115 protein-coding genes, 1 tRNA gene and 1 pseudogene (1 of these 117 only partly in view) are annotated in these 115,343 nt (G+C 48.3%); 36 read left to right on the top strand and 81 right to left on the bottom strand.

The window, feature by feature from the left end; all coding sequences use genetic code 11:
• From JNC77_RS05030 to JNC77_RS04925, 22 genes and pseudogenes are all read right to left on the bottom strand, one after another.
• Nucleotides 1-761 carry the 5' portion of an ATP-binding protein gene (locus JNC77_RS05030; protein ID WP_374830513.1) on the bottom strand. Its footprint begins 544 nt before the window's first position, so the window shows 761 of its 1,305 coding nt (coding positions 1-761); the start codon lies at nt 759-761; its stop codon lies beyond the left edge, outside the window.
• Between the two features lie 74 nt (nt 762-835).
• Entirely contained in the window at nt 836-1,519 is a 684-nt protein-coding gene (locus JNC77_RS05025; RefSeq protein WP_374830014.1) for a response regulator transcription factor, read from the bottom strand.
• Between the two features lie 40 nt (nt 1,520-1,559).
• Nucleotides 1,560-1,859 (bottom strand): hypothetical protein, encoded by a 300-nt coding sequence (locus JNC77_RS05020; protein ID WP_374830012.1) that lies wholly within the window; start codon nt 1,857-1,859, stop codon nt 1,560-1,562.
• A gap of 96 nt (nt 1,860-1,955) precedes the next feature.
• Nucleotides 1,956-2,162 (bottom strand): annotated as a pseudogene (locus JNC77_RS05015) (hypothetical protein).
• A 22-nt stretch (nt 2,163-2,184) separates the two neighbouring features.
• Nucleotides 2,185-6,000, bottom strand: coding sequence for a baseplate multidomain protein megatron (locus JNC77_RS05010; RefSeq protein ID WP_374830010.1), 3,816 nt, complete (start codon nt 5,998-6,000; stop codon nt 2,185-2,187).
• Nucleotides 5,997-6,479: an NlpC/P60 family protein gene (locus tag JNC77_RS05005; RefSeq protein WP_374830008.1), complete on the bottom strand. Its 483-nt coding sequence runs from the start codon at nt 6,477-6,479 to the stop codon at nt 5,997-5,999. Before JNC77_RS05005 ends, JNC77_RS05010 begins: the two co-directional genes overlap by 4 nt.
• Nucleotides 6,476-7,351 carry a phage/gene transfer agent baseplate hub protein gene (locus JNC77_RS05000; RefSeq protein ID WP_374830006.1) on the bottom strand — a complete coding sequence of 292 codons (876 nt, stop codon included), beginning with the start codon at nt 7,349-7,351 and terminating at the stop codon, nt 6,476-6,478. Before JNC77_RS05000 ends, JNC77_RS05005 begins: the two co-directional genes overlap by 4 nt.
• A complete protein-coding gene (locus tag JNC77_RS04995; protein ID WP_374830004.1) occupies nt 7,348-7,986 on the bottom strand; it encodes a phage distal tail protein, Rcc01695 family in 639 nt (212 codons plus the stop codon). Before JNC77_RS04995 ends, JNC77_RS05000 begins: the two co-directional genes overlap by 4 nt.
• The gene (locus JNC77_RS04990) at nt 7,987-8,529 is read right to left on the bottom strand and encodes a phage tail tape measure protein (protein WP_374830002.1); all 543 of its coding nucleotides are present in this window, start codon (nt 8,527-8,529) and stop codon (nt 7,987-7,989) included. It lies immediately after the preceding gene.
• Between the two features lie 28 nt (nt 8,530-8,557).
• Nucleotides 8,558-8,779, bottom strand: a complete 222-nt coding sequence (locus JNC77_RS04985; protein ID WP_374830000.1) for a rcc01693 family protein — start codon at nt 8,777-8,779, stop codon at nt 8,558-8,560.
• Nucleotides 8,773-9,120 (bottom strand): gene transfer agent family protein, encoded by a 348-nt coding sequence (locus JNC77_RS04980; protein WP_374829998.1) that lies wholly within the window; start codon nt 9,118-9,120, stop codon nt 8,773-8,775. The genes JNC77_RS04985 and JNC77_RS04980 overlap by 7 nt, the downstream gene beginning before the upstream one ends.
• Complete coding sequence (locus tag JNC77_RS04975) at nt 9,117-9,530, bottom strand: phage major tail protein, TP901-1 family (RefSeq protein ID WP_374829996.1); 414 nt, start codon at nt 9,528-9,530, stop codon at nt 9,117-9,119. Before JNC77_RS04975 ends, JNC77_RS04980 begins: the two co-directional genes overlap by 4 nt.
• A gap of 96 nt (nt 9,531-9,626) precedes the next feature.
• Nucleotides 9,627-10,037 (bottom strand): DUF3168 domain-containing protein, encoded by a 411-nt coding sequence (locus JNC77_RS04970; protein WP_374829994.1) that lies wholly within the window; start codon nt 10,035-10,037, stop codon nt 9,627-9,629.
• Nucleotides 10,034-10,159 carry a hypothetical protein gene (locus JNC77_RS04965; RefSeq protein WP_374829992.1) on the bottom strand — a complete coding sequence of 42 codons (126 nt, stop codon included), beginning with the start codon at nt 10,157-10,159 and terminating at the stop codon, nt 10,034-10,036. The genes JNC77_RS04970 and JNC77_RS04965 overlap by 4 nt, the downstream gene beginning before the upstream one ends.
• A complete protein-coding gene (locus JNC77_RS04960) occupies nt 10,156-10,491 on the bottom strand; it encodes a phage head closure protein (protein WP_374829990.1) in 336 nt (111 codons plus the stop codon). The genes JNC77_RS04965 and JNC77_RS04960 overlap by 4 nt, the downstream gene beginning before the upstream one ends.
• Nucleotides 10,488-11,054, bottom strand: a complete 567-nt coding sequence (locus JNC77_RS04955) for a head-tail connector protein (protein WP_374829988.1) — start codon at nt 11,052-11,054, stop codon at nt 10,488-10,490. The genes JNC77_RS04960 and JNC77_RS04955 overlap by 4 nt, the downstream gene beginning before the upstream one ends.
• Nucleotides 11,055-11,297: 243 nt before the next feature.
• On the bottom strand, nt 11,298-12,545 hold the full coding sequence (locus JNC77_RS04950) for a phage major capsid protein (protein ID WP_374829986.1): 1,248 nt from the start codon (nt 12,543-12,545) through the stop codon (nt 11,298-11,300).
• A gap of 11 nt (nt 12,546-12,556) precedes the next feature.
• The gene (locus JNC77_RS04945; protein ID WP_374829985.1) at nt 12,557-13,237 is read right to left on the bottom strand and encodes an HK97 family phage prohead protease; all 681 of its coding nucleotides are present in this window, start codon (nt 13,235-13,237) and stop codon (nt 12,557-12,559) included.
• Nucleotides 13,227-13,616: a DUF6107 family protein gene (locus JNC77_RS04940; RefSeq protein WP_374829984.1), complete on the bottom strand. Its 390-nt coding sequence runs from the start codon at nt 13,614-13,616 to the stop codon at nt 13,227-13,229. The genes JNC77_RS04945 and JNC77_RS04940 overlap by 11 nt, the downstream gene beginning before the upstream one ends.
• 30 nt (nt 13,617-13,646) lie before the next feature.
• Nucleotides 13,647-14,816 carry a phage portal protein gene (locus JNC77_RS04935; RefSeq protein WP_374829982.1) on the bottom strand — a complete coding sequence of 390 codons (1,170 nt, stop codon included), beginning with the start codon at nt 14,814-14,816 and terminating at the stop codon, nt 13,647-13,649.
• A 27-nt stretch (nt 14,817-14,843) separates the two neighbouring features.
• A complete protein-coding gene (locus tag JNC77_RS04930) occupies nt 14,844-16,100 on the bottom strand; it encodes a DNA-packaging protein (RefSeq protein ID WP_445482843.1) in 1,257 nt (418 codons plus the stop codon).
• Nucleotides 16,045-16,563, bottom strand: coding sequence for a hypothetical protein (locus tag JNC77_RS04925; RefSeq protein WP_374829980.1), 519 nt, complete (start codon nt 16,561-16,563; stop codon nt 16,045-16,047). Before JNC77_RS04925 ends, JNC77_RS04930 begins: the two co-directional genes overlap by 56 nt.
• Nucleotides 16,564-16,944: 381 nt before the next feature.
• Between JNC77_RS04925 and JNC77_RS04920 the strand changes: the two genes are divergently transcribed.
• The 4 genes from JNC77_RS04920 to JNC77_RS04905 all read left to right on the top strand — a co-directional run bounded on the left by JNC77_RS04920 (nt 16,945) and on the right by JNC77_RS04905 (nt 21,341).
• On the top strand, nt 16,945-19,092 hold the full coding sequence (locus JNC77_RS04920; RefSeq protein ID WP_374830509.1) for a transglycosylase domain-containing protein: 2,148 nt from the start codon (nt 16,945-16,947) through the stop codon (nt 19,090-19,092).
• A gap of 12 nt (nt 19,093-19,104) precedes the next feature.
• Nucleotides 19,105-19,704, top strand: a complete 600-nt coding sequence (locus JNC77_RS04915) for a DUF1214 domain-containing protein (protein ID WP_374829978.1) — start codon at nt 19,105-19,107, stop codon at nt 19,702-19,704.
• Nucleotides 19,704-20,237 (top strand): DUF1254 domain-containing protein, encoded by a 534-nt coding sequence (locus JNC77_RS04910; protein ID WP_374829976.1) that lies wholly within the window; start codon nt 19,704-19,706, stop codon nt 20,235-20,237. Before JNC77_RS04915 ends, JNC77_RS04910 begins: the two co-directional genes overlap by 1 nt.
• Before the next feature lie 123 nt (nt 20,238-20,360).
• A complete protein-coding gene (locus JNC77_RS04905) occupies nt 20,361-21,341 on the top strand; it encodes a DUF2336 domain-containing protein (RefSeq protein WP_374829974.1) in 981 nt (326 codons plus the stop codon).
• Between the two features lie 6 nt (nt 21,342-21,347).
• Here JNC77_RS04905 and JNC77_RS04900 read toward each other — a convergent pair whose 3' ends face one another.
• Genes JNC77_RS04900 through JNC77_RS04890 form a run of 3 tightly spaced genes read right to left on the bottom strand, consistent with a single transcriptional unit; the run spans nt 21,348 to nt 23,974 of the window.
• Nucleotides 21,348-21,716 (bottom strand): DUF1491 family protein, encoded by a 369-nt coding sequence (locus JNC77_RS04900; RefSeq protein ID WP_374829972.1) that lies wholly within the window; start codon nt 21,714-21,716, stop codon nt 21,348-21,350.
• Between the two features lie 13 nt (nt 21,717-21,729).
• The gene (locus tag JNC77_RS04895) at nt 21,730-22,755 is read right to left on the bottom strand and encodes a peptidoglycan-binding domain-containing protein (protein ID WP_374829970.1); all 1,026 of its coding nucleotides are present in this window, start codon (nt 22,753-22,755) and stop codon (nt 21,730-21,732) included.
• Nucleotides 22,697-23,974, bottom strand: coding sequence for a sensor histidine kinase (locus tag JNC77_RS04890; RefSeq protein ID WP_374829968.1), 1,278 nt, complete (start codon nt 23,972-23,974; stop codon nt 22,697-22,699). The genes JNC77_RS04895 and JNC77_RS04890 overlap by 59 nt, the downstream gene beginning before the upstream one ends.
• Nucleotides 23,975-24,520: 546 nt before the next feature.
• Here JNC77_RS04890 and JNC77_RS04885 point away from each other — a divergent pair.
• Nucleotides 24,521-24,916: a DUF5330 domain-containing protein gene (locus tag JNC77_RS04885; protein ID WP_374829966.1), complete on the top strand. Its 396-nt coding sequence runs from the start codon at nt 24,521-24,523 to the stop codon at nt 24,914-24,916.
• A 116-nt stretch (nt 24,917-25,032) separates the two neighbouring features.
• The gene (locus JNC77_RS04880; protein WP_374829964.1) at nt 25,033-25,455 is read left to right on the top strand and encodes a SufE family protein; all 423 of its coding nucleotides are present in this window, start codon (nt 25,033-25,035) and stop codon (nt 25,453-25,455) included.
• Between the two features lie 3 nt (nt 25,456-25,458).
• Here the strand turns inward: JNC77_RS04880 and JNC77_RS04875 are convergent, their stop codons facing one another.
• Nucleotides 25,459-26,241 (bottom strand): DUF6456 domain-containing protein, encoded by a 783-nt coding sequence (locus tag JNC77_RS04875; RefSeq protein ID WP_374829962.1) that lies wholly within the window; start codon nt 26,239-26,241, stop codon nt 25,459-25,461.
• Nucleotides 26,241-26,690 (bottom strand): helix-turn-helix domain-containing protein, encoded by a 450-nt coding sequence (locus JNC77_RS04870; protein ID WP_374829960.1) that lies wholly within the window; start codon nt 26,688-26,690, stop codon nt 26,241-26,243. Before JNC77_RS04870 ends, JNC77_RS04875 begins: the two co-directional genes overlap by 1 nt.
• 224 nt (nt 26,691-26,914) lie before the next feature.
• On the opposite strand from JNC77_RS04870, the gene JNC77_RS04865 reads away from it, so the two are divergent.
• Nucleotides 26,915-27,226, top strand: coding sequence for a cytoplasmic protein (locus JNC77_RS04865; RefSeq protein ID WP_374829958.1), 312 nt, complete (start codon nt 26,915-26,917; stop codon nt 27,224-27,226).
• A 110-nt stretch (nt 27,227-27,336) separates the two neighbouring features.
• On the opposite strand, the gene JNC77_RS04860 is transcribed toward JNC77_RS04865, so the two are convergent.
• Nucleotides 27,337-27,765 carry a Ros/MucR family transcriptional regulator gene (locus tag JNC77_RS04860; protein ID WP_374829956.1) on the bottom strand — a complete coding sequence of 143 codons (429 nt, stop codon included), beginning with the start codon at nt 27,763-27,765 and terminating at the stop codon, nt 27,337-27,339.
• Nucleotides 27,766-28,332: 567 nt separating this feature from the next.
• Here JNC77_RS04860 and msrB point away from each other — a divergent pair.
• The 3 genes from msrB (at nt 28,333) to JNC77_RS04845 (ending at nt 31,339) form a co-directional block, all read left to right on the top strand.
• Nucleotides 28,333-28,761, top strand: a complete 429-nt coding sequence (msrB, locus tag JNC77_RS04855; protein WP_374829954.1) for a peptide-methionine (R)-S-oxide reductase MsrB — start codon at nt 28,333-28,335, stop codon at nt 28,759-28,761.
• Nucleotides 28,762-28,808: 47 nt separating this feature from the next.
• Nucleotides 28,809-30,929 carry a S9 family peptidase gene (locus tag JNC77_RS04850; protein ID WP_374829952.1) on the top strand — a complete coding sequence of 707 codons (2,121 nt, stop codon included), beginning with the start codon at nt 28,809-28,811 and terminating at the stop codon, nt 30,927-30,929.
• 71 nt (nt 30,930-31,000) lie between these two features.
• Nucleotides 31,001-31,339 (top strand): metallophosphoesterase, encoded by a 339-nt coding sequence (locus JNC77_RS04845; protein WP_374829950.1) that lies wholly within the window; start codon nt 31,001-31,003, stop codon nt 31,337-31,339.
• Between the two features lie 6 nt (nt 31,340-31,345).
• Here the strand turns inward: JNC77_RS04845 and JNC77_RS04840 are convergent, their stop codons facing one another.
• From JNC77_RS04840 to JNC77_RS04830, 3 genes are all read right to left on the bottom strand, one after another.
• Nucleotides 31,346-32,284: a c-type cytochrome gene (locus JNC77_RS04840; RefSeq protein WP_374829948.1), complete on the bottom strand. Its 939-nt coding sequence runs from the start codon at nt 32,282-32,284 to the stop codon at nt 31,346-31,348.
• 26 nt (nt 32,285-32,310) lie between these two features.
• Entirely contained in the window at nt 32,311-32,745 is a 435-nt protein-coding gene (locus tag JNC77_RS04835; protein WP_374829946.1) for a c-type cytochrome, read from the bottom strand.
• Nucleotides 32,746-33,003: 258 nt separating this feature from the next.
• Complete coding sequence (locus JNC77_RS04830; protein ID WP_374829944.1) at nt 33,004-33,600, bottom strand: superoxide dismutase; 597 nt, start codon at nt 33,598-33,600, stop codon at nt 33,004-33,006.
• 430 nt (nt 33,601-34,030) lie between these two features.
• Between JNC77_RS04830 and JNC77_RS04825 the strand changes: the two genes are divergently transcribed.
• Complete coding sequence (locus JNC77_RS04825) at nt 34,031-34,744, top strand: L,D-transpeptidase (RefSeq protein ID WP_374829942.1); 714 nt, start codon at nt 34,031-34,033, stop codon at nt 34,742-34,744.
• 65 nt (nt 34,745-34,809) lie between these two features.
• Here the strand turns inward: JNC77_RS04825 and JNC77_RS04820 are convergent, their stop codons facing one another.
• Nucleotides 34,810-36,318 (bottom strand): helicase HerA-like C-terminal domain-containing protein, encoded by a 1,509-nt coding sequence (locus tag JNC77_RS04820; protein ID WP_374829940.1) that lies wholly within the window; start codon nt 36,316-36,318, stop codon nt 34,810-34,812.
• A gap of 108 nt (nt 36,319-36,426) precedes the next feature.
• Nucleotides 36,427-37,641, bottom strand: a complete 1,215-nt coding sequence (locus JNC77_RS04815; RefSeq protein WP_374829938.1) for a CynX/NimT family MFS transporter — start codon at nt 37,639-37,641, stop codon at nt 36,427-36,429.
• A 193-nt stretch (nt 37,642-37,834) separates the two neighbouring features.
• On the opposite strand from JNC77_RS04815, the gene JNC77_RS04810 reads away from it, so the two are divergent.
• Nucleotides 37,835-38,827 (top strand): magnesium transporter CorA family protein, encoded by a 993-nt coding sequence (locus JNC77_RS04810; RefSeq protein ID WP_374829936.1) that lies wholly within the window; start codon nt 37,835-37,837, stop codon nt 38,825-38,827.
• A 48-nt stretch (nt 38,828-38,875) separates the two neighbouring features.
• On the opposite strand, the gene JNC77_RS04805 is transcribed toward JNC77_RS04810, so the two are convergent.
• Entirely contained in the window at nt 38,876-39,898 is a 1,023-nt protein-coding gene (locus tag JNC77_RS04805; protein ID WP_374829934.1) for an asparaginase, read from the bottom strand.
• Nucleotides 39,899-40,086: 188 nt separating this feature from the next.
• Here JNC77_RS04805 and betI point away from each other — a divergent pair, with 188 nt between their 5' ends.
• The 5 genes from betI to JNC77_RS04780 all read left to right on the top strand — a co-directional run bounded on the left by betI (nt 40,087) and on the right by JNC77_RS04780 (nt 47,573).
• Nucleotides 40,087-40,689 carry a choline-binding transcriptional repressor BetI gene (betI, locus tag JNC77_RS04800; RefSeq protein WP_374829932.1) on the top strand — a complete coding sequence of 201 codons (603 nt, stop codon included), beginning with the start codon at nt 40,087-40,089 and terminating at the stop codon, nt 40,687-40,689.
• A gap of 5 nt (nt 40,690-40,694) precedes the next feature.
• Complete coding sequence (betA, locus tag JNC77_RS04795) at nt 40,695-42,359, top strand: choline dehydrogenase (protein WP_374829930.1); 1,665 nt, start codon at nt 40,695-40,697, stop codon at nt 42,357-42,359.
• 20 nt (nt 42,360-42,379) lie between these two features.
• Complete coding sequence (betB, locus tag JNC77_RS04790) at nt 42,380-43,843, top strand: betaine-aldehyde dehydrogenase (RefSeq protein ID WP_374829928.1); 1,464 nt, start codon at nt 42,380-42,382, stop codon at nt 43,841-43,843.
• 246 nt (nt 43,844-44,089) lie between these two features.
• The gene (gene ppdK / locus JNC77_RS04785) at nt 44,090-46,747 is read left to right on the top strand and encodes a pyruvate, phosphate dikinase (RefSeq protein ID WP_374829926.1); all 2,658 of its coding nucleotides are present in this window, start codon (nt 44,090-44,092) and stop codon (nt 46,745-46,747) included.
• A gap of 61 nt (nt 46,748-46,808) precedes the next feature.
• On the top strand, nt 46,809-47,573 hold the full coding sequence (locus JNC77_RS04780) for a polysaccharide deacetylase family protein (RefSeq protein ID WP_374829924.1): 765 nt from the start codon (nt 46,809-46,811) through the stop codon (nt 47,571-47,573).
• Here the strand turns inward: JNC77_RS04780 and JNC77_RS04775 are convergent, their stop codons facing one another.
• Together JNC77_RS04775 and JNC77_RS04770 are read right to left on the bottom strand one after the other, a co-directional pair.
• Entirely contained in the window at nt 47,574-47,951 is a 378-nt protein-coding gene (locus JNC77_RS04775; RefSeq protein WP_374829922.1) for a hypothetical protein, read from the bottom strand.
• Between the two features lie 125 nt (nt 47,952-48,076).
• Nucleotides 48,077-48,982, bottom strand: a complete 906-nt coding sequence (locus JNC77_RS04770) for an MBL fold metallo-hydrolase (protein WP_374829920.1) — start codon at nt 48,980-48,982, stop codon at nt 48,077-48,079.
• 177 nt (nt 48,983-49,159) lie between these two features.
• Here JNC77_RS04770 and JNC77_RS04765 point away from each other — a divergent pair, with 177 nt between their 5' ends.
• Nucleotides 49,160-49,996 carry a DUF2793 domain-containing protein gene (locus JNC77_RS04765; protein ID WP_374829918.1) on the top strand — a complete coding sequence of 279 codons (837 nt, stop codon included), beginning with the start codon at nt 49,160-49,162 and terminating at the stop codon, nt 49,994-49,996.
• A gap of 304 nt (nt 49,997-50,300) precedes the next feature.
• Nucleotides 50,301-52,205: a polysaccharide biosynthesis protein gene (locus JNC77_RS04760; RefSeq protein WP_374829916.1), complete on the top strand. Its 1,905-nt coding sequence runs from the start codon at nt 50,301-50,303 to the stop codon at nt 52,203-52,205.
• 254 nt (nt 52,206-52,459) lie between these two features.
• Here the strand turns inward: JNC77_RS04760 and JNC77_RS04755 are convergent, their stop codons facing one another.
• A complete protein-coding gene (locus tag JNC77_RS04755) occupies nt 52,460-53,470 on the bottom strand; it encodes an MraY family glycosyltransferase (RefSeq protein WP_374829914.1) in 1,011 nt (336 codons plus the stop codon).
• 279 nt (nt 53,471-53,749) lie between these two features.
• On the opposite strand from JNC77_RS04755, the gene JNC77_RS04750 reads away from it, so the two are divergent.
• Nucleotides 53,750-53,824, top strand: a tRNA-Gln gene (locus JNC77_RS04750).
• Between the two features lie 149 nt (nt 53,825-53,973).
• On the opposite strand, the gene JNC77_RS04745 is transcribed toward JNC77_RS04750, so the two are convergent.
• The 10 genes from JNC77_RS04745 to JNC77_RS04700 form a co-directional block, all read right to left on the bottom strand.
• Complete coding sequence (locus JNC77_RS04745) at nt 53,974-54,741, bottom strand: HpcH/HpaI aldolase family protein (protein ID WP_374829912.1); 768 nt, start codon at nt 54,739-54,741, stop codon at nt 53,974-53,976.
• 11 nt (nt 54,742-54,752) lie between these two features.
• Nucleotides 54,753-55,535, bottom strand: a complete 783-nt coding sequence (hpaH, locus tag JNC77_RS04740) for a 2-oxo-hept-4-ene-1,7-dioate hydratase (protein WP_184220498.1) — start codon at nt 55,533-55,535, stop codon at nt 54,753-54,755.
• 23 nt (nt 55,536-55,558) lie between these two features.
• Nucleotides 55,559-57,049 carry a 2-hydroxymuconic semialdehyde dehydrogenase gene (locus JNC77_RS04735; protein WP_374829910.1) on the bottom strand — a complete coding sequence of 497 codons (1,491 nt, stop codon included), beginning with the start codon at nt 57,047-57,049 and terminating at the stop codon, nt 55,559-55,561.
• An 8-nt stretch (nt 57,050-57,057) separates the two neighbouring features.
• The gene (locus tag JNC77_RS04730) at nt 57,058-57,735 is read right to left on the bottom strand and encodes a class II aldolase/adducin family protein (RefSeq protein WP_374829908.1); all 678 of its coding nucleotides are present in this window, start codon (nt 57,733-57,735) and stop codon (nt 57,058-57,060) included.
• A 2-nt stretch (nt 57,736-57,737) separates the two neighbouring features.
• The gene (locus tag JNC77_RS04725; protein WP_374829906.1) at nt 57,738-58,604 is read right to left on the bottom strand and encodes a VOC family protein; all 867 of its coding nucleotides are present in this window, start codon (nt 58,602-58,604) and stop codon (nt 57,738-57,740) included.
• Between the two features lie 68 nt (nt 58,605-58,672).
• Entirely contained in the window at nt 58,673-59,560 is an 888-nt protein-coding gene (locus tag JNC77_RS04720) for a VOC family protein (RefSeq protein ID WP_374829904.1), read from the bottom strand.
• Between the two features lie 81 nt (nt 59,561-59,641).
• Nucleotides 59,642-60,613, bottom strand: a complete 972-nt coding sequence (locus tag JNC77_RS04715) for a TRAP transporter substrate-binding protein (RefSeq protein ID WP_374829902.1) — start codon at nt 60,611-60,613, stop codon at nt 59,642-59,644.
• Between the two features lie 53 nt (nt 60,614-60,666).
• Entirely contained in the window at nt 60,667-61,626 is a 960-nt protein-coding gene (locus JNC77_RS04710; protein WP_374829900.1) for a 3-hydroxyacyl-CoA dehydrogenase NAD-binding domain-containing protein, read from the bottom strand.
• Between the two features lie 10 nt (nt 61,627-61,636).
• On the bottom strand, nt 61,637-62,896 hold the full coding sequence (locus tag JNC77_RS04705) for a TRAP transporter large permease (RefSeq protein WP_374829898.1): 1,260 nt from the start codon (nt 62,894-62,896) through the stop codon (nt 61,637-61,639).
• Nucleotides 62,893-63,525, bottom strand: coding sequence for a TRAP transporter small permease (locus JNC77_RS04700; protein WP_374829896.1), 633 nt, complete (start codon nt 63,523-63,525; stop codon nt 62,893-62,895). Before JNC77_RS04700 ends, JNC77_RS04705 begins: the two co-directional genes overlap by 4 nt.
• A gap of 151 nt (nt 63,526-63,676) precedes the next feature.
• Here JNC77_RS04700 and JNC77_RS04695 point away from each other — a divergent pair, with 151 nt between their 5' ends.
• Nucleotides 63,677-64,357: a GntR family transcriptional regulator gene (locus tag JNC77_RS04695; RefSeq protein WP_374829894.1), complete on the top strand. Its 681-nt coding sequence runs from the start codon at nt 63,677-63,679 to the stop codon at nt 64,355-64,357.
• A gap of 62 nt (nt 64,358-64,419) precedes the next feature.
• Here JNC77_RS04695 and JNC77_RS04690 read toward each other — a convergent pair whose 3' ends face one another.
• The 4 genes from JNC77_RS04690 to JNC77_RS04675 all read right to left on the bottom strand — a co-directional run bounded on the left by JNC77_RS04690 (nt 64,420) and on the right by JNC77_RS04675 (nt 68,507).
• Nucleotides 64,420-65,586 (bottom strand): M20 aminoacylase family protein, encoded by a 1,167-nt coding sequence (locus JNC77_RS04690; protein WP_374829892.1) that lies wholly within the window; start codon nt 65,584-65,586, stop codon nt 64,420-64,422.
• A gap of 19 nt (nt 65,587-65,605) precedes the next feature.
• The gene (locus JNC77_RS04685) at nt 65,606-66,898 is read right to left on the bottom strand and encodes a TRAP transporter large permease (RefSeq protein WP_374829890.1); all 1,293 of its coding nucleotides are present in this window, start codon (nt 66,896-66,898) and stop codon (nt 65,606-65,608) included.
• The gene (locus JNC77_RS04680) at nt 66,895-67,368 is read right to left on the bottom strand and encodes a TRAP transporter small permease (protein ID WP_374829888.1); all 474 of its coding nucleotides are present in this window, start codon (nt 67,366-67,368) and stop codon (nt 66,895-66,897) included. Before JNC77_RS04680 ends, JNC77_RS04685 begins: the two co-directional genes overlap by 4 nt.
• Before the next feature lie 98 nt (nt 67,369-67,466).
• On the bottom strand, nt 67,467-68,507 hold the full coding sequence (locus tag JNC77_RS04675; protein WP_374829886.1) for a TRAP transporter substrate-binding protein: 1,041 nt from the start codon (nt 68,505-68,507) through the stop codon (nt 67,467-67,469).
• A gap of 106 nt (nt 68,508-68,613) precedes the next feature.
• Between JNC77_RS04675 and JNC77_RS04670 the strand changes: the two genes are divergently transcribed.
• The gene (locus JNC77_RS04670) at nt 68,614-69,522 is read left to right on the top strand and encodes a LysR family transcriptional regulator (RefSeq protein WP_374829884.1); all 909 of its coding nucleotides are present in this window, start codon (nt 68,614-68,616) and stop codon (nt 69,520-69,522) included.
• Between the two features lie 15 nt (nt 69,523-69,537).
• Here JNC77_RS04670 and smc read toward each other — a convergent pair whose 3' ends face one another.
• From smc to JNC77_RS04645, 5 genes are all read right to left on the bottom strand, one after another.
• Nucleotides 69,538-72,996 (bottom strand): chromosome segregation protein SMC, encoded by a 3,459-nt coding sequence (gene smc / locus JNC77_RS04665; protein WP_374829882.1) that lies wholly within the window; start codon nt 72,994-72,996, stop codon nt 69,538-69,540.
• A 98-nt stretch (nt 72,997-73,094) separates the two neighbouring features.
• Entirely contained in the window at nt 73,095-73,748 is a 654-nt protein-coding gene (locus JNC77_RS04660; protein WP_374829880.1) for a DsbA family protein, read from the bottom strand.
• Nucleotides 73,749-73,933: 185 nt separating this feature from the next.
• On the bottom strand, nt 73,934-74,443 hold the full coding sequence (locus tag JNC77_RS04655) for a DUF721 domain-containing protein (RefSeq protein WP_374829878.1): 510 nt from the start codon (nt 74,441-74,443) through the stop codon (nt 73,934-73,936).
• A 21-nt stretch (nt 74,444-74,464) separates the two neighbouring features.
• Nucleotides 74,465-75,682 carry an O-antigen ligase family protein gene (locus JNC77_RS04650; RefSeq protein WP_374829876.1) on the bottom strand — a complete coding sequence of 406 codons (1,218 nt, stop codon included), beginning with the start codon at nt 75,680-75,682 and terminating at the stop codon, nt 74,465-74,467.
• Complete coding sequence (locus JNC77_RS04645) at nt 75,679-76,440, bottom strand: glycosyltransferase family 25 protein (protein WP_374829874.1); 762 nt, start codon at nt 76,438-76,440, stop codon at nt 75,679-75,681. The genes JNC77_RS04650 and JNC77_RS04645 overlap by 4 nt, the downstream gene beginning before the upstream one ends.
• A 153-nt stretch (nt 76,441-76,593) precedes the next feature.
• Here JNC77_RS04645 and mutY point away from each other — a divergent pair, with 153 nt between their 5' ends.
• Entirely contained in the window at nt 76,594-77,670 is a 1,077-nt protein-coding gene (mutY, locus tag JNC77_RS04640; RefSeq protein ID WP_374829872.1) for an A/G-specific adenine glycosylase, read from the top strand.
• Nucleotides 77,667-78,281: an HAD family hydrolase gene (locus JNC77_RS04635; RefSeq protein WP_374829870.1), complete on the top strand. Its 615-nt coding sequence runs from the start codon at nt 77,667-77,669 to the stop codon at nt 78,279-78,281. Before mutY ends, JNC77_RS04635 begins: the two co-directional genes overlap by 4 nt.
• Before the next feature lie 66 nt (nt 78,282-78,347).
• Here JNC77_RS04635 and JNC77_RS04630 read toward each other — a convergent pair whose 3' ends face one another.
• Nucleotides 78,348-79,481 carry a site-specific DNA-methyltransferase gene (locus tag JNC77_RS04630; protein WP_374829868.1) on the bottom strand — a complete coding sequence of 378 codons (1,134 nt, stop codon included), beginning with the start codon at nt 79,479-79,481 and terminating at the stop codon, nt 78,348-78,350.
• Between the two features lie 360 nt (nt 79,482-79,841).
• On the opposite strand from JNC77_RS04630, the gene JNC77_RS04625 reads away from it, so the two are divergent.
• Both JNC77_RS04625 and JNC77_RS04620 read left to right on the top strand, forming a co-directional pair.
• On the top strand, nt 79,842-81,629 hold the full coding sequence (locus JNC77_RS04625; protein ID WP_374830507.1) for a chloride channel protein: 1,788 nt from the start codon (nt 79,842-79,844) through the stop codon (nt 81,627-81,629).
• A gap of 138 nt (nt 81,630-81,767) precedes the next feature.
• Complete coding sequence (locus JNC77_RS04620) at nt 81,768-82,454, top strand: HAD family hydrolase (protein WP_374829866.1); 687 nt, start codon at nt 81,768-81,770, stop codon at nt 82,452-82,454.
• Nucleotides 82,455-82,566: 112 nt separating this feature from the next.
• Here the strand turns inward: JNC77_RS04620 and JNC77_RS04615 are convergent, their stop codons facing one another.
• The 3 genes from JNC77_RS04615 to JNC77_RS04605 form a co-directional block, all read right to left on the bottom strand.
• Entirely contained in the window at nt 82,567-82,725 is a 159-nt protein-coding gene (locus tag JNC77_RS04615; RefSeq protein ID WP_374829864.1) for a hypothetical protein, read from the bottom strand.
• 238 nt (nt 82,726-82,963) lie between these two features.
• Nucleotides 82,964-84,538, bottom strand: a complete 1,575-nt coding sequence (locus tag JNC77_RS04610) for an EAL domain-containing protein (protein WP_374829862.1) — start codon at nt 84,536-84,538, stop codon at nt 82,964-82,966.
• A 139-nt stretch (nt 84,539-84,677) separates the two neighbouring features.
• Complete coding sequence (locus JNC77_RS04605) at nt 84,678-85,229, bottom strand: hypothetical protein (protein ID WP_374829860.1); 552 nt, start codon at nt 85,227-85,229, stop codon at nt 84,678-84,680.
• 202 nt (nt 85,230-85,431) lie between these two features.
• Here JNC77_RS04605 and thrC point away from each other — a divergent pair, with 202 nt between their 5' ends.
• The 4 genes from thrC (at nt 85,432) to JNC77_RS04585 (ending at nt 91,874) form a co-directional block, all read left to right on the top strand.
• Nucleotides 85,432-86,847: a threonine synthase gene (gene thrC / locus JNC77_RS04600; RefSeq protein WP_374829858.1), complete on the top strand. Its 1,416-nt coding sequence runs from the start codon at nt 85,432-85,434 to the stop codon at nt 86,845-86,847.
• A complete protein-coding gene (locus tag JNC77_RS04595; RefSeq protein ID WP_374829856.1) occupies nt 86,844-88,136 on the top strand; it encodes a M16 family metallopeptidase in 1,293 nt (430 codons plus the stop codon). Before thrC ends, JNC77_RS04595 begins: the two co-directional genes overlap by 4 nt.
• A 157-nt stretch (nt 88,137-88,293) precedes the next feature.
• On the top strand, nt 88,294-88,890 hold the full coding sequence (locus tag JNC77_RS04590; protein WP_374829854.1) for a GNAT family N-acetyltransferase: 597 nt from the start codon (nt 88,294-88,296) through the stop codon (nt 88,888-88,890).
• A gap of 77 nt (nt 88,891-88,967) precedes the next feature.
• Complete coding sequence (locus JNC77_RS04585) at nt 88,968-91,874, top strand: EAL domain-containing protein (RefSeq protein ID WP_374830505.1); 2,907 nt, start codon at nt 88,968-88,970, stop codon at nt 91,872-91,874.
• Nucleotides 91,875-91,936: 62 nt separating this feature from the next.
• On the opposite strand, the gene JNC77_RS04580 is transcribed toward JNC77_RS04585, so the two are convergent.
• Nucleotides 91,937-92,533: a YqgE/AlgH family protein gene (locus JNC77_RS04580; protein WP_374830503.1), complete on the bottom strand. Its 597-nt coding sequence runs from the start codon at nt 92,531-92,533 to the stop codon at nt 91,937-91,939.
• A 295-nt stretch (nt 92,534-92,828) separates the two neighbouring features.
• Between JNC77_RS04580 and JNC77_RS04575 the strand changes: the two genes are divergently transcribed.
• Nucleotides 92,829-93,314: a peroxiredoxin gene (locus JNC77_RS04575; RefSeq protein WP_374829852.1), complete on the top strand. Its 486-nt coding sequence runs from the start codon at nt 92,829-92,831 to the stop codon at nt 93,312-93,314.
• A gap of 60 nt (nt 93,315-93,374) precedes the next feature.
• Here the strand turns inward: JNC77_RS04575 and rnhA are convergent, their stop codons facing one another.
• The 11 genes from rnhA to coxB all read right to left on the bottom strand — a co-directional run bounded on the left by rnhA (nt 93,375) and on the right by coxB (nt 102,727).
• Complete coding sequence (gene rnhA / locus JNC77_RS04570) at nt 93,375-93,845, bottom strand: ribonuclease HI (RefSeq protein ID WP_374829850.1); 471 nt, start codon at nt 93,843-93,845, stop codon at nt 93,375-93,377.
• Entirely contained in the window at nt 93,842-94,837 is a 996-nt protein-coding gene (locus tag JNC77_RS04565; RefSeq protein WP_374829848.1) for a homoserine kinase, read from the bottom strand. Before JNC77_RS04565 ends, rnhA begins: the two co-directional genes overlap by 4 nt.
• Before the next feature lie 45 nt (nt 94,838-94,882).
• Nucleotides 94,883-95,902, bottom strand: a complete 1,020-nt coding sequence (ispH, locus tag JNC77_RS04560) for a 4-hydroxy-3-methylbut-2-enyl diphosphate reductase (RefSeq protein ID WP_374829846.1) — start codon at nt 95,900-95,902, stop codon at nt 94,883-94,885.
• Between the two features lie 111 nt (nt 95,903-96,013).
• Nucleotides 96,014-96,805, bottom strand: a complete 792-nt coding sequence (locus JNC77_RS04555) for an SURF1 family protein (protein ID WP_374829844.1) — start codon at nt 96,803-96,805, stop codon at nt 96,014-96,016.
• Nucleotides 96,777-97,181: a DUF983 domain-containing protein gene (locus JNC77_RS04550; protein ID WP_374829842.1), complete on the bottom strand. Its 405-nt coding sequence runs from the start codon at nt 97,179-97,181 to the stop codon at nt 96,777-96,779. Before JNC77_RS04550 ends, JNC77_RS04555 begins: the two co-directional genes overlap by 29 nt.
• Nucleotides 97,182-97,295: 114 nt before the next feature.
• Nucleotides 97,296-98,177, bottom strand: a complete 882-nt coding sequence (locus tag JNC77_RS04545) for a cytochrome c oxidase subunit 3 (RefSeq protein ID WP_374829840.1) — start codon at nt 98,175-98,177, stop codon at nt 97,296-97,298.
• A gap of 51 nt (nt 98,178-98,228) precedes the next feature.
• Nucleotides 98,229-98,843, bottom strand: a complete 615-nt coding sequence (locus tag JNC77_RS04540) for a cytochrome c oxidase assembly protein (protein WP_374829838.1) — start codon at nt 98,841-98,843, stop codon at nt 98,229-98,231.
• Between the two features lie 23 nt (nt 98,844-98,866).
• Nucleotides 98,867-99,037, bottom strand: a complete 171-nt coding sequence (locus tag JNC77_RS04535) for a cytochrome c oxidase system small membrane protein (protein WP_374829836.1) — start codon at nt 99,035-99,037, stop codon at nt 98,867-98,869.
• Nucleotides 99,034-99,984, bottom strand: coding sequence for a heme o synthase (locus JNC77_RS04530; RefSeq protein WP_374829834.1), 951 nt, complete (start codon nt 99,982-99,984; stop codon nt 99,034-99,036). Before JNC77_RS04530 ends, JNC77_RS04535 begins: the two co-directional genes overlap by 4 nt.
• A gap of 163 nt (nt 99,985-100,147) precedes the next feature.
• A complete protein-coding gene (gene ctaD, locus JNC77_RS04525) occupies nt 100,148-101,800 on the bottom strand; it encodes a cytochrome c oxidase subunit I (RefSeq protein ID WP_374829832.1) in 1,653 nt (550 codons plus the stop codon).
• Between the two features lie 39 nt (nt 101,801-101,839).
• Nucleotides 101,840-102,727 (bottom strand): cytochrome c oxidase subunit II, encoded by an 888-nt coding sequence (gene coxB, locus JNC77_RS04520; RefSeq protein WP_374829831.1) that lies wholly within the window; start codon nt 102,725-102,727, stop codon nt 101,840-101,842.
• Between coxB and JNC77_RS04515 the strand changes: the two genes are divergently transcribed.
• From JNC77_RS04515 to tldD, 3 genes are all read left to right on the top strand, one after another.
• Nucleotides 102,706-102,990, top strand: coding sequence for a hypothetical protein (locus tag JNC77_RS04515; RefSeq protein ID WP_374829829.1), 285 nt, complete (start codon nt 102,706-102,708; stop codon nt 102,988-102,990). The two genes, coxB and JNC77_RS04515, sit on opposite strands and share 22 nt — an antisense overlap.
• A gap of 112 nt (nt 102,991-103,102) precedes the next feature.
• A complete protein-coding gene (locus JNC77_RS04510; RefSeq protein WP_374829827.1) occupies nt 103,103-103,684 on the top strand; it encodes an invasion associated locus B family protein in 582 nt (193 codons plus the stop codon).
• Nucleotides 103,685-103,755: 71 nt separating this feature from the next.
• Nucleotides 103,756-105,168 carry a metalloprotease TldD gene (gene tldD / locus JNC77_RS04505; RefSeq protein WP_374829825.1) on the top strand — a complete coding sequence of 471 codons (1,413 nt, stop codon included), beginning with the start codon at nt 103,756-103,758 and terminating at the stop codon, nt 105,166-105,168.
• An 89-nt stretch (nt 105,169-105,257) separates the two neighbouring features.
• On the opposite strand, the gene JNC77_RS04500 is transcribed toward tldD, so the two are convergent.
• From JNC77_RS04500 to JNC77_RS04475, 6 genes are all read right to left on the bottom strand, one after another.
• Nucleotides 105,258-105,707 carry a GNAT family N-acetyltransferase gene (locus JNC77_RS04500; protein WP_374829823.1) on the bottom strand — a complete coding sequence of 150 codons (450 nt, stop codon included), beginning with the start codon at nt 105,705-105,707 and terminating at the stop codon, nt 105,258-105,260.
• 205 nt (nt 105,708-105,912) lie between these two features.
• Nucleotides 105,913-107,142 carry a class I SAM-dependent RNA methyltransferase gene (locus tag JNC77_RS04495; protein WP_374829821.1) on the bottom strand — a complete coding sequence of 410 codons (1,230 nt, stop codon included), beginning with the start codon at nt 107,140-107,142 and terminating at the stop codon, nt 105,913-105,915.
• Entirely contained in the window at nt 107,139-107,903 is a 765-nt protein-coding gene (locus JNC77_RS04490; RefSeq protein WP_374829819.1) for a TlyA family RNA methyltransferase, read from the bottom strand. The genes JNC77_RS04495 and JNC77_RS04490 overlap by 4 nt, the downstream gene beginning before the upstream one ends.
• Before the next feature lie 62 nt (nt 107,904-107,965).
• The gene (dxs, locus tag JNC77_RS04485; protein WP_374829817.1) at nt 107,966-109,882 is read right to left on the bottom strand and encodes a 1-deoxy-D-xylulose-5-phosphate synthase; all 1,917 of its coding nucleotides are present in this window, start codon (nt 109,880-109,882) and stop codon (nt 107,966-107,968) included.
• A gap of 225 nt (nt 109,883-110,107) precedes the next feature.
• Entirely contained in the window at nt 110,108-111,040 is a 933-nt protein-coding gene (locus JNC77_RS04480) for a pirin family protein (protein WP_374829815.1), read from the bottom strand.
• Nucleotides 111,041-111,158: 118 nt separating this feature from the next.
• Nucleotides 111,159-111,749, bottom strand: coding sequence for a YidB family protein (locus JNC77_RS04475; protein WP_374829813.1), 591 nt, complete (start codon nt 111,747-111,749; stop codon nt 111,159-111,161).
• A 156-nt stretch (nt 111,750-111,905) separates the two neighbouring features.
• On the opposite strand from JNC77_RS04475, the gene JNC77_RS04470 reads away from it, so the two are divergent.
• The gene (locus tag JNC77_RS04470) at nt 111,906-112,166 is read left to right on the top strand and encodes a GlsB/YeaQ/YmgE family stress response membrane protein (RefSeq protein WP_374829811.1); all 261 of its coding nucleotides are present in this window, start codon (nt 111,906-111,908) and stop codon (nt 112,164-112,166) included.
• Between the two features lie 75 nt (nt 112,167-112,241).
• Nucleotides 112,242-112,763: a DedA family protein gene (locus JNC77_RS04465; RefSeq protein ID WP_374829809.1), complete on the top strand. Its 522-nt coding sequence runs from the start codon at nt 112,242-112,244 to the stop codon at nt 112,761-112,763.
• A gap of 4 nt (nt 112,764-112,767) precedes the next feature.
• On the opposite strand, the gene JNC77_RS04460 is transcribed toward JNC77_RS04465, so the two are convergent.
• The 3 genes from JNC77_RS04460 to aroC are packed head-to-tail and all read right to left on the bottom strand — an operon-like array spanning nt 112,768 to nt 115,132.
• Nucleotides 112,768-113,022: an exodeoxyribonuclease VII small subunit gene (locus JNC77_RS04460; RefSeq protein WP_184223485.1), complete on the bottom strand. Its 255-nt coding sequence runs from the start codon at nt 113,020-113,022 to the stop codon at nt 112,768-112,770.
• A 5-nt stretch (nt 113,023-113,027) separates the two neighbouring features.
• Nucleotides 113,028-113,987, bottom strand: coding sequence for a histone deacetylase family protein (locus JNC77_RS04455; protein ID WP_374829807.1), 960 nt, complete (start codon nt 113,985-113,987; stop codon nt 113,028-113,030).
• A gap of 53 nt (nt 113,988-114,040) precedes the next feature.
• Nucleotides 114,041-115,132, bottom strand: a complete 1,092-nt coding sequence (aroC, locus tag JNC77_RS04450; protein WP_374829805.1) for a chorismate synthase — start codon at nt 115,130-115,132, stop codon at nt 114,041-114,043.
• Between the last annotated feature and the right edge of the window lie 211 nt (nt 115,133-115,343).

Genomic DNA, 115,343 nt, shown 5'->3' with positions numbered 1-115,343 from the left:
CCGCCGATAGTACGTGCTTCATTCAGTAAAACAGTTAAAGGGGTTTTAAGCGAATGTGCCAGATTGCCGACTTGTGTTCGTGAGCGCTCCATAATGCGCAAGTTATTTTCAATCAATGCGTTTGTTTCTTGTGCGAGCGGTGCAATTTCAATCGGCAGATCAGAAGTCAAACGTGGCGCTCGCCCCTCACGAATATCGGCCAGTGAACGACGTACCCTATCTAAGGGACGCAGGCCAAATAAAATGACCGCAGCATTGATTAAAATACTACCAATACCGAAAATGCCTAAATAGCCATATAATCGGGCATTAAAATCTCGATATTCTTCTTTAACCTCACTTAAATTGCCCATCACTCTGAAACGGGCAATTCTGTTTTCGCCATCAAGAACGACTTCCGTCTCGGCGACAAAAACCTCTTCACCATTAGGGCCAAGTGCGGGATAAGTGCGCTTAAAAGAACTATCAAAAGGGTAGTTAGCCAGACTTTCCTGTCTGATCTTTCGACTACCCAATGATAAAGAATGCAATGTCCCGTGCAGATTGGCAGAGACCGAATCCACCTCCCAATACCAACCAGACGAAGGGCTAGAATAACGGATTTCGCCGAGTTCCGGATGGCCTTGCAAATCGCCATTATCCGAAACACTAACCGAGCCTACCAAATTATAAAGATGTGCCCATAACAGACGTTCAAAATTACGCTCTGCGGCCTGTTTGTAAATCGAGCCAATTAAAGTGGCAACCACCACCAGCGCCACGATTACCCAAAGCGTTGATAATGTGACCACACGTAATGCAAGGGAATGAAGAGCCGGTTTGAAGCGTGCAATGTTCAGTTGCTGATACCTTCCGGATTAGCGACCGAATTCATACGATACCCCATACCACGCACGGTCTCGATGAGGTCGATGCCCATTTTTTTGCGCAAACGTCCGACGAAAACTTCAATCGTATTCGAATCTCGATCAAAATCCTGATCGTATAAATGCTCAACCAGTTCAGTACGCGAAATAACCTTGTCCATATGGTGCATAAGATAAGACAACAACCGAAACTCATGCGAGGTGAGTTTCAGAGCTGTACCATCAACGGTGACTTTTGATGTTTTCGTATCGAGCAATAATGGCCCGCAGGAAAGTTCAGATGAAGCATGACCGGCCGCACGACGGATAAGCGCGCGCAACCGTGCAAGAACCTCTTCAACGTGAAACGGCTTGGCCACATAATCATCAGCACCAGCGTCGATACCGGCCACTTTATCCGACCAGCGATCACGTGCCGTCAGCATCAAAACCGGCATTGTCCGGCCATCACGACGCCAGCGCTCAACCACGCTGATGCCATCCATCTGCGGCAGACCGATATCGAGGATGACAGCATCATAAGGCTCAGTATCGCCTAAAAAATGGCCTTCTTCACCGTCATAAGCACTATCAACCACGTAACCGGCCTCACCCATTGCTTCCGAGAGCTGACGATTCAGGTCTTTATCATCTTCAACGATCAATATGCGCAATGCCGCCTCCGATAAGCACTTATAAAGTTTAAGTGTCTGCTTATTCCGCAGGCACCGCAACTTCTACACGGCGCGGACGTTCGCCGTCACGGCCAGGAACCAGCACTACAATAACGCAGACATTTCTGCCCCCCTGCACCGCAGGAGTAGCTTTGGTTAAAGTTCCGCCTTGGGCGGCAGCAACGCGCTGACCAGCTGCAGCACAATCATCGGCAGCAGTCACCACAAAATTTGCCTTGTGCGGAACAATCATAGGAAGGCTGGCGGAGTTTGCCGGTGAGCCAACAGCCGCAGCAGCCATACCAAAAATAAGTGTAAATGCGGAGAGCTTTTTCATCATGATGCTTTTATAGTATGCCCTAGCTGAACATTACATGAATGACCCAGACAGGCTGAATCCCATTTAATTAATCATTAGCTATCATGTTTTGTAATTTTATGAAATGCGTGATGTTGCCTTCATCCGCCCAATAATAGCAAAAATTCCCGCACCGGCTGCTGCCAGTTGCATAAGTGCATCTACCAGTGTCGCCTGTTCAATCACACCAATTGGAATTCCAAGCAGATTTTCAGCCCACTAAAGCAAAGCCACCATCGAAGTCCAGATGGTGCGCGACAAATACCAAGGTTTATTCGCTGTCATGTCTGACCTCATTTTCTTTGGTTTATAGGGTTAAATGAAGCGTGGAGAGATCACCGGGGCCAGATTGTGCGCTGATCATGGCCACCTTGAACTGTAAATCGACCGACTCAGATCCAAAGAGCTCTTCTCGTTGTACGGAAGCTAAATTCCAACTTTGTTCATCAACCTCTTCTCCCCAAATTTTCACTCCGTCTTTCCATAATTCAACTTGATAGCGCTCACGCTCTTCGCCAATCACGATTTCGTCAGCAAGCCAACTATCCGCATCAATTCGCCCACGACGAATCCATGAGAATTGCGTATCGCCGCCCTGTTTTTTTGCGCGCAAATGAACAGGGCTTAACGATCGCAAAGCACGCATCCCACCCGTCGCTGTCATCGTCTCAAAATAATCTGATGTGAAAGGTCTGCCAGCTGTTCCCAACCGCCAGTTTAATTGCAAGCCAATTTCTGCTGCATCCAAACCAACCGGAACAACTGATGAATCAAGCAAGACAAACGGAGCTTCCGCCTGTTTTTCCATGAGGCTTTGCGCTTCTGTTCCAAGCTGACCGCGTAAGAAATCAGACAGGCGCCAATAACCACTCGCCATTTCTTCAGCCTGTAAAAACTGCAACACTTCCCATTCACCATCAGGCGCTTGGATGATTGCGGTATTTGCGCCATTATAAAGCTGTTGCATTGTGCAGGAGTGCAATTCAGCCGAATAAAGCACGACATCCAGATAATGCCCGCTGATAATTCGCCCGCTCGCTTGGCCAGGTGCAAATGGCTGCAAAAGCTCGCCTATCACTGCACGGGATGTAACAAGTGTTCGCTCGACAAAACCATCTTCCTGCGGAGAAACATAAGCTGCAACACCGCGCCACGGTTTGGCATGACATGCCACCCGCAATTGCTGATGTGCTGTCTGCGCACCCGGCCATAAAGGCAGATCAATCAGATACACAACCGGTTTTACATCCAAAACCGGTGCGGGATCAGGTTTGAAAGGAACGTCTCCATGATCAGACGTATCAATGCGTGGTGCTAGCGCCACAGCCTGCACTTGCCGCACCTCTCCATCTTCTAAAAATGTGATGACATAGTCACGATTGCCGTTGACTACCGGAATTTTTACGCGGTCTCCGACATGAAACTGCGCGCGCGCCCAAGGTACTGCAAATGAAACCGAGCGCCTTTGTGCCCAGCGCCTTAACAGCCATTGCTCCACCAGCCCATCCGCAGCCCCTCGCTCCAAAGAACCGGAAAGACTTGTCGACTCGTCACCTTCGCCTTTATTCTGATAGGTTTTAGCTCCGGCTGACTGATATTCACGCATCGGGTCTTGATAAAACAGTGTCGCATTACGCGGCAGATCATTTTTATCTTCCATAGTGATCGTGAGAGCATCCGCCTCATCCGGCACTACAATATCATCAATTATGCGAACAGCCTCTTGTCGACGATCCAGACTTTTAAAAATGAATTTGCCATCTTTTTCAAAAGCATGAATGCCAAAAATATCGAGCAGCGGCTCTAAAACTGAACGTGCAGTTGTCGGGTCGGGAATGACAAATCCATTCACAAAGCCATCAGCCTGACTGCTGTCAACCTCCGGCAAACCATAATCTTTGATAATTTGTGCAATCAGTTCATCCAAAGACACCTGACTTAACCGACCATTCAGCCAATGTCCACGCGCCCAATTTGCGGCATCACCCCAATAATGATTATAAAGCGGAAACTCCGGAAATGGGCGGGTATCCCATGCCCAGAGATAAATCCGCTCATCATCCAACATTTTACCGCCATAGATCGGCGAAACCGGATTATGTGCCCCAGCCTCAGGCCAATATGCTATATGCGCGCGTAAAAATCTGTCCATCGCCAAATCAGAACGTGCAGCATTGGAAAAATAAGGCACGGCATTTTCCGATGATTTTCTATCTGGAAAAACATTAGGCTGGTTCGGCCCTTTATCCACTGCCGGACAGCCAAGCTCGGTCAACCAAAATGGCTTCGACATTGGTAGCCAAGGTGTTGGTGTTGTTTTTTCTGCGCCATCTACACGGTTATAATGGGGGTTTGCCCACCAAGAATTCAAATCTTTATACCGGAAAACCCAAGGCTTTCCCGCCCGACCATCCGTGATTGGCGTGCGGATACGTTTTTCATGATCTTCAGGATTGGCATAATACCAATGATAGCCCTCACCTGCAGCAATCTGGCTTTTCAGGCACTCAAGATCATAGGGTGCGGTAAAACCATCCGGATTATCAGTATGCCAATCCTGATCACGCCAGTCACTGAGCGGCATATAATTATCGATGCCAATCGCATTGATTGCACTATGTGCCCAAAGCGGATCCAGATGAAAGTACACATCGCCTGAACCATCTTGTGTCTGATAGCCAAAATATTCTGACCAATCCGCCGCATAAGTAATTTTACAACTGTTTTCAAGCTTGTTGCGCATGGCTTGCGCCAAATCACACAAAGCATCGACAAACGGGAATGCTTCCCTTGATGAGCGCACATGGGTTAATCCGATCAGCTCCGAGCCGACCAAAAACGCATCAACCCCTCCAGCCCTTAGCGCCAGATCCGCACAATGATTGAGAAAGCGGCGATAGCCCCATTCTCCTTCAACAAATTGGTTGATTTGATCGGCTGCAATGGCAGTTTTATCAACGCTCTCCGCCTGACCAATGGCCGGATGACAGGTAATGCGCCCGCGCCACGGATAGGCAGGCTGTTGATTGCCGCCATAAGGAGACGGCAATTGATTGTCTTCAGCAATATCCATCATGATGAACGGATAAAGTGTCACCGAAAGCCCACGCTTTTTCGCGTCCTTGATAGCTTCAATCACAGTGTCATCAGATGGCGTGCCACCATAGGCAGTTTCATTATGATACCTGCTGATATGATGCGCATTTTCGCGGGCAATATTATTCACCCGCCAATGCCGACTTGGTTTGCGCGCATTCAGTTCGGTCACACCCGGTTTAAGTTTACAATGATCTGCCCGCAGATCATCGCCAAACCACGGCACAATAATCGCCACATGCTTCAAATTAGGACATAAAGCCTGCAACTCATCCATTGAGGCCACCCAATCCGTGTTCCCACGCAAATTATTACGATTAATCAGCCGCTTTTGACCGGGTGTTGATTCATCCGTGATCAAAAATGGCGACAACCCAAATTCTGTAGCCCCTGGCAGCAGTGTCACGGCCTGAACAGATTTTGCCAACTTGCCGACTGTGCGGATCACTTCAAATTGTAGCTGCGGAATACGATGGCCATATTCATCTACCGGAAAGCGTTCGATCACTATATAGGCCGTGCCGCGATAAGCAGGCGCATTGCCTTCTCCTTGCTTTGCCTCTATCAGCGGATCGGGTTGCTGATCGGATGTACCTTTATAGATACGCATTTCGATATTAGTCAGGTCAATCTCTTTACCATCTGCCCAGACACGACGAATTCCGGCAATCTCTCCTTCAGCCACAGCAAAAGCAGCATTGACAAAATAGCTATAAGTGGTGACCTTAGGGCCACCTTTGCCACCCTGACGCTCAGTGGTTTTGTCTTCTTCAAAACGTGTCGCCCAAATCAGTGTGCCAGATACACGCGCAGTGCCATAAATATAGGGTAATGCTGCACCTTCTTCGGCGGTCAGCGGCTTGGCATTTGAAAGGCGCGGGCCTTCAATTCGGCGCGTCGAATTAATGATGGCGCTATCCACCATATAGCCGCCCATAGCCCCGAGAGCCGTGCCGATAGCCGTGCCGACCGGCCCGAATACTGAGCCGATCGCCCCGCCGACAGCCTGCAAGACGACAGTCGTCATAGATTTCTCCCTTGTATCGATTGGCCGGCTGGCTCCGGAAATTCAAAGATGCCTGCAATACGCTTGAACCATTGCGGCACGAGCGCTGAGGTTAAAACCCGATGGCCGTGATAGGCATGGATGAAACGCCCCTCATGCCCCATAATAGCAATATGTTTTGCCGCCATTGTCGGTTGCCAACGAAATATCAGCACTTGTGCGGGCAAAATATCCTTGATACCCATCGGCACGGGTCGACTTACCATATGTTTTTCTGCCGCATCCAATAGCGGTTCTTTATCGGATAGTTCCGCCCAATCAGGCGCGTAAGTTGCAGGTTTTTCCGGCTCATGGCCATAGACCTCACGCCACACACCTCGAATGAGACCCAAGCAATCACAGCCAACTTGTTTGCGCGCCGCACCATGACGATAAGGCGTGCCAAGCCATTGATAAGCTTCTTTCAAAACCGCTTGCGGTATGGTTGAATTCAAGGTCATGGCACCAATGCCCCGCCGTCAAAATTCATGTCTTTATTGATGTAACTATAAGCGGCATCGTTGCCCGGAAGATGCGGAAAACCTCTGAAATTGGCGCTGTTGGCAAATTTGGCTTTGCAAGTGGCAAAGGATTTGTCACACCCAGCCAATATCTCGAACTCATCACCTGCTTGAACTGCAAAAACCGGCTCATCACGCAAACGTATCAGTTGTGAGCGATGTAATGTCACCTTGGATTTTGCGCCCTTGTTGCGCCCGCCAACCCAAGTAAAAACTCCATGCATAAACCAATCTGTTGCATGACTTTCCAAGCCGGACATTTCCATGTCCGCCCCATTTACCGCAGCGACCACACCTCGCGCATGATTGCGCGGGTCATTGCGGATAATGCCGCAACGTTGATCGCCCAATTCCGCATCGCATTGGCGTAAAATCCGGCGTCCGTGAATTTTATCATAAACTGCGGCTGCGCCTTTAATTTCGGCAACAAACTTCTCGCCGCTGCGGGTTATTTTGCCGATTGTCCAACTTTGCAAAAACAAATGCTCGTCAGGCGCGCTCCAATTGACGAGATAAGTTTCCACCAAAGCATCATCATAAAACCCGTTTTCGATGTCCTCTTCACGGATACGATCACTGACCAGTGCGCCTTCAATTTCACTGCCGCTGACAGAAAGACCAAGCTTGGAATGCGCTTCGCTCGAATTCATGCCGCTTTGTGGTTCGCATCTAATACCTTTTATAACGAGCGGAAAATCATGATCCGTAAAGCCAAAGACCTGCTGGGTACTGCACCGTATTATCCAGACAAAACAATGGTTTGTTACAACACCTTGCAAATGTGATTCCAGTTGCGGCGAAATTGTTCTCATGCCTTCACCTCAATGATTGGAATGGACGGGATTTCACCAGCCTGAAATGACGAGATGCTCGCCTGCAAACGATCCGTGTTAAAACGAACGGCTACATCGAATAAAAAGCCAGCCGTGATTACGGCTCCTTCATCCGGCACTCTTTCCTCACTTAGCGTCACCATGCCAGTTAAAGCATCCGCCTGATAATCAGTGCCGTTTTGCAGCACGTCCCCATTCACCGCCAGCTTCACGCTGAGAGCCACCGGCTTGGTAATCATACGACTATAGGTGTCGTAAGTTTTGATGAGCTGAAAGCTGTTGGTTTCGCCATCGCCAATGCCGATCTGTTGATCAAGTGCCGTTGGCTCTTGTGCCCCATGATTAGAAAAATGATCAAACGGATCACGAAAGCGAAATGCAAATAATGAACCCCGTCGCGCTTCAAAAAAGCTCAACACTTGGCGCAAATCGGCGAGTGAGCGAATACCGGTTCCGGCATCAAAATGGCGACGCGATTGCGCCCATCGCGCATTACGTTTTTCATGCCCTGAATTAAGCTGCACGATTTCGTTTTTCCACTCAGGCCCCGCCACTGAACCAAAAGAAACACCAAGTGGAAACGCCACATCATGAAAGGAATTAATCTGCCCCATTTACAATCTCCTTGCACCACGACTAACGGCTCCGGCCAACATCGAGGCCAATTGCGCTTCGGATTTGCGAAATGATGCGGCGTCCGGCGAGGACATATTAAAAACAATGCTGACCGGCTTGGCGCCGCCACCGGTGGCAACTCCCAATCGTCCATCGGAACCGCGTGCCAATGGCAAAATAGCTTCTGCTCCCGCTTCACCGGTCAGGCCGATATTGCCGTTACCCATACCGAAATAAGTCGGGCTGGAAACAACGCCTCCTTTGGCAAAGGGTTTAATGCCGCCAATTCCGGCCATTACACCGGAAAATAAGGATGAAGCGACACCTTCCAACGGTTTCATGCCAATCGACAAAGCCATGCCCGCCATATCACCGGCGAGTTTGCGCAAGACATCATCCAACCCTTTGCCATCCACAACCGCACCTTTCAGCGCCGATGAAAGACTGTTGCCAAATGATGTCGAACGCTTTTGCAAATCATCAAGCGTCCGATTGAAAGCGGTTGTATCCGCTTCAATCGAGACGGTCATATTCTCATTCATGATGGTTCCTTAAAGGCTGATAGGTCGCTTAAAGATCAGGATATGCCTGCATCAGCTCGTTCAGCGTCTGCCTGTCCGGCACATTCACTTTCAACTGATATGCGCCGATCATGGCGTTCAGCTCCCGCAAACTCAACGCCCAAAAATCTTTTGGTGCGAGGCGAAATTGGCCTAAGCCGATCTGCATCACATCCGCCCAAGGGAAAGCGCTGTCCAGATCAGATTTTGATTCAAAATGCGTATTCAACATATTGATTTTTTGTCAGAAACTGCATTTTCTGCTGTGCCAAATGTTACCGTTAAAAGCTCGGCGACAATACGGGCAAAACCGGCAGCACCGCCATCAGCACGCATTTCTGCCACATCTTCCAAAGTCACATTATGCCCGCCACCGCGAAGGCCTGCACATAAAATACGGATCATGTCCTGTGCCGATAATTGCGCTGCAGAAAATCGGTTTAAGAGTTTAGGCAAATCATCTGCTGCAAAAGCCGATTCAAGTTCGGCCAATGCGCCGAGGGTTAAACATAATGTCCAAGGGCGGCCATCAAGGACAGCGCCCACCTCTCCGCGATGCTTATTGATCATCATGGCAATTCTCCAAAGCTGACAACACCTGCAGATTCAAGCGCCATTTCAAAGGTCACTTCGCCATCATGATTGCCGCCATATTCAAGTGCAACAATCTGGAAAAGCCCGCCCAATACACCAAAATCCGGCAAGATGATTTCCCAATTGCGGATTTCGCCTTGGAAGAAAACCTGACGCAGCAAGGCGTCGGAGACTGCATCTTTAAAAATACCGGAGCCACTCACAGACGCACGCTGTACACCGCTCGCGCCTAATAATTGCCGCCAGCGGCCGCTTGCATCCGCATCGGTCACATCAACGGTTTCGGCATTGAACGCGATACGTTTTGTGCGTAATCCTGCGCAGGTTTCAAAGCCCCCGCTTTCAAGGGCAATTTTTAAAAGAATGTCTTTACCTCTTTGTGCTGACATCAAATTCTCCGTGAAAAACATGAGCGAACGCAAAGATCCGGCAAACATCGTGGTTTACCGGTCTGCAAATTCGCTGCTTTATATAATGAGTATTGCTTAGACTGTTTGTGGCTCAGTCACTGCGCGGTAACGCATGATGCCCTGATAGGCATTACGACGGTCGCTGTTTTGGGCAGAAATTTCCTGTAAATTCAGATTGACCAATACATGGCCTATAAGCTCAAGCGTCCCGTGATCCAGTTTTTGCGCAATCAACTCAATCACTTCCAATACAAATTTACGTCCGCTGCTCTGCGCCCAGATATGCAAGGAAATCAAATGCTCTTGCCCCGGCTCACTATCGGTTGACCAATCATAAACAACACTGCTGCCAAGCGTGATATAAGGAAAACCAGTCGTCGGCGGCACATGGTCGAGAATACGATTTGTGCCCAGCTTGGCGCTCACATCCGCATCATTGCGAAGAAGATCATAAATTGCTTTTTGCAAACTAATAGATGCACTCAATCTTCCCGCTCCTCTTGGCTTATTGTTTTTTGTTCGCGCCAGTTCCGCTCTGCCAGCGCCAAAGATTTCAGACGCAATGCGGTCAAAAGCGCTTCAAAACGCAATTTCACCGCCAGTCTCATGTAGTTTCCTCACGTACGAAACAAATCTGATAACGCCGCGTTTCATCGGCATCCTGAATGGCATCAATCTGGAAAATACGGCTGCCTCTACGCAGTCGCATCCCCGCTTTGATCATTTCATCAAAACGGATGGTAATGCGATGGGTTGTTTCCGGGTGCCAGCGCTGCGCCAAAAAACGTGATGACGACGTAATTGCACGAATTTGTCCCCAGATGAGTGCAATTTCCTGCCAGCTTTCCGTATAACCGCCGATGCCGTCTGCTTGGGGTTTAAGCTCTTCCAGCTTTAATTCTGTGCGTAGTCTCCCCGCACTCATAAACAGCGTATTCATACCGATACCCGCTTCCAGATATCGACAAGGCGCTCAAAGTGACTTGGAAATGAAATTGGCTGAGACTGCTCGTCAAAGGCTCCGCGAAATTCATATAAATGCGCCACCAGAACCAAAATGGCCTGTTTCAGCACATCAGGCACTGCTGTAGCTTCAGCACCAAAACCAACAGTCAGATCAATTTCCAGACCACTCAATGAAGACATATCGGCGCGCGCCTGCAGATAAAGCCGTTGCGGACGGCCTGCCTGTTGCAGCTTCCAGTCATCCGCATCAAATCTCACCGGAGTACCATCAGGTAAATATGCTGTTATCGCATCGACTGATGTGACCGGATAACGATAAAGCGCCAGACGATTGGAACGTGGCCAACGATCAACATGCAAGCGCCAGCTTTGTGTAATAAGCGCTAGTCCAGCGCGCGCTTCCACTGTTTCACGGGCAGTTTTAATCAAAGATTGCAGCAGCTTGTTTTCGCTGTCGGTTGTGATGCGAAGATAAGCGCGCGCTTCATCGATCGTCACCGGCTCGATGGCCGGAGGCGTTACAGAATGCATTGTCATAAGATTTTCCCTCTGTGAGAAACCTACATAAAATCAATATTTTATGGAAAATCGCTGAAATACAGATTCATCGATTTATTATAAATAATCTACCTGCCAAAACCGGCAGGTAATTTTCACGACTCTGGCCAAAAACCGGCAGGTATTTTTCACCTCCTTGGCCAAAAACCAGCAGGTATTTTTCACGACTCTGGCCAAAAACCATCAGGTATTTTGGACCGCATAATTCGGTTCAAAAAACGATCAGTCCGAGAATTTAAGCAGTTTGATAGCGTCAAAGTCCTGCACACCGCCACCCACATGTTTGGTGGTGTAGAACAACACATATGGTTTGGCAGAATAAGGATCACGCAATACGCGGATGCCGGCACGGTCAACCACCAGATAGCCACGAGAGAAATCCCCAAAAGCAATTGGTGTTTTGTCTTCATCAATGTCCGGCATATCTTCTGCTTCAACCAGACCAAAGCCCATAAAGCTTGCCTTGTCCCCAATGGTTGCAGGCGGCTGCCAGAGATATTGGCCGTCATTGTCTTTAAGTTTTCGCAAAGCACTTTGCGTTTTGCGGTTCATGACAAAATTGGCGTTCTGACGATAACCCGCTTTAAGCGAATAAATCAGCTCGATCAGCACATCGGAAGGATCGGTCGCTGGTAATGCACCAGCCGCACCGGTTGCAACTGTGCCAAGTTTACCCCATGCCCAGTTTGTCTCATCAACAGTGTCATAACTCAAGAAACCTTTCGGCTTGTTGACACCATCACCATTGATGAAAGCGGCACTTTCCTGCTCGGCAAAAGCTGCTTCCACTTCGGCAGAAATCCACTGTTCAATATCCACCGCCGCATCATCGAGCAGCGAAGATGTGGCTGCAGGCATGGCGTAAATTTCCATGGTCGGAAACTGCATTTCTGCCAATTGTGTCGAATTGGTCTGCGGACGCGCTGCAGTTTCAGAAACCCATCCGGTGGCCGGACCACTGATCGAAAACGGCTTTTTGAGCACAGCGCCCGAAACCTGACGCACTGTCGCCAATAATCGGATCGGCGACAAAACACTCAAACGACGACCGATCTCGGTTTCCAGTTCTGCCGGCACCAGATAGCCGCCATCAGGCCCCGAACCATAAGAATGGGCTTTCAGTTCAATGGCACGCAGGTTTTGTTCATCACCTTTACGCACATAATTTTGAAACGCATTTTTATGCTCGACATTCATGGCAGGCATATGGCCACCAAGTGTCGGGCGCGCCTGTTTCAGCACCATGTGATCCATAGCCTGTTTCTGCTCGTCCAGAGCGCGGTTAATTCTGTCGACTTTCTCGGTGATCAGCACATCGGTGCCGACATGTTTTTCTACACTTTTAAGGCGCTCGTCATTGGCTTCTTTAAAGACAGAGAATGCGCCCATAAATTCATCAAATGCAGCGCTGATATCAGCATTGTGGTTAACAGATTTGGTTTCAAGCGCGGAAGTTTCAATATGATCCATGTTTTATCCTTTTATCGAAAATAATGTGCGGCCTGACGCAAGCGTTCGGCCATGGATTGACTGTTGCTAGAAAAGGCATCCCGCGGCTCTTCCGGTCGAAATTTTTGCGCTAATGTTGCAAAGCCTTTTGCAATCACCGTGCGCGCTTCTTGTCGGCTGAGCCCCGCATCCCGCGTGAGCCAGCGTTCAAATTCTCTGATGGTAGGAAGCATGCCGGATTTGACCTGCCCAATGCGTGCGAGCGGCTGCATCGGAAAGGTCACGACAGAAATTTCCCATAAATCGGCTTCGGTAATATGGCGCACACCGCTACGCGCATCTTTGCGCGCCTTCACAGTGCGAAAGCCCACCGACAGGCCATCAATTGCTTTACTGCGCAGCAGTTCCAGTGTTTCACGCGCCTGTGCCACACCTTTGGCAAGCCGCCCCTCGACATAAAGCCCTTGGGCGTCTTCACGAATTGTCGTCCAGATGCCAATCGGCTCGGTCGCTTCATGCTGCCACAACATGCGAATGCCGGTAGCGTGCCGACGCTCCAGCGAGCGCGTAAAAGCACCGGCATCCATCACATCATTACCCAGATCCACCACGCCAAAAAGGCTGGCATAACCGGAAAAACTACCATCCAGTTCTACATTATCCAGCTCAAGCGCCATGCGCTTGGTTTCCAGCAGTGAAGTTCTATCCTTCATGCTTCTCCGCCTCTTTTGATTGTTTTTTATTAATAACCTCAACCGCAGGGAGATTAAGCTTCAACCGCTCGACAAAGCGGTTAAAAACCCCAAGCGCCGACCATGCCGCAAGGCTTGCAACAGCCGATCCCATCAACATCAGCTCCGCCCGCCCCAAGCTGTCGATGAGTTCAAATTTTTCAGCAATCTTAATGCCGGCAGCACTGCCAAAAACCATGCCGCAAATGAGGCCAACTGCAAATCGCATCGCCGCCTCGCGCCGCCCCTGCGGCAACATATAACCAAGTGAAACAGCCGATCCCGCCACAGCACCGGCAATGCGTGCAATCCAGACAAGCGCTGTTTCAGACGTCCATACCGGATTATCAAGCGTATTCATTGCTCTCTCCGTTATTCAGATAAGTTCTGTTCAATAGCCAACCGCCTCGCGCTTTTCGTCGGCGTTCAAGAAATCCGCATCACTGATGCGACGCCACAAAGCTTCTCGCTCAGCTGACAAGCCATCAACGCGGTCAAGATCAGGTTCGAAACGTAAATCACCGTTATAAAGAGGCTTCAGCCAACCACTCATGGCATTGGCGGTTCGGTTAATCAGCGGCAGCACTGTCAGCCGGTAAAAAGCGCGATTGGCCTCGGCATAATTGGCGTAAGTATTATCACCCGGAATACCAAGCAGCATCGGCGGCACACCAAAAGCCAAAGCAATTTCACGGCTGGCAGCGTTTTTAGCCTCAATGAAATCCATGTCTTTCGGCGTCAGCCCCATGGCTTTCCAATCAAGGCCACCCTCCAAGAGCAATGGCCGCCCTGCACCATTGGCGCCCGTATAGCCATCTTCCAACTCGTCTTTCAGACGCTGAAATTGTTCTTCAGTAAGATTACCGCCATCTTTAGGTGCATAGACAAGCGCACCGGAAGGACGCGCTGAATTATCCAGCAACGCCTTGTTCCACGCGCCTGCAGCATTATGAATATCAAGCGCCATGAGTGCGGCTTCCAGCGGCGGGAAACCATAATGATCATCCAGCGGATGAAATAATTTCAGATGCAAACCACTGCTTTGCTGATTGTACCCCAGCGGAATGATGCGTTTTATATTACCTGCCCGATAAAGCATTGCAGACGGCCAGCCATTCCCGTCACATTCCACACTCACCCGCTCAGGCCGCAATAAATGCAATTCATGTGTGCCATTGGGTGCGGTTATCCGCTCCATATACGCATTGCCGGACAATAATAAGTGGCCATAAAGACGCTCGAAAAAGCTGGCACCATCCTGCCCTTGCTGCGGATGTTTCATCAGTTGCAAAAGCGGATGGACCTCATGCTCGGTCACATCTTCATAGAGCAGCCAAGGCACCGAGGCTGCCGCTTCTGCAATCATCCGCACGCAGCGATGTACCACGGGATTACGCATAAAGCCTTCCCGCGCCAGCGAGGTATAATCTCTTGCAACCCAGGAAGCCGATTGCGCCATATGCAAAGTGACAAAACCGGTTGAATGTTTCATTTCCGCTGGACGCGCAGCCGCAGCAGATGGAAGCGTAGCACTTTTGCGCCACGGCCATGATAATGCCATTGGAAGGCCCTCATATTTAATCGAGAATTATGTATTCAGCCGCCGGATACGTGGCTTATATTCGCTGCCCAGCATCAATTCGCTAAGCGCCCACACCATGGCATCAAGCCGGTCAGGCGAGCGCCCCGATGACAAACCATCAGGGGCAAAATCACACATTTCATCTTCCAGCGCCGGAAAGCGTGCTGCATGACGAACACGTCCCTGCTCATAAAGTGCTGCAACCGGTTCAGCGCGCAGATATTTGCCTCGTTTTGCCCTGACTGATCGCACCGGCACGGATGTATCTTGTGCACCAATCACGGCATTGACCATCTCGCCGCCCTGATTGACCTCTGCGATAATCGCATCCGCCTCGAACTGATGATAGAGTGTCACGGCGCGTTGCGCCCATTGATGCGGTTTGACTTGGTTCATACTGGCGTCCAGCAACACATGCCCGACACCATTTTCGTCAATGCCAGCAACTATAATGCCACAGGCATCGGAGTTTTTGCCGGAACTGGCAGGCGGATCCACCGCCACGACAATGCGTGTAAGTTCCGGTGTAACCGCACAAATCACATGCTCGATCATATCACGCGACCACAATGCATCGGCGCGCTCTTCAATCATCTCGCCGTCCAGTTCCTGACGCCCAAGACGCGTATTGCCATAGCGCTCTTCGATGGAGCTTATAAAAGCACTAGCCAGATGCGCCGCATTCTCACTGGTTTTCATCCGCGTGACGGGGATGTTTTTATCATCAAGCAGATGCCGCAACAGCGGAACAGCCCGCGGCGTGGTGGTGATGATCTGGCGCGGATTGTCGCCAAGCCGAAGACCAAACTGCAACATGTCCCATGTTTCTTGAGCATGTTTCCATTTGGCCAATTCATCACACCAGGCCGCATCAAATTGAGGCCCGCGCAGACTGTCCGGATCTTCTGATGAATATAATGAGGCAATTGCCCCATTTTGCCAAACCAGCCGACGCCTTGTCGCTTCATAGCGCGGACGCTCCTGCCGCGAGACAGACAAAATGCCCGAAGGCCCGTCAATCATCACCTCGCGAATATCGCCAAGCGTTTCGCCAACCAATGCAATATGCCCGCTGGCTCTTTTCGTAAATGGTGCTAACCCAAGCGCCATGCCGGACACCCATTCAGCACCTGCACGTGTTTTTCCCGAACCGCGCCCGCCCAAAATCAGCCAGCTACGCCAATTACCAAGAGGTGGTAATTGTGCATCACGCGCCTGAAACAACCACTCCCTGCTCAATGCTATTTTCTGCTGCACACTCAGTCCGGCGACGCAGGATTTCAGCCGCCCTTTCTCCCGCAAGTTCGTTTATTCTCCTGTCAATTTTTTCCAAAGCCGCGCCAATACCGGTCAAATCATCATGGGTATTAACGCCAGTTTCAGGCTCGGCGCTACCTTCCCGCATCAGCTCCACGACTGTTTTCACCGTGCGCGCCAAGGCAGTCAGCGCATCGGCAGAAGATTTATCCGGCAGACCACTATCATTGGCAAGGCGTGCAAGCTCCGTTTGCAACTTCACCATGATACCCGCCGCTTCACCATAAAGACCAAACGGATTTTCAATATGCGCACTCACCAAACCAAGCTTCAAAAGGCGCTTGCGATAAGTGCTTTCTGCTATGCCTAAAACACTCGCCATTTCCATTGCTGCAATATTATAACGCTGCTGCATACGCGCAGCCGCTCGTAATTTTGCGATAGCTTTATTTTCAGAGCTTTCTCTCACTGAAAAATCTCCGTTTTACATCTAAAGAAAAAGCCTTATCAGCCCCGCCAATAATGCTCATTCTGTTATCAAAATTTATGGATTATCTTTCCGGCCTAACAGCATAGCATAAATTGCTATATCCGCTCTGCTTCAACACTGTGTTTAGACGCAATTACCGGACTATAACTAATACCTACCTTAGAACCGTGACACGGTCAAGGATTATTTTCCTAACACGGATTATTTTCTCAAATCCATGATAAGTTTCTGGTTACCTTAATCGACAATTCAATTTTAAACACACACGCTTTCAAAAAATCTTTGTTATACTCTCCTTTATATAAACTATAAAAGCCAGAAACGCATTGATTTAGTAATAAAAGCACTGTTATGCAGAATATGAACGAGCCGGAAAATAGCATCTCAAAACCGCGCCGAAAATTTCGTGTATCGCGGTTAATCGGATTCGATGCGTGGCTTGATAGCAGCTTTTATAATTTAAGATTCTTTTTCAGCGAATTTTGGGAAAATATTACTATTTTCTTCCGCCGTTTTCGCGTGCGTGGTTTTCGCCGTTTCTTGATTGAAATCTTAAGCGAATGCGCCACTTGGGGCACCGTTGGCGCTGTATTGATGCTGGCGCTTGCCCTGCCCGCCTTTGAAGAAACCAAAAAAGACTGGCGCGCACAGGATAATTACGCTGTTACTTTCCTTGACCGCAACGGTAATGAAATCGGCCAGCGTGGAATTTTACATCGTGAAGCTGTGCCGATTGATGAATTACCAGACCATGTGATGAAAGCCGTTCTTGGCACCGAAGACCGTCGTTTCTTCGAGCATTTCGGCATTGACCTATGGGGATTGTCACGCGCTTTCAGTCAAAACATGCAGGCAAACGGCGTTGTGCAAGGTGGCTCCACAATCACCCAGCAATTGGCCAAAAATTTGTTTTTGACCAATGAACGCACCATTGAGCGCAAAATCAAAGAAGCATTTCTGGCGCTTTGGCTCGAAGCCAATTTGAACAAGAAAGAAATTTTGCAGCTTTATCTTGATCGCGCTTATATGGGCGGCGGCACATTCGGTATTGCGGCGGCATCAGAATTTTACTTCGGAAAAAATATCAAAGACGTCAATCTTGCCGAAGCGGCTATGCTTGCAGGGCTTTTTAAAGCACCAGCCAAGTTTGCTCCTCATGTCAATTTGCCAGCCGCACGCGCGCGCGCCAGTGTTGTGCTATCCAATATGATTGATAGCGGCATGATGAGCGAAGGCCAGATTATGGCCGCCAAGCGTAATCCGGCGAGTGTCATTGACCGCGCCAAAAGCGACAGTCCTGATTATTTCCTCGACTGGGCTTTTGACGAGGTCAAGCGCGTCACACAAAATTTGCCGCAGCATTCATTGATTGTGCGCACCACACTTGATCGTGGCATTCAAAAGGCTGCCGAAGAAGCAATCGAGTTTCATTTACGAACATTTGGCACTGATTATAAAGTAACCGAAGCTGCAACCGTCGTGCTTGACCATGATGGCGGCGTGCGTGCCATAGTTGGCGGCAGGGACTATGGTGAAAGCCAATTTAATCGCGCCACTTCCGCCTCGCGTCAGACCGGCTCATCCTTCAAGCCTTATGTCTATGCGGCGGCGATGGAAAAAGGCATGACACCGGAAACCATTGTTTCCGATGCGCCCATTGCCTGGGGCAATTGGGCACCACGCAATTATGGCCGAAGCTTTTCCGGTCGTGTCAGTCTCACCACCGCACTGGTTAAATCGCTCAACAGTGTGCCGGTTCGCATTGCCAAAGACCATTTGACTACCGCCCCGATCGTGGCGCTTGTCAAAGCCATTGGTGTGCAATCACCTGTTTCATCACATAAAACCATGGTTCTTGGCACATCTGGCATGACGGTTATGGAACAAGCCATGGGATTTAATGTTTTTGCCAATGGCGGCATGGCAGGCACCAAGCACGGTTTCACGCAAATCACCACAAGCGACGGTCGCATCATTTGGGATTTGAAGCGTGACGGTGAAAAACCACATCGGGTACTTTCTGAGAAAGCAGCGATTGATATGAACTCCATGCTGGTGCAAGTACCGGAATGGGGAACGGCGCGTCGCGCCAGTCTGCCCATGACCAGGGTTGCTGGAAAAACCGGCACCACCCAAAGCTATCGCGATGCTTGGTTTGTTGGCTATACGGGCAATTTCACGGCTGCTGTTTGGTTCGGCAATGATAATTTCAGCCCAATGAATAATCTGACAGGCGGTATTCTTCCGGCCATGACATGGCAACGGATGATGAATTATGCGCATCAAAATGTGGAACTCAAACCAATTTTCGGTATTAAAAATCCGTTTCCCGAGAAGCCTAAAAATGCACCGGACACACAAATTGCTACGCATGATGACAGCGATATCCAACGCCCGACATTGCTGACCCCGCACATGACCAAATTCTTGCAAAAACTGCATAATGATTTTGTCAATGCACCAGCATTGCCTGATACCAGTGGGCCTAAAAATTTAAGCCTTTTATAAAGGGATCACCTGATGAGGCTTATTTTACGTAATCTTTCTTCTATCCTGTTTGCACTCGCTATAGCGCTTGGCGGCGGGATATGGTCAGCACGCTGGGCATTGGATCATTTTGGTGGTTTCAGCGAGCTTGCTACCGGTGAATGGATTTCTTATCCGCTCGCCGGAAGCCCTCATGCTGATCCTTATGCAAAAGCGCGCTCCGCACGCTTAGGCAATCTTTCACTGGGAGCGGCGGAAGGTTTGATTTTTTATGCCCGCTCAAGCAGTGACGGCAGAGCTTTAATGCGTGGCTGCACTTATAAAATGTCCGGCACCAGCCCCAATGCACGCTTCTGGACACTTCTTGCGACCGATGACAAGGGAGCACTTTTGTCAGACAATGAATATCTGCCGACATCTCTTCTTTCAAATAATGTCGCAAAAACTGGCAATGGAGATTTTGAAATCACCATCAGTCCGCAAGCACAGGACAATAATTGGCTAAGTGTCAGCGGTAGCGGCCAGTTTACACTGGTGATGACGCTTTATGATACACCGGTTGCCAGTTCTGCAAGCTTCAGCGAGATCACCATGCCCCGCATTACAGCACTTCGTAACGGGAGCAAATGCTGATGCTCAGATTTCTATACGCAGGCCTGCTTGGTATTGTCGGAGCTGCGATTATCCATATTCTGGTCGTTTTACTGGTTCCGACTTATTCCGATCAAAATGCATGGTCACAGATCAGCAAACTTGGTGAACCTCATAAGTTTCATGATTTGTCAAAGTTACAGCGATTGACTGCTTCCTCCGATCCTTATTTCATTGAAGCTGCATGCCGTTTCGAACTCGCAGATCAAGCCATCCATGTACATGCTGAAGGTTTGCTGCCCTTCTGGTCTGTTTCCATTTACAATCGGCAAGGTGACAATCTGTTTAATTTCAATGACACAATTTCTGCTGATGGCGATCTTGATCTCATCATTTCGCCTTTATCACTTGCCTCTGCGTTAAAAACCAGTCTGGCAGAAGCACAATCTCATTCCGTATTGATCGAGCAAGATATTTTAGAGGGTATTGTTACACTGCGAGGCTTGGTGCCAGATGCCAGCTGGCAAGAACTTGGCAGGCAGACTTTAGCCGGTGCCAGTTGCACGCCTCTCTAGCGCGTATCCGCACATTTATTTTTCAACACGGTTAATAAGTTGCTAAGTGTTATTAGTTAAATTGAAACGGACTGTTCTTTTGTATGAGCAGTTTCAGTTCAGTGTAGCAGCGGAGTAGCAAGCGTGACCCGTGATCAGTATCGCGCCTTAGAAGGGTTTTCAATCAGCCGTAACCCTGCTGACAGCAAAGCAGATGATTTGCTGACGGCTGCCATCTCAGGCTATGCATCGATCACCCGCCCCGGTCGACAGGAATTGTTGCAGCTGGAAGATCTCGCCATGCCGTTGATTGATTATGCAACGGCCAAGGGCAAACACGATGCGGCCATGCGATTGGTGCATATGCAGGACGCACCGCACAGTCTCGTTTTCAAACTGGCACATGAGCCAACCAATATTTCTGCACCCCTTTTGCTACGCTCCGATGCATTGTCAACCAGCGACCTTCTGCATTTGATTGAATCACGCGGCATCGGACATGCACGCATTATTGCCCGCCGTCATGATCAGGATGCGTTGCTTATTGGTCTATTGCAAAGCTTTGACGATGCAGAGATCAACCAAATTCTCGAACGTCAAGGCCATTTGCCGAGCCTGCATAATTCTGAACAGATCGCCAAGCCGCAAGCGGAAAAAACCAATTCGCAAAAGCTGATGCAAATTCATCAGCAGCTCAATATGATGATGCGGGATGCGAATGTAGATTTAGAGCATTCCGTTAAGCGTAATTTACCGCCTCAATCGGCTTATCAAGTGCCGGAAAATCACCTGATCGACAGCGCATTGCTGATCAATTGCGATTTTTTCCGCACCGCGCTGGCCGATGCCCTCGGCGTCAGCCTGGAGCGTGCAAAACACATTATTGGTGAGTGGCCCAGCTCACAATTACCAATCGCTCTTAAAGCGCTTAATCTAAGTGCGCAGGATTGCTATCTGATCATGACGGCCGTGCTTGGTACCATTCATGGTGATCGTGACAGTTTGCGGGATTTTGTAAATATTTATCGCTCGATCAAACCGGAAACAGCTCAGCAAATCATTGAGCGCTGGAAAGCGGAAGATAATATGATTGAGCATGGCGGCCTCAAAAAGACAGCCATATAAGGTGCCTCAGAGATAAGGATCAGGCACGATTAAAATATAAGGTGTCAGATCCTCAATATCTTCGATCTCCAAAACCCATAAGTCGCTGTCGAATTTTTTCTCACTCGCAAGGCGCTTGTCAATTGTCTCACTATCTACCTGATCCATTGACAAGATAAAGCCGCGCTCTTCCGGCTTGCGTTCATCATAGGCGCTTTGCGGTGCCGGTGCATAAAGCGTCCATAATTCTTCATGGAAGCTCTGTGACTGTACGCGCTTTTTAATAAAGATCGCTCCTGCTTCACCGGAGCCGCGCTCCGCCAGATAGGCAAAGCCACCATCCAAGCGAATACGCTTTATAAGAGCTGTAACCCAAAATTCCGATGTTACCCGCATTCTCTAAACCTTGTCAGCTGATCAGTCCAATTTCGCGCATTTTTCCGATCAACTGTGCATCCACCTGTCCGGTAATCTGCATATCAAAGAGTTTCTGAAACTCACGGATTGCATCTTGAGTGGATTTTCCTGCCACACCATCTACGATGATCAGGTCATTTCCAAAGGCTTTTAGCCCTGCCTGAACTCGCACTATATCCTGCGATGTAACGGGCTGCGCATTAGTGGTCAATGATGCCTGAACGGCTTCTGGACGTGCTGGTTTTTCAGGTTTCACATCAATCTTTACAGAGGGTGTTTCCTGCTTCAATGAAACATTGGACGTAACCACTTTATCAATCGACACAGTATTTTGCTGACGTGGCCGTGCTTCCGGCACTGCAACCTGAAGGATATTTTCAATAGTCGACGAAGCTGGTGCTTTTTCCAGTTCTGATGTCGTGGGCGTGTTCACACCGGCCTTCTGCTGCAATAATTGCCATTGCTCGACAGCTTGGCGCGTTTTAGGACCAGGCAAACCATCGACAGTACCATCATATAGGCCAAGCGAGCGTAATTTTTGCTGTATTTTTGCTATTTCCAAATCAGCATTGGGTGCCAAAGCCGGCAATTCATCCGTCAGCTCGACACTATCCAATGAAGCTATCTGACTCGATTTATCCTGAACTTCATCAGCTGGCTTTAAACTTTGCGACACATCAGGTGTTGGTGCAGCCTGTTTGTCATTATTATTGGCAGCAGACGACAAAAGACTTGGCTTCGGGGTGGGTACAAAAACCAGTTCCGGACGTGTGCGAAAAAACGTATTGTCATGCGATTGCGGCTGGTACCACAATGCATTGGCCGACACAAATCCCATGACAACCAGAAAAGCGGTGGCACCACCGGTTAAAACAGGATTGCGAACCATAAATCTGCCGGCGAACAAAGCTCCCGACGAAACCGTGGTGAATAAAAATCCGACCAAACGTTCGCTAAGACTACGCGATCTTTCGTTCCTGCGACTGTTTCTTCTCACCGGATTCTTCCTGCCTGACATAGTGCCTTCCAATCTGTAGACGGTTGATATTCAAAACCGTCACGCTTTCCGCTTTGTCCTTTTCAGCCTGCGCTTTCAATTCCTGCTGTTGCCAGCCCAGATCATTAACCGGCCCCGCCAATGGCAAACGTATAGTAACAATTGTGCCTTTACCGAGACGGCTTGAAATTTCAAATTGTCCTTCGTGTTTTTCAACTAAGGTTTTCACCAGTGAAAGTCCTAAGCCCGCTCCTTCGGCGCCAGAAAAAGCACTGTTTCCCACCTGCGTAAAAGGTTGGCCAAGGCGTTCGATATCAGCTTCTGCAATGCCTACACCATTATCAGAAATAGTGAAAACCATCTGCTCGCAATTGCTAATATCTTTAAACCCATCCAATGTCACACAGCCACCCTTAGGGGTAAATTTCACTGCATTGCCCATCAGATTGATTAAAATCTGCTGCACGGCACGCTGATCTGCAATCATGTTGCCGATTGAATTGCGAATGCGGTCACACAAAATCACCTGTTTTTGTTCGGCTTGTGGTGCAAGGACATTCATCGACAGATCAACAGCGTCGCGGATGGAGAAATCCTTCGGCATAATCTGATAAGTACCCGCCTCAATCTTGGAAGCATCCAGGATAGTATTGACGATATCCAACGAATAAAGCCCTGAACGTTGAATTAATAAAGCATAATCACGTTGCTTTTCATTTTCAAAACGGCAGCCCATTTCATGCAGCAATATATCCGAAAAGCCGATAATCGCGTTTAGCGGATTGCGCAATTCATGGCTAAGTGAGGCAAGTGCATGACGGCGAGAGCTGACCACCTCTGCTAATTCAACTTTGAGATTTGCCAGATCGTCGACCTGTTGCATTTCTTTACTGCTATCAACAGCCGCCAGATAGATCATCTTTCCGTGGTCTGATTCAATTAAGGCACCAGAAATACGGAAATAACGATACTCAACGCTTTGTTGATTATCCTCATCTGTCACCACATGACGAATGCGGACATGACAAGCATTTTTACCAATATCACGTTGATGGCGGATATCAGCCATTAACTGCAAATAATAAATACGATCTGACACATGGATACGATCCAGCAATAAAGTACCAATGACCACATCACGGCCAAGACCTAAAATATGAGATGAGTGCTGCGAAACATCCGTGATCATACCATCAAGATCGAGTTGCAAACCCAAACCACCGAATACTTTTTCGAACAAAGCTATTTGATCAGGCGCATTTGTTTTGTGCTGTCTGCTCGACTTGATCCAATGCTGATATAAATTGTCATGAAGAGACGAACAGCTTTGTATTGCTGCCTGCACTTTCTTCATTAAACTTTTAAGCACTGAAACCAATTGGTCTTACTCTCTATGATGATGGTCGTGGGGCGGTATCAGACAATACTGACGACAGCCGTTCCTTTGCACCATGAAGGTCAGCCTTTAATGAAAGGATAAAAATCAGCACTTTGAAGTCTTATTTGCGGATTTAGAGCCCATGAAAACCCAAGCTTTTACAACTATGGTAAATGGATAGTTTAGTCTCGGCGGATCAATATTAAAAAAACCGCGATTCTTGGTAAGGTTTACGCATTCAGCGTTGATTAATTGATCATTATAAATGCTGGTTTTGCCTCAAAAATGATACATTTGCATTCTGATTAAAAAACATAAATCCATAATTTAACGTCTCATTGATGCTCAGCATGATAAAAGCACATTCAAGACTTATAGTAAGGTAATTGTACAAGGCATGATAAGAAAATGATACGGTTCATCATCAAATCCGTGTTTTGGCTGTCACTGGCCTTTATTGTCATGCCCAAAATCATCAATACCGATACGGATCAAACCAAGCGCCAAGATGCTGCCATTGTGCTGCCTCCGAGAGAAAAGATTGATGGTATGATTGCCGCCGGTCAGACTGCGGCAGAGGTTGGCGGATTTTGTTTCAGTAATCCGCAACTTTGTATCGATGGTAAAAACATGCTTTCTGCAGCAGGATCGGGATTGCGGAATGGAAGTAGCAAATTGCTTGATTTTTTAAGTGATCAGTTCGGCTCTGAGACAACACAAAATAAAACGCCACACACAGATACTGAGCACTCAGCTCCAACCGCACCAGATCATCAAGTACCATTACCGCGCTACAGGCCATAATGAACGTCAAATAAATAATATTGTTAGGGTGACGTAAGCTTGTGGCTGCGTTATACAAGTGACATTCATCAAGGTTCACGCATTAAGATGCACTGTAAAGCAAGACGACCAAGATTATGACCGACAGCAAAATCGACAGCATTATTTCCGATTTCGAGTTTCTGGATGATTGGGAAGACCGTTATCGTTATGTAATAGATTTAGGCAAAGATCTCAGCCCTTATCCTGATGATGCAAGAAGTGCGGAATATAAAGTGCAAGGCTGCGTCAGTCAGGTCTGGTTAAAATTACTACCATACGAAGGCAATGACCCTGTTTTGGTATTTTTAGGCGATTCCGACGCACACATCGTGCGCGGATTGGTGGCATTGGTGCTGGCATTTTATGAAGGCAAACATGCTTCCGAAATCATTCGTACCGATCCGGAGGAGCTTTTGAAAACATTGGGGCTTGATGAACACCTCACCCCACAGCGCTCCAATGGTCTGCGCTCAATGATCAGCCGTATTCGTGCCGAGGCTCAAAAAGCATTAAGCTGATACTTATAATGACGGGCGATAATCATAAGCGCCCCAATGTAAAACACCAGATGATGATCTACGCTGAGCTACCGGATGATAGTGCCGGTGCAAAATCGACAGACCCGTTTTGATCATCATTTTGGCTGAACGTGCTGGCCAATTTCTTTCTGTTTCGACCTGACCTAAGGTTTTTAAAAAGCAGCAAATATCGACTAAAGCACCACTTAATTCAGGCCCTACTGCATCCAGTGCTTTTTCGACCCTTATACGTGCGGCCATGGCTGCATCGCTTAATTCCACTCCGCCATGGCAGATACCACGGCTATGAGTTTGCACATCTGCATTCCAATGCGAAGTCACACGCGGCATCATCAAGCCCCGGGTAAAGTCCGAGCGCAAACGTTCGCCTGCATTAAATTCTGCATCTGTTAAAAAACTTTGCTTTGCTGCATTTTTCATGCGGTAAAGAACAGCAAGTGGCGATTCAGCCAAATTTAGCTTTACCTTTTTTGCTCTGCCCTGATCGGAAAGCTGAACCTCTGCAATATGTCGGTTCTTTTGATAAACAAGATAATCAATGCCCTGCGGGCTCAAACTTAGAATTTCTCCCTTACCAGCCTGCAAATACCCCTCTCTGGCCAAAGTAACCAAGCAATCTTGCGTAACAGAAATTGTGCCATGTTCAGAATTTAAGAGCATCATGTCGCGCGCTGCCGCCTGCTCAGGTTTGGCCGGACTCTTATGAAGAAATTTCAGTACCCTTATCATCGCCAAATTACGCTCTGCATTATGCTGAACATTCATTATTTTGCCCTCCAATGAATAGAAAAAGCAACAGCGACTATTCTTTCAAAATTATGTAGGATTTGATCGAAATCCGCATCATCACGCATATTTTCAATTTGATGACACGCATACATGACCGTTGACCTATCACGGCCAAAGCCCGCCGCAACGGTCGTCATCGTCATGCCGAACATCGTATGGGCGACGTACATACCAATTTGACGAATTCGCGCAATTTCTTTAGTTCCACGCACGGAATTACGTAATTCACTTCCTGAAACACCGAAAGCGTCACTGAGCAAATCGATAAGGCCGTCACAAATTTCCAGTGCTTTTTTCTTGAACCGTACTGACCGTTTTTTTAAATTGTCCAGCCGAACCGGCCGTATCTGTCGTGCGGCAATCATTTCCAAGGCCTCGTAAACCTCGGCCTCGACACGAATAACGCCGGAAAACTGAAAAGACATATACCCCTCCACTAAATAGGAATATATTCTTATACACTATCTTGCAAAAACGAGGATAACTTTCTTATAGGAATCAGTTAATTTTGAAATTATCCTCAGCATAATGTAAAAAATCACATTTATTAAGGATTATTATCCTACAGTGACATAAATATAAGACAATGATCCCAACCCCTGAGATTCTACTCAGACGTCAATTATCAAAAAAACGGGATCATCATCACATGCAAAGCATCAATCTTAAACAAAGTATCGCGATCTTTCAGGCCGAAAAACAACGCATAGCCATGCACGCAACACAGCGTGCAGCCTTACAAATACTAGCCAATATCGATATGGAGAAAATTTTGTCTGCTCCATTGACAGAACAAAAAAGCGCCACCAAAAAACTACGCCGTCTCATCGAGCGGGAAAGATTGAAAGGCAATGCCGGACATTGGTCTTATGATCTCAACCGCCATATCGCCCTCAAACAAGCACTCGACCGGTTAAGAATTACCATGCAAGAAAGAACAGCATCCATCTCTCTTCAATAGAAATTATATTTCGTTAAAAAAATAAAAAACCATACTCTGGCAAAACATCCAAAGTATGGTTTTAAAATGATCAATGAAGACTTAGCGCATCAAAGAAGCTGAGTAATAAATCAAGCTTCTTTTGCTTTGCGGCCAAGGCCCATTTTCTTAGCAAGGTTGGAGCGTGCTTTGGCGTAATTTGGCGCAACCATCGGATAGTTTGGCTCCAAATCCCACTTTTCACGATATTGTTCAGGGGTCAGATTAAAGTGAGTCATCAAATGACGCTTCAGCGACTTGAACTTTTTACCATCTTCAAGGCAGATGATATAATCATCATGCACTGACTTCTTTGGATTCACAGCTGGCTTCGGTTTTTCAACCACCGGCACTTCTTCAACACGCACTTCAGTACGGGAGAATGCAGCATGAACATCCGTAATCAGTGCCGGAAGATCGCTCGGACGAATGGAATTATTGCCAACATAAGCTGCAACGATATCAGCTGTTAAGCTTAACAGCAGATCGCGGCTAGCATCATATTCGTCGTTATGGTCCATCTGAGTTCCTTTAATTATATTAGTGCAAGACATATCTGGGGGCCGATATGATACTTGGCGAAGAAATCAAGCTGATAACTTGTTAGTTATATCTGCATCCCGCTTATTCAAGGGGGATATGACGAATTACATGCAAAAAGTCAAATATTTTTACTCTATTATGCTAAAATAATCAGCATAAATCCTTCAATTAATGCAATTCAGCTCACCATAAATTGGGATATACTAAGCATACATTTTTATTATGAAGGAAAAATGCTTTACCAACAGGAACTTATCACCGTTTTAAGTGGTAAGTTAATTATGAACTACATTACAATCATAAAAATTAGCACACTAATAGATATCCATAATTACGGCTACTTCATGTCAAGTGGAGGAACTATTGTATATTAGTGTCTTTATCATAGGCCACACATAAAACTATATTTAACCGGATGATCAAAATTTTATGTGCCCTGAGATATGCAACACAATGACGTGAGTTCATCTCCATGAAGGACATTGCCACCACAAATTGCTATTATGGTTTTGACAAATAAAATCACTGCTTCAAAGGAAAAACCCATGTCCGATCAAACAACACGTAAACGTCCACTTAAAGTTATTAAAACAGATGCAGAATGGCGTGAGCAATTAACTGAGATTCAATATCAGATCACCCGCCAACATGGTACAGAACGCGCCTTCTCAAGCCCTGATTTCAATAGTCATCTGCAAGGCAAATATCTCTGTGTCTGCTGTGAGCAGCCGCTCTATAGCTCCAAAGCCAAGTATGATTCCGGCTCCGGCTGGCCAAGTTTCTTTGAACCTATCAATGACGATGTGATTGCATTGTTTGAAGATCATTCCTATGACATGCATCGCACCGAAATCCGTTGCGCGGATTGCGATGCCCATTTAGGCCATCGTTTTCCTGACGGTCCGCAGCCTACAGGATTGCGGCATTGTATTAATGGCAATGCGCTGATCTTTGTCGAAGATATAGCTTCGTAATTAAGCCGCTTCCATCCTGTTCTTCACATCGAAATACTGAGAAATAGATGTCATCCCCAAAATTCAAGCTTATCGACGTTCCTGTTACTGAGAAAAAACCACAACGCTCAATCCATCATGATATTATACGTATTGATGATTATGCATGGCTTCGTGCGGATAACTGGCAGGAAATGTTCAAGGATCCGTCCAAGCTCGCCAATGATATCCGTGAACATCTGAATGCAGAAAATGCATATCAGCAGGTCTTGATGGAGGACACCCAAGTCCTGCAAAAGAGACTTTTTGCAGAGATGAAAGGCCGCATTAAAGAAGATGATTCATCCATACCGGTTAAAGACGGCCCTTATGCTTATGGCAGTCTTTATGAAAAAGGCGGCGAACAACCTCATATTTTCCGCACCCCACGCGAAGGCGGTGATAAAGATATTTTGCTGAATGGCGATAAAGAAGCCGCAGGCAAAGCTTATTTTCGTTTAGCATCCACCGACGCCTCCCCTGATCATAAACTGATGATTTGGGGTTATGACGATAAGGGTTCGGAATTTTACACACTTAAAGTACGTGATCTCGCCAACAAAACAGATTTTAGCGATACCATTCTAGATACTGATGGCAGCGGTGCATGGGATGCAGAAACAAACGGTTTCTTTTATGCTCGTCTCGACGAAAACCATCGTCCATCCAAACTATATTATCACCGCAACGGCACTGAACAATCTGAAGACCGCCTGATCTATGAAGAAATGGATGCCGGTTTCTTCATGAGTGTCAGCTCCAGTCCACTTAATGATTTTATCTCAATCGACATTCATGATCATGAAACGTCCGAATGCTGGTTGATCCCGGCCAATCAACCTGACGCAAAACCACAATTGGTAGCTGAGCGCCAAACCGGCATTGAATATGATCTGGCATCGGGTGGCGATGTTTTTTACATCCTGACCAATATTGACGGTGCCAAAGATTTTAAAATAATGACCGCGCCAACTCATGCACCGCAGCGCGAAAACTGGAAAGATCTGGTGCCGGAAAAGCCGGGCACACTCATTCTGGCGCATGGTGTATATAAGGATCATCTGGTTTGGCTTGAACGTAATAATGGTCTGCCTGTCATCATGATTCATGAGCGTAAAACCGGCGAACAACATGCGATAAGCTTTGACGAGGAAGCCTATTCTCTCGGCTTGCAAGGCAGTGCGGAATATGACACCGATACTATCCGCTTTTCTTATTCTTCCATGACGACACCCAGCCAATTATATGAATATAATATGGTGACGCGTGAGCGTAAGCTTTTAAAAACACAAGAAGTACCATCCGGTCACGACCCAAAAAACTACGTAACCAAGCGTTTAATGGTGCCTGCGCGTGATGGCGAGCTGGTTCCAGTTTCTATCGTTTATCATAAAGACACAGCGCTTGATGGCACCGCCCCTTGCCTGCTTTACGGTTATGGTTCTTACGGCATCACCATTCCGGCAAGCTTCAACACCAATTGTCTGTCACTGGTCAATCGTGGCTTCGTTTATGCGATTGCACATATTCGCGGTGGTAAAGACAAAGGTTTTGCGTGGTATGAAAACGGTAAACGTGCGCACAAAACCAATACATTTTATGATTTCATCGATGCAGCGCGCTATCTGGCAAAGCAAAAATTCACCAGTGCAGACAGAATGGTTGCTCATGGCGGATCTGCAGGCGGCATGTTGATGGGAGCCATTGCCAATATGGCGCCGGACGCTTTTGGTGCAATTATTGCCGAAGTTCCTTTTGTTGATGTGCTCAATACCATGCTGGATGACACTTTGCCGCTTACCCCGCCAGAATGGCCGGAATGGGGTAATCCACTGGCGAGCACAGCCGACTATAAAACCATTGCGGCTTATTCGCCATATGACAATGTTGCGGCCCAAAATTATCCGCCAATTCTGGCTGTCGCAGGCCTGACTGACCCTCGTGTGACCTATTGGGAACCTGCTAAATGGGTGGCACGTCTTCGGGAAGTAAAGACCGACACTAATCCGGTTTTATTGCGCACCAATATGGACGCCGGCCATGCCGGTGCCTCAGGTCGTTTCTCCAGACTGGAAGAGGTCGCTTATTCTTATGCTTTTGCACTCAAATGCGCAGACAAGCTGGACACGGAACTATTGGCAGCCAATTAGCGTTTTCAATAGTCAAGATGATGACCGGTCAGTATAATCTGGCCGGTTAGCTGCTCTTAGGGAGATTATTCATGAGAATAAAACACCATGCTCATGCATTGATAGGCGCCACAGTCTTGCTAAGCTTGACGGCGGCTCCTATCCAGATCAGTGAAGCACAGTCGGCCGTACGCAAAGATGTCAGTGAATATGCTGGAAAACGATGCAATACACCGCCAAAGGGCAACGGGGCAATTGTTGGCATATTCTATGGATACGCTGACCGCACACCTTCCGACGACAGAAACGTTATGGTCAATCAGTATCGTTGCTTTCAAACCATGAGTGAGTGTCAAGGCTGGCTCTACACGATGAACAGCAAATATCTCGCCACCAGCATTGGACGAAGCGCGCGTTGTTTTATCCGTTAATCAATCTTATTTTGACGGATAACCATTTTCATGCGCGGGTATTGTCTTCAAGTAAGCAGCAATTGCTTCACGGTCACTGGCGGGCAATTTTGCCATATTCTCAACGACGCTTGTCATTGAACCACCGAGCGAGTCAAAATCAGGCGTAAAACCACTTTCCAGCGAATAAGCAATATCGCCGGCACTCCAACTTCCGATGCCACCCTTGCCGCCGGTAATATTAGGCACAATGCCAGCTTGCCCGTTGGAACCAATTTCAGCAGAAACCGCGCCAGCCATCCACTGCTCAGTTTTCAAACCACCAATAATGCCGCGCGGTGTATGGCATTCTGCACAATGACCAAGGCTTTCAGTCAAATAACGGCCACGCTTCAATTGATCAGAAGCATCATCAGCCAAGGCAATCACTGGCTGGTCAGAAAGATAAAGTTGTTTCCATAAACCCAAACCACGGCGGATATTAAACGGAAAACTCAATTTATGATCAGCTGCCACATAATCACTTTTTGGCAGTGTTTTCATAAATGCAAAGAGATCAGCCACATCTTGCGGCTGCATTTTTGCATAAGATGTATAAGGAAATGATGGGTATAAGTGGGTGCCATCGGGACCGACACCCTTCATCATAGCATTAAAAAACTGTTGCTGTGTCCAGTTTCCAATGCCTTTTTCAGAGGGCGAAATATTCGGTGCCACAAAGGTGCCGAAGGGCGAGACCAATTCATGTCCGCCGGTCAAAACCAGTTTATCATCACCTTTGGCTCCTGGAGAGGCATGGCAAGAAACGCAACCACCGGCGTTAAAAACCAATTCACCATTTGCCAAATCAGGCTTTTTCAAGGATGCGATAACTTTCGCATCAACAGTCTCTGGGGCAGTCAAAACCCAAAAAGCAGATGCAGCGGCAATAACGCCAAGCACACCGGTGTAAATAATTTTACGCATTTCAACCGCCCCTTAGTTCCAAACTGTTATTTCTTGACGCGATAGAGTTCGTGGCAAGCCTTACAGTTGGCTGCAACCTGCTGGAATACCGGCTTCAACTGATCCAAATCCTGCGGATCTGCAGCTGCCGATTGAGCTGCATCTTCACGGAATTTGTTCACATGAGCTGTGAAATCTTCCATATTCTGCCAGATTGCAGGCGCAGCCTCCGTGTCTCCCTTATCAGTACCTTCAGGGAACAATGCAACCGGATCAAATTTGTCAGCAGACAGCTGAATATTTTTCAAGGCTTCAATGGCAGACGCATTATTAAAAGGCACTTCGCCTTTCATCATTGCGCCCATCACACCAACCGACTTACCGATATCTTTCATAATCGCTTTGCGATCTTCAATCACATCAGCCTGTGCAATCGTGCTGAACAGCGCCAATGCAGTCGAGATCATTAAAAACTTGCGCATGAAGTACCTCCAAAAAGATAATGTGCAATCAATGCAAAAAACATCTGACCCAAATCAGACAAGAGAGTTTAATTTCTCTTTATAAGAGACTTATGTCCGAATTTTGAAGACGATTGGTAAAAAATTGTGCATAAATAGTGAACAATATTGTCGCACAAAAAAAGCCCTCACCATAAAATGATGAGGGCTTTTTTCAAATTATCCAAGCCAGGCGCTGGCAACGAAAGTTATCAGGTACCAGCTTAAAGCATAAAAGAATTATGCCTGTTCGTACATTTCCAGGACATAATCCCAGTTGATCAGGCTATCAACAAAGGCTTCCATATATTTAGGACGTGCATTGCGATAGTCGATGTAATAGGAATGCTCCCAGACATCCACGCCAAGAATTGGCTTTGCGCCATGAACCAGCGGATTTTCGCCATTGGCTGTCTTGGAGATTTCAAGTTTGCCGTCTTTAACCGACAACCAAGCCCAGCCGGAACCGAACTGGCCAACGCCAGCTGCGATAAAATCTTCACGGAACTTGTCGTAGCCGCCCAGATCTGCATCAATTGCTTTTAGAAGTGCAGCAGGAAGCTTCTTGCCACCACCATCTTTTTTCATCCATTTCCAGAAATGGATGTGGTTGTAATGCTGACCGGCATTGTTAAAGAGACCCTGATTTTTGCCAAAGCTTTCTTTAACGATTTCTTCCAGACTTTTGCCTTCAAGACCGGAACCTTCGAGCAGCTTGTTACCATTGGTTACATAAGCCTGATGGTGCTTGTCATGGTGAAACTCAAGGGTTTCACGCGACATGAACGGAGCCAATGCATCATAATAATACGGCAGTTCTGGTAATTCAAAAGCCATTTGGAACTCTCCTCTTTCTTCAATTGAATTGGGATCATTGAATGAACCCGCAAACTAACCCTCATTACATAGTCCCCTGATTGAAAACTCGCAATGGGGAACGCTCATAATTTTGCAAGAAAATTATTGGAAAATTAAAATCATGTTTGGCTTTCTCATGTTCTACGCACTCTATCATAGTAATTTGCCCCATCATTGAGAGCCTCAAATTTGATTCTAACACTATGAAGTAACAACCACTCAACAGCCGTTTTGGTTGCAAAAAAGATCAAGATATTTTCCCAAGCAGGATGTTTTTAAAAAAACAGGAGACGAAATCGTCGTTTTCGCTTTTAACTGAAGCATTTCTTCTCTAGTTAGCTTCAAAGTTGCAATTCATTAACCTTAATCGCTTTAATCTGCCCTTCCCCTTCACAGATCTGGTTTTCACATGTCTGCATATCTTTCGCGTCGTTCTTTTCTGACTGCACTGGGCGCAACTGCCGCAGCAAGCCTTGCCGGCTGCGCCCAGCTCAGTAAAAATATTCCTATTATTGATGTTGATAATTTTGGCCGTCCGGTCGGAGCTCCCAAAGCCAATGTCGCCTCCTATAATGGCAGCTACACATCCATGTATGCAGCTGTGCAGGACGAAGGCTATTCGTTGCCTGCCATTCCTATCCAGAAAATGGATAAGAAATATCTGAGACAGGTGGTCAACGACCCAACCGGCGAACGTCCGGGCACCATTGTTGTCGATACCGCCAACCGCTTCCTCTATCTTGTGATGGAGAATGGTCAAGCTCTTCGTTACGGGGTTGGTATTGGTAAAGACGGATTTGCCTGGTCCGGCCGCGCCGTCATCCAGTGGAAACGTAAATGGCCAAGATGGACACCACCGGATGAAATGATTGCCCGTCAGCCACATCTGGAAAAATACAGTGCGCGTAACGGCGGCATGGAACCTGGCCTTAATAACCCGCTTGGCGCCCGTGCACTTTACATTTTCAAAGACGGTAAAGACACACTCTACCGTCTGCATGGCAACCCTGAATGGTGGTCAATCGGCAAGGCTGTCTCATCTGGCTGCGTACGCATGCTCAATCAGGATGTAATGGATCTTTATGATCGCGTGCCAAACAAAACACCAATTTTGGTCATGTAATATAAAAAACACCCGAGACGGGAAACCGGTCTCGGGTGTTTTCATTTATTAAAAAAGCAAAACCATCAGCGTTTAAAATTGCGCAAAATGCCCCGCACCAGTGCGTTGCCAAGCGATGAGCCAACAGAACGTACAACCGATTTCATCGCAGTTTCTGCAACCGTTTGACGACCACTCGTCTTCTTGGTGCCAAGAGCTGTACCGACCAGATCACCCCAGATGCCACCACTTTCCGGCTCAGGTTTTGACTTTTCCTGCGCCTGAGCGATTTCCACTACCTTCTTTTGCAAAATTTCAAAGGCAGATTCACGGTCAATCGCTTGATCATATTGGCCAGCCACAGGGCTTACCGCAATAATCTGCGCTCGTTCTTCCGGTGTCAACGGCCCAATACGCGATGAAGGCGGTCGCATCAATGTGCGCTGCACCATCGAAGGAATGCCTTTTTCCTGCAAGGTTGAAACCAGAGCCTCACCGGTTGAAAGATTGGTGATGGCTTCAAAGGTCTGGAAATCCGGATTAGGACGGAATGTATCGGCTGCGGTTTTGACGGCTGCAGTTTCACGCGGTGTATAAGCGCGCAAAGAATGCTGCACACGATTACCCAATTGCGCCAGCACCGATTCCGGCACATCAAGCGGGTTCTGCGACACAAAATAAATGCCGACACCTTTGGAGCGGATAAGGCGAACTACCTGCTCGATGCGGGTCAGCAATGCTTTTGGAGCTTCATTAAACAGCAGATGCGCTTCATCAAAGAAAAACACTAAACGCGGCTTTTCCGGATCACCCACTTCCGGCAATTGCTCGAACAGCTCGGACATCAACCAGAGCAAAAATGTGGAATAAAGACGCGGATTGTTCATCAGTTTATCTGCAGCCAAAACACTGACCACACCGCGACCATCTGTGTTGGTGCGCATAATGTCTGCAATACGGAGCGCCGGTTCACCAAAAAATTTGGTGCCACCCTGCTGTTCCAGCACTAAAAGCGAGCGCTGGATAGCCCCGACAGAAGCTTTATTGACATTGCCATAACGTGCGCTCAGTTCTTCCGAACGCGTGACCATGTGCGCGAGCAATGCTTGCAGGTCTTTCAAATCAAGCAGCAACAAGCCTTCCTCATCGGACAAACGGAAGGCAATATTCAAAACACCTTCCTGTGCGTCGGTTAAGTTCATCAGACGTGACAGCAGTAATGGTCCCATTTCGGCAATAGTGGCACGGATCGGATGCCCCTGCTCGCCAAATATATCCCAGAAAATAACTGGCGAAGCCCTCAACTCATAAGGATCAAGATGCACTTCTTGCGCACGTTTGGTTAAGCCTTCTTTGGCCTGACCAACCGCAGCAATACCGGAAAGATCGCCTTTAATATCGGCACAAAAAACCGGCACACCTGCCGCGGAAAAACCTTCTGCAAGCACCTGCAGACTAACCGTCTTGCCCGTACCTGTCGCACCGGTCACGATACCATGACGATTACCATATTTAAGCGCAAGCACTTCTGCCTGCTGGTATGAATCATCCGGTTTACGGCTAGCGCCTAAAAAAATCGCATTATCGCCAGTCATAGGCTGTCGGCTCCTTTAATCTTATGCGCACAAGTCTATCGGGTTCGTGGATTTTCTTCAACGCTTTGCATATGCCTTAAGGCGCGCGATAAAAATAATCAGCAACACTCAAGCTTCAACACGAACATTAACCTGCAAAGCCCTGCCAGCGCCCCACCCGGCATAAGCCCCACCAATACCGATTGCCATCAACAATACGCCGCTCCAAATGAAACTACCAGTGAGTGAATGGATCATCCCCATCAGCAATGGGCCGAATGCTGCCATTGAATATCCGACACATTGTGCCATGCCGGAAAGATGCGCAGCAATGAGCGCATCTTTTGAACGAAGCACAATCATAATCATTGCAGCTGCGATTAAACCACCTTGTCCAATACCTTGAATGACCGCCCATCCCCAAGCGCCGGACAAAGGCGCATAAAGCAGCCCCAACAAACCGGCGACAGCACAAACATAGAGCAAAACATTGAGTAGGCTTTGCGTTTTAAACCGCATCGCAAGTGAGGGAATGAGTAAACAAGCCACCACTTGCGCCATAATGGAAATTGAAACAATCAGTCCTGCCGCTTCACCGCTCAAGCCGCGTTCACGCAAGATCGGAGACATCCAGCCAAACACGATGTAAGCCAATGCCGATTGCAATCCCATGAAGAAGGTGACCTGCCATGCCAATTTATCCCGCCACAGCCCTGTCACCCGTATATGACTACCGCGACTATGATGATTATTTCGAAAAGATTGCGGCAACCAGATCAACAAGACCAACAAGGCCGGCAGTCCCCAGAAAGCCAGTGCCCACTGCCATGAACCATTGAGCAGATTTTTAACCGGCACAGTCATACCAGCAGCAGCTGCTGCCCCGCCGCACAAAGCCATTGTATAAAGCCCTGTCATGATGGCGGCCTGATCGGGAAAATCACGTTTGACCACACCGGGCAGAAGAACATTGCCCACCGCAATACAGGCACCAGCCAATGCACTGCCCATGAATAGAAACGGCAAGGTTCCAAGCCCGCGCATCAAGGTGGCAATGAACAGAAAAAACATCACCAGAAACAATGTTTTCTCCACACCGATTTGCTGCGCCAATCTAGGGGCAAGCGGTGCAAAAACGCCCAAACATAAAACCGGTAATGTGGTGAGCAATCCGGCAGTAAAAGTCGACATGCCCGTTGTGGCAACAATTTCAGGCAAGAGAGCAGAAAAACTGGAAAAAACCGGCCGCAGATTAAAAGCAATCAGTACAAGACTAAGCCCAAGCAAAATACGAGCTGTTTTTTTAACGGCTATGCTGGTTACTGATTGCTGCCGATGCAACATGGTGAGTGCCTTTTTGAAAAAAATGCCGCAGAGAATCATAAATAATAAAGATAAGACTAACAGCTTCACGATATGAATACTGCTTTTGAACTTTTAGTGTTTCAAAGCTAAGGCACAGGCATTTAAACTGGCATTATTGTGCATGCACTGGAATAATTGCAGCATTTACGAAATGATTCATTCAGGACGCTTTATGATTAAATTTTACACACTGGTTGGCGATCATCTGGAAAATTGTGAACTGGCCAATGGTGAACGTCTTCCGGATAATATCATCTGGATTGATCTCATTTCCCCAGGCGTCAATGAAGATAAAATCGTCGAACACCTGACCGGCATTTCCATCCCAACCCATGCTGATATGGCCGAAATTGAGGAATCCAACCGCTTCTACACAGAAAACGGCGCGCAATATCTGACAGCGCCGATTTTGCATACCGTCAATCAGGATCACCGCGAACTGGCACCCGTCACCTTTATCATCCATCAGAAAATACTGATTACGGTGCGCTATTCCGATCCCAAATCCATCAACACTTATCTTTCTCGTGCGATGAAGCCAGCCAATGGACTGATTACCGCAAAAGCCAACGGCCATGCTGTCATGCTTGGCATTCTGGAAGCGACCACCAACCGTTTGGCCGATATTTTGGAAAGTGTGTCCGGCAAGATTGATGCCGCTTCACACTCTATCTATCGTCGCCCAAGTGATGTGCGCCCTATGTCCACTGCTGATTTCCGGCATATTCTGACCCAAATCGGAGCGCAAGGATCGTTTCTGTCGCGCGTGCGTGAAAGCTTGGCAGGGCTTGGCCGCCTGCTGGTTTATCTGACCGCTAATCTGTCCGACACGACAGGCAAAAAAGACAGCCGTGCGCAAATCAAATCGCTGGAACGCGACGTGCAATCACTAACCAATTATGTGGACTTCCTGTCCAACAAAGTGACTTTCCTGCTCGACACCATTGTCGGCCTGATTTCGATTGAGCAAAATGCGATTATCAAGATTTTCTCGGTCGCGGCTGTCGGCTTCATGCCGCCAACACTGGTTGCATCCATTTACGGGATGAATTTCAGCTTCATGCCTGAATTGAATTCACCTTGGGGCTATCCGATGGCCTTGGGCTTTATGGTCGCTTCCGCGCTCATCCCGCTTTATTTTTTCCGCCGTAAAGGCTGGCTGTAAGCCATAAAATCAGAGCGGGCTTGCTATAAACCCGCTCTGATATTTTTATTAAATGATATTTGCAGCACTGATCAGTTCAGTCGGTCGTACATAACCCAAAGAAATACCATTCCAGTTTTTCAGTTCCTTGTTTGCCATTGCAGAAAGCTTTTCAGATAAGTCCTGATCTTTGGCAAACAAACGTGACAGCAGCGAAATTACCATTGCTTCCGATGCACGTGTGCCGCCATCATCGCATTTCAGTGTGAAGCCAATGCCGAGCTCTGGCACAGCACCACAGAATACAGCTTCCGCACCAGTTTTGACAAAAATACGTCCCGGTGCCAGTTGCATCAATTCGGTGCAAGCACGTTTACTGCCCGCCACATAAAATGGCTCGGCCATACAGGCATCTACTAAGCGTTTCGCAGCCTTAGCGCGCTGCGGTTCAAGCCCGTTGCCTGTTGCCATTTTAGCAAAGCCATGCGCCAGATCAGACAAAGGAATGGCGTAAGTCGGGATCGAACAACCATCCGTGCCACAATGATCAAGGCTGTGTTTCGCACCGGTGACGGACTGCATCACATCGCGCACAGCATTTTGAATTTCAGACCCTTGCGCCACATAGCCCTTGGTTTGCATGCCGCAATGCATGCAAGTGGCCAAAAAGCCCGCATGTTTGCCGGAGCAGTTATTGTGTAAAGCGGTTGGCTCTTTGCCGGATTTTGCCAACTCAATCAGCACCGGCTGCTGGCTTGGCCAATGACTGCCACACTCCAATGCTGATGCATCAAGACCAGCCTTTTTCAGCATCAATTCAGCACGTGCCACATGTTCCGGTTCGCCGGAATGCGAGGCACATGCCATTGCCAGATCGGCATTTTCAAAGCCGAAAGCATCGGCTGCGCCCGATTCCACCAGCGGCAACGCCTGAATGGACTTAATCGCCGAACGCGGAAAAGTCAGACGCTCGACATCACCAATCGAAAACACCTGACGGCCATCGCCATCAAATATCGACATGGCACCACGATGTCGGCTTTCAACAATATTGCCCCGTGTCACTTCAACCAGAACCGGATTGCTTACCATAGCCTGATCTCACTCCTGTAACTGCAAAAAATCTTATGCCGCTCATACGCTTAAATAAAACAAAAAGCACCTCTTAGATTATGGGAGACGGAGTTGTGCGCCATAAAATGCGCTTGGATTTTTTATTGATTGATCAGTCAATCAAAACTATATTAGCTTTAAGTAAGGTTTTGATGACAGGAAATATGATGCCTAAAATCGGAATGGAACAACAACGCAAAAGCGATCTGATCAGTGCTGCTATCCGCACGATCGGCGAACGCGGCTCGCTTGATGTAACCGTTGCGCAAATTGCAAAACAAGCAGGTGTATCATCGGCGCTGGCGCACCATTATTTCGGCAGTAAAGAACATCTGATCCTTGAGACTATGCGCCATTTGCTGCGCGAATTGCATATATTAAGCGCCAATGGCTTGCGCCAAGCCGACAGCCCGCGTTCGCGCTTATCAGCAATTATCGAGGTGAATTTTTCACCATCCCAGTTCAGCCCCAGCACGATTGCGGCATGGCTGACATTTTACGTTCATGCACAGCGCTCAGACGATATGCGACGGCTGCTGAATATTTATGCAAGCCGTCTGCACTCCAATCTGATGCATGATTTAACCGCTCTGACATCGCGTGACCAAGCGCACCACATCGCTAAAGGCGCTGGTGCTCTGATCGACGGCCTTTATATCCGTCATGCCCTTGGTACCAACAAATCCGATGCAGAAAGAGCGACAACTGCAACCATGCTGGTTGAAGATTACATCAGCAGCCAGCTTTTGGTTAAAACAACAGGTTGTTAAATTTTATGTCCGCAAATTTAGAAGCAGATTTCGTCATTATCGGCTCTGGTTCCTCAGGTTCCGCATTGGCTTACCGCTTGTCTGAAGACGGCAAACATAGTGTGATTATTATTGAGGCGGGTGGCGCTGATTTCGGCCCTCTCATCCAGATGCCTGCTGCCCTTTCTTTTCCGATGAATATGGCGACCTATGACTGGCGCTTTTCCACCGAGCCGGAGCCCTATTTAAACGGACGGCAGCTCGTCACCCCACGCGGCAAAGTGATCGGTGGCTCCTCTTCCATCAACGGAATGGTTTATGTGCGCGGCCATGCTCGTGATTTTGACCATTGGGGGACAAGTGGTGCACAAGGTTGGTCTTATGCCGATGTGCTGCCCTATTTCCAAAAGATGGAACAAGTTGCCTTTAATGATAAAGATGGTTGGCGGGGCAAAAAAGGCCCCCTTCATGTGCAGCGCGGGAAAAGCCGCAATCCGCTTTATCAAGCCTTTATTCAAGCAGGCCATCAAGCGGGCTTTGAACTGACAGATGATTATAATGGCGAGAAGCAAGAAGGTTTCGGCCAGATGGAACAAACCATCCATCAGGGTCGGCGCTGGTCTGCCGCCAATGCTTATTTGAAACCAGCGTTGAAACGTAAAAACGTCACCTTGGTCAAAGGCTTGGCCCATAAAGTTGTCATTGAGAATCAACGCGCCACTGGCGTCGAGATCGAAAACGGCAATTCAGTCCGCACCATCCGCGCCAGACGCGAAGTGATTATTGCTGCATCTTCCATCAACTCACCCAAGCTGCTGATGCTTTCCGGTATCGGTCCGGCTGAGCATTTGGCCGAGTTCAACATTCCGGTTGTTGCTGATCGGCAAGGTGTCGGTCAAAATCTACAAGACCATATGGAGCTTTATATCCAGCAATCTTGCAGGCAACCGATTACGCTTCACTCCAAGCTTAATTTGTTTTCAAAAGCCATGATCGGCGCTCAATGGTTGCTTTTCAAATCCGGTGATGGTGCCAGCAACCATTTTGAAAGTGCTGCCTTTTTGCGCTCGAAAGCCGGTATAGACTATCCTGATATTCAATATCATTTTCTTCCGGCAGCGATCCGCTATGACGGCAAAGCTGCAGCCGAAGGCCACGGCTTTCAGGCGCATGTCGGGCCGATGCGCTCCAAATCACGTGGAAGCGTTACGCTTCGCTCAAGTGACCCGCGCGACAAGCCAAAAATTCAGTTTAATTATATGTCGCATCCCGATGACTGGGCAGATTTCCGCCATTGCATCCGCCTCACCCGTGAAATTTTTGGCCAGCACGCTTTTGATCCATATCGTGGCGAGGAAATTCAACCGGGCAAACATGTGCAAACGGATGATGAACTGGATGATTTCATCCGCGACCATGCCGAAAGCGCTTTCCATCCATGCGGTACTTGTAAAATGGGTGCAGTTGATGATCCAATGGCAGTGGTTGACCCTCACTGCCGTGTCATTGGCGTTGAAAACTTACGTGTCGCGGATTCGTCAATTTTTCCACGTATCACCAATGGTAATCTCAATGCCCCTTCGATCATGACCGGTGAAAAAGCCGCGGATCATATTTTGGGACGCGATATGCTGCCACGCTCCAACAAACAGCCGTGGATCAATCCACGCTGGCAAGTTTCAGACCGTTAATTTTACCAGGAGTTTCTTTGATGAAAACCCAACCTAAAGCCTCCCATTTCATTGGCGGTCAATTCGTAGAAGATCGTGACGGGCGCGAATTGAATGTCGTCTATCCGGCAACAGGCGAAGTGATTGCCAAGCTGCATAGCGCCACGCCTGCTATTATTGAACAAGCATTACAAAGTGCGGCGATAGCACAAATTGAATGGGCGGCAAAAAAGCCGGTTGAACGTGGCCGCATTTTAATACGCGCTGCGCAATTATTGCGTGAGAAAAACGAAGAACTATCAAGGCTTGAAACGCTCAATACCGGTAAAGCAATTCAGGAAACGCTGGTGGCAGATGCGGCCTCTGCCGCTGATGCATTAGAGTTTTTAGGTGGTGCGGTTGCTACTTTCAACGGCGACTTTGTAGATTTGGGTGGTTCATTTGCTTACACAAAACGTGAAGCCTTGGGCGTTTGTGTTGGTATCGGCGCATGGAATTACCCGATCCAGATTGCCACATGGAAATCCGCCCCAGCGCTTGCCATGGGTAATGCTTTCATTTTCAAACCATCCGAAAACACACCACTGACTGCTTTGGCACTGGCAGAAATTTACCATGAAGCTGGTTTGCCAGCCGGTCTTTTCAATGTGGTGCAAGGTTTTGGTGATGTGGGAGCTGCACTGATTGAGCATCCTACAACCGCAAAAGTGTCGCTCACCGGCTCGGTGCCGACAGGCCGCAAGATTATGGCGCAGGCAGGTGCCCATCTCAAACATGCAACGATGGAACTGGGCGGCAAATCTCCGCTCATCGTCTTTGATGATGCCGACATTGAAAACGCCATTGGCGGCGCGATGCTCGGCAATTTCTATTCCACCGGACAAGTTTGCTCCAACGGCACCCGCGTTTTTGTTCATAAAAATATCCATGACAAATTTGTCAGCCGTCTGATTGAACGCACTAGCAAAATCAAAATCGGTGATCCATTGGATGAAACAACCCAGATGGGGCCGCTTGTCAGCCGCGCGCAATTAGACCGTGTTTTGTCTTTCATTGAACAAGGCAGAGCAGAAGGCGCAAAACTCGTGCATGGTGGCGATGTGGCCAACGTCACCGGTTTTGAAAATGGATTTTTCATTCAGCCAACCATCTTCACTGATGTGCAAGACAATATGACCATCGCGCAGGAAGAAATTTTTGGTCCTGTCATGAGCATTTTGTCTTTTGAAGATGAAGAAGATGTGATTACCCGCGCCAATGCTTCAGAATTTGGTTTGGCTGCTGGTGTTTTCACCCAAAATCTGGCGCGCGGCCACCGTGTGATCGGCAAATTGAAAGCCGGTACCTGCTGGATCAATGCCTATAATCTGACACCGGTTGAAGTGCCGTTTGGCGGCTATAAAAACTCCGGTATCGGCCGTGAAAACGGTCTGGCGGCGCTTGAGCATTACAGCCAGATCAAAACTGTCTATGTCGAAGCCGGTGATGTCGACAGCCCATATTAAATTATCAAGGGAATCGCTTGGCGATTCCCTTGATGCTGGGCCGCGAATACTGGTGTTTTTTTAAATTACACTGGTCTCGCGGCTTATTTCTTGCGGCATTTGCGCCATTTAATCGATTCTATTCAAGCAGAGGCTCATTTTATCGTGGAACGAGCGGCTACGATCACATAAGCAAAAGGCGCATTGTTACTTGGCATCATAAGTAACCAGCATCAGGCGCATCCGGAGCGAATGTAGGAGGTCGTTATGGCTAAATGGGTATATAATTTCGGCGATGGAAAAGCAGAAGGCGCGGCAAGTGACCGTGAACTGCTCGGGGGTAAAGGAGCGAATTTGGCTGAAATGTGCAGCCTTGGCTTGCCGGTTCCTCCAGGTTTTACCATCACGACCGAAGTTTGCACCTATTATTACGCGCATGACCGCAGCTATCCGCCTGAGCTGGAACAGCAAATTCAAGATTCCTTGGCGGAAGTAGCAAGAATTACCGGTCGCCGTTTTGGTGATATGGACAAGCCACTGCTGGTTTCTGTGCGCTCCGGCTCACGTGCTTCCATGCCTGGTATGATGGATACGGTTCTCAATCTTGGTCTCAATGATCAAACTGTTGAAGCTATTGCCCGTGAAGCCAATGATGCCCGTTTTGCCTATGACAGCTATCGCCGCTTCATCCAGATGTATTCTGATGTTGTTTTGGGCGTCGATCACGCATTCTTTGAAGAAATTCTCGAAGATAAAAAAGCAGGCCTCGGCACCGAAGTCGATACGGACTTGACCGCTGACGACTGGAAAGATGTCATCGCCAAATATAAAGCTACCGTTGAGGAAGAGCTGGGCAAACCTTTCCCGCAGGATCCGAAACAGCAGCTGTCCGGCGCCGTTGGTGCGGTTTTCTCCAGCTGGATGAATGCCCGCGCCATCACCTATCGCCGCCTGCATTCCATTCCGGAAAGCTGGGGTACTGCTGTCAACGTACAGGCTATGGTGTTCGGCAATATGGGTGACAGCTCCGCCACCGGCGTTGCCTTTACCCGCAACCCTTCAACCGGTGAAAAGAAGCTCTATGGCGAGTTTCTCGTCAATGCTCAGGGTGAAGATGTGGTTGCCGGTATCCGCACACCACAAAATATTACCGAAGAAGCCCGCATTGCCGCTGGTTCCGACAAGCCATCGCTTGAAAAGGTTATGCCGGAAGCTTTTGCCGATTTTATCGCCGTCGCCGACAAACTGGAACAGCATTACCGCGACATGCAGGATCTGGAATTCACCATCGAGCGTGGCAAATTGTGGATGCTGCAAACCCGCTCCGGCAAGCGCACCGCCAAAGCAGCACTTAAAATGGCTGTAGAAATGGCGGACGAAGGTTTGATCACGCAGAGTGAAGCAGTGATGCGTATTGAACCGGCATCACTTGATCAGCTTTTGCATCCAACTATTGACCCCAAAGCCGCCCGTCATGTTATCGGCGCGGGTCTTCCGGCCTCTCCGGGTGCCGCAACCGGTGAGATTGTTTTCTCGTCCGAAGATGCAGAACAGGCTAAGGCCGAAGGCCGCAAAGTCATTCTAGTACGCATTGAAACCAGCCCGGAAGATATTCACGGCATGCATGCCGCAGAAGGCATTCTGACAACGCGCGGCGGCATGACAAGCCACGCGGCTGTGGTTGCCCGCGGCATGGGCAAGCCATGCGTATCGGGTGCAGGCTCAGTGCGTGTGGACTACCGCAACGGCACCATGCTTGCCGCAGGCCAGACCTTCAAAAAAGGCGACATCATCACCATTGATGGTGCCAGCGGCCAGATTTTAAAAGGTTCGGTTGCGATGCTTCAGCCGGAACTTTCCGGCGACTTTGGCCAGTTGATGGAATGGGCTGACAAAACCCGCCGCATGAAAGTGCGCGCCAATGCCGAAACACCGGCAGATGCCCGCACCGCCCGTTCTTTTGGCGCCGAAGGTATCGGGCTTTGCCGCACCGAGCATATGTTCTTTGAAGGCGAACGTATTCTTGCCATGCGCGAGATGATCCTTTCCAATGATGAAGAAGGCCGCCGCAAAGCCTTGGCAAAACTTCTGCCGATGCAACGCGCCGACTTTGCCGAAATTTTTGAAATCATGAAGGGTTTGCCGGTCACCATCCGTTTGCTTGATCCGCCATTGCACGAATTCCTGCCACGTACAGACACTGAAATTGCCGAAGTGGCAACTGCGATGGATATATCGCCGGAATTGCTGCGCGAACGCAGTGATAGCCTGCATGAATTTAACCCGATGCTTGGCCATCGCGGTTGTCGCCTTGCCATTTCCTATCCGGAAATTGCTGAAATGCAGGCGCGTGCGATTTTTGAAGCAGCTGTAGAAGCCGCCCAAAAAACCGGCGAAGCTGTTGTTCCGGAAGTGATGGTGCCGCTTGTCGGTCTCAAAGCCGAGTTGGATTTCGTCAAAGCCCGCATTGATGCCGTTGCCGCAGACGTGATGAAAGAAGCCGGCATTAAAATCGACTATATGGTTGGTACCATGATTGAACTGCCGCGTGCAGCTCTGCGTGCAGCAGACATTGCCCAGTCTGCCGAGTTTTTCTCCTTCGGCACCAACGATCTGACACAGACAACATTTGGTATTTCACGCGATGATGCAGCACCTTTCATCACCGCCTATCAGCAAAAAGGCGTGATTGAACAAGATCCGTTCGTTTCGCTTGATGTGGATGGTGTTGGTGAACTGGTGCAAATTGCAACCGAGCGCGGTCGTTCAGCACGTCCGAAAATCAAGCTTGGCATTTGTGGTGAACATGGCGGCGATCCGGCATCGATTGCATTTTGCGAAAAGATCGGCCTTGATTATGTATCCTGCTCGCCGTTCCGTGTACCGATTGCCCGTTTGGCAGCAGCACAAGCTTCGGTCAAATAAATAGATATAAAACAGCCGGATCAATTTCCGGCTGTTTTTCCTTTCTCTTAAAAGGACGAAAATGTTCAAACCTGTTTTTGCCGGATTATTGTTTTTGACCCATTTGGGTGCAGCCACAGTGCTGAGCGCTCCTGCACAAGCTGACAATCTGGCCGAGCCGCATTTGTTCATTCAACCGGGTGGTTCGAAAGGTGCACAAGTCGCCCTCACCCTTGATGCGTGTTCCGGCAAAACAGATTTACGTATTTTGAATATGCTGGTGGCAGAGAAAATTCCCGCAACATTTTTCATCACGGCGCGATGGTTGCAGCATAATGAGCCTGCGATGAAAGTCATGCTGGCGCATCCGGATTTATTTCAGATTGAAAATCATGGGGCTCAGCATGTACCTGCCATTACTACCATTCCAACCATGTATGGCATCAAAACTGCCGGATCATTAGAAGCGGTGGAAAAGGAAGTACAAGGGGGAACAGACGCGATTAAAGCTGCCGGTGCTCCGCAGCCGCAATGGTATCGCGACGCGACCGCGCGTTATTCCAACGATGCCATAAGCCACATTGAGAAAATGGGCTATAAGATTGGCGGATATTCGCTCAATGCCGATATGGGAGCATCACTTTCGAGCGGCGCAACAGAAAAAAGAATTTTAAATGCCCGTGACGGCGATGTCATCATCGCCCATATCAATCAGCCAAGCCGTAAAGCAGGCGAAGGTGTGGCCACAGGAATTTTGAAATTAAAACAGCGCGGAATGCGTTTTGTGCGTCTAAAAGATGTCCAAAGCAGCCATTCTGTTTTGACTGCCAAGCCGACCCAACATTGATTATAAGCCGTCCAGTCCACGAGCGACTGCAGCAAAATTGCGCCCTAATCCCTCAAAAACCTTATTTTCACCGGTTAAAGGGTTTAACGACATGGTGATGCCGTCATTATGTAAAGTGACAAATAAAACCTGTTCAGATATATCATTAAAAATTGCAATAGCTGCAATTCGTTGCGCGGTCGTTGTGTCGACTGCCGGCATATTAAACAGCACTCTACCACGCACAACATCTGCCGCTTTGGTCAAAGCAACATCAAACCCATCTGTCAGAACATCTTGAGCACCTAAAGCAAATTCAAGCTCGACAGCCTCCAAAGAAGCCGGCTCGGATGTTTCCATATGATTATCTGATACGTCGCCTGACTGGCTACGATCCATATTAGTATCTCCGCAGAATCTAAATTACGGCTTCCAAGCGGCGTGCTTACCCTATAAGTTAGCGATAGGACACCGTATTTTCCACGAAACACAGATTTTTACATCATCACATTTTATCACTCATATTAAGATGGCGCATAGATCCCATTCAAGCTGGCATAACCGTCAGTGCGCACAAGCCCTTTGCTAACCAGATCTTCCATATGCGCCATAACAGACAACGCGGCCGCACCATGCAGGCGTGGATCAATATCGCGGTAAATCGCTTTTACGATTTCCATAATGGTTCGGTCACCTGTTATTACGCGCTCCAGAATGGCGCGCTCTCGCATTTTCCGGTGCATACGAAGGCCACGCAAAAAGGCTGCCGGATTGGTTACAGCACCACCATGCCCAGGCAAATATAATTGATCATCGCGTTCAAGCAGTACATCCAATGAGGCCATATAATCGCTCATCGAACCATCCGGTGGCGCTACTACAGATGTTGCCCACGCCATCACATGATCAGCTGAAAACAACACACCACTGTTCTCTAATGCAAATACCATATGGTTTGCCGCATGACCGGGCGTATGAATGCCTGTCAGGGCCCATCCATCACCATTCAAAGTCTCGCCATGCTTCAGGGCTATATCAGGCACAAAATCCGTATCCGCTGCCGCTTCCAGCATATTAACCTCGCCCCGATGGTATTCCCGTGATGGACGATGCACGCCTTCTGCAACTGTTTGCGCACCAAAGCGCTGCTTCAAACGTTGTGCTAATGGTGAATGATCACGGTGCGTATGACTGACAAAAATATGGCTGACCGGACGCTCGTTGACCGCTTTCAAAATAGCTTGAAAGTGCGCATCATCTTCCGGGCCTGGATCAATAATCGCCAAATGATCGGTGCCAACGATATAAGTATTGGTGCCGTGAAAGGTAAAAGCACTCGGATTATTGACTGTTAATCTGGAAATATTGGGTGCCACTTGATGCGCCACACCATAATCCGGTGTGAAATCAGTATCAAAAACCAAAGCCATTTCAAAGACGTCTTTCCGGTGTAAACCTTGCCATCTTACTTCTATTCCACCCGTAGCTATACCTGAAGATCGTATAAAACCCATCATAAAAGCGATTATTTACGAAGAAATCTATCCCCCTGTTCCAAAGCTGAATTACACTTGATGCAATAATCATTGCATGAAGGAGAATGATTTATGGAACAAACCAACCATTTGAAACTGCCTTATATTTTGCCAAGCCAAGCGCAAAAACATGTCACCCATAATGAAGCTTTGCGAATACTGGATGCTATTGTGCAGCTTGCCGTTATTGCACGCGATTACACCCATCCAGACCCCGCGGCAGAAGAAGGCGATCGCTATATTGTGCCCGACGACGCGGGAGGCGACTGGGCGTTGCAAACTCAAAAAATTGCTGCCTTTACTGATGGCAGCTGGTATTATTTCACACCGCAAACAGGCTGGCTTTGTTATGTCAAAAATGAAAGCAACATGCTTGTTTTCAACGGTAATGACTGGCAAGAATTAACCGGCAGCTCTGATATAAGCTCCGTAGAAATGCTTGGTATCCACGCCAGTGCTGATGAAACGAACCGTCTGACGGTCTCCTCAGAGGCCACATTATTTAATCACGCAGGCAATGGCCACCAGCTGAAATTAAACAAAAACACAGACGCCGACACAGCCTCATTATTGTTTCAATCCAATTGGACAGGTCATGCAGAAATGGGGCTGGCCGGAAGCAAAGATTTCTCTGTTAAAGTGGGTGATGATAATGGCCAGTGGCGCGAAGCCATGCGCATCGACCGCACAAGCGGCAATGTTATGATTGGTGCCATGTTTCCATCAACCCGCCTGCATGTCGATGGTCCGATCCGCACCGGAACGACCACAGTTGCAAACCTACCCTCTGCCACAACGCATGGCGCAGGCTCCATTATTTTTGTAAGCGATGCCACAGGTGGAGCACAACACGCCTATTCTGACGGCAGTCAGTGGTTATCTTTACGAAGCGGCACAGTGATAGCTTAAAAGACAACCTGCCGAACGGTTTGTTTCGGTACTATAGAAACCTTGTTTTTCAACATAGAATTTATATCAAAACTAATATTCCATCGTGAAGTTTATTAGCCATAAAACTAATTTAAAACTTTATATAAAATTTGTATCGTCATTTTAATTATTAAGTTGGATGATTGCTAGAAAATGAGTCGCTCTTATTGTACAAGATTCCAGTTAAAATTCGTATGTGGGCTCAAGTTTTCATTCGTTCACAAAATTTACTTAATAGACTTAAAAGCCTTTTGGTTCGGGTTAAATATTTAAGAGGAATGATTTGAGCAGTAATTTCACGGCTTTGTGTAAAAAAGCAGCAAAGCTACCACGCCGTACCAAACAACTGATTTTAGCGTCAACTGATTGTGTAATATTGCTGATCAGCGCATATACTGCTTTCGTTTTAAGATTAGGTATCGTTTTCCAGCCTAATCAATCACAACTTTTTCTAATTTTACTCGTCCCTGCTTTAGCTCTGCCAATTTTTATCAAATACGGTCTTTACCGAGCGATCATCCGTTATCTTCCAGAACGGGCGATCTGGTCTATTTTTCAAGCGTGTACCGCTGTTGCTTTACTATGGGTATTTGTCATTTTTTTAACAGAACTTAATGGCGGACGGGGTGCACCGCGCTCCGTGCCACTTTTATATTGGCTTATCAGTACAGTCTTAATTGCCTCCAGTCGTTTTAGTGCGAAATGGATTTTACAACGTACAACCAATAGTTATAAAGATTTTGCCAAAGCACTGATTGTTGGCAGCGGCGCCCCTGCCCGCCAACTTGCCACGGCATTGCGCAGTCATGGGCAAACGAGAGTTTACGGTTTTATTGACAGTAATCCCGCCACTATCGGGATGGATATCGCGGGCTTGCGCGTTTATTCACCTGATCGCATTCCATCATTGATAGAAAATTATGGTATTGATCAGGTTGTCATTTCCGACCCAAATTTAAATGCCACAGAACGACGTCAATATGCCAATATACTTGGACGTCAGTCTGTTAAAACCAGAATTCTGCCGCCAATTGCCGATCTGTCTGCCGGCAAATATATTATCAGTGCTTTACGTAATGTTGAAATTGACGATCTGTTGGGACGCTCACCCGTACCACCCGATCAAACGCTTTTAACCGAAATTGTCAATAACAAAACCATAATGGTGACAGGTGCAGGCGGTTCAATCGGGCGAGAACTTTGCCATGCAATCATCAATCTTGCGCCTAAGCGCCTTGTACTGTTCGAAGTGAGTGAGTTTGCACTTTATGAGGTGGAACGGCACTTACAGGCACTCAATCTTTGTGAGATCATTCCTGTTCTCGGCACAGTCATGGATCGTTCGGAAGTTGAACGAACCATTCGTGATCACGGCGTCAGTATCGTTTATCATTGTGCCGCTTATAAACATGTTCCGCTTGTTGAGAAAAATCCGGTTGTCGGTGTGCGCAATAATGTCATTGGCACAGTCAATGTTGCACAAGCCGCTGTTTCTGCCAAAGTTGACAGACTGGTACTGATTTCTTCAGACAAAGCCGTTCGCCCAACCAATATAATGGGAGCGACCAAGCGTTGGGCTGAACTCGTTATCTATCAATACGGGCAGATTGCAAAAGTTTCAAATCCGAGAAGTTCATTTTATTCAGTACGCTTCGGCAATGTTTTAGGTTCCAATGGTTCTGTCGTTCCCCTCTTCCGCGAACAGATTTCCAAAGGTGGCCCTGTCACACTGACACATGAAAAAATGACCCGTTATTTCATGTCGATCAAAGAAGCCGCAGAACTCATCATTCAATCTGGTGGTGTGGCACAAACAGGTGACACAATTCTTCTCGAAATGGGCGAACCCATTCGTATCAGAGAACTTGCAGAAAATATGATTCTGCTTGCCGGCCTCACTGTCAAAGATCAAAAGAACCCACAAGGCGATATTGCGATTGAAGTGACTGGCATCCGCCCCGGTGAAAAACTTTTTGAAGAACTTTTCTATGATCCTCAATTTGTCCAAACCACACGTCACCCCAAGATTATGCGCTCGCCACGGGGACAGAAAGAAAATATTGATATCTATGAAGCACTTGATCGCTTAAATCACGCTCTCACAACCAATGATCATGAAACTTTGCGTGAGCTACTTTTCAGCATCATACCTTATGATGACTGTAAAGACGATGTAATTATTAACTAGACATTTCTCCAATAATACTGCCAAATACCTTAAAAATATAAGGGAACATAAAATGGGCTGGTATTATTTAATGGGCGTTGCTGCCATAGCTTTTGTTGTTTGGTGTTTTGCCAAGATGAATAGCGCAGGCTTCAAAGAAAAAACGACATCAGAATAAATTTACTATGAGCTTGATCCATCAGGCTGTAAAAATGATAATTTCATGCGCTTAGAGAAAATCTCTAAGCGCATGAAAGATTTTTTATTATACGCTTTTAAAGTGATGTCGTTCGGAGCTTCAGCAATAATGAACTGGTGGCAAGCAAAGCAGCCAAGCAAACTGCAAGCTCTATCCATAGTTGCGGTTTCATCAGCGCGAAAAATACGCCTATCCCAAGTGCGACATTTAAAAAGACGACAGTTCTGATAATCGCCCAAACAGAGCGACCTGTCCTTCTGGCTTTCTGATATGCATGGCGTGAATGCGCCTCAAAGATATTCTCGTTTTCAAACAAACGCATAACAATGGTTGATGACGCATCCAGCACATAATAAAGCGGCAAGATAAGAGCGAGCCAGATCGATGTATCACGGGCAAATGACAGGAATACAAAACAGCTCAACATACCAAGCGGAAGGCTACCGGAATCTCCTAAAAAAACTTTAGCCGGATGGCAGTTAAAAAAAGCAAAACCTAACAATGCACCTGCAATCAGTGCTGAAAAATATCCGCTACTTCCTTCTGTCAGGCCAAGAGCGGCAAAAATTGAAATCCACAGAACCGGAATTCCCAAGCCACTGACTGTCATCAAATCCAGACCATCCATGAAATTGGTCACATTGATCCAATACAACATTACCAGCACAAGCAAGCCACGATCCAACCATAGTGGCATAAAGGGTAAAAACGGAGTTTCATATCCCAAAGCTGCAATGCCAAGAGCTGCACTAATCAGCTGCACCCCTAAGCGTAAACGCACAGAGATATCGTAGCGGTCATCCAACAACCCTATCAGCCATAAAAGCCAACCGCTTGTTTCAAGCAGCACAACAGCCCTGCCGCTCAATCCGATATATGAATAAAAAAATCCCAACAAAATTAAGATGGTTGGCACCAATGCTATACCGCCAATTTGTCGTGCGGGGATTGTATGATTGGAGCGTGCGTTCTTTTGCGCTTTTAAAAAATTGTGAGGCAACAAATAATAAAGCAGGCTTAAAAGTGGCACACAAAGGATTAATCCAGATACGAAGACAACGATCATCTTTGGCATAACTGATTCCACTATCCGCTCCTGAAGCCCTTTAATGACCTAACTGATTCAATTTTTAACTATTTTACAGTTCATCTTTGCATCATTGCCGCTGGTGCAACATGCCTTAAATCACTGAAATACAGACATTTATCATAAACTACGCGTAAAATGACTTAATCTCTCCACAGATTTGCATTTTTTTGGACATCCCCTGAAAAAACTTACAGGAAAACCACATAACCGGATTGCACTTCGTTTTTTAAGCGGCTATAGGTTCGCCAACCGCAGCGCAATCGATTTGCGATTTGTTGGGGCGTAGCCAAGCGGTAAGGCACCGGTTTTTGGTACCGGCATTCCCTGGTTCGAATCCAGGCGCCCCAGCCATAATTTCCCAATATAATATAGATAAAGAATACGGCTTTATTTTATGAAGCTCTGTGAAACATGCCTGTTGCATCGCATAACTATAAATGCGCAATAAGCATGATCCATTAAAAAAACCGGCTTCTTTATTATCAGAAGCCGGTTTTGTTTTAGTCTTTGGTTACATCATGCAGAGCGTTTTTTAAGCCCCCCATCAGCAACTGGATATCCAGTGCCGAGGCGACAAAAGTAAAGCCCCACTCCAGATATTTACGAGCTGCTGCAATGTCAGTGGTCAAAATGCCACCGGCTTTGCCAAGCTTATTGAGTTTTTCAATTGCTTCCTGAATAGCATTTTGCACATCCGGGTGCCCCGGATTGCCTAAATGACCAAGCGATGCCGCCAGATCAGACGGGCCGATAAAAACACCATCAACACCTTCTACCTGCGCAATCTCTTCCAGATTTTGCAAAGCGCTACCGGTTTCAAGTTGCACCAGCACGCAGATCTCGTCATTGGCTTTTTTCAGATAACCATTCATCTGACCATAGGCCGATGCGCGCGAGCTTCCTGAAACACCGCGGATACCTTCCGGCGGATAACGGCAAGCTGCCACAGCTTGGCGCGCTTCATCTGCATTTTGCACAAAAGGCACCAGCACAGTTTGTGCGCCCACATCCAGCACCCGCTTGAGCAAAACCGGATCATTCCATGCCGGACGCACGACGGGATGGGCTTTACCGGCGGATCCTGCATGCAAAAGCGTCACGAGATTGGAAATATCAACCGGTGAATGTTCTGCATCAAGGCAGACCCAATCAAAACCGCTATTACCGATAATTTCCACCGCCACAGGGCTGGCGCTCATGCTCCACACACCAATTTGCTTGGTGCGCGAGCGCATAGCTGCCTTAAATGGGTTTGTTTTCACGTCCATGATCAAACCTATCAAACAAACTGCACGGCAACGCTGCCGAGAGGGCCAAAATCTGCATGCAGCGTGTCGCCCTTATCAGCCCAAACCGGACGCGTGAACGAGCCCGATAGCAGCAAATGACCGGGCTCCAATGTCACGCCAAATGGCGCAAGCTTGTTGGCAAGCCATGCAATCGCCATCGCCGGATGACCGAGCACACCGGCGGCAAGACCCGTTTCTTCAATTTCGGAGTTACGATAGAAAACAGCGCCTGCCCAGCGAAGATCAATCTCTTCAGGGCGTACCGGACGACCACCTAGAACCAAGCCGGCAGCTGCACCATTATCTGCTACAGTGTCGAATATCTTGCGCGGGTTCTGCACTCGGGCATCAATGATTTCGATGGACGGAATGACATATTCTGTGGCGCGCAACACATCCACTAAGCCAATATTCGGACCTTTAAGCGGCTCTTTCAGCACAAAGGTCAGTTCCGGCTCAACGCGTGGAACACAAAAATCGGCATGGCGCACTTTGGCACCATCATTGAGCAGCATATCATCAAAGATGTGACCGTAATCCGGCTCATCAATCTGAGAAGAAGCCTGCATAGCTTTTGATGTCAGACCAATTTTGTGCCCGACAATACGTGCGCCACCAGCCATGCGCTTTTGCGCAACAGCGTGCGAAATCGCATAAGCATCATCAATGGTGATATGTGGCCACTGGGTTGATAATTGTGTGCAAGGCTTTTTGCTGCGATGGGCTTCCAGCAAAGCTTCAATGGCAAGCGAGCGTTCCTGATCGTTCAACATGATATCTATTCCTGATTATGCGATTAAAGCTTGATGCAGATGTTGCGAAGCTCAGTGTAAAATTCGAATGAGTGATTGCCGCCTTCGCGACCAATACCGGACTTTTTCGAGCCGCCAAACGGGGTGCGCAAATCACGCAGGAACCAACTGTTGACCCATGCAATGCCCACATCAATCTGTGAGGCAACGCGATGCGCACGGCTTAAGTTTTCTGTCCAGACTGCCGTTGCCAAACCGTAAGGGCTGTTATTGGCAAGACCGACAACTTCTTCTTCATCGTCAAACACGCTGATATGCGCGCAAGGACCAAAAATTTCATTGGTGACGATTTCCGATGTCTGCGGCAAGCCGGTCCAAAGGGTTGGTTCAACAAAGTAACCATTTTCAAAACCAGCCACATCCGGTGTGCCGCCACCACAAAGAATGGTCGCACCTTCTGCCTTGGCTTTTTCATAAAAGCCCAGCACTTTCTGGCGATGAATATCGCTGACCAACGGCCCCATTGTCACTTCAGGATTAAACGGATCACCAAAGCGGTAAGATTTGGCCTGCGCAGTCAGCTTGGCGCAGAACTCTTCAAAAATACCGCGCTGAACATAAAGACGCTCGGTTGCAAGGCAAACCTGACCGGTATTGGCAAAGCAGGAACGGCCAGTGCCTTCAATTGCTTTAGCAATATCCGCATCATTAAAAATGATACCGGCATTTTTGCCACCCAGTTCAAGCGAAACGGGACGCACACCATTGGAGGCTGCACGCATGATCGCCTCACCGGTCGAGGTTTCACCGGTAAAAGTAATGCCGTCAACATCCGGATGGGAGGTCAAAAACTCACCGGCAGAATCCGCACCAAAACCATGCACGACGTTATAAACACCGGCCGGAACACCGGCTGCATTCATGACTTCGCCCAAGAGTGCAGCAGTTGCAGGTGTTTCTTCCGATGGTTTGACGACAACCGTGTTACCCGCAGCCATGGCTGGCGCCACTTTCCATGTCATCAACAGCAGTGGCAGGTTCCACGGACAGATGACCGCAATCACCCCACGCGGAACGCGGATAGCATAGTTGATAGCGCCCGCACCATCCGGCGTTGCCGACTGGAATGCTTCGGTGCTCAAAGATGCGATCTGATCGGCGAATACATTGAAGTTCGCACCACCACGCGGAATATCAATATGGCTGGCGATGGAGCGCGGCTTGCCGGTATCCATGATTTCAGCGCGCAAAAATTCATCAAAGCGCGCCTGAATGCCATCAGCGACTTTACGCAAAATCGAGAGACGTTCGGCAACGCTCATACGACCCCAAGGGCCTTTCAGCGCCTGTTTGGCAGCACCAACTGCCAGATCAACATCCTCACGGCTTGCTTCATGTACATGGGCATGAACCTGACCGGTTGCCGGATAATAATTTTCAAACAGACGGCCGCCGCCTTTGCGATATTCGCCGCCAATAAAGTTGAGAATTTCAGTGCCGGCAGTGCCCGCGCCAGTTGATTTATTCGCAGTCATAATGGGGTTCACTCTTCATCATCATTCGTTAAAAACTGCCACATTCTTTCAAAGATGCGGCCTGCTTTGGTCGCACGTTGTGCAGCTTCTTCATTGCTTAAAACGGGTGCATGTTGCGCCATGCCGCTGGCCAGAACATCGAGCTCCACACGGCAGCTGTCTTCCAGATACCAAGCCAGCACCACCGCCTCTTCCAGCGACTGACCGGCCACAACGGCACCATTGCCGCGCATCAGCACGGCCTTGGACTCGCCCATCAGGCGGATGACTTTTTGCGCGCGCTCATCATCGCGGATAAGCTGCGGATCATCCCAAAGCGGAACGCTTGGCGCGAAATAAGAACCAAAACCATGACGCGGCTTCGGGCTCAAACCCATTGCAGCCAGTGACATCATCTTCGGGCTCATAAAGCGCACCACGCCATTAATATCAGCGCGGTTTTGGTAAATTTGCTGATGCAGACGCACCTCGCCCAGTACATTTTCCGGCAGTGGCTCATGAATTTGCAGCACAGTGCATTCTTCACCCACACCAACCAATCCCGGTGGTGAAGCCGGACAAACCAGAAAAGTGCTGGCATCAAGGCGCATGGAACAATGCCCATAAGCATGTACCAAACCACTACGCCCCAAGGCACGGGCAGCTTTTCTGACCGTCACAGAGGCTTCATTCATATTCACGGACATGCTTAGTCATCCCCTTCCGAAAAGGCTGCAATTTTAGGGCTTGCACCCCAAAGGCAGAAACCTTTCGGCTCAAAGGCAAACTGACGATCACGCCACAATGGTTCATCATGAATTTCGCACACGCCGGTGGAATATTCATAAGTCATACCATCGGGGCCACGGAAATAGAGAAACTGTGCTGAAGATGTCGGGTGACGACCCGGCCCAAAGGTAATCGGCACTTGTTTATCACGCAGCAAATTGCTGGAGCGCTGGATATCATGGGTGGATTCCACCTGATGATTGATGTGCTGAATGCCAGCTTTATTCCCCGGAAAGAGTGCGATCGTATGGTGGATCGCACCGATGCGCATCAATGGTGCATCACCAATACGATCAGAAACACGTGCATTACAAACAGTTGTCCAGAATTTTTCATCCCGCTCCACATCGGTGGAATAGAAGCCGACATGGCTGAAACCGGTGATACCGGCATCACGGGTGCCATGATAATCAACCCCCGACATGCTTGGACGGACGATAAACTCGATCACATTACCAGTCGGATCATTAAAGCGAATAAATTCGCGCACATGACGTATCTCGCATTCAGCGGGGCTGCCATATTGCACATTATGCCCGAGCGCCTCCAAAGATGCGGCAGCAGCCTGCAATTCAGCAGAGGATTTCAGCTCGAAAGCGGTAATATGATCTTCAGGATTACCTTCGAAATAACACAGCGTATGGTCGCGATTATCTGATTTGAAATGGATGGCACCTTTGGTGCGCTCAGCCACTTCGAGACCTAAAATTGTTGTCGCAAAAGCCTCAGCACTTTCCAGATCCTGAGTGCCAACCCGGCAATAAACGACGTCACTCAACTCAATCATGTGTGCCTCCTTTTATCAGGCAGAAATTGAAATTTGGCTGTTCACGCGCCCTGTCCCACAACTAGGGCTTACACATTGTCTCCGGCAAATTCCGGCACATTGGTATAAGAGCCCCATTCGCAATAAGAGCGCGGCTGGTGGCGATATTGACGTGGCGGATTGGCAAAATTTTCTTCACCTTTCAGCATGCCGGTGGCATAAGTCACCATTAGCGGTTCATCATTTTGGCCAGCGATTTTCATCGCTTCTGTGGTTACGAAAATCTGGTCGGATGCCGGATGGTGACCGGGGCCATGAATGATCGGCAATTGCTGGCGCTGGAAAAAATAGAAATTCTGCATGATGTTGTTGATACCTTCAACATTGAAGGTAATGCCCATCAAGCCATCGCGCGTGGACGGATAAAGCGCAATGACGTGATGCTTGTCATCAAGGCGAATATAAGCGGTATCACCCACCCAATCCGAGACTTTGGCACCAATCACTTGCGTCCAGAAATGCTCATTGGCGGCAATATCTTTGCAACACAGTGATACAGTCTGAAATTCGGTCACGCCGGCATCACGGCTTGGGAAATAACGCCAACCGCTGGTCATCGGACGCCAGACAAATTCAACGATCAGGCCATTTGGCGCAGTGCAGCTCAAATAGGCTTTCACCAGACGTTCAGCGCATTCTTCTTCACCACCAAATGTTGAAGCAATATTATGCGCTGTCAGTTGTTTTTCCAAAGCATCCAGATCTTCACGGCGCGCAACCGTGATGGCGATTGCCGGTTTTGTAGCACCTGCCACCATATTGACGCTGTAAGCACGTGCATCTGAACGATAATAATAAGAGCCGTCTTTTTTACCGGCATTTTCCAGGCCAACAATTTCTGTCAGAAACTGATGGCTGCTGGCAGCATCCTGCGTACCAAAACGCACGTAACGCAATTCGCGCAGTGTATAAGTCATAAGCCTCACTCTTAAAATTACAGGGTTAGTAAAAGTCTTGATCCCCCTTGAAGGCCATCGCCGCCAAGGGGGATTTTGTGATTAGAGAGCGGCTGCTTCCGCTTCCAGTTCCTTCAAAAGTGGCGTTTTTTCACGCCATTCTTTGTACCAATCATCAATCGGTGCGCCGAAGAAACTACGATCTACGCTTTTCACCTGAACCTTGGTGCCTTTGAGTTTTTCCAGATAATCCTGATCGATCTGGTCGTATGAGGAAACGATCTTATCGAGATATTCCACCATGGTAGTGCGCAGGATTTCTTGATCTTCCGGTGAAATAGTCGCCCATTTGCGCGCTGAGCCAACGGCGACCATCGGGAACATCATGTGGTTACTATCAAGAATAGTGCCCGCATGCTCATAGTAGCTGCTGTTCCATGTGCCTTCGAAATCGATCTGCATGCCATCGACCTGACCATTGGCGAAAGCATCATAAAGTGCAGGCAATGGCATCGGTGTTGGTGCAGCGCCCAGCTTTTTCCAGAAATCCAATTCCGGTGCGAGCGGAATGGTGCGAATTTTTTTGCCAGACAAGTCAGTGCCGTCTTTGACATCGCCGCGCATAACGATCTGGCGCATACCGGCCATACCATAGCCAAAACCAACGAGACCGAGTGGTTTCACTTCTTCCAGAACTTTAAGAGCGGTCGGGCCTTTCAGCAATGCCTGTGCGCCATCAATATCCTTAACCAGATATGGTGCAAGGAAAATGCCGAAATTGGCGTTACGGTTGGCGAATTCGCCCAATGTCATGAAGGAGAAATCAACCGCACCAGACTGCATCTGCTGCAAAACCTGCGCTTCACTACCCAGCTGACCGCTTGGGAAAACCAACAAGTTTACACGGCCATCAGTTTTTTCATTGAGTGTTTTGGCCATTTCCACGGCCTGCACACTCCATTGGTGTGAAGGTGGCGTAATCAAGCCAATGCGATAATCGGCAGCATTGGCAAGAGTGCCAAGAGAAGCAGTCGCCGTTAAGGTTGCAAGCGTGAATTTCAATAATGACTTCATCTAATTTCCTCCCAGATAATATTCTTTGATGCGTTATTAAGCATCAGAACCCTTTAATATTTGCGCTGAAGTGATTGCTGCTTTTCAATCATCGCAACCACCTGCTCATCACGTCGCGCTGCCATAGCCGAGGATGTTTCCTCTCCGGCTGCTGCATCCATCCCCTTGATGAGCACTTGCTTCACTTCATCGCTGAGTTCAGGTGTGCCTAAATCGCTCCACCATTTTTCAACTTCAGTGCCCAAATCGTCGAGAAACTTGGCTAAGCCTTGCTCTGCACCTGCCAGATGAAAAATCGCTGTCGGCCCCAAAATGCTCCAACGCGCGCCCAAGCCTTGCGTAACCGCCTTTTCAATATCGCCAACGCTGGCATAGCCTTGTGATGCAAGATGCACAGCTTCACGCCAAAGTGCTGCCTGCAAGCGGTTAACCAGATGGCCGGAGGCTTCTTTTTGTAAGCGCAATACCGATTTGCCAAGATATTGATATATCTCCTCGGCACGATCCAATGCTTGCGGTGCAGTTAGTTCACCGCCACAAATTTCAACCAGAGGCATCAGGTAAGGCGGATTGCAGGGATGGCCGATCAGCAAACGCTGCGGCACGCGCATCTGCGCCTGCATCTGGCTCGGGCTCAAACCTGACGAGCTTGATGCAATCAGCACATCATCGGCAATCTTGTCTTCAATGCATGCCAGCATTTCCAGCTTCAGCGGTAGTTTTTCCGGCAATGCCTCCTGAATAAACTGCACATCCGACAATGCATCATCCAGATTATCTGTCCATGATGGAGGTTGCGGAGCCTCCACACAAACACCGATACGCTGCAAAACCGGTAATGCCTGATGCCAGACATCGGCCAAACGCTTGTCCGATGCCGGATTGAGATCATAAACTTTAACCCGATGTCCGGCGGCTGCAAAAGTTGCAGCCCAGCCCGCACCAATCGTACCGCAACCGATCACGGTGATATTCAGTGGCTTATGATCTGTTGCGTTTTGCGGAAATGTCATGGTTCTTCCCTCACAGCAATTTCAGTAAAACAGGAAAGAACACAATTGCCAAAATCACAGCCATTGTCGCCAGCAAGAACGGCATGGTCATCAATGCAATACGCTCAGCTTTTACGCCTGTCATCAAGGCGGCCGTAAATAATCCGGTGCCGACCGGTGGTGTGAGCAGGCCAACAACCAGTGTTAGACAGACAATCATGCCAAAGTGGAACGGATCAACGCCATAGACATTGGTAGCAACCGGCAACAGTACTGGAACAACCAGAATGATTGCAGGGATTGGATCGGTAAACATACCGAGCACCAACAGCAGTGCCACAACCAGCAGCAAGAACACAGTTGGCGATTCAGTCAACGACTGCAAGAAAACAGCAACGGTTGCAGGAAGATTTTCAAAGGTAATGACCCATGAAAAGACTTGTGCGGCTGCAATCAGGAACAACACCACCGCTGCACCACGTGCTGCACGCACAAATGCTGGTGCCAGATGGGAAAACTCCAACTCACCATAGATAAAGCGGCCAACCAGAACTGATGCAACAATGGCAAGGACTGCTGATTCGGTTGGTGTGGCGATACCGCCCAAAATAGTACCAATAATAGTCACAGGAATGATAACGGCTGGCAAAGCATCACACAAAGCTTTGAAGCGCTGCGACCAGTTATAACTCTCACCTTCAGGGAAATTATAAATGCGGCCAAGAATAGCAATAACGACAAAGAACGACACAGCCATTAACAGGCCCGGTACAACACCCGCAATAAATAAATCACCGATTGAGATCTGTGCGACCACACCGTAGATGATGAAAAGCATTGATGGCGGGATAACAGGAGCCAGCAAGCCACCTGCTGCCGTGATGGCCGCAGAAATATCACGCGGATAACCCGCACGATCCATTTCCGGCACAGCCATGCGCGACATAACAGTAATCTGCGCCACGGTTGAACCCAAGATAGATGCCATCATCACGTTAGCCAGCAAGTTCACATAGGCCAAACCACCGCGAACCGAACCGATGATAGACATGGCAAGCCCCATGAGACGGCGACCAATGCCACCCTCATTCATCAGCTCGCCCAGCAAAATGAAAAGCGGCAACGCCAGCAAACCATAGCTTTCCAAACCACCAAACAACTGCTGCGGCAGCGAGGCCAGCAACACAGTATTGCCGCTGGAAAAAATGTAAATAATCGCTACAGCAAGCAAAATAAATGCAATTGGCAGACCAGCAATAACAAGGCCAACAAAACTCAATCCGGCGATCATTTCACCACCTCCGCTCCGGCTGCATCAAGATATGTGCGCACACTATCGACAAGGTTTTTGATACTGTGAATAGTCACAAAAACGCAGAAAACAGGGAGGATCAGCCAGAACCAAAACTTGCGAACGCCAAGCGTTGTGGTTGGTTCGTCATAGATAAAGTTGAAAGTTTTCGCGCCGACTTCACTCAATGAATCAGCCTGTATTACGGCGATCGGGTCAAACCACTGCCAAACGAAAACCGACAGAATGAGAAACAAAGCCAACATCATGACATCGATCATGACCAGCATGAACATATGCATACGGATCGGTAATAAATCGATACAAACGGTCACAGCAATATGCTGACGATAATGGATACCAAGCGACGCGCCTAAGAACCCCATCCAAACCATTGCATAAATTGCCAGTTCATCAACCCAGAACAGCGGCATACCAAAGGTGCGCGTTGCAACATTGATGAGCAGCAAAATGACTATCACAAATGCCAAAAGCCCTGCAACGAGCGTTTCGGAGCGAGCAATCCAACTATCAATAGACGTCAAAAAAACTGTGAAATTATTCGTGCGCACGCCCTGCTCCATAGAAGCAGTTCCATCCTCATGCGCCTGACCCAAGCGGGTATTCATACTCGTCTCCTCCCAAAGAGATACTCGCCTTAAGAAATATCGATTTTCTTATCAAGTCAACATAAAAATCGATATTTTATGTTTTATCGATAATATACAGAATATTGATTTTTTTGGAATTCATGGGTAGGTTACAATCAGGAGTTTGATTATGTTAGAAAAACAACTTGCATTGCCGGAAAAAACAAACTCGGAAAAAGCCTATCGCCAATTGCGGGAAGACATCGTTTTTGGCATTCTTTTACCGAATGAAAAATTAAAGATCGAAACCTTGCGTGAGAAATATGGCTTCGGTGCCGGTCCGCTGCGTGAGGCTTTGTCTCGTCTTTCCAGTGAACGACTTGTAATTCTAGAAGGACAGCGTGGTTTTTTTGTAGCGCCTATGTCGGCAGAAGATGCTTATGATATCGGCGAAACACGCACTCTGCTCGAAATTGAAGCACTACGGCAATCTTTTCTGCACGGGGATGATGATTGGGAAACACAATTGGTTGCCGCCTATCATCGCCTTGAACGCGCTGAGCAAAAAATAATTCAAGGTGAAACCGATTTTATTGAATGGGAATCACGCAACGCGATTTTCCATGAAACAATGGTTGCAGCCTGTCCGTCCGCATGGATTATGCGTATGCGCCAGCAAATTTATGAACAGCACCAGCGTTATCGTCATCTTTCACGCAAACAATCAGTAGGTGTGCGCGATATTGCAGCTGAGCATAAAGCCTTGTTTGATGCGGCTTTCAATCGAGACATTGAGGGCGCAACCGAGATTATCCGCAACCATATTGCACGCACAACGCAAACGGTTCTGCAAACATTAAAAGCACAATAACAAAGAGCCTGAGTATCACAGGCCATTCAAATTACCCGTGATACTCATATTTTTTGTAAAAATTACGCTTCGTTCAATGTGTTCAAAGCAGCGGTGACTAAAAATGCACTGCCATAAGAAATGGCTGCATCGTTGAAATCGTAGGCCGCATTATGCAATGAAGCAGTGCTACCATTACCCATCAACATATAGGCACCCGGCACTTCCTGCAGCATGAAGGCAAAGTCTTCGCTGGCAAGGATCGGGGTGCAATCGCCATTCACCTGACTTGCCGGTACGATACTGCGCGCGACATCCGCAATAAATGCCGCGTTGGCTGGGGTATTATCCAAAACAGGATAGCCGGTTTTGATATTGAGCTCCGCCGTTGCACCATGCAGTGCCGCACTATGCTCAACCACTTGGCTTAAACGCTCTTTCATCATCGCACGGGCTTTTTCATTCAATGTACGGATCGTACCGGACATTGTCGCCACAGGCGGAATGGTGTTGTAGCTGTCACCTGCTTCCAGCCGGGTGATCGACAAAGCGGCTGAATCAAATGGCGACAAATTACGCGCAACAATTGCCTGTGCCGCGCTCAAAATGGATGATGCCACCATCAGCGGATCAATCGCCGTTTGAGGTGCAGCCGCATGACCACCTTTACCGTGAATGGTAATGTCGAACTCGTCCGATGAAGCCAGCATTGGCCCTTTACGGCAGATGAAATGACCGATTTCAATGCCAGGTTGATTATGCAGACCATAGACTGCATCAACCGGCCATTTTTCAAACAGCCCTTCGTCGATCATCGCCTTGCCACCGGCACCGGTTTCTTCAGCTGGCTGAAAAATCAGCACCACAGAACCGGCGAAGTCGCGATTTTCACATAAATAACATGCAGCACCGAGCAGCATTGCCGTGTGGCCGTCATGGCCACAGGCATGCATCAAACCTTCATGCTTGGAAGCATAAGGCAGATTGGTTTGCTCAGGGATCGGCAGAGCATCCATATCAGCGCGAAGGCCAACACGTTTTGTGCCTTCACGCTTACCTTTAATAGTCGCCACAATACCTGATTGTGCAATATTTTCCGTGATTTCATCAACGCCGAATTCACGCAGTTTCTGTGCCACAAACTGACTTGTTTTTGGCAAATCATAAAGAAGTTCCGGCATGGTATGCAGGCTGCGGCGCCATTCAGTTACGTCGTCATGAATGGAATTAAAATACTCGAGTACAGTCATAAGAAAAGACACCTACAGATCAAAATAAGATGGATGGCAGCCACAGCGACAAAATTGGGAACATCGTCAGCACTGCCAAACGGAACAAGTCGGAAATCCAGAAAGGTGTCACACCGCGATAGATGGTCGAGATCGACAGATCAGGCTGGTTGGAACGCAGCACAAAAATGTTGATACCGATTGGCGGGGTGATGAAGCTGATTTCAGAAACGACCACCACGATGATACCGAACCAGACCGGATGGAAACCGAGGCTGATAACCAATGGTGCAAAAATCGGCACAGTCAGCATCACCATTGCCATACTGTCCATAATGCAACCGAGCAGAAGATAAATGATAATAATACCGAAAATAATCATCATCGGTGACGCATTAATACCGGTGAGGAAGCTTAAGATATCTTCGGCAAAACCTGAAACAGTAACCACATGGGAGAAGTAAAGCGCACCGATCAGGATGAAGAACAGCGATGCACTGACAAGCACTGTTTCAATCAGCACTTCTTTCAGGTCGGTCAGGTTAAACTTGCCGCGACCAAAAGCAATTGCCAGAGAAGCAATTGCACCAATACCGGCCGATTCTGTCGGCGTGAAGTAGCCTGCATAAATACCGCCGATTACCACAATAAACAGCAACACCGGCAGGAAAATACCGCGTGTGGATTTAATGCGCTCGGCCCATGAGAAGCGCTCGGCAGCAGGCCCTAATGAAGGTTTGTACCAAACCATCACTTTAACGGCGAGCAGATAAAAGCCAATGCCAACAAGACCCGGAATGAAACCGGCAGCAAAAAGCTGACCAATACTGGTTTCGGTCAAAAGACCATAGAGAATGAGCAGCACGGACGGCGGAATGAGCGCGCCCAATGTACCACCACCGGCAATCGCACCAGCGGCCAATTCATCCGAATAATTGTGACGGCGCATGGCTGGCAGTGCCACTTTGGAAATGGTTGCTACCGTTGCCAGCGATGAGCCGCAAATCGCACTGAAAATGCCAGAGCTCATGACGGTCGCCATGGCCAGACCACCTGGACGGTGCGCGACAAATTTATTGGCGCAGTCATAAAGCTCGCGCGAAATATCGGCGCGGTTGATGACATTACCCATCAACAGAAACAGCGGAATAACCGATAGTTCAAAAGAAACCACGGTTTCCATTGTGGTGGAGCCAAGAAGACCGAGCGCCAGATCCATATCCCGCAAATATGCAAGGCCAAGAACACCGACCAGCAACATGGCAAAGCCAACAGGGATACGTAAAAATACCAGCCCGACAACGATAAAACATGCAATCAGCGTGACTGTCATGGTTTTTCCTTTCCGCAGAAATCACTGATTGCCAGCCCGAAATGGATGAGAGCTGTGATAAAACTCGTGACAGAGCAAAGGCCTGCAACCGGCCAGATAGGAATTGAGATATCCTGTGACACACGATCAAACTCGTATGCTTCCCAAGCGTAAACGCCGATCCACCAGCACAGAAGCAACATGCAGAAACCGCAGATGATTTCGATAATTACATCGCGGATACGGCGGGCACGCGGCGAATAAAGCGGATCAAGGAGATCAACGACAATATGACCGCGTGAGCGTGCGATAAATGGTGCCGAGGTGAAAACCACAACAGCCACCAGATATGAAATAATATCAAAGGAACCGGGCAAAGGTTTTGTGAACACATTGCGTCCGGTAACGTCAATAAATGTCAGCAAACCCAATATCAGCAGCAAAAAGGCCGGAACAACCGCCAATTTTGCAAAGAGTGTTTTCATAGACATGAGACAGCTCCGCGGGAGATATGCGAAAATAAACTTTCGCATATCCCGCATTTATTTTTTCATTGAGAATTAGAGTGCCGATCGAGGCGAACTATGGCTCAGTTCTTCTCTTTTTCCAGCCGTTCGATTTCAGCGAAGAAGAAATCCATCACTTCCTGCGGATTTTCGATACCGGCAGCTTTGGCACTTTCGATCCATACAGCCTGCTGCTCTTGCTTGACCTTGTCAATCAGTGTGAGCAGTTCAGGGGTCGGCTCAACAAAATTCATACCATTATCAGCGGCTTCTTTTTTACCGACTGAACTGGAATGATCCCAATCCTGACCAGCAGCACGCGACAGTTCAATACCGGAAATTTTGATGATCGCTTCTTTGTCTTCATCAGAGAGCTTGTCAAACTTCTTCTTGTTCATCGCAATGAAGAAGCTGCCGTTATAAGCACCGCCATCAACTTCTGTCTGATGTTTAAGAACTTCAAACAGTTTAAAGCCACCCAGAGCTTCTGTATTGGAGAAAGTACCATCCACAACGCCGGTGGAAAGCAGCTCATAAGACTTTGACTGTGGCGCGGAAATGGAAACGGCACCGGCTGCATCAAGAAGAGCAGATTGTACAGGGCCGCCTGCACGAACTTTCTTGCCCTTCAGATCGTCAGGGGTCAACACGGCCTTGTCGCGCATATTGATCTGGCCCGGATCAAGCTGCATAAGCCCTAAAATTTCAACGCCATCAAGCGACTTCAGCTTGCCGCGCATATATTTGTCGAATGTATTCCATGCTGCAACAGAGCTGACTTCTGACGAAGAACTGAGCAGTGGCAATTCAAACAATGTGAAAACAGCAAAACGTTTTGGTTCATAGGTGAAATTACCCCAGGTAATATCCGCCATGCCCTTACGCGCCAGTTCAAAATGTTCCGCTGGTGCTCCCAGTGCTTTACTCAAGAAATTGAGCTTCACACGACCATCGGTCGCTTCACTTACTCTTTCTGCATAGGGTTGCAAAATGCCGGCATTGATGTGGTGCGTCATTGGCAACCAGCTGGAAACCGTCAGTTCGGTTTTATCCGCCAGCGCAACAGTGGACGACAATGCAAGGCCAATAGCCGCAAACAAAGTTTTAGACAGTAGTTTGTTCATATAACTTACCCTCCCAAGGTAGGTTTACCATAGAGCATATTTATTCATATAAAAAATGCATTTTCTATTGTATTAAGTTCATTAAATGATCTTTCTGGGAGGGCAAATGTTTAAATCCGTCAGCATTAAGCAGCTTGAATATATTCGCCATGTCGCCAATATCGGCTCGATCACCCAAACAGCACAGCTAATCAACATTTCCCCCTCCTCCATCCGTGAAGCCATTACCATTGCTGAAACGGAGCTTGGCGTACGCCTTTTCTACCGCACCCCCGCAAAAGGTGTATCACTAACCACCGAAGGCCAGCGCTTCCTGCTTTTAGCCGAACCGTTGTTTGAAGCCAAAGCCCAATTTGAACATCAGGTTGCAGGTATTGCCAAACAGAATGAACAGGAACTGACCATTGGTGTAATCGGTAGTGCCGGTGCGGTGGTAGTGCCGGAACTGATCAAAAATTTAAGTGATGCGGTGCCTTTCTCGCGTTTCAACATTGTCGAGCTTGAATCATCCAATCTGGTCGAATCAGTGCGTACCGGAAAGCTCATTGCCGGTTTTGGCCTGAACGACTTCCTCCATCCTTCACTTAAATTCGTTGAACTCTTTCCAACCCAAGTGCATATTGCCATCAATGCGGCGCACCCGCTGGCGCAAAAGCAAGAGCTGGAACTGGCGGAAATCGCAAATGAACCATTCATTTTCCCTAATTTTGGTGGCGCCAGCTCTTATTATAGTGGGCTTTTCGACCATCATAACATCCGCCCCAATACACGCTATATGGTCAATTCCACCGAAATGGCACGCCGTCTGATTGAAGAAGGATTAGGCTATTCGACTTTCAATGCGAGGCCTTCCGTTAACCGGCACAATCCTGAACCGCTGATCAAACGTATCCCTTTGAAAACCGATTACTGGAGCCCGACATTCGGCATGTTCTATTTGCTGAGTTCTACCTTTTCCAATGCGCTCAATAATATTGAAAAAACAGCACGCAGCACATGGCGTCATTCTAAATAGCGTAGCCGGGATAAATTAGGCAGGCTCGATGAGCTTTTCAGCAGCCTGCAAATCAACCGACACCAACTGGCTGACACCCTGCTCGGCCATGGTAACACCATAAAGCCGATTCATCCGCGCCATGGTGATCGGATTATGGGTAATGACCACAAAACGCGTTTGCGTGGAGGCCGCCATTTCATCCATCAAATTGCAATAGCGCTCGACATTATGATCATCGAGCGGTGCGTCTACTTCGTCCAGCACACAAATCGGTGCGGGATTGGTCAAAAATACCGCAAAAATCAGTGCCATTGCGGTCAATGCCTGCTCGCCACCCGACAGAAGCGTCATGGTTTGCGGCTTTTTACCCGGAGGGCGCGCCAAAATTTCCAGACCTGCTTCCAACGGATCATCCGATTCAATCAGTTGTAATTCCGCTGTACCGCCGCCAAACAAATGCGTAAACAATCGCTGGAACTGCGCGTTGACCACAGAAAAAGCTGCAAGCAAACGCTCACGCCCTTCGCGATTCAGGTTCTGAATGCCAAGGCGCAATTTCTTGATCGCCTCGATAATATCATCGCGCTCACTGATAATGTCATTGAGCCGCGTCGATAATTCATCCTGCTCTTCATCAGCGCGCAAATTAACCGCACCCAGCCGCTCACGCTCAATTTTCAAACGCTCCAGCTGGCGTTCAAGCTGTTCGGCTTCCGGCAGCAGATCATCCGCGGCTAATCCCGTCTGGCGGATAGCTTCATGCGGCGGACATTGCAAAGCTTCAGCAATACGCTGCTCGGTTTCTTTGCGGCGCTCTTCAGCAGCAGCCAAGCGTTCTTCCGCACGCGCGCGCACTTCACGCGCACTGGATAATTCCTGAATGGCTAAAATAGCCGCTTTATCCAGCACAGATTGCGCGGCTTCCGCCACTTCCAGATTATCTGATGTTTCTTTGACTTGCGCCTCGGCAATGCTCATTTCAGATAAAAGATTTTGTAAATTGCGATCCAGCTCGTCCGGCGCTTCGGCTAAAATCTCCAGCTCTTCCTGCACTTCAACTTGGCGATCCTGAAGCGAGGCCAGTTGTTCATTGGCGTTTTCGATGCGCGATTTCCAGTTTTTGCGTTCAAGCGCAATCATTGCCAAGCGGTTTTCACGTAGTACCGCCTCATGGCGTAAACCATCATAGGCCGCGCGCGCTTCAGCCAGCGCATTACGATCTTGCTGTGAGGCATGATTGGCAGCATTGAGCCGCGCCTCGATCTCATCAATAGCAGGCAGTTTTTCAAGCCAATCCAAACCATCGGCGAGATGGATTTGTGCTTCTTCCAGATTTTCCTGCAAGCGCTCTTTTGCATCCTGCAATGCTGATACCCGACTTGTCAGCTGTGCAGTTGTCCGTTCCGCCGCACTTAATGCTTCTCGCGCTTCCTGAATTTGTTTTTGCATGTTTCGTAAGCGATCACGGCTGATATGCTCCGCCTCCACTGCTTCGCGCAAGGCACTTTCATCAGCGCTAACGCGTGCCGCTTGTGCATCCACATCGCGCTTAACGCTAATGGCTTTCATCTGTAATTCAACCAAACGATTTTGCTGTGCCAGACGTTGCGCCGCCATTGTCGGTGCATCTGCTTTGACAATATAGCCATCCCAGCGCCAAAGTTGGCCTTGCTGATCAACCAACGACTGACCTACTGCCAATTGCGCCTGCAACTGCTTTGCATCTTGGGTTTTAACAATCCCGATCTGGCTTAAACGGCGTGCCAATTGTTGAGGCGCATCTACAAAATCTGCAAGCGGCTTAACGCCTGCCGGCAATTTCGGATCAGTTACTTGCCCGTTCACCAGCGTCCAATAAGACGGCGCATCCTCATCAAATGCTGCGGTTAATGCATCCCCAAGTGCAGCCCCCAGCGCCACTTCATAGCCGGAGCGCACTTTCAAATGCTCTAAAACAGCAGTAAAATCCCCTGTCAGCCCTGCTGCCAAAATGCTTTGCAAGGTTTGCGCTTCGGTTTCAATCCGGTTTAAACGCCCATGAATTTTGTCCAGTTCTTCACGGCTGGCTGCGCCCGCATCACGCAGCTCTTCAACACGCGCTTCAGCTTCAAAGACGGTTTCCTCACAAAATTCGGTTTCTTCTTCGACGGTCTTTAGCGCAATTTGCTTTTCAGCGACCGATGGCAATTGCCGCAATTCAGCATCAACCGCACCAATCTCGCTCTGCATATTTTCCAATTGTTTAAAAAAGCGATCACGCCGCTCCCGCAAATCCTGCAAAGCACGCTGCATTTGTGTGCGTTCGGCCATCACATTGGCGCGCTCTGTCGTGACACTTGCTAAAAGCGTTTCACTCTCACGCAGCTTTTCTTCCGCCACATCAAACAGTGATTGCAGTTCTTCATCGCGTTCAGAAGAGCGGACATTTATATCATGCAATTGCTGCTCTTCTTGCTCAAGCTGCATGAGAATATCGGCGTTTTCTCGCAATAATTGCTCTTCCCGTTTGAGATCGCTAGCTAGCTGCTCCAAACGCTTCATCAGGTCGGAGCGGCGCTGGCGGATACGCTCGGCTTCCTGATCCATCTGACCGCGCGCAAGGCTCAAACGTTGCATGGCAGCAGCCGCTCGCCCCGATTGCTCACGCAATTCCGGCAATTTATAAGCGCCAATGCCCTGCTCTTTCGCAGCATTCATCTGGGCTTGCGCTTTATCTCCTACAGAAATAGTGGCATCAGCCAATGTAGACTGCGCTTCCGCCTCTTGTGCCTTGGCTGCGGACCAGCGCAAATGCAAAAGTGTCGCTTCAAGCTTACGAATATCAGCAGATAGGTTTTTAAAGCGATTTGCCTGTCGCGCCTGACGTTTCAGGCTTTCAATCTGCGAAGCCAGCTCACCGACAACATCTTCAAGCCGCTCCAAATTGCCTTCAGCCGCCCGTAATCGCAGTTCCGCTTCATGACGACGGCTATAAAGGCCGGAGATTCCTGCCGCCTCTTCCAGAAGCGCGCGACGCGCCTGCGGCTTTGCTTGAATAAGTTCACCGATACGTCCCTGCCCGACCATGGAAGGCGAACGGGCGCCGGTTGACTGATCTGCAAATAACAATTGCACATCTTTGGCGCGCGCATCTTTGCCATTGATACGATACACCGAGCCTGCCTCACGCTCGATACGACGTGAAACCTGCAGCTCATCCGCATCATTATAATGGGGCGGTGCAGTGCGGTCACTATTATCCAGAAATAATGTAACTTCGGCAGAGTTTCTGGCAGGCCGTGATCCGGATCCTGAAAAAATTACATCATCCATGCCAGAAGCACGCATGTTTTTATAAGAGTTTTCTCCCATTACCCAGCGCAATGCTTCCACTAAATTAGATTTTCCGCAACCATTGGGACCAACGACACCAGTCAAACCGGTTTCAATGATGAACTCCATCGGTTCGACAAAAGATTTAAATCCAAGCAGGCGGAGTTTGGAAAAGCGCATCGGGTCACTCTTTTCCAAGTCGTGTTATTAAAGCACAAAAAGCGGACACCTGATGGTGCCCGCAATTTTGCAAACCAAATAGATTGGTCGAATAAGGTTTAAAGCAACTTATCAATGATGGCTGACATGTCATCGACAGAAAGCGAACCGGCATATTTTTGGCCATTGATAAAGAAGGTCGGGGTGGCATTAACGCCGTAAGATGAACCACGTTCACGAACACCGTTAATATCATCCAGAAGTTCCTGATTGGTCAGGCAAGCCTGGAAGCTTTCCTGGGTAAAGCCTGCAAGCTTGGCAATCTGCAACAATGCAGCTTCACCATCCTGTGCCATCGCCCACTGTTGGAGCTGCTGGAAAAACACATTTACCATCGGGAAATAACGCTCTTCCGGTGCGCAACGTGCCAGCATGAAAGCAGCTGTTGCACGCGGGTCAAAAGGAAATTCGCGGAAAATCAGGCGTGCTTTACCGGTATCAATATATTTTTCTTTGATTTTCGGGAATGTATTGAGGGTGAAATCAGCGCAATGCGGGCATGTCAAAGATGCATATTCAACGATCGTGACCGGTGCATCTTCCTTGCCGTAAATCATTTCTTTCAACTTGCCCGGTTCGGCAACTTTAGCTGCATCCACGGAGCCTTCAGCCGCGCGCGACTGGGCAAAAGCAACATTGCCGGAAAGAGCCAGTCCTGTGGCAGCAGCACCTGCAAGAGACATAACATGCCTGCGATTAAGCGTAAGGCTCATGCGAATCATCCAATTCTGTTCAAAACATTGTTATAAAACATTACTTTAAAACGGATCATTGATCAGAACCAGACCCGTTTTGCCGCCTGTTTTCTAATAACAGTCTATAGCAACATTGTGGCGGTTGTTGTCAGCCGGATAATTTCACCGACTTGTCGGGAACATATATTCTTTGCCTTCAACACTCAGCGATTTTTCTTCAACTTGCTGGCAGCAATATTGCGCCCCAAACGCTCCAATGCAAGACGCAAACCATCATCCTCAATGACACTGGTCTGGCCTTCAATTTTGCGTGCCTGACCAGGTGGAATATCAACAGGCTTGCGCAGTCGACGTTCTTGTTTGCGCTCAAGCGGTTTTTGTTCAATCTTGATCCGTCCGATCGCGGCAAAGCCTAAAAATCCGTTGACACGATTGATGACTTCACCGGTTTCGTGCTGCATGCGCATGGCCGCAAAGCCCTCGCATGCCACAACCAATGTAGCAGGCTGAAACGGATCATTTTCATGTGCACGCCTTGGCCACATTATCCGTAACGGACGCGAGGATTGACCAAGACCGGCACCGACAATATCTTCCCATGATTGGATCAGCGATAGATTGATACCGGCACGTTTGCGCAAAACCGGATCCAAAAGATTGGTTGCTGTATCCGCTAGTGGCCGAAATCCGCGTCCCTCTTTCATCCCGTTCATGATCAATATGTCCGTTCGATTTTACTGCGGCTTATAAATAACCCGCTTCACGCGTGCAGCATTTAAAACACCAATAAAAAGCATAATAGCAGCAATGCATGTTTCATGCAGCAAAGGTGCATGCAACATTCCGTAAGCGATCAGCACCACTGCAAAATAACATAATACCCGTTTGGTTGCATAATCAGGTGCGGTCCTCCAAAGCTGGAGAAAAACCGAGATAAAGGCAGCGCTCAATAATAACAGGCCGACAAGACCATTATGGAGCATTTCATCGAGCACGATATTATGAACATGCCAGAACCCCTTCAGCAATTGTTTGTCGGCGCCGGCATGTGCCTGTACCAGCTTCATTTTATCCATGGTACCGACACCTGTCAGCGGATGCTCTTGAATGACCGCGACAGCTCCACGCCACATGGCCATGCGAATATCCGCGCTATGCTTGTCTTTCCATTGTGTGGCATCACCGGTTTCGTAATAGTTGAGCATCGTTGTAAAACGCTTCTCAACTATTTTTCCCGCAGGCCCCACCACAAACATGGCGCCGAGCAACACCATCAAACCTAGATAAACTGCACTTTGTTTTTGCCAGCTGAACTTTCGCAGATAAACGACGATTTCAACCATCAACAATAATGGCATCACCACTAAGACAGCGCGGGTTTCGGAAACCATGACGGCCAAAAAACCCAGCGCCAGCCATTGCGGACCATTGCGTAAAAAACGCGGTGTGTTTTGAACCGGCAAAGTCGCAGAAATAGCGGCAGTAGCGGCAACAAATGCAAAAACCGCCTGATTGCCGCCAATACCAACACGACCGCCATTATAAAGCGAAACAAACATCGCTGTCAGCGCCGCTAAAATAATACCAACCCGTGAACCCAGCGCATAAAAGCGCACCGGATCACGAACCAGCACCATACCGGCTCCGGCAAAAGAAAAAAGTACCAATAGTAACGTATAACCGATCTGACGGTTGCTGAAGCTCAACTGACCGCGCCAGACAATCAACCCAAAAACCCAAAGGAAATAAAGAATGATGAAAAATAAAAACAAACCAACAAACGGTTTGGTTGATTTATGCCTGAATGCCGTCAGATAAATGCCAATACAACTGAACAAAAAAACAACAACAGGCCCGACACCGATACGTATCGGCATCGACGCGCCGCCAAAAGCTAAAACCCACTGATCAAAATTGCGGCGCTTGATAAAATTCCTGTGTAAAAATGTCATTTATCACCAATGAATAAAGTCGACTTACGCAGAGCATAAATCATACGTCTGATATAGTCGGTTGTCCTGAATTTCAGTGCACCAAGACGCTTCCATGCCGGAAAACGAACACGTTTATAGCTTGCACCACCCTCCAGAATAGTGGAGCCCAATTCATTTGCGAGTTGAATAACCGCATCTTTAACGATGTAAACCCGATAGCCTCCTGACCAGCCACGCTCAAGCGCCACATCATAGGGCAATTCCATCTTAGATATTGTATTGAGAAGTTTTTTAGCGCCATCACGCGTCACCATATAACCGCCCGCGCAGCCCAATGGTCCATGCATGCAGCGCCCGACATCCACGCCGCCAATAGTGACATATTTACTTTGAAAAAATTTCACTCTGTTATTGATCAATTTGATAACATCCCAACCCTGAATGTCTTGTAATTCTTCAATAACCTCATTGAAATCATTGGCAAAAAGCACATCATCTTCGATAATGACCGCACAATTGTCATCACCGTCGGCAATAATCTGCAATGCCTTCAGGTGGCTGAAATAACAACCGATCTCACCGGGCAACGGTGTTTTTCCGTGCAAACGGCGAAATGAAGCTTCATCAAAATTTGCAAGCTGCACTTGGCTCAAATTGCGTCCGTCCACCGCCTCGACACGTCGCAAATGTAAATCAAGATCATTCGCACGCTTTTGCAACGCTTCCCAGCGCGCGCGTGACCGCTCCAAATTGATGACATAGACCGGTATCGGCATAAATTAAATAACCATTTTCCACTACACTTTACCCATGCCTGCGCATGCAACATATGAATGTCAATCTTAAAGCGGTAAAATTCATGTGCATTGGATAGAATTGCGGCAATTCGCGTGATGCAGCCTCCTTTTGCTTATCGTAACAGTTAACACATGAAAATAGCTCAATCATTACTTCGTTGGTATGACAGACACCACAGGGTTTTGCCGTGGCGTATTACACCTGAGCAATCCGCGAAAGGGGTTAAAGCCGATCCCTATAAAGTTTGGATGTCGGAAGCGATGCTGCAACAAACGACTGTTGAAGCGGTCAAAGCCTATTTTCTTAAGTTTACACAAAATTGGCCAACCATCGAAGATTTAGCCGCCGCTGATGATGACGACATCATGCGCGCATGGGCGGGTCTTGGCTATTATTCCCGCGCCCGCAATTTGAAAAAATGCGCCGAACTTGTGGTTTCCCAGCATGACGGGCGCTTTCCGATAAATGCAGCTGAGCTTAAAAAACTGCCGGGCATCGGCGATTACACTTCAGCCGCAATTGCCGCCATTGCCTTCAACCAACCAGAAGCAGTCGTTGATGGTAATGTCGAGCGTGTCGTCACCAGACTTTATGCGCTAACCACTGCTCTGCCACAAGCTAAAGCCCAGATCCGTGAACTGACTGCTGCCATCACACCCGAGGACAGACCGGGAGATTTTGCTCAGGCGATGATGGATTTAGGCGCGACCATATGCACGCCCAAACGTCCAGCTTGTGCCCTCTGCCCGTTGAACAATGATTGCCTTGCTTTGAAAAGCCACGATCCGGAACATTTTCCGGTCAAGGCGCCCAAAAAAGAGCGCCCGGTCAGGCTGGGTGCAGCATTTGTGGCTGAGGCTAACGACGGCTCTATTTTGTTGCGCAAAAGAACTGAAAAAGGCCTGCTGCAAAATATGGCCGAAGTACCGGGATCAGTTTGGAACTCACGCATTGACGGCAGCACAGATTTAAGCGCTGCACCTTTTCAGGCAAACTGGCGCAATGCGGGTATGATTACCCATATTTTCACCCATTTTGAATTGCACCTCACTGTCTACCACACCACTGGTGCAGACAAGCGGCAGGCCAATGACGGCTGGTGGTCAGCGGCAGATGCATTAAATGGTGAAGCCTTGCCAACGGTGATGAAAAAGGCGATTGCTGAAGCAATACCCAATAGTTTTAAGATCAGGAGGCCCACTAAATGACTATTGCGATCAAACATATCGTTTTCGATATTGGCAGCGTACTTATTCATTATGACCCAAGTTTAGGTTTTACCGAACTGATCCCAGATCAAAATGAACGGGACTGGTTTTTAAAAAATATCTGCACTAATGAGTGGAACATCGAACAGGATCGGGGACGCAGTTGGGAGGATGCAGAAAATCTTCTTATTGAACAATTTCCCGATCGTGTAGCCCATATCAAAGGTTTCCGACAAAACTGGCATAAAATGGTGCCATATGCCTATGAAGATACTGTCACCATTTTTCGTAAGCTCATAGCTGACGGGCATGACGTGACCATGCTCACCAATTTTGCTTCCGACACTTTCCGCGAAGCGCAAGAACGCTTTAGCTTCTTGAAAGAACCGCGCGGTATCACCGTTTCAGGTGATGTGTTTTTGATGAAACCGGAGCGCGAGATTTACGATCTCCATGTTGAAAGCTTTGATCTCAATCCAGTGGCAACACTGTTCATTGATGATAATCCGTCAAATATTGCTGCCGCCCAAGAGGCTGGCTGGCAGGCAGTACTGTTTACTGACCCGACAACTTTGCGCAGCGATCTCGCTTCCTATCATTTGACTGTTTAAAATAAAAAAACGCCTGAAATCGATACAGGCGTTTTTTCATTTTCATGTAGTTGCTACAATTGAGACTTATACTCCCGCGGCAGCCATTTGCTGACGAATTTCAGTGCGCAAATCATCAATCGACTTCAAAACACCATTTTCTTCATAATGCCAGAATGTCCATCCATTGCAGGCATCAAAGCCTTGGACTTTAGCCCCCATACGGTGAATGGAACCAGCGTCTCCGCCGGTTGCCAAAGTACCATCAGCGCGCACGATTGCTGCATAGCGACGACGTGCATCGCACAAGACAGTACCCGGACGCAGAAGACCAGCTTCAATCACGCTGGTGAAAGCCACACGTGGCTCAGCGCGCTTGCCAGTCATCACTTTCAATTCAGCTTTGCCCAGCGGCTCGACAGCTGCAATACGTGCAGTCGCTGCTTCAATGTAATCCTGCTCGCGCTCAATACCGACAAAGTGGCGACCAAGACGTTTAGCAACTGCACCGGTTGTGCCTGAACCAAAGAACGGATCCAGAATAACATCACCCGGTTTGCTGGAGGCCATCAAAATACGCGCAAGCAGAGCTTCCGGTTTTTGTGTCGGGTGAACTTTATCGCCGTTCTCGTCTTTCAGACGTTCATGGCCGGTACAGATAGGGAACAACCAGTCGGAGCGCATCTGCACATCATCATTGGCAGCTTTCATCGCTTCGTAGTTGAAAGTATAACCTTTGCTTTTCTCGTCGCGTGACGCCCAGATCAGCGTTTCATGTGCGTTCTGGAAACGACGGCCACGGAAGTTAGGCATCGGGTTCGTTTTGCGCCAGATCACATCATTGAGCATCCAATAGCCCAGATCCTGCAATTTGGTGCCAACGCGGAAAATATTATGATAAGAACCAATAACCCAGATGGTACCATTTGGCTTCAGCACACGGCGGCAGGCCAAAAGCCATGCTTGCGTGAAGGCATCATAGGCCTGAAAGCTTTCAAACTGGTCCCAATGATCATCAACAGCAGACACCATTGACTGATCCGGACGGTGCAAATCACCACCCAATTGCAGATTGTAGGGAGGATCTGCAAAAATAACATCAACTGAATGATCCGGCAGACGCTCAAGAGCCGCCACACAATCACCCTTGAGGATGGTATCAAGCCAGGCGGCGCGAGGTGCCTCAACCGGCAATTCATTCACAAGACGGACTAAAGACATGGGATACTCGATAACTTGAGGACGCGTTACTAAACTTGCCCTTATGGTTACCGAACAGGGTAAACATCAAGTTAACGACAACCCATTGAAATTGTAAACTTTTTATTAAGCGAGATCCAAAACCCGAGGAATGCGCCTTTCTTGGTGGCAAGCCACTGGGATATATTTTAAAAAAACCTTCAAAAACTATTCAAACATGAATCCATATTTATTTTGGAGGCGCGTTGATTAAAGTTTAGCACTGAAAATTAGCACTTATTTAAGCCAAATCGCCTCAATAATTAACATATGATTTGCAGATGAATATGATCCGGCCATGCTTGAAGACATATGGCTATCACAAGTGAGCAGAGACTGATGATTGATTGGGTAAAGCTGCGCCATACACCTTATGTGCGCTTGCTGTTCGTACCATTCAGGTGGCGTGCACTGGTGCGAAGCAGCGAGCTGGGTCTCGTGATCGCTGCAGCTCTTGTCGGTCTGATTGCTGCATTTGTTGTTGCAGCCATCAGTCAAATCTCGCAATGGCTCCATCAGGCTGTGTTTGAAATTGGCCCCGATGATCATTTAAGTGCTGCTGCCAGTGATTTACCTTGGTCTGCGCTCATTGCGCCCATAGCAGGCGGCGTCATGATGGGCGGCATCATTTGGGTGCTCGCCAGATGGCATAAAAAACCCATCGTTGACCCCATCGAAGCCAATGCCCTTCATGGCGGACATCTGTCCCTTACCGACAGTTTTATTCTGGTTGGGCAAAATCTTGTTTCAAATGGCTTTGGTGCCTCAGTAGGTCTGGAAGCTGCTTTCACCCAGCTAGCCAGCGGCTTTGCCTCCCGTATTGGCCGCGCATTGCAATTGCGCCGCTCGGATATGCGTACCCTTGTTGGCTGCGGTGCTGCAGCTGCGATTGCCAGCGCGTTTAATGCGCCGCTCACCGGTGCTTTTTATGCGTTTGAGTTGATCATCGGCGCCTATTCGATTGCCACTTTGGCACCTGTCATGGTTGCCGCGATTATCGGCACAATGGTGACCCGCTCTTTGGGCAGCGCGACGATGGATATCAATATCGGCACTTTGGAAGCTGTCACCACCGGCGACTTTGTGCCGGCACTCATGCTTGGGCTGATGTGTGCAGGGCTTGGCATTGTCGTGATGCGTATGGTGACTTATGTCGAAAAAACCACCCGTAAAAGCTTCATTCCAGCCATTTTAACGCCGATGGTCGGTGGTGCGCTAGTTGGTGTGATTGCACTTTTCTCACCACAGGTTTTGGGTTCCGGTCACGGTGCGTTGCATTTTGATTTAGGCTCGGAGCTTTCATTTTTCGCCATCATCTTTCTCATTATCACCAAATCCGTCGCCTCGGCCGTTTCCATCGGTTCGGGCTTTCGTGGTGGTTTGTTTTTCGCGTCTCTTTTTTTGGGCGCATTGGTTGGCAAACTCTTTGCTATTATCTTTGGCATTATTCTGCCGACAACGCTGACACCTGTTGTCTATGCCGTGATCGGCATGAGTTCCTTTGCGGTCGCCATCATCGGCGGCCCTTTGACCATGACCTTTCTGGCACTGGAACTCACCGGTGACTTCCCGATCATGATGCTGGTGCTTGGTGCAGTGCTCGCATCCTCAATGTTAGTGCGCAAAACCTTCGGTTACTCCTTCGCGACATGGCGTTTTCATTTGCGCGGTGAGAGCATTCGCAGTGCCCATGATATTGGCTGGATACGCAATCTGACCGTCAATAAAATGATGCGTCATGATGTGCGTACCGTGAATATCGATACGAATTTGCAAAAGTTCTATGAAGAATTTCCGCTGGGCTCCACACAACGCGTCATCGCCGTTGATGAAAATGGTCGTTATGCCGGTATGATCTCACTGCCAGAAGTTTATTCCAGCAGTTTTGCTGACAAAGACAATGAAGGCGATTTGCGTGATTTGCTGCGCTTTAAACAGGCATATTTATTACCGGAAATGAACGCCAAAGAAGCCGTTTCGCGCTTTGACCGCAGTGAAAGCGAAGCCTTAGCCGTCATCAACAATACACAAGAGCGCAAAGTGATCGGCCTTTTAAGTGAAAGTCACACCTTGCGCCGCTATAGCGAAGAGCTTGACCGCAAACGCCGCGAACTGGCTGGCGAAGTTTGATAGATATCGTAGCTGTTTTAAGCATAATAACCAAAAAAGGCTGGCAGTCTGTAACTGCCTGCCCTATATCTCATTATGCCTCATTTCCAGCTGCGACCGTTCAGGTTCGGCACAACATCTCTGATGGAACATTTTTCTATGTCTGCACCCAAATTGATTATTTTCGATTGCGATGGCGTTCTGGTTGATTCAGAAATTATTGCAGCCCAAGTGCAAGCCGAACTTCTCACCGATGCCGGTTATGAAGTCTCCGCAGAGGAAATGGCAGAACGCTTTGCCGGTTTGACATGGAAAAATACATTGCTGGAAGTTGAGCGCCAGTCCGGTTTGCCTTTTTCGGCAAGTCTGCTTGATAAAGTCAATGTCGAGCTGGATGATCGTTTGAGAAATGAAGTGCAGATCATTGACGATATTGAAGACGTGATCAGCGCGCTGCAATATCCGTTCTGCATCGGCTCAAATTCGAGCATGGAACGCCTGAAAATTACCCTCAACCGTACCGGCCTTTATGACCGTTTTGCACCACATATTTTCTCGGCACCCGAAGTCGGCACCAAGAAAAGCAAACCAGCGCCGGATGTTTTCCTTTATGCGGCCCAACAGTTCACCGTTGCACCGAAAGATGTCATCGTTGTTGAAGATTCAACCCACGGCGTACAGGCAGCGCGTAGCGCCGGCATGCGCGTTATCGGCTTTACCGGTGGTGCACACAGCTATCCGGGTCATGCAGACCAGCTGACTGAAGAAGGTGCTGAGACTGTTATCAACCGTCACAAAGATTTGCTGGCGACAGTCGAGGCTTTGTCGATCTGGAGCGATGCATAAACCTTAATACTTGCATTAGATTGCATGTTATCAAAAAGCCGGAGCGGGATTTGAATCAACGCTCCGGCTTTTTTTAATGTCACACACCCATTGAGTGCTAAAAAAACTTTGATCAGGCGACGCTGCGTCCAGCTGTCTTTTGCGGCTGGCTCAATAAAACAACCGCTTCTTCCGCCTCTTCTTCGCTCAAGCCTATGAGAATACGATCACCGATCATTGCCGGAATCCCCTCCTCATCATCAAAGATGGACCACAAACCCGTAGGTTCCAAAACTGCTTCATATCGTTTGTGCATGGCGATCATATAAACCTATACTGGTTAACGAATATTTCATAAATGCTGCCAATGGTTCATCAAACCTTAATCACTTCAATAAAGATTTATTTATGGCACCAGTGAAATACAGCGTAGAAATGCCGATGGATATTTTGCAGCCTCAACCATAGTTTTTTGCTCAGCTATAGATCACGAGAATATTATTTGGAGTAAAAGAGTTAAAGAACAAGAACTAAAAAGCTTGTTTTTTCTTTTTCTTGCTTTTTATACCCATTAATCGATAAACGTCGTTAATATTTTGTGGCTTACCAAAGAACCAGCCTTGCGCTGTTATAGGTAAAGGCTGCGCCTTGAAATAAGCCACCTGAACCTCTGTCTCCACCCCCTCCACAACAATGCCGAGCTTATATTTCTTGGCGATAGAAATAATTTGCGGCACAATCGATACAGTCAGCGCATCAGTACCAATAGTTTGTGTAAAAGCCTTGTCGATTTTAAGTGCATCCACCTGAATTTCACCCAACAAGGCCAGACTGGAATAGCCTGTACCGAAATCGTCCAAATAAACCTTGTGCCCAAGACCCCGCAACCGTTCGATGCCTTTAAAAGTATGGCAATCCACTGCAGAGCGTTCTGTCAGTTCGATGCCAATCTGATGTGGGTGGATGCCCTTATTTTGAAAACGTGCCAGAGTTTCATAAAAAATATCATGCTGTAAATCACAGGCAGCGATATTGATATTTACCCGTAATTCCTGATGTTCTTGTAAAATTTGCGCCATATCCGCTTTGACACGGGTCAGCACATAACAGGTAATATCGGTAATAAATCCGCCTTTTTCTGCCAAATCGATCAAAACATCAGCCGGCACATAATCATCAGGGCGAATTTCCCAACGGATCAAAGCTTCAAAAGCAATAATTTTACCGGTTTTGACATTCACGATCGGCTGATAATAAACATCAAGCTCATAACGGGCAATTGCATGCTGCAATTGTGTTGTTAAAGTTTGCTCTTTATGAAAATACCGCAAAATTAAAAGAGCTGCCAAACCACCGGTCAGCAGGCCGAGGACCGTAAAGACAGCATCAATCAGGCGGTGTTTTTTTTGCAATAACAGATTATCCACGGCAGTAACGACGCAGATATAGCTCACTTGTGAACATAATTTGGAGAAATATTTGTTATTTTCATGCCACGTTTTCGAATGAATAATATTATCAGGTGTGTCGATATTATTATCTTCCGGATGATGAAAAAGCCGGACAATCGTATTAAGTGTAGGCGCACCGGCATAGACCGAATAACTATAATCGGGACGGTCAAAGCTGGATAAAAGACCGGGGTTAAAAACCAGATTGGTATTATCCACACTTAGGATGACAGCCCGATTAAAAGAAGAAAATAACGGTGTATCCCCAAAAATCACCGAGTCGTCATGGCGTAAAATGCCACGCGCATAAACGTTTAACTGCGGAGTATCTTTGCCCAACAGGACGGAACATTCCAGCCTTTCATTTTTCATACGGCCAAGGTCAGTAATATAACCACTGGAATAAATGATATTTCTGATAAAGCGCAAATCATTCGAGGAGCAAAACTCATGGGGTGAGCGATTAGCCTCATGAATTTTTTCTTTTGCCTGAACCAGAATTTTATCAGTTTGTTCCAAGAGAGCTTGTGTAAAGCCCGTCATTTCCGATTGATTTAAATAATCACTGACATAGTTTTCCAATAGTTTTTCTGAAACGACAAAAAGTACAAAAACTGTCAAAGCAATGACAGGAATTACATCTAACCACCCCAAGAATTTCTTTCGGCTTGAAACCAATTGCTATTCTTTCAATAATGAAAAAAGCACTACTTTTTAAAAAGCCATACAATAATATTAAAATATAAATTCAAAGCAATTGGCCGGATAAAGTTTTATCCGGCCAATTATATTATTATTTGGTATTATAAGGACCTTCATCGAAACCGACAAAGACCTGAACATTTTGTTTGTCAGGCATCGGGAATGTAACCTGATTGTCATTCAAAACAAATTGCGATGCTGTCTTGGCGTTCAAAGACACCGGCTGTTGGTGCAATTTTGAATAAACGACTTTATCACCCTGCACAACAGCCACACGGATCGGCATTGTTGTATTGCCGGAATTAAACTTTGCCCCCGGAACAATACGCCCTGCAGCCGCAATTTCCATCGTCATGGTACCGCTGCCATATTTACAGGCGCGTGTCGTATCGGTGATGGTTGCCTGATACATCAGATGATCCGAGGTTTTCTCACCACCTTTTGCGTATTTGGAAAAATAAGCTGTCCCTTCACGCAGAGAAACAGCCGGACAATAAGCCCGCAATTCTTCTGAGGTAATACGGTTATCTTCAGCCGCGGCCGTATTTTGAGCGGCATCTTTGGTGCCGGTCGTGTTACAGCCGGCAACACCCAGCAACAATGTTGTGACAATCGCTGCACGCGTAAAGGATAATTTCTGCATCAAGCGGTCTTCCCTGCACTAATCAACCTGTTCTATACCAATGTTCTGTAGAATTTGTATATCGAACATTCTGAAAGGTTGTTTTCGTGTTTTTTATGGCTAAGAGCAACCCCTGACGACGTGAGATATACAAATCTCTTTTATGCGGTATCGCAGAAAATAGCAAAACCAAGATGCAATCGGGAACGAAGGCTGTTTTAAAATGAAATATGTAAGTACGCGGGGCGAAGCACCAGTTCTGGGTTTCAGCGATGCATTATTGGCTGGTCTGGCACGCGATGGCGGCCTTTATTTGCCACAGGAATTTCCGCAGTTCAGTGCGGCTGAAATACGTGCACTTCGCGGTAAATCTTATGTGGATATCGCAATCGCCGTACTCACACCTTTTATCGACGGTGAAATTCCGGCTGATGATTTCAGGAAAATGGTTGAAGAAGCCTATGGCACATTCCGGCATGATGCGGTGTGCCCGTTGGTGCAAACAGGCGCAAATGAATTTGTGCTGGAACTTTTCCACGGGCCGACATTAGCTTTTAAAGATGTTGCCATGCAGCTTTTGGCGCGCCTGATGGATTACACATTGGCACAGCGCGGGGAGCGCGCAACAATCGTTGGTGCCACATCCGGCGACACCGGTGGTGCCGCTATTGAAGCCTTTGCCGGACGTGACCGCACCGATATTTTCATTCTGTTCCCGAATGGCCGCGTCTCGCCTGTGCAGCAGCGCCAGATGACCAGCTCAACGGCTTCCAACGTCCATGCCCTTTCCATCAATGGCAATTTTGATGACTGTCAAAACCTCGTCAAAGGCATGTTCAACAATTTGAAATTCCGTGATGCAGTGTCACTTTCCGGCGTCAATTCCATCAACTGGGCGCGTATCATGCCGCAAATCGTGTATTATTTCACGTCTGCGCTTAGTCTTGGCGCACCGGATCGCAGCGTGTCTTTCAGTGTTCCAACCGGTAATTTCGGCGATATTTTTGCAGGTTTTGTTGCCAAGAAAATGGGTCTGCCGATTGACCAGCTTCTCATTGCCACTAATGACAATGACATTCTGGCACGCACTTTGGCGGATGGCTCTTATCAAATGCGTGGCGTTGCACAAACCACATCGCCATCAATGGACATTCAGATTTCATCGAATTTCGAACGTTTGTTGTTTGAAGCACATAATCGTGATGCAGCGGCTGTGCGCTCGATGATGGACAATTTAAAACAATCCGACCAATTTAGCATTGAAGCTAAACCACTGGCACGCATCCGTGCCGAATTTGGTGCCGGCCGTTCAAATGTTGATGAAACAGCCGCTATAATCCAGTCTGTACTGGAAAAAGACAGTTATTTGCTCGATCCGCACTCTGCTATCGGCGTTAAAGTTGCACGCGATCTACGCAAGTCTTCTGCCCCGATGGTCTGCCTTGCAACAGCCCATCCGGCAAAATTCCCTGAAGCAGTAAAATCAGCATCGGGCATTGACCCGGCTCTTCCACACTGGTTAGCTGACCTGATGACTCGAAAAGAAAAATTTACTGTTTTGGATAATGAGCTGAAAACCGTAGAAGATTACGTGTCTGCCCACTCCAGAGCGGCTAAGCAGGGAGCTATCCGCGGATGAGTATAGAAGTTACCCGCCTGTCCAACGGACTGACCATTGCTACGGACACAATGCCACATATTGAAAGTGTGGCATTGGGCATCTGGGTAAAGGCAGGTGCCCGCAACGAAGCAGACAATCGCCACGGCATTGCACATCTTCTGGAACATATGGCCTTTAAAGGCACAGAAAACAGAACAGCATGGCAAATTGCAGCCGATATTGAAAATGTTGGCGGTGAAATCAACGCTGCTACCAGCGTCGAAACCACCTCTTATTATGCACGCGTCATGCGGAACGACATGCCGCTCGCCATTGATATTTTAGCCGATATCATGACCAGTTCCAAATTCGACGAAGACGAGCTGGAGCGTGAAAAACAGGTCATCATGCAGGAAATTGGTGCCGCACATGATACGCCTGATGACATTGTTTTTGACCGTTTTACCGAAACCGCCTATCGCCACCAATCAATCGGCCGCGCTATTTTAGGAACACCCGAAACGGTTGCTGATTTCACATCCGCAGATCTGCGCAGCTATATGAACGAACAATATAGCGCCGACCGTATGGTAGTGACTGCCGCAGGCGGCATTGATCACGATGAATTTGTGCGTGAAGTGGAAAAACGTCTCGGCAATTTCCGCGCTGCCAATACGGCACCTGTGCCAACCATCGCCAATTATGTCGGTGGTGATTTCCGAGAAGACCGTGACCTGATGGATGCACAGCTTCTGCTTGGCTTTGAAGGCCGCGCTTATCATGTGCGCGATTTTTACGCCTCTCAATTGCTTTCCATGGTGCTGGGCGGCGGCATGTCATCACGCCTCTTTCAGGAAGTGCGTGAAAAACGCGGCCTTTGTTATTCAGTATATGCATTCCATTGGGGCTTTTCAGATACTGGTGTTTTCGGCATTCATGCGGCAACAGGCCGTGATGAAATGGTGGAATTGGTGCCTGTCATCATTAATGAATTGCACAAGGTTTCCGATTTTATCGGCATCGAAGAAGTTGACCGCGCCCGTGCGCAATATCGTGCCGGACTGTTGATGGCACAAGAAAGTGCATCCAGCCGCGCCGGACAATTGGCACGACAGTTCATGCTTTATGGCCGCCCTGTAAGCAATCAGGAATTGATGGATCGTCTGTCTCTCATAACCCCTGAACGCCTGATGGATCTGGCCGGTCGTTTGTTTGTTGATACTAAACCTACTATTGCAGCGGTTGGCCCCGTCGGCAAGCTGATGGACTTTGACACGCTTCAAAGCTCTTTGCACAAGCGCGTAAAAAAGCCTCAATTGGCCATTTAACAGAGAGAAATTAAAACCGGCAGCTCAATTCGCATCCTGAATTTTGGAATTTCTTTTAAGTTCAGGAGCCGCGCAAAAAGGCAGTGCTGCCGGTTTTTCATATAACATTTCTTGGAATACTCACAGGCTGTCCCCAAATTATATCTAAGGCTCTTTAATGATTGCACTGCCGTTCATGCGCAACAACAGCCTGAAATTACAAGGTATCAAGGTCTATATCCGCGAGCCGTATTTAAGTGATTATCAGGAATGGAAAGTTTTGCGTGAAAAAAGCAGGGCTTTTTTAACACCTTGGGAGCCGACATGGGCACAGGATGCATTGGAAAAAAGTGCTTTTCGACAGCGTATCCGTTATTATCAGGAAGAAATCAATAAAGGGACGACCTATCCTTTCTTTCTCTTCCGTAATGAAGACCAGCGGCTTGTGGGCGGTATCTCGCTCAATAATATTCGCCGCGGTGTCGGACAAAATGCAATGATCGGTTATTGGAGCGGCGCTCCATATGCGGGAAAAGGCTATATGAGTGAGGCTCTTGCACTGGTTATCCCCTTTGCATTTCAGCATCTTGGCTTGCACAGGCTTGAAGCTGCCTGTATTCCCCATAATATACGCTCAATCAGCCTTCTTGAAAAAGCTGGCTTTCAGAAAGAAGGACATCTCCGCTCTTATCTGAAAATCAACGGAGTTTGGCAGGATCATATTCTTTTGTCCCTGCTTGAAAGCGATAAATACAAAATCGACAACAAGGTGTAAAAACAGTGCAGGCAATTAAAAGCTATAGCAACAAAGCCCTGAAACGGCTGAACTTAATGGCTCGCCTTGCTGCCTTGATGATCACGCTTATTCTTACAAGCATTATCGCCTCACCGGTTTTTGCGGTCGAACCGATCAAGATTTCCAAAAATGATGTCGCGCTTGATCTGACCCGTGCGGTTGAAATCTTCCGCAATCAGGGCGAAAGCGTACAAGTACCAACTGCCCCCGGTCCAGATGGCATTGTACGGCGTATTGAAGTACAGGCAGACGGCAAAGGCCGCTCGTCAGGTGACTGGGCGGCTTTTTCGATTGCCAACCCGACCGACGAGCAGATCGACCGCTTAATTGTTGCGCCGCATTTCCGTCTGGTTAATTCCGGCATTGTCTGGCCTGATCTGGGGTCAAACCGTATAAATTCCATCACACCGAGTGAAGGCTTTGCGCTTGACCGCCAGCCGAGCCCTGATGCCGACGTTTTCCGCATTACGCTCAACCCCGGTACAGTTGTAACATTTGTTGCAGAACTAGCCTCAACCAATCTGCCGCAGGTTTATCTCTGGGAGCCTGATGCCTATAAAGACACCGTCAACTCTTACACGCTTTATCGCGGTATTCTGCTTGGCATTTCCGGTCTTTTAGCTCTGTTTTTAACCATTTTGTTTGTGGTCAAAGGAACATCCCTCTTTCCGGCAACCGCAGCCCTTGCATGGGCAGTGCTCGCTTATATCTGTGTCGATTTCGGCTTTTGGACAAAGCTGATTGCCATTACACCCGGCAATGAACAGGTATGGCGTGCCGGCACAGAGGTGGCTCTTGCCGCATCGCTCGTCATTTTTCTTTTCACCTATCTCAACCTCAATCGCTGGCATGATCATTTCAGCTATGGTGCGGTGACATGGGTTCTCGGCTTGCTGGCTCTTTCCGGTGTGGCGATTTTTGATCCGCCGATTGCCTCCGGTATTGCACGAATTTCGCTGGCGCTCACCGTTGTCAGTGGTATCTGCCTGATCGGCTATCTCGCACTGAAAGGTTATGATCGTGCAATCATGCTTATACCAGCATGGTTATTGATCCTGATCTGGCTCATCGGTGGATGGATGACAGTCACCGGCGTTGTCGACAATGATATTGTACAGCCAGCGCTTGGTGGTGGTTTGGTGCTGATCGTATTGCTCATCGGCTTTACGGTTATGCAACATGCTTTTGCTGGTGGTGCGATGCAGCTTGGTCTGCTCTCCGATATGGAACGCCAAGCACTCGCAGTCATTGGTGCCGGCGACATTGTCTGGGATTGGGATGTACCGCGTGACCGTGTGACGACCACGCCGGATATTGCGCATTATTTAGGCAGCAGTGCCAGCTCGCTGCAAAGTGCGGTACGCAATTGGTTGCCGGTGATGCATGGTGATGATCGTGACCGTTTCCGCTCCACATTGGATGCGCTTCTTGAAAACCGCCGCGGCAAAATCAGTCAAGTGTTTCGACTGCGTGCCAATGACGGCCATTATCACTGGTATTCACTGCGCGCGCGCCCTGTTATCGGCCTTGATGGCGAAGTCGTGCGCTGCGTGGGTACACTCGTCAATGTTACCGAACAGAAAAAGGCCGAAGAGCGCCTGCTTCATGATGCGGTCCATGATAATCTCACCGGTCTGCCAAATCGTGAATTGTTTCTGGATCGCTTAAATAGCGTGATGAATATGGCGCAGGAAGAAGTCCGCTTCCGCCCGACTGTTTTCATCATCAATATCGACCGTTTTAAACAGGTCAATGACAGTCTTGGTATGTCCGCTGGTGACACTATCCTGCTCACCATTTCGCGTCGTCTGTTCCGCCTGCTCAAGCCGCAAGATACTTTATCGCGCCTCTCCTCAGACCAGTTTGGCTTGCTGCTGGCATCCGAGAGTGATCCGGCACGTATTGCAGCTTTTGCAGAGGCTCTACGTCAGGCCATTCGTGCGCCCATTGCCTATGCCAAGCGTGAAATTGTGCTGACGGCTTCGATTGGCCTCATCACATGGACAAAAGCGGCCACAAGTGCTGAAAATTTCGTCAAAGATGCCGAGCTTGCAATGTATCAGGCCAAGCGTTGCGGCGGCGACAAGATCGAACCGTTCCGCCCTGCTCTACGTGAAATTGGCAGCGATAAATTACAACTTGAATCTGATTTGCGCCGTGCTATCGAACGCGAGGAAATCAGCCTAGCCTATCAACCGATTGTACGTCTTGCCGATGGCACGATTGCCGGTTTTGAAGCTTTGATGCGCTGGGAGCACCCACGCCGCGGGCCGATCTCACCGTCAGAATTCATTCCAATTGCTGAGAATTCAGGGCTCATCATCCAGCTTGGCATGTTTGCCATGCAAAAGGCGGCTGAAACGCTTTCCGGCTGGCAAGAGCAATTCCCGAAATTTGATCTGTTCATCTCAGTCAACCTGTCCAGCACACAACTCATCCGTCAGGATTTGATCAGTGATGTACGTTCGGTTATCTCACGTATCCACCTCAAACCCGGCAGCCTCAAACTGGAACTGACTGAATCTGTTTTAATGGAAAATCCGGAACAATCCACCCATGTCCTCAACCGTTTGAAGACAATGGGCATCGGTCTGTCGCTGGATGATTTTGGAACCGGCTATTCGTCACTGTCCTATCTGACCCGCTTCCCGTTTGATATTATAAAGATCGACCGTTCATTTGTGATCAGCGATCAGCCGCAGAAAAACACACTGCTTCGCTCCATCGTCAGCATGGCGCATGATCTGGGTCTGGCAGTCGTCACCGAGGGGGTTGAAAATGAGCATGATGCTGAACATCTGGCACAAATCGGTTGTGAATATGTTCAAAGCTTCATGTTCGGCGAGCCGATGTTCATGGAAGAAGCAACGCGTGTTCTGACCGAACAGAGCATGGAAAAACAACAGCCCGCAGAAACGGCTGCGAGTGACGAGCTTTCACCACAAGAAACTGAAAAAGCATAATTTATAAAAAAACCTGACCATTAAATGGTCAGGTTTTTTATTTCAAAAAGTCTTCAAAACATTCATGCCGTTCCAGCGCTGGTGACAAGACGGGAGATATCCACGCCTATCTCCGACAATAATCGTTCATATTGCCTACTGATGTCCCCCTCAAATAACAGCGCATTATTGGCAGGACATGTCAGCCAACCATTTTGTGCAAGCTCGGCCTCCAATTGTCCGGCCGCCCAGCCTGAATAACCAAGTGTCAAGATCGCATGCCGTGGCCCTTTATCATCATAAATAGCACGAACAATATCCACTGTTGCAGTCATGGAGACATCATCTGCTATCGGCATCGTCGAGGATACGTTATAATCACTGGAGTGGATGACAAAGCCGCGATTTGTATCGACCGGCCCGCCATTGCGGATAATCAGCTTGCGTTGATGATCGGGTAAAATAATTGCATCTTCTTCTTTGATGATACCAATTTGTTCCAACAAATCTGTAAAATCGATCGGCTGTTGCTGATTAATAATGAACCCCATCGCGCCTTCAGGCGAATGCGCACAAATATAAACAACAGAACGAGCGAAACGCTCATCCACCATATTGGGCATAGCCAGTAAAAACTGGCCATTTAAAAAACCGTCCTCCCGTTCTTCAGCTTTACTAATCTTTACCTCCTGTCTTTCATTACACAACAGGTGAAAATTCAGGCTCGAGATCAACAGATCCAGATATGATACATTATTTTCAATGAAGATAAACTCTGGCTTAATCACGACAAACTGTCAATTTTTTTACCGACAGTTATATGCCTGAAAATATTTCTCAAAAACCAAACCTCAAATAAAATCAAACATAAGTGCCAAAAAGATTTGCAAATATTTTACTTGATCAAGCACCTGAAACTCGACTTACCTATCTATCATTCCTATATATAACAGATCATTCCAAGGGAGACCCAATATGACCATCAAAGTCGGCGACAAATTGCCAAATGCCACCTTTAAAGTGAAAACCAGTGACGGCGTTAAGGATGTCACCACTGATGACGTTTTTAAGGGCAAAAAAGTTGTACTCTTCGCAGTACCGGGTGCCTTTACGCCAACCTGTACACTGAACCATTTGCCGGGCTTCCTCGACAATTATGATGCCATCAAGGCCAGAGGCGTTGATACTGTAGCGGTTACGGCTGTCAATGACGTATTCGTGATGGATGCATGGGCAAAAAACACCGGAGCGCAGGACAAACTTACTTTCCTCGCGGATGGTAGCGCACAATTTGCCAAGGCTGCCGGTCTTGATATTGATTTTTCCGGTGGCGGCATGGGCACCCGCTCCAAACGCTATTCTGCCATTATCGAAGACGGCGTCGTGAAAGTTCTCAATATTGAAGAACAGCCGGGACAGGCCATTACATCTGCTGCTTCCGCACTGCTGGAACAGCTTTAAAAATAAAGGGCAGATCATGGTTGTTATGATCTGCCCTTTTTTCACGTCAATATTGGCTGCTTATTTGACTTTGAGTGATGTAAAAGCAGGCTTATAGGGTTTAAACGGCTCCATTCCGGCACGCGCCAATTCATCCGCACGTTCGTTTTCCGGATGCCCCGCATGGCCTTTAACCCAATGCCATTTGACGTCGTGAGGTTTACGAACCTCATCCAGCTCCTGCCATAGCTCGGCATTTTTAACCGGCTTTTTGGCGGCTGTCTTCCAGCCATTACGCTTCCAGCCTTCAATCCAGCTGGAAATACCATCACGCACATAAACACTATCTGTATAAAGATCCACGTGACATGGCTGCTTCAAGGCTTTGAGCGCCGAGATTGCCGCCATCAGCTCCATCCGATTATTGGTCGTATCCGCCTCGCCGCCTTTCAGCTCTTTTTCATTGCCGTTCCAGCGCAGCACGACACCCCAGCCCCCCGGCCCCGGATTGCCTGAACACGCACCATCGGTGAAAGCCTGTATTTCTTTCACGCATGCTCTCCGCTTGTAGAAACTGCCACATTGGCCAAACCATATTCACTGGCATTAACCACCTGTCGGTGGAAACGCAGTTTGCGCGCATATTCCATCGGGTCTTTTTTAACCACAAATGTACCATCCGGCACTGTCAGCCAATCATAAAGACGAGTGAGCATAAAACGTAAAGCTGCACCACGCGAAAGCACCGGTAAAGCTTCTGTTTCCGCCACAGACAAAGGCCGCACAGAATTATAACCGCGCAGCAAAGCCGCACCTTTAGTCTGATTATAGGAATGGTCTTTTTCAAAGCACCAAGCGTTCAGACATACAGCCACATCATAAGCCAGAATATCTGTGCAGGCGAAATAGAAATCAATAAAGCCGGACAGCTTATCATTCAGGAAGAAAACATTATCAGGAAACAAGTCGGCATGGATAACGCCGCGCGGCAGATCTTGCGGCCAATTGGCTTCCAGATAGGTTAAATCCGCTTCGGTTTCTTCGATCAGGGACGGCTCAATCTTTTCCGAATGCGCCAAAGATTGCTGCCATAATGGCCGCCAATTATCAACCGTCAGACCGTTTTTACGCTCCATAGTAAAGCTTTGGCCAGCCAAATGCATCTGCGCCAGTCCACCGCCCAATGCCTCGCAATGTTCAACAGCGGGCTTGCGTAACCACATGCCTTCCAAAAAGGTAACAATTGCTGCCGGACGCCCCGCCAATTCGCCAATCATCTCACCATTATTGGCCACCACTGGCTGCGGGCATTCCAGCCCTTTTGCAGAGAGATGTTGCATGAGTTTCAAGAAAAACGGCAACTCCTGCGGGTTAACCCGCTTTTCATAAAGGGTCAGAATGAAAGCGCCGGTTGTAGTATGAAGCAGATAATTGGTGTTTTCGACACCTTCTGCAATGCCTTTATAAGAAGTCAGCGTACCAATATTGTAATCGCTTAAAAAAGCGGCAAGTTCGACTTCATTAATATCCGTGTAAACGGCCATGAATATTCTTCCCCTCAGCCAAGCTTGCGCTCAACTGTTATTCTTTTAAATTGCGTTATCACCGTTGACGAATGCCATGTCCTGCACGGTTAAATCAACATCGCGCAGCTGACGGTTCACCAAAAAGTTTTCGGTTTCAACCGTTGTGACGGCAAGTTCAATCTGCACATCAAAACGGGATTTGAACGCTTCGATAATCTCGTTGACAATGATTTCCGGAGCAGATGCGCCAGCCGACAGACCAAGCACAGAAATATTGCCAAGGTCATCCCAATCAATCTCGTCAGCGCGCTGCACCAATAATGATTTTTTAGCGCCAGCGCGTTCGGCCACTTCCACCAAGCGTTTGGAATTGGACGAATTTGGTGCGCCGACGACCAGGAACAAATCACAACCGGTTGCTGCCTCTTTCACCGCTTCCTGACGGTTGGTTGTGGCGTAGCAGATAGATTCGGCAGCAGGCGCCAGCAAGTTCGGAAAGCGCTTTTGCAATTCCGCGACAATACCTGCCGTATCATCTACCGACAATGTGGTCTGTGTCACAAAACCTAAATTATCCGGATCAGTAAATTCGCAAGCCCGGGCGTCTTCTACAGTTTCCACTAATGTGACCGCACCTTCCGGCAGCTGCCCCATCGTTCCGATCACTTCCGGATGTCCGGAATGGCCGATCAGGATTACATGACGACCCTGACGCTCATGACGCATGGCTTGCTTGTGCACTTTGGAAACAAGCGGGCATGTTGCATCCAGATAGAAAAGATTTTTAGCTTCCGCATCAGCCGGCACCGATTGCGGCACGCCATGCGCTGAAAAAACCACCGGCTGTTCACGGTGCTCAATCGGAATTTCATGCAGCTCTTCAACGAAGACAGCACCGCGTGATTGCAAGCCTTCAACCACGTAGCGATTATGCACGATTTCATGACGCACATAGACCGGCGCACCATATTTTTTCAAAGCCAGAATGACGATCTGAATTGCGCGGTCGACACCAGCGCAAAAACCACGCGGGCCACAGAGACGAATTTCCAGTTTCGGGCGCTGTTCCACGTTTATGGACATAATCATGATCTCTTTATTCAAGGCATAACCAACCGTGCTTTGCTGAAACAGCAAAACCCATATATTCAGGAGTTGGGCTTAGTGCCACTAAAAGTCAAGCTTTAAGCTTAATTATGGCGAGGATTTAGAATAGCGCCAACGCCATAAATAAGCACCAACCACCGCTGTCAAAGCCAAAGCCAGCCCATACCATGTGATGGCATATTCCAGATGTTTGTTCGGCAATTCAATATTGGTGACGCCGCCAATCGGCAGAACGCCCGGATTTGGTGTATCATCGGCGTCGATGAAATACGGCACCAATGTTTGCAGATCAGGTACACCGCCTGTTTCAGCCATCACGGCCCAATCTTTCCAGTAGAAAATATTTTGTGCCGGATCATTATCAGGTACAAAACTGGAAGGCTTGGCATCAAGGCGGTCACGCGCCAGCCCTGTAATGGCTACAGGGCCATCAATCTGCCCTTCAAGACGTGTTTGCGGATCTTTACGATCATAAGGAACAAAGCCGCGATTGATCAGCACAAAGCGCCCGTCATCCATTTGTAGGGGTGTATAGACATAAAATCCGGCCTCACCTTTAAATGTTGCCAGAAAATGACGCTCCCCCTCATGCATGAATGTACCAGTGACCATGACCGGTCGATATTCCACACTGCCTGTCTGCTTTAGAATATCTTCCATAGTCATGATTGAAACTGGTGGCTTTTTGATATTCTGCATAATCGTAGCCAGCAGCTCTTCTTTCCAGAACATGCGTTTAACCTGCCAAGTACCAAGGCTCAGCAAAATACTCAAACAAATGAGATAAACAACAATCACGCCCCAAGGAAATTTACGCGTATCGGCTTTGCCGCTTATTGAAACCGGCATCTTACTGTCCATCATTGTTATGGTTGTCATCCAGCTGACCAGAAGCGGCCTTATGCTTGAATTGCAATGTAATCAGCACACCTTTGAGCCAGCGTACCAAAACCAAACTTAAAATGATCGCCAAGGGGATGGAAATAATTAAATGCACCCAAAGTGCAGGCTGGAAATTCGTCTCTAACCAAAGCGCCAAACCAAGCACAATGAACCCAATAATGAGAATAACGAAAACGACTGGCCCGTCACCGGAATCAGCAAAGGAATAATCCTGACCACAGACATGACAAGATTTGGCAACTTGCAAAAAACCACTGAATAGCTTGCCTTCACCGCAATTCGGGCATCGACCCAAAATGCCGGCCTTGATCGGATCAACACCGTTGCTGTCTGAATGATTATGCTCTGTCATGTTCTTCATCTCCCACAGCCTTTTTGCGCTTAATTACTAACTCACGCAAGACTGGTGTATTAAAAAAGGCGGCTTGTGTGCCCACAGCCGCCTTTTTTTAAAATTATTGAAAACTCAGATAATTTGATGGACGACGCCACCCCAGCTTCCCCATACATACATGGTGAAGAACAAGAACAACCAGACTACGTCCACAAAATGCCAGTACCAGGCAGCGGCTTCAAAACCGAAATGGTTCTTACCATCAAAGTCGCCACGGATTGCACGAAACAAGCAAACAGCTAAGAAAATCGTACCAATGAAAACGTGGAAACCATGGAAGCCGGTTGCCATGAAGAAAGTGGCACCATAGATCGAATCTTTAAAAGCAAATGGTGCATAGGCATATTCATAAGCCTGCACAAATGAGAACAACACGCCAAGTGCAACCGTCAGGGCAAGACCTGCAATCATGCCAGTGCGATCTTTCACCAACATCGCATGGTGTGCCCATGTCAAGGTTGTGCCTGAAAGCAGCAGAATAACAGTATTATAAAGCGGCAAATGAAATGGATCCAGAACTTCGATGCCCTTTGGAGGCCAAACACCGCCGGTATAAGCCGTACGTGCGAATTGCTCAGGATCATTCGGGAACAGACTTGCATCAAAAAATGCCCAGAACCAAGCAGCAAAGAACATGACTTCGGAAGCAATGAACATGATCATGCCATAGCGAAGATGGATTGATACCACGCGGGTATGATGTCCTTCTTTACCTTCTTTGATCGTGTCACTCCACCAGCCATACATGCAGTAGAGAACGATGGCGATACCCATGACAAAAAGCCATGGTGTCACCAGATTGATACCAAAGAGATGTAATTCACCGGCATTGAGGTAGCGCATATAAGCAATACCGCCAAGCGCCAGCACAAAGGCACCGACCGAACCGATAAATGGCCACGGACTTGGTGCTATGATATGGTAATCATGATTTTTATGATGGGCGTCAGCCATGTCTCTCCCCAGAGCTCCTCTGAATGCTTACTCGCAAAAGTGAAGCGATCGTTATAATTTCCCTTCACTTTCCAGTTTATCGCCAACTTTGGCCGCCGCAAGTGGCTTAGGCTCGTCAATTGGAAAAAAAGTATAAGAAAGTGTGATTGTTTTTACATCTTTCAGGTCAGGATCATTAACAAAATCCGGATCAACGAAGAACAGTACCGGCATTTCCATATCTTCGCCGGCAGCAAGTGTCGTATCGGTAAAGCAGAAACACTCCACCTTGTTGAAATAAGCGCCTGCACGGCCAGGGGTCACGTTAAAAGTCGCTCGGCCATAAGTCGGTCCGTCGAATTTATTAATGGCCTCATATTTGACCAAAGTGGTTTCACCGATTTTCAGTTCAACCTCACGCTGAACCGGTTTGAAATCCCATGGTAAACCTCCGGCCGTATTGGCATCAAAGCGAACCTTGATCGTTTGATTGAGGATCTTGTCTGAATACTGCTCGACCCGCTGGGTGGTGCCGCCATAGCCAGTCACCTGACAGAAAAGACGATAAAGCGGAACAGATGCATAAGCCGCACCGATCATACAGGCAAAAAAGCTTAGACACGCAAATGCGATAACACGATTGGAAGTTTCCTTCTTCGTATTTTTATCACCCTGCTGAGTGCCCATTCTTCCCTCCCCTTGATCTTCGATTACATCGGCCGGATCAGTGCATTTGCACCAAGCTTAGCCCATGTACCGACATAAACAATAATAACGAACAGTGCCAAAGCGATAGCCAAGCCAACCGAACGGTTACGCTGCGCACGCTTTTGCTTTTCGGTCGGCTTGATCAGTTCAAGCTTCTTGTCGGACGTATTCATGCTATAACTCCAAATCCGACAAGCGCCTTATAAAGCAAAACTTCTGCCAACAATGTTGCAAACAAACCAGCCAAATAAAGCAGCGAAAAACGGAACAGTTTTCGGGCACTTGCAATCATTGTTTCATGCGTCGGTGCCTGCAACAGCTTCCAAGCATAATAAACAAAAATCAGTCCCATGATGGTAGCCACGATACCATAAGTGACACCAGCAAAACCCAACACCCAAGGCAAAACACCAACAGGTGCCATAATCAGCGAATAGCCGACAATCTGACGCTTGGTGGATGCTTCACCTTTTACATTCGGCATCATCGGGATGCGGGCGGCTTCATAATCATTGCTCATGAACAATGACAGCGCCCAGAAATGCGGAGGCGTCCAAAGGAAAATGATCAAAAACAGCACAATGCTGTCGAGGCTGATGGAACCAGTTGCAGCCGCCCAACCGATCATTGGTGGAAACGCTCCGGATGCACCGCCGATCACGATATTTTGCGGGGTCGAGCGCTTCAGCCACATTGAATAGATCACCACATAAAAGAAAATGGTGAAGGCCAGCAAAGCAGCGGATAACCAGTTGACCAACAAGCCTAATGTGAGCACTGAAAAAACTGAAAGCGTCAGACCGAAAACCAACACCTGTTCGGGCGAGATCAGGCCTGCTGGTATCGGGCGGTTGCGGGTACGCTTCATAATGATGTCGATATCGGCATCATACCACATATTCAAAGCACCCGATGCACCTGCGCCCACAGCAATGCAAAGAATGGTGATTGCAGCAAGCACCGGATTCATATGTCCCGGAGCTGCCATCAGACCAACGAAGCCTGTAAACACAACCAGTGACATCACACGCGGTTTCAACAGCGTGATATAATCCGATGCCATCGCCTCGGAGAGGCGATAATCATTATCGGAAGCTATATTTTTTCCAATCACAGACATTGCTCTCATTCCATCAGGACAATTATGCCCTCTTCATCATCGAAACGCTAACGATCCAATGAATATTTTCGAAAAGCTCAACCGATTTACGAAAACATTCATCTATCTTCGTCGTTGAGTTCCGGACGGCGCATCGCCGCCCGAAAATCTTATTAGTATTCTCTTATTTAATGCGTGGCAACTCTTCCCACTGGTGGAAAGGTGGTGGTGAAGAAAGCTGCCATTCCAGAGTGGTTGCGCCATCGCCCCATGGGTTCGCACCTGCTTCACGCTTCTTCGCAAATGCTTCGAAGACGTTGTAGAGGAAAATCAGAACCGCAAAGCCGGAGATATATGAGCCGTAAGACGACACCATGTTCCAGCCGGTATAAGCATCCGGATAGTCGATATAACGACGTGGCATACCAGCAAGACCAAGAAAGTGCTGCGGGAAGAAGATCAGGTTCACACCGATGAAGGTGAGCCAGAAATGCAGCTTCGCAGTGAACTCGCTATACATATAACCGGTCATTTTAGGGAACCAGTAGTACCAGCCCGCAAAGATTGCGAACACAGCACCTAGCGACAGCACGTAATGGAAGTGTGCAACCACATAATATGTATCGTGCAATGAACGGTCGAGACCAGCATTTGCCAGCTGAACACCGGTCATACCACCAATGGTGAACAGGAAGATAAAGCCGATTGCCCAGAGCATTGGTGCACGGAAGGTGATCGAACCACCCCACATGGTGGCAATCCACGAGAATATCTTGATACCGGTCGGCACCGCGATCACCATGGTTGCAAATACGAAGTAACGCTGGGTGTCGAGCGACAGACCAACAGTATACATATGGTGCGCCCAAACCACGAACCCGACAACACCGATCGCAACCATCGCATAAGCCATCCCCAGATAACCAAAGATCGGCTTACGGGAGAAGGTTGAGATAATGTGACTGACGATACCAAAGCCCGGCAAAATCAGAATATACACTTCAGGATGACCGAAGAACCAGAACAAGTGCTGATAAAGGATCGGGTCACCACCGCCATCGGGTGCAAAGAATGCAGTGTCGAAGTTACGGTCGGTCAGAAGCATGGTGATACCACCTGCCAGAACCGGCAGCGAGAGCAAAAGCAGGAATGCTGTAACGAGCACTGCCCATGCAAAAAGCGGCATTTTATGTAGAGTCATGCCCGGAGCACGCATGTTCAAAATCGTGGTGATGAAGTTAATCGCACCAAGAATGGACGAAGCACCGGAAATATGGATCGCCAGAATTGCGAAGTCTACCGCAGGTCCCGGCTGACCGGATGTTGAAAGCGGCGGATAAAGTGTCCAACCACCACCTGCGCCCCAACCACCGGCAGGTCCCGGCACGAAGAAGGAAATCAACAATAACAGCAATGCCGGTGGCAAAAGCCAGAAGGAGATGTTGTTCATGCGCGGAAACGCCATGTCAGGCGCACCGATCATAAGCGGGATCATCCAGTTGGCGAAACCACCGATAAGTGCAGGCATGACCATGAAGAAGATCATGATCAGCGCATGCATGGAGGTGAACACGTTGAACATGTGCTTACCCGCATCAAGCGCCGCATCACCTTCAACGCCATAAACCATCGCCGCCAGACCATGAAAAATCTGAATGCCGGGTTCCTGCAATTCTGCGCGCATCGCAATAGACAAAGCGCCGCCGATAATGCCTGAGAAAATTGCAAAAATAAGGTACAAAGTACCAATATCTTTGTGGTTGGTCGAATAGACCCAACGCACCCAGCCTTTTGGCTTGTGGTCGTCGTGTATGTCTTGAGCTGCTGTGCCAGCCATGCGATTGCTCCCGTTTCTCAACAGAGGTACTTACCGAAATCAGTTACCGGCAGCCGCCACCTTATTTGTTGCCTGACCACCTTCAACAGCAGCCCTCAGCGCCTTATTGGCTTCGTCCAGATCAGAAGCCGCCGCTGCCAACCAAGTTTCATAATTTTCCTTGGAAACAACACGTACTGCAATCGGCATGAATGCATGATCCTTGCCACAAAGCTCGGAACATTGACCGAAATAGAGACCTTCGCGATCAGCTTTGAACCAAGCCTCGTTCAAGCGCCCCGGCACCGCATCCATTTTCACTCCGAATGCAGGAATTGTCCATGAGTGAATAACGTCAGCGGCTGTTACCAGCAAACGAACTGTTTCACCGACCGGCACAACAACTTCATTGTCAACGGCAAGAAGACGCGGATATTTAGCAACATCTTCTTTTCCGTATTCGGCTCGTTCACTTTCTTTAAGCATCAAAGAATCAAAACTAACCGGATTTTCAACTTGATACTCGTAGCCCCAATACCACTGATAACCAGTCGCCTTGACTGTCAGTGACGGATCATCAGGCGAATATTGTGCCGTCAGAAGCTGGAAAGAAGGAATAGCAATACAAACAAGCGCAATCACCGGACCTGTCGTCCAGATCACTTCAATCATGGTGTTGTGACTTGTTTTGGACGGCACCGGATTAGCACTGGCACGATACTTCAAAATGACCCAGAGGATCAATAAAAGCACCAGTGTTGTCACCGGAATGATGAACCAAAGTGTATATTCTTCAAACCATTTGATCTGCTCCATAATACCGGTAGCAGGTTCTTGGAATCTGTATTCCCAATCGCGCGGCTGTTCTGCCTGCGCAGATATACTGGTCCACAGAAGTGCCAGAACACCAAATGCGGTGCCCGTTGATGTGGCAAAAATCTTTCTCACCAGAATTCTCTCCCGTTGTAGCCTTTTGCAGGCCGGACGCCAGCTATCCCTACAAAAACAACCGCCATCCCCCATTTGGCGTTCAACCACACCTTAACGCACACCGCAAGGAAGGCGAATATCTTATCATGCGGCATTTTTGCGCGCGCCCATGTAATTTAAGGAAAAAACCACTGCAGGATTTTATTCAAAATCTTGTGTATAGCAGTGCAGTTTGTGGTTTTTTCTCACAAATCCGCCGTGTTTTAAACCAATATCAATAAAAATGCGCAACATCTCATTGGAAGTCTTATCATTTCGCCTTATTGAGGATGATAATATATTTTCATGCCGGTACAGCGCGATAGTGCCACGGTGATTCGATCTGGAGCTTCCATGACTGTTCGTAAAATTTCTCAGCAATTAGCAATTTTCTCTTTGTGTCTTGGCGGCATTTTGGCCGGTTCAACCAGCATTTCCAGCGCCCAGAACACCGCACAGCAGCAAGCGCCGACAGCCACCGAGCAATCCAGCAGTGCAGGCAATCAAAAAGGCACATTACGTTCCAAGCACGGTGAATGGTCGATCCTTTGCGACACACCGGCCGGCGCGCAAAACGAACAATGCGCCCTCATTCAAAATGTTGTTGCCGCGGACCGCCCTGAACTCGGCCTGTCCGTTGTTGTTTTGAAGACCGCCGATAATAAAGCCCGCATCTTGCGCGTTCTCGCACCTCTTGGTGTGTTGCTGCCAAACGGACTTGGCCTTAATGTTGACGGCAAAGATATCGGCCGCGCTTATTTCGTGCGCTGCTTTGAAGATGGTTGCTATGCAGAAGTCATTCTGGACGATGCTTTGATGAAAACCTTCCGCGCAGGTAAATCTGCAACCTTCATCGTGTTCCAAACACCGGAAGAAGGCATTGGTATTCCTGTTGATTTGAAGGGCTTTGCCGAAGGCTTTGATGCTCTTCCTTAAACGAACGGTTGTTCTTAAGCACTGAAACGCTTACATCCTGCAAATGTGATAAGTTTGCAGGATGTATTTTTATGAAAAGCCTGATTGATAGTTTTGATGCCAATCGCGACGATATTCAGCGAATTTTAAGCCAGACACTGCAAGGCAGCGATGATGGTGAGCTTTATCTGGAATATGGTGAAGCCGAATCATTGGGCTTTGATAACGGCCGTTTAAAAACCGGCGCTTTCAATCAGGATCAGGGCTTTGGCCTTCGTGCTGTCGCCGGCGAAGCCATCGGTTATGCCCATGCGGGCGAGTTATCTCTTGCCGCTTTAAAGCGGGCAGCAGATGCAGTTTCTGCCACCACCCACGGCTATGGCGGCCAATATAGTGCCGCACCACTTGGAACCAACCGCCAGCTTTACACCGATGAAAATCCGATCGGCTCCCCAAGTTTTGATGCCAAAGTGCGCTTGTTACAAGAAATTGACGCATATTTGCGCGCCAAAGATCCGAAAGTACGACAGGTTTCGGTCTCTGTTGCAGCCTCTTGGAAACAAGTTGAAATCTTACGTGCCGACGGCCATTTCGTGCGTGATGTACGCCCGATGGTTCGCCTTAACGTGTCGGTTGTTGCGGGTGACGGTGACCGTCAGGAAACTGGCTCTTTCAGCCACGGCGGACGTGCATTGTTCGGTGAGTTTATTGCCACGGATGCATGGCAATATGCGGCTGATGAAGCACTGCGTCAGGCACTGGTCAATCTGGAGGCTGTCCCCGCCCCTGCGGGCACCATGGATATTGTGCTTGCCAATGGCTGGCCGGGTGTGATGCTGCACGAAGCAGTCGGCCACGGCCTGGAAGGTGACTTCAACCGCAAGAAAACATCTGCCTTTGCAGACCTTATGGGACAACAGGTTGCCTCCAAAGGTGTGACGGTTGTTGATGATGGCACAATCATGCAACGCCGTGGCTCGCTGACCATTGATGATGAAGGCACACCGACCAACCGCACCGTGCTGATCGAAGACGGCAAGCTCGTCAATTACATGCAGGATCGCCAAAACGCGCGCCTGATGGGCATGCAACCAACCGGCAATGGTCGACGCGAATCTTATGCCCATGCCCCTATGCCGCGTATGACCAACACCATTATGCTGTCAGGCGACAAAACACCGGAAGAAATCATCGCATCGGTGAAAAACGGTATTTATGCTGTTTCATTCGGGGGTGGTCAGGTGGATATCACGTCGGGTAAATTCGTGTTTGGTTGCACCGAAGCCTACAAGATTGAAAACGGCAAAGTCACTGCGCCGATTAAGGGAGCGATGCTGATAGGCAACGGCCCTGAAGCGATGCAGCGTATTACCATGCTGGGCAATGATTCAAAGCTTGATAATGGCACCGGCAATTGCGGCAAAGGCGGCCAGTGGGTACCTGTCGGTGTTGGTCAGCCGCATTTGCGTATGGATCAGATGACGGTTGGCGGCACGGCTATTTGATTTCTAAAAGGAATATTATTTATAAAATTCAATATATAAGAGCAGTTTTCGATGAAAATGATTCATGAAAACTGCTCTTAATATTTTGGTCAATCTTTGAGCACCATTGTCAACTGTACAAATGGCAAACCATCATCATCCGTTTCATCACGCTGAATGATTTCGAAACCGTATTTCAGATAAAAATTGACGGCTTGCTGATTGCGTTCATAGACCTGCAATTCCAGTTGTTTTTTTAAGTTTTGCGCATGTTGCAAAAGCTTGAGACCAAACCCCTGCCCTTGAAAATCCGGATCTACAAATAAACCGCCAATAAAATTATCAATCAAACCAACAAAGCCCATCACGTGATCGTCACTGACGAGCACCCAGTTTTCCGCTTGCATCAGATAGATATCTTTCATCAGCTGAAGCTGTTCTTCCAACAATTCGTGGCCGAGAAAACCATGGGCGATTTTAGACGCGCGCAACCAAATATCGGCCGAACGCACGACATCATCCGCAATCATTGGGCGGATCAGAATTATTCTTTCTTTCATGAAAGCACCTGAAAATTTAATTATATGCGAAACTCATTACCCAAAAAAGGGCAATACTTATTGTGATTTTGAGCCCTTGGTCAAAATCGAAAATCCGGCAATAAGAACGCTGCGCATAAATCTCCTTCAGTTTAAGAGAGCCAGACACCGCTGGTTACTCATGATTAAAAGCGAAATCGTCGTTTAAGTCAATGAAACGCCAACCTTATTTCTTGGTCAACAGAGCAACGGTTTCCACATGCGATGACCACAGAAACTGATCGACCGGCACGATCTTGTCGATCTTGTACCCACCCTTGACCAGAATGGATAAGTCACGCGCCAATGTCACTGGATTGCACGAAACTGCTGCGACTTTGGCAACCTTAGACTTTGCCAGTTCTTTGGCCTGTTCTTCGGCACCAGCGCGCGGCGGATCAAACACAATGCCCTGATAAGGCGCTAATTCACGCACCAAAAGCGGGCGGCGGAACAAATCACGGCGCTCAACCGTGACCGGCTTCAAACCCTGTACATGGCGAATGCCGCGATCAAGTGCTACCAAAGCTGGCGCATCATTTTCAATGCAATGGACAGCGTTTTTCTCGGCAATGCGCAATCCAAAAGTACCAACACCGCAGAAAAGGTCGGCCGTTTTTTTAGCCTTGCTCAAATGTTTTGTGACCAGTTCAACCATGGTTTTTTCTGCAGCTTCAGTGGCCTGCAAAAAACTACCCGACGGAATATTGACCGGTACTTTGCCAAAATGGATAAGCGGCTTTTTCGGCTCGACGATAATTTCACCATCCGATGCAAGCCGCGCAAAACCGTGACTGACTACATAATCAGTCAGTGCCATACGGGTTTTATCATCAGGGGAGTCACAACCTTGCGCTGCGATATCAAGACCAGATGCAGTCACTGTTACTGCCAGTTTGAAAGGCTTGGAACCAGGCGCGATAATCGCTGCCACCCCACGCAAATCCTCCAGGCGATCAGTAATTTCCGGAACTGCCACCACACATTCGGAGATATTGATAATTTCGTGGCTCAAATGGCGATTGAAACCCAACAGCATCGCGCTTTCGGTTTTGCGCGCCGCAAAAACCACTCGACGGCGGCTATAAGGGGCGCAAGCCACCAATGGCTCCGGCTCTACATCAATGCCATAGCCTTTCAAGGCCGCAACAACCAATCCACGCTTCCATGCCTGATAAGGCTCCGCTTCCCAATGTTGCAACGAGCAACCGCCGCAATCTTCAAAATGCTGACATTCTGCCGCTTGACGTTCCGGAGATGCTTCCAGCAAAGCCACTACAGTGCCGCGATTTTTATCACGTGCAATATTGGCTACTTCACCCGCCAGTGTAAAAGGCACGAAAACCTGACCGTCAGCGGTCATGGCAACCCCGTCGCCACCTGCACCTACTGAGCTGATTGTTACACGTGTGCTCATTGGTCTTTTATTCCTGCCAGTAAATATTCTAAATTGCCGTCTCCGCCTTCAATGGGGGAAACACATATTCCAAGTGCGCGCCATCCGGTCTGGATATCCAGCCAATCGCGCAAATTCTCTGCGATGACGGGCCCTTGTGACGGATCGCGCAACAAACCACCTTTGCCGATAGCTTCGCGCCCCGCTTCAAATTGTGGTTTCACCAACAACACGCAAATGGCATTGGGAACCGCTAATTGCAATGCTTGCGGCAGAGCCAGCTTCAAGGATATGAAACTGACATCAGACACCACACAATCAATCGCATGCCCATCCAGATGGCTGAAATCCAAATGACGGGCATTTAAGCCCTCATGGTTGGTCACATTTTTATTACGTACCAGAGTTGAATGCAGCTGGTCATGGCCGACATCAACCGCAACCACATGCGCGGCACCGCGTTCGAGCAAAACTTGGGTAAAGCCACCGGTCGAAGCACCGATATCAAGAGCAAAGCGCCCTTTCACATCGAATTTGAAATGATCCAACCCCGCAATCAGTTTGAGCGCTGCCCGCGAAACATAGCTGCTTGCCGGATCATCAACACTGATCACCGCATTGCGCGCCACCAATGCACCGGGTTTTGCAATCACCTGCCCGTCCACCTGCACAGTTGAACGCGTGACAGCATCGCGCGCACGCGAGCGCGTTGCAAAGAGCTTTCGCTCAACCAATAGCTGATCAAGGCGCAAACGGGCGGCAGGGTCACTTATATCATTCATCGCGCTTTCATGACGCAGCCAAGCATTTTAAGCAAGTGGCCAATCGTCACAAAGCGATCTGATCAAGCCCGAAAAGGTGCGGCAATTTCCTCACGGCCAAGTGCGGCAAAAACAGCATGGACAATGCCCGTACGGTCAAGACCGGCATTGGCATACATCACTTCCGGCTTGGCATGATCCTGATACATATCCGGCAAAGTAAGCGTGCGAACCCGCAAGCCGCCATCCAGCAAGGATTCACGCGCAAGAAAATGCAAAACATGCGAGCCAAAGCCGCCGATTGCACCTTCTTCAATGGTAACGAGCACTTCATGTTCACGCGCCAAACGGCGGATGAGATCCTGATCCAAAGGTTTGGCAAAACGTGCATCTGCTACAGTGGTGGAAAGTCCGGCCGCATCCAGCACATCGGCTGCAGCCAAACATTCCTGCAAACGAGTGCCGAATGAGAGAAGCGCCACTTTGCTGCCCTCACGCACAATGCGCCCCTTACCGATTTCTAAAACCGAACCACGCTCGGGCAGTTCAACGCCCACACCATCGCCACGTGGATAGCGGAATGAAATCGGCCCTTCATCATATTCAGCAGCAGTGCGTACCATATGGCGCAATTCCGCTTCATCGGATGCCGCCATCACGACAAAACCCGGCAAGGCTGCCAAAAATCCAGTGTCAAACGAACCTGCATGGGTGGCACCATCTGCCCCCACTAAGCCTGCGCGGTCAATCGGAAAACGAACCGGCAAATTTTGCAAAGAAACATCATGCACAACCTGATCATAGCCGCGCTGCAAAAAAGTTGAGTAAATCGCAGCAAAGGGTTTGAACCCTTCGCTTGCAAGACCTGCCGCAAAAGTCACCGCATGTTGCTCCGCAATGCCGACATCAAAGGTACGGCTCGGAAATGCTTCACCAAAGAGATCGATACCAGTGCCGCCCGGCATCGCGGCAGTGATGGCGACGATTTTTTCGTCGTGGCGCGCTTCTTCAATCAGGCTGGTGCCGAAAATTTTGGTATAGCTTGGTGCATTTGCCGGTGGTTTGGACTGCGCACCGGTAATCACATCAAACTTGTTCACACCGTGATATTTGTCTGCGGCCGCTTCCGCCGGCGCATAACCTTTACCCTTTTGGGTCACGACATGAATAAGAACGGGACCGTCTTGCATATCACGGACATTTTTCAATACGGGAAGCAAATGATCGAGATTATGACCATCAATCGGCCCGACATAATAAAAGCCGAGCTCTTCAAACAGTGAACCGCCTGTCCAGAATGCACGTGCATATTCTTCAGATTTACGCGCTTTATCCTGCAAGAATTTCGGCAGTTTTTTAGCCAGTTGTTTGGCGTTTTCACGCAATGAGCGATAGGTGCGACCAGAAACAAGACGCGCCAGATAGGCGCTCATCGCACCGGTTGGCGGCGCGATCGACATGTCATTATCATTGAGAATAACGATAAGGCGCGCATCCAGTGCTCCGGCATTGTTCATGGCCTCATAAGCCATACCAGCCGACATCGAGCCATCACCGATCACCGCGATGACATTACGTGCATCGCCGGAGAGTTCGCTTGCCACCGCCATGCCGAGACCAGCAGAAATAGACGTAGAGGAATGCGCGGCCCCAAACGGATCATATTCACTTTCCGAACGCTTGGTAAATCCGGAAAGTCCGTTTTCCTGACGAAGGGTGCGGATGCGATCACGTCGACCTGTCAAAATTTTATGCGGATAGGTCTGGTGCCCCACATCCCAGATAATGCGGTCATGCGGCGTATCAAATACATGGTGCAACGCAACGGTCAGTTCCACCACACCAAGGCCGGCACCTAAATGTCCGCCGGTTGTGGAAACAACATCAATCAGTTCGCCGCGTAATTCGTCTACCAGCTGCGGCAGTTCTGCTTCCGGCAGATCGCGCAAGTCTGAAGGAATGTTCACCTGATCAAGTAAGGGGGTGACAGGTCGTGTCATGATAATTCTCCGCCTATTTGAACACCTGCCTATAGAATCCACAGACTTATGGCAAGCTTCAAAGGTCTGACACGGCCGATTGAACGCTTTGAAAGCAATCGCAGACCTTTTATCCTGTGGCTTATTTCTATGCTGCCGGTTCATTCCGGCAAGAAGGTGAAATTGCCGGTTCATTCCGGCATTATACAGCTTGCCATCTTACTCTGGCAGGATACGATTTGCGGCTTACTCCGGCAGGGGCACAAATTCTTCTTCATCACCGGGCACTATATCAAATTTTCCGCTGCGCCATTCTTCTTTTGCCTGTTCGATACGTTCTTTTGAAGATGAGACAAAGTTCCACCAAATATAGCGCTTGGAATTCAGGCTTGCCCCGCCAAACAACATGATATGCGCCGAGCCACCCTTGGCACCGGGGGCTGCATTCACGATAATGTCATCTCCCTCACGGAAAGCAAGCAGCTGGTTGGCGCCAAAAATATCACCGGCAATATTCACATTGCCATCCAGAATATAGATGGCGCGTTCTTCGGCAACCGCCGGAATATGAAAACGTCCCCCCGCCTCAATCCGGATATCGGCATAAAGCGTGTCGCTATATTGATGAACCGGCGATTTAAGTCCGTGCAATCCGCCCATAATGAGCCGTCCGGAAAAGTCTTTGTCATTCATTTCCGGCAATTCATCTTTGGTGGTATGGGAAAAATCCGGCTGCATATCTTCCAGATGCTCCGGCAGTGCCAGCCATGTCTGCACACCGGAAATGGACAAAGGTGGCCCGCGCAATTCTTCCGGCGAGCGCTCCGAATGAACAATTCCGCGCCCCGCCGTCATCAAGTTCACGTCACCCGGCGCAATCACCATTTCAGTGCCCAGACTGTCTCGATGGCGGATATGACCATCAAAAAGATAGGTGACGGTTGAAAGACCGATATGGGGATGCGGCTGCACATCCAGTGCATCACCGGCACGCAAAATTGCAGGCCCCATCCGGTCAAAGAAAATGAAAGGCCCGACCAAGCGCCGCTTGGCGGTTGGCAATGCGCGGCGCACTTCAAGCCCGCCGACATCACTGGTGCGCGGAATAATAAGGGTTTCGATCAGATCAACAGCCTTTTTGTCGCCGATATCGGGGTCTTCACCGGGGAAAAAGCTCAAAACCAACCTCCCGCCTAGCAGAATAAAATAGCCATGCAGCACCATGATGCTGCATGGCTTGATAAGTCTATTCTATATAGTTAGCCATGCGTACTCAAACCAGAGCGCTGCCGGCTTTTTAATTTTGTTTTTGTATGAGCCGCGCAATGTCCTGCATATCCGGGACTTTGCCGTCAGCAGTCAGCTTATCAACGATAGCGGGAAGGACTTGCGAAAGTTGTGCCAGCAAATCCTGTTCGTTAATGCCGACATGTTGTGCAATCTCGCTCAAGTTTTTTTGACCAATCGCACTACCAAGCTGATCGGGTTCAATGCTGGCGTTTTCACCCTGCCCCAACCATGAATCCACTTTGCCGCCATGGCCTGCCTGTGTGAGTTGGTCAAGCAAACCGCCAAGACCTCCTGTTAAAGCACCGCCGACCCCTGCATTGCCAATTGATGGAGCAGGTACAGAAGATGCGGCAGCAGTTGTCGAGTTGGCCAGCAAACTGCCCAACCCGCCCAAAACCGCACCGATCAGAGTGCCAGAACCCGCAGCACCATCTTGTGGCTGCACCGGCGGCTCTATAATCTGTGGCTGATCATCCTCATCATGTTTGCCGTTCAACATACGCCCGACCAGCAAGGCACCCAATGCAACCAAAACCGGCTTTGCCAAACTACCACCCGGCACTGGTGTTTTTGATGAATTATTATCAAACATAGTCATAATAAAATACTCCTATACATACAAATTAATTATCTATAATGTATGATGTTACGATAATATTTATATTAGGCAAGTATTGTGCCTTGCCTATTTGATAGTGTTATGAAAATTTCTTCAATGTATTAATCTGATTATCAATATTTTTGGAGATAACCAATGTCTATTATAAGCTGGATTATATTAGGGCTCATTTCAGGCTTTATCGGAAGTAAAATAGTCAATAAAAGTGGCCAAGGTATGTTCTTGGATATTGCTCTGGGCATTGCTGGCGCTATCTTAGGCGGGATTGTATTCACTTTCTTTGGCGCACAAGGTATTACCGGTTTAAATATTTACAGTCTTATTGTTGCCGTCATCGGTGCCATTATTGTGCTGGTGATCTACCATGCCATCTCCGGCAAACGTCGTTTAAGATAATTAAGCCATATAGTTTTTAGAATGATCCGGTATTCTTTGACCGGATCATACTTTGTATCAATAGTTAAAGTAAACATGGAATATATTGAACCTTATTTGGCATCCTATGGAGCTTTGGCTCTTTTTATCATTATCTATTTTGAATCTTTCGGCGTGCCTGTACCGGGAGAAAGCGCGTTGATTGCCGCCTCTCTTCTCGCGCTTAAAGGCAATTTAAGCCTATCAGCTATATTGATCGCTTGTTTTGCTGGCGCGGTCTTAGGTGATTGCACAGGGTATCTGATTGGTCACTTCGGCGGACGCAAATTATTGCAGCGCTTTGGCAGCAACATCAAATTAACGCCTGAGCGACTGGCCAATTTTGAAAAACAGTTTGAGAAACGAGGCATCTATATGGTTGCCACTGCGCGCTTTATCGTCATCATGCGCCAGCTCAATGGTATCATTGCCGGTTCCATGCATATGCGCTTTTCGCATTTTTTGAGCGCCAATATCATCGGCGCACTCGGCTGGACGGCCGTTTGGGGTGCAGGCCCTTATCTTTTTGGCGGAACACTGGCACCCGTGGCGGCTTATATCAAATCTCTCTGGAGTTAAATATTCACGCAGGATCAAGCGGCTCAGTACCGACAGCCTGACCATCGCGACCAATGCGGATTTTCTCGACTTTGTCTTCGGCAGATTTCAGCAATGTGTCGCAATGTTTTTTCAGCGCTTCGCCGCGTTCGTAAATGCGGATAGATTGCTCCAGCGGAACATCACCACGCTCCAGATCTTCAACGATACGCTCCAGCTGCTCCATCGCTTGCTCAAAGCTCATTTGTGCAATATCTGCATTTTGCTGTTCTGCGTTCATTTCGCTCATCCTTCCATCAGGCGTTTGATATGCGCTGCTGCCGATACCGACAGTCCCTGCAAATCATAACCGCCTTCCAATATGCTCACTAAACGATTAGCGCAAAAACGATCTGCCCGCTCCATAATTTTGCCGGTTACCCAGTCAAAATCGCTTTCATCCAAGTTTATTTGCGCAAGCGGGTCGAGATAATGCGCATCAAAGCCGGCAGAAATCAGGATCAAATCGGGACGAAAATTATCAAGTGCGGGTAAAATCCGCGTTTTGATCGCCTCGCGAAATTCCCGACTGCCGCTTTCTGGCGACAAAGGGGCATTGACAATATTGCCTGCACCTTGTTCATTTTTATGTCCGGTTCCCGGAAAAAGCGGCTCCTGATGCGTGGAACAATACAGCACGCTTTTGTCATTTTCAAAAATCGCCTGTGTGCCATTGCCGTGATGCACATCAAAATCAATGATCGCGACCCGCTCTGCCTGATAGCGCATTTGTGCATAGCGGGCGGCAATAGCGGCATTGTTAAAAAGGCAAAAACCCATAGCCGCTTCCGGTTCGGCATGATGGCCAGGCGGGCGAGACGCGATAAAAATATTATCCGCCTGACCGGTGAATACATCATCCACGGCCGCATTGGCTGCCCCAATCGCAGTTAAGGCTGCCTGCCAGCTTTGCGGGCTGACATAAGTATCATTAGCGATTTTAATGATCGATTCTGGCTTGTCCGAAGCGTCGTCGCCGACATCAAAAAACGGGATCTGGTTTTTGATCGTCTCAAGGTGTTTTTCGGTATGGGTCAGCAAAATAGCCGCTTCATCGCCAAGCGGTGCTTCCACCCGTTCCAGATTATAAAAAACACCCTCATCAAGCACGCTCAACAAAGCGCGAAGGCGATCCGGCCGCTCCGGATGGCCGGCCGGCGTCAGATGTTTGAGAAAAACATCATGCCAATAAAGCCGTGTCGCCATAGAGAAAACCTCTTAAGATTCAGTAATTTCTATAAAAACACGGAGAAAGTGATTCAACAACCGGTTTGTCCACGATGGCGCAGATAATGATCAGCAATCGCACAAGCCACCATCGCCTCACCAATCGGCACCGCACGGATACCAACACACGGATCATGACGGCCTTTCGTCACTACATCCACTTCTTTGCTATCCGCATCAACCGAACGGCGTGGCGTCAGAATAGAAGAGGTTGGCTTCACGGCAAAACGGGCAATCACGGGCGCACCGGTTGCAATACCGCCCAAAATGCCACCGGCATGGTTGGATAAAAAATGCGGATTACCATCAGCATCCACGCGCATTTCATCGGCATTTTGCTCGCCGGTCAAACGGGCGGCTTCAAAACCATTGCCGATTTCAACGCCTTTGACCGCATTGACCGACATCAGATTGCTTGCAATATCCTGATCGAGCTTGGCATAAAGCGGCGCGCCGATACCAGCAGGTACGCCTTCAGCAACCACTTCCAGAATAGCCCCGACCGATGAACCGGACTTGCGAATGCCGTCAAGGTATTCAGCGAAGATTTCAACCGAACCGGCATCCGGTGTGAAGAAAGGATTATTATCCACTTCATCCCAATCCCAACGGCTGCGATCAATGTCATGCACACCCATTGCAACCAAGGCGCCACGCACTTTCAAACCCGGCACGATTTTACGGGCAATAGCACCTGCAGCCACACGGGCTGCGGTTTCACGCGCCGATGAGCGACCGCCACCGCGATAATCGCGAATGCCGTATTTAATATCATAAGTGTAATCGGCGTGCCCCGGGCGATATTGACGGGCAATTTCGCCATAATCTTTCGAGCGCTGATCAGTATTTTCAATCATCATCGAAATCGGCGTGCCGGTGGTGGTCATGGTCACGCCATCCTCACCCAGCATCACACCGGAAAGCACACGCACCTGATCCGGCTCGCGGCGTTGCGTGGTGTATTTGGATTGCCCCGGTTTACGCTTGTCCAGATAAGATTGGATCTCGGCTTCAGTAAAAGTGATGCCCGGCGGGCATCCGTCCACAACACAGCCCAAAGCTATCCCATGGCTTTCACCCCATGTGGTTACGCGAAAAAGATGACCGAAACTATTATGGGACATGTGCGCTGCCTGAAATGGATATACCGATATTATGTTCTTTAATTGGTTTTATGAAGCTTTTGCTCCAAGGTCAAACAAGGGTCAAACGAATGACTCGATAAGAACTACTTTTCCCTGATATAACCCATTTAAAACTCTTATTTTGACATATTATCATGGCAAAAAACAAAATCTGCGAGATTTTTTTGTGCCATTAAAATTGAATGTTTGG

Origin of the sequence: Paenochrobactrum pullorum, from assembly GCF_041929845.1 — a bacterium.
In the GTDB taxonomy this organism is placed as follows: Bacteria; Pseudomonadota; Alphaproteobacteria; order Rhizobiales; family Rhizobiaceae; genus Paenochrobactrum; species Paenochrobactrum pullorum.
Note: the sequence above shows the minus strand (reverse complement) of the source record. Positions and strands in the feature narration are given on the sequence as shown.

Coding starts and splice junctions, on each gene's coding strand:
- JNC77_RS05020 (WP_374830012.1), bottom strand. CDS start 1,859: ATGATGAAAAAGCTCTCCGCATTTACACTTATTTTTGGTATGGCTGCT.
- JNC77_RS05010 (WP_374830010.1), bottom strand. CDS start 6,000: ATGACGACTGTCGTCTTGCAGGCTGTCGGCGGGGCGATCGGCTCAGTA.
- JNC77_RS05005 (WP_374830008.1), bottom strand. CDS start 6,479: ATGACCTTGAATTCAACCATACCGCAAGCGGTTTTGAAAGAAGCTTAT.
- JNC77_RS05000 (WP_374830006.1), bottom strand. CDS start 7,351: ATGAGAACAATTTCGCCGCAACTGGAATCACATTTGCAAGGTGTTGTA.
- JNC77_RS04995 (WP_374830004.1), bottom strand. CDS start 7,986: ATGGGGCAGATTAATTCCTTTCATGATGTGGCGTTTCCACTTGGTGTT.
- JNC77_RS04990 (WP_374830002.1), bottom strand. CDS start 8,529: ATGAATGAGAATATGACCGTCTCGATTGAAGCGGATACAACCGCTTTC.
- JNC77_RS04985 (WP_374830000.1), bottom strand. CDS start 8,779: ATGTTGAATACGCATTTTGAATCAAAATCTGATCTGGACAGCGCTTTC.
- JNC77_RS04980 (WP_374829998.1), bottom strand. CDS start 9,120: ATGATGATCAATAAGCATCGCGGAGAGGTGGGCGCTGTCCTTGATGGC.
- JNC77_RS04975 (WP_374829996.1), bottom strand. CDS start 9,530: ATGTCAGCACAAAGAGGTAAAGACATTCTTTTAAAAATTGCCCTTGAA.
- JNC77_RS04965 (WP_374829992.1), bottom strand. CDS start 10,159: ATGAGACTGGCGGTGAAATTGCGTTTTGAAGCGCTTTTGACCGCATTG.
- JNC77_RS04960 (WP_374829990.1), bottom strand. CDS start 10,491: ATGAATACGCTGTTTATGAGTGCGGGGAGACTACGCACAGAATTAAAG.
- JNC77_RS04955 (WP_374829988.1), bottom strand. CDS start 11,054: ATGACAATGCATTCTGTAACGCCTCCGGCCATCGAGCCGGTGACGATC.
- JNC77_RS04950 (WP_374829986.1), bottom strand. CDS start 12,545: ATGGATCATATTGAAACTTCCGCGCTTGAAACCAAATCTGTTAACCAC.
- JNC77_RS04945 (WP_374829985.1), bottom strand. CDS start 13,237: ATGAAGGATAGAACTTCACTGCTGGAAACCAAGCGCATGGCGCTTGAG.
- JNC77_RS04940 (WP_374829984.1), bottom strand. CDS start 13,616: ATGAATACGCTTGATAATCCGGTATGGACGTCTGAAACAGCGCTTGTC.
- JNC77_RS04935 (WP_374829982.1), bottom strand. CDS start 14,816: ATGGCATTATCATGGCCGTGGCGCAAAAGTGCTACGCTTCCATCTGCT.
- JNC77_RS04920 (WP_374830509.1), top strand. CDS start 16,945: ATGAACGAGCCGGAAAATAGCATCTCAAAACCGCGCCGAAAATTTCGT.
- JNC77_RS04915 (WP_374829978.1), top strand. CDS start 19,105: ATGAGGCTTATTTTACGTAATCTTTCTTCTATCCTGTTTGCACTCGCT.
- JNC77_RS04910 (WP_374829976.1), top strand. CDS start 19,704: ATGCTCAGATTTCTATACGCAGGCCTGCTTGGTATTGTCGGAGCTGCG.
- JNC77_RS04900 (WP_374829972.1), bottom strand. CDS start 21,716: ATGCGGGTAACATCGGAATTTTGGGTTACAGCTCTTATAAAGCGTATT.
- JNC77_RS04895 (WP_374829970.1), bottom strand. CDS start 22,755: ATGTCAGGCAGGAAGAATCCGGTGAGAAGAAACAGTCGCAGGAACGAA.
- JNC77_RS04885 (WP_374829966.1), top strand. CDS start 24,521: ATGATACGGTTCATCATCAAATCCGTGTTTTGGCTGTCACTGGCCTTT.
- JNC77_RS04880 (WP_374829964.1), top strand. CDS start 25,033: ATGACCGACAGCAAAATCGACAGCATTATTTCCGATTTCGAGTTTCTG.
- JNC77_RS04875 (WP_374829962.1), bottom strand. CDS start 26,241: ATGAATGTTCAGCATAATGCAGAGCGTAATTTGGCGATGATAAGGGTA.
- JNC77_RS04870 (WP_374829960.1), bottom strand. CDS start 26,690: ATGTCTTTTCAGTTTTCCGGCGTTATTCGTGTCGAGGCCGAGGTTTAC.
- JNC77_RS04865 (WP_374829958.1), top strand. CDS start 26,915: ATGCAAAGCATCAATCTTAAACAAAGTATCGCGATCTTTCAGGCCGAA.
- JNC77_RS04860 (WP_374829956.1), bottom strand. CDS start 27,765: ATGGACCATAACGACGAATATGATGCTAGCCGCGATCTGCTGTTAAGC.
- msrB (WP_374829954.1), top strand. CDS start 28,333: ATGTCCGATCAAACAACACGTAAACGTCCACTTAAAGTTATTAAAACA.
- JNC77_RS04850 (WP_374829952.1), top strand. CDS start 28,809: ATGTCATCCCCAAAATTCAAGCTTATCGACGTTCCTGTTACTGAGAAA.
- JNC77_RS04845 (WP_374829950.1), top strand. CDS start 31,001: ATGAGAATAAAACACCATGCTCATGCATTGATAGGCGCCACAGTCTTG.
- JNC77_RS04840 (WP_374829948.1), bottom strand. CDS start 32,284: ATGCGTAAAATTATTTACACCGGTGTGCTTGGCGTTATTGCCGCTGCA.
- JNC77_RS04835 (WP_374829946.1), bottom strand. CDS start 32,745: ATGCGCAAGTTTTTAATGATCTCGACTGCATTGGCGCTGTTCAGCACG.
- JNC77_RS04830 (WP_374829944.1), bottom strand. CDS start 33,600: ATGGCTTTTGAATTACCAGAACTGCCGTATTATTATGATGCATTGGCT.
- JNC77_RS04825 (WP_374829942.1), top strand. CDS start 34,031: ATGTCTGCATATCTTTCGCGTCGTTCTTTTCTGACTGCACTGGGCGCA.
- JNC77_RS04820 (WP_374829940.1), bottom strand. CDS start 36,318: ATGACTGGCGATAATGCGATTTTTTTAGGCGCTAGCCGTAAACCGGAT.
- JNC77_RS04815 (WP_374829938.1), bottom strand. CDS start 37,641: ATGTTGCATCGGCAGCAATCAGTAACCAGCATAGCCGTTAAAAAAACA.
- JNC77_RS04810 (WP_374829936.1), top strand. CDS start 37,835: ATGATTAAATTTTACACACTGGTTGGCGATCATCTGGAAAATTGTGAA.
- JNC77_RS04805 (WP_374829934.1), bottom strand. CDS start 39,898: ATGGTAAGCAATCCGGTTCTGGTTGAAGTGACACGGGGCAATATTGTT.
- betI (WP_374829932.1), top strand. CDS start 40,087: ATGCCTAAAATCGGAATGGAACAACAACGCAAAAGCGATCTGATCAGT.
- betA (WP_374829930.1), top strand. CDS start 40,695: ATGTCCGCAAATTTAGAAGCAGATTTCGTCATTATCGGCTCTGGTTCC.
- betB (WP_374829928.1), top strand. CDS start 42,380: ATGAAAACCCAACCTAAAGCCTCCCATTTCATTGGCGGTCAATTCGTA.
- ppdK (WP_374829926.1), top strand. CDS start 44,090: ATGGCTAAATGGGTATATAATTTCGGCGATGGAAAAGCAGAAGGCGCG.
- JNC77_RS04780 (WP_374829924.1), top strand. CDS start 46,809: ATGTTCAAACCTGTTTTTGCCGGATTATTGTTTTTGACCCATTTGGGT.
- JNC77_RS04775 (WP_374829922.1), bottom strand. CDS start 47,951: ATGGATCGTAGCCAGTCAGGCGACGTATCAGATAATCATATGGAAACA.
- JNC77_RS04770 (WP_374829920.1), bottom strand. CDS start 48,982: ATGGCTTTGGTTTTTGATACTGATTTCACACCGGATTATGGTGTGGCG.
- JNC77_RS04765 (WP_374829918.1), top strand. CDS start 49,160: ATGGAACAAACCAACCATTTGAAACTGCCTTATATTTTGCCAAGCCAA.
- JNC77_RS04745 (WP_374829912.1), bottom strand. CDS start 54,741: ATGGACGTGAAAACAAACCCATTTAAGGCAGCTATGCGCTCGCGCACC.
- hpaH (WP_184220498.1), bottom strand. CDS start 55,535: ATGTTGAACGATCAGGAACGCTCGCTTGCCATTGAAGCTTTGCTGGAA.
- JNC77_RS04735 (WP_374829910.1), bottom strand. CDS start 57,049: ATGACTGCGAATAAATCAACTGGCGCGGGCACTGCCGGCACTGAAATT.
- JNC77_RS04730 (WP_374829908.1), bottom strand. CDS start 57,735: ATGTCCGTGAATATGAATGAAGCCTCTGTGACGGTCAGAAAAGCTGCC.
- JNC77_RS04725 (WP_374829906.1), bottom strand. CDS start 58,604: ATGATTGAGTTGAGTGACGTCGTTTATTGCCGGGTTGGCACTCAGGAT.
- JNC77_RS04720 (WP_374829904.1), bottom strand. CDS start 59,560: ATGACTTATACACTGCGCGAATTGCGTTACGTGCGTTTTGGTACGCAG.
- JNC77_RS04715 (WP_374829902.1), bottom strand. CDS start 60,613: ATGAAGTCATTATTGAAATTCACGCTTGCAACCTTAACGGCGACTGCT.
- JNC77_RS04710 (WP_374829900.1), bottom strand. CDS start 61,626: ATGACATTTCCGCAAAACGCAACAGATCATAAGCCACTGAATATCACC.
- JNC77_RS04705 (WP_374829898.1), bottom strand. CDS start 62,896: ATGATCGCCGGATTGAGTTTTGTTGGCCTTGTTATTGCTGGTCTGCCA.
- JNC77_RS04700 (WP_374829896.1), bottom strand. CDS start 63,525: ATGAATACCCGCTTGGGTCAGGCGCATGAGGATGGAACTGCTTCTATG.
- JNC77_RS04695 (WP_374829894.1), top strand. CDS start 63,677: ATGTTAGAAAAACAACTTGCATTGCCGGAAAAAACAAACTCGGAAAAA.
- JNC77_RS04690 (WP_374829892.1), bottom strand. CDS start 65,586: ATGACTGTACTCGAGTATTTTAATTCCATTCATGACGACGTAACTGAA.
- JNC77_RS04685 (WP_374829890.1), bottom strand. CDS start 66,898: ATGACAGTCACGCTGATTGCATGTTTTATCGTTGTCGGGCTGGTATTT.
- JNC77_RS04680 (WP_374829888.1), bottom strand. CDS start 67,368: ATGTCTATGAAAACACTCTTTGCAAAATTGGCGGTTGTTCCGGCCTTT.
- JNC77_RS04675 (WP_374829886.1), bottom strand. CDS start 68,507: ATGAACAAACTACTGTCTAAAACTTTGTTTGCGGCTATTGGCCTTGCA.
- JNC77_RS04670 (WP_374829884.1), top strand. CDS start 68,614: ATGTTTAAATCCGTCAGCATTAAGCAGCTTGAATATATTCGCCATGTC.
- smc (WP_374829882.1), bottom strand. CDS start 72,996: ATGCGCTTTTCCAAACTCCGCCTGCTTGGATTTAAATCTTTTGTCGAA.
- JNC77_RS04660 (WP_374829880.1), bottom strand. CDS start 73,748: ATGAGCCTTACGCTTAATCGCAGGCATGTTATGTCTCTTGCAGGTGCT.
- JNC77_RS04655 (WP_374829878.1), bottom strand. CDS start 74,443: ATGAACGGGATGAAAGAGGGACGCGGATTTCGGCCACTAGCGGATACA.
- JNC77_RS04650 (WP_374829876.1), bottom strand. CDS start 75,682: ATGACATTTTTACACAGGAATTTTATCAAGCGCCGCAATTTTGATCAG.
- JNC77_RS04645 (WP_374829874.1), bottom strand. CDS start 76,440: ATGCCGATACCGGTCTATGTCATCAATTTGGAGCGGTCACGCGCGCGC.
- mutY (WP_374829872.1), top strand. CDS start 76,594: ATGAAAATAGCTCAATCATTACTTCGTTGGTATGACAGACACCACAGG.
- JNC77_RS04635 (WP_374829870.1), top strand. CDS start 77,667: ATGACTATTGCGATCAAACATATCGTTTTCGATATTGGCAGCGTACTT.
- JNC77_RS04630 (WP_374829868.1), bottom strand. CDS start 79,481: ATGTCTTTAGTCCGTCTTGTGAATGAATTGCCGGTTGAGGCACCTCGC.
- JNC77_RS04620 (WP_374829866.1), top strand. CDS start 81,768: ATGTCTGCACCCAAATTGATTATTTTCGATTGCGATGGCGTTCTGGTT.
- JNC77_RS04605 (WP_374829860.1), bottom strand. CDS start 85,229: ATGCAGAAATTATCCTTTACGCGTGCAGCGATTGTCACAACATTGTTG.
- thrC (WP_374829858.1), top strand. CDS start 85,432: ATGAAATATGTAAGTACGCGGGGCGAAGCACCAGTTCTGGGTTTCAGC.
- JNC77_RS04595 (WP_374829856.1), top strand. CDS start 86,844: ATGAGTATAGAAGTTACCCGCCTGTCCAACGGACTGACCATTGCTACG.
- JNC77_RS04590 (WP_374829854.1), top strand. CDS start 88,294: ATGATTGCACTGCCGTTCATGCGCAACAACAGCCTGAAATTACAAGGT.
- JNC77_RS04585 (WP_374830505.1), top strand. CDS start 88,968: ATGATCACGCTTATTCTTACAAGCATTATCGCCTCACCGGTTTTTGCG.
- JNC77_RS04575 (WP_374829852.1), top strand. CDS start 92,829: ATGACCATCAAAGTCGGCGACAAATTGCCAAATGCCACCTTTAAAGTG.
- JNC77_RS04565 (WP_374829848.1), bottom strand. CDS start 94,837: ATGGCCGTTTACACGGATATTAATGAAGTCGAACTTGCCGCTTTTTTA.
- ispH (WP_374829846.1), bottom strand. CDS start 95,902: ATGTCCATAAACGTGGAACAGCGCCCGAAACTGGAAATTCGTCTCTGT.
- JNC77_RS04555 (WP_374829844.1), bottom strand. CDS start 96,805: ATGACAACCATAACAATGATGGACAGTAAGATGCCGGTTTCAATAAGC.
- JNC77_RS04550 (WP_374829842.1), bottom strand. CDS start 97,181: ATGACAGAGCATAATCATTCAGACAGCAACGGTGTTGATCCGATCAAG.
- JNC77_RS04545 (WP_374829840.1), bottom strand. CDS start 98,177: ATGGCTGACGCCCATCATAAAAATCATGATTACCATATCATAGCACCA.
- JNC77_RS04540 (WP_374829838.1), bottom strand. CDS start 98,843: ATGGGCACTCAGCAGGGTGATAAAAATACGAAGAAGGAAACTTCCAAT.
- JNC77_RS04535 (WP_374829836.1), bottom strand. CDS start 99,037: ATGAATACGTCCGACAAGAAGCTTGAACTGATCAAGCCGACCGAAAAG.
- JNC77_RS04530 (WP_374829834.1), bottom strand. CDS start 99,984: ATGTCTGTGATTGGAAAAAATATAGCTTCCGATAATGATTATCGCCTC.
- ctaD (WP_374829832.1), bottom strand. CDS start 101,800: ATGGCTGGCACAGCAGCTCAAGACATACACGACGACCACAAGCCAAAA.
- JNC77_RS04515 (WP_374829829.1), top strand. CDS start 102,706: ATGTGGCAAAAATCTTTCTCACCAGAATTCTCTCCCGTTGTAGCCTTT.
- JNC77_RS04510 (WP_374829827.1), top strand. CDS start 103,103: ATGACTGTTCGTAAAATTTCTCAGCAATTAGCAATTTTCTCTTTGTGT.
- tldD (WP_374829825.1), top strand. CDS start 103,756: ATGAAAAGCCTGATTGATAGTTTTGATGCCAATCGCGACGATATTCAG.
- JNC77_RS04500 (WP_374829823.1), bottom strand. CDS start 105,707: ATGAAAGAAAGAATAATTCTGATCCGCCCAATGATTGCGGATGATGTC.
- JNC77_RS04495 (WP_374829821.1), bottom strand. CDS start 107,142: ATGAGCACACGTGTAACAATCAGCTCAGTAGGTGCAGGTGGCGACGGG.
- JNC77_RS04490 (WP_374829819.1), bottom strand. CDS start 107,903: ATGAATGATATAAGTGACCCTGCCGCCCGTTTGCGCCTTGATCAGCTA.
- dxs (WP_374829817.1), bottom strand. CDS start 109,882: ATGACACGACCTGTCACCCCCTTACTTGATCAGGTGAACATTCCTTCA.
- JNC77_RS04475 (WP_374829813.1), bottom strand. CDS start 111,749: ATGACTATGTTTGATAATAATTCATCAAAAACACCAGTGCCGGGTGGT.
- JNC77_RS04470 (WP_374829811.1), top strand. CDS start 111,906: ATGTCTATTATAAGCTGGATTATATTAGGGCTCATTTCAGGCTTTATC.
- JNC77_RS04465 (WP_374829809.1), top strand. CDS start 112,242: ATGGAATATATTGAACCTTATTTGGCATCCTATGGAGCTTTGGCTCTT.
- JNC77_RS04460 (WP_184223485.1), bottom strand. CDS start 113,022: ATGAACGCAGAACAGCAAAATGCAGATATTGCACAAATGAGCTTTGAG.
- JNC77_RS04455 (WP_374829807.1), bottom strand. CDS start 113,987: ATGGCGACACGGCTTTATTGGCATGATGTTTTTCTCAAACATCTGACG.
- aroC (WP_374829805.1), bottom strand. CDS start 115,132: ATGTCCCATAATAGTTTCGGTCATCTTTTTCGCGTAACCACATGGGGT.